General features: G+C 64.5%; 121 protein-coding genes (2 of these 121 cut by a window edge). 47 read left to right on the top strand and 74 right to left on the bottom strand.

Features of this window, described 5'->3' with window-relative positions; translation table 11 throughout:
• From rpoN to KEC45_RS18720, 3 genes are all read left to right on the top strand, one after another.
• Nucleotides 1-1017, top strand: the 3' portion of a protein-coding gene (gene rpoN / locus KEC45_RS18710; protein ID WP_062186379.1) for an RNA polymerase factor sigma-54. It extends 450 nt beyond the left edge of the window; only the last 1017 of its 1467 coding nucleotides appear in the window; its start codon lies beyond the left edge, outside the window; its stop codon occupies nt 1015-1017.
• Nucleotides 1018-1200: 183 nt separating this feature from the next.
• The gene (gene ykgO, locus KEC45_RS18715) at nt 1201-1326 is read left to right on the top strand and encodes a type B 50S ribosomal protein L36 (RefSeq protein ID WP_003046794.1); all 126 of its coding nucleotides are present in this window, start codon (nt 1201-1203) and stop codon (nt 1324-1326) included.
• 97 nt (nt 1327-1423) lie between these two features.
• Nucleotides 1424-2038, top strand: a complete 615-nt coding sequence (locus tag KEC45_RS18720) for an HAD family phosphatase (protein ID WP_062186378.1) — start codon at nt 1424-1426, stop codon at nt 2036-2038.
• Here KEC45_RS18720 and KEC45_RS18725 read toward each other — a convergent pair.
• Nucleotides 2020-2523 carry a DUF805 domain-containing protein gene (locus tag KEC45_RS18725; protein WP_062186376.1) on the bottom strand — a complete coding sequence of 168 codons (504 nt, stop codon included), beginning with the start codon at nt 2521-2523 and terminating at the stop codon, nt 2020-2022. The genes KEC45_RS18720 and KEC45_RS18725 overlap by 19 nt on opposite strands.
• The gene (locus KEC45_RS18730) at nt 2523-4553 is read right to left on the bottom strand and encodes a S9 family peptidase (RefSeq protein ID WP_252172047.1); all 2031 of its coding nucleotides are present in this window, start codon (nt 4551-4553) and stop codon (nt 2523-2525) included. Before KEC45_RS18730 ends, KEC45_RS18725 begins: the two co-directional genes overlap by 1 nt.
• Before the next feature lie 186 nt (nt 4554-4739).
• Between KEC45_RS18730 and KEC45_RS18735 the strand changes: the two genes are divergently transcribed.
• The 5 genes from KEC45_RS18735 to KEC45_RS18755 all read left to right on the top strand — a co-directional run bounded on the left by KEC45_RS18735 (nt 4740) and on the right by KEC45_RS18755 (nt 9383).
• Nucleotides 4740-6566, top strand: a complete 1827-nt coding sequence (locus tag KEC45_RS18735; protein WP_252171241.1) for an aminopeptidase P family protein — start codon at nt 4740-4742, stop codon at nt 6564-6566.
• An 8-nt stretch (nt 6567-6574) separates the two neighbouring features.
• Entirely contained in the window at nt 6575-7036 is a 462-nt protein-coding gene (locus KEC45_RS18740; RefSeq protein WP_062186372.1) for a thioesterase family protein, read from the top strand.
• Nucleotides 7037-7302: 266 nt separating this feature from the next.
• Entirely contained in the window at nt 7303-7767 is a 465-nt protein-coding gene (locus KEC45_RS18745; protein ID WP_252171242.1) for a hypothetical protein, read from the top strand.
• A 34-nt stretch (nt 7768-7801) separates the two neighbouring features.
• Nucleotides 7802-8746 (top strand): bifunctional diaminohydroxyphosphoribosylaminopyrimidine deaminase/5-amino-6-(5-phosphoribosylamino)uracil reductase RibD, encoded by a 945-nt coding sequence (gene ribD / locus KEC45_RS18750; protein ID WP_062187068.1) that lies wholly within the window; start codon nt 7802-7804, stop codon nt 8744-8746.
• Between the two features lie 7 nt (nt 8747-8753).
• A complete protein-coding gene (locus tag KEC45_RS18755; protein ID WP_062186369.1) occupies nt 8754-9383 on the top strand; it encodes a riboflavin synthase in 630 nt (209 codons plus the stop codon).
• A gap of 17 nt (nt 9384-9400) precedes the next feature.
• Here KEC45_RS18755 and KEC45_RS18760 read toward each other — a convergent pair whose 3' ends face one another.
• The 6 genes from KEC45_RS18760 to KEC45_RS18785 are packed head-to-tail and all read right to left on the bottom strand — an operon-like array spanning nt 9401 to nt 14231.
• Nucleotides 9401-9862 carry an MmcB family DNA repair protein gene (locus KEC45_RS18760; RefSeq protein ID WP_252171243.1) on the bottom strand — a complete coding sequence of 154 codons (462 nt, stop codon included), beginning with the start codon at nt 9860-9862 and terminating at the stop codon, nt 9401-9403.
• 25 nt (nt 9863-9887) lie between these two features.
• Entirely contained in the window at nt 9888-10445 is a 558-nt protein-coding gene (gene ssb, locus KEC45_RS18765) for a single-stranded DNA-binding protein (RefSeq protein WP_062186365.1), read from the bottom strand.
• Nucleotides 10446-10477: 32 nt separating this feature from the next.
• Nucleotides 10478-12340 carry a ferrous iron transporter B gene (locus tag KEC45_RS18770; RefSeq protein ID WP_062186363.1) on the bottom strand — a complete coding sequence of 621 codons (1863 nt, stop codon included), beginning with the start codon at nt 12338-12340 and terminating at the stop codon, nt 10478-10480.
• Complete coding sequence (locus tag KEC45_RS18775) at nt 12337-12594, bottom strand: FeoA family protein (protein WP_238586794.1); 258 nt, start codon at nt 12592-12594, stop codon at nt 12337-12339. Before KEC45_RS18775 ends, KEC45_RS18770 begins: the two co-directional genes overlap by 4 nt.
• A 54-nt stretch (nt 12595-12648) precedes the next feature.
• A complete protein-coding gene (locus tag KEC45_RS18780; protein ID WP_062186361.1) occupies nt 12649-13314 on the bottom strand; it encodes a COQ9 family protein in 666 nt (221 codons plus the stop codon).
• Nucleotides 13315-13319: 5 nt separating this feature from the next.
• Nucleotides 13320-14231 carry a DMT family transporter gene (locus KEC45_RS18785; RefSeq protein ID WP_238586793.1) on the bottom strand — a complete coding sequence of 304 codons (912 nt, stop codon included), beginning with the start codon at nt 14229-14231 and terminating at the stop codon, nt 13320-13322.
• Between the two features lie 113 nt (nt 14232-14344).
• Between KEC45_RS18785 and KEC45_RS18790 the strand changes: the two genes are divergently transcribed.
• Nucleotides 14345-15430 carry an alkene reductase gene (locus KEC45_RS18790; RefSeq protein WP_062186359.1) on the top strand — a complete coding sequence of 362 codons (1086 nt, stop codon included), beginning with the start codon at nt 14345-14347 and terminating at the stop codon, nt 15428-15430.
• Between the two features lie 37 nt (nt 15431-15467).
• Here KEC45_RS18790 and KEC45_RS18795 read toward each other — a convergent pair whose 3' ends face one another.
• Genes KEC45_RS18795 through KEC45_RS18810 form a run of 4 tightly spaced genes read right to left on the bottom strand, consistent with a single transcriptional unit; the run spans nt 15468 to nt 18503 of the window.
• Nucleotides 15468-16133 (bottom strand): hypothetical protein, encoded by a 666-nt coding sequence (locus KEC45_RS18795; protein ID WP_252171244.1) that lies wholly within the window; start codon nt 16131-16133, stop codon nt 15468-15470.
• Nucleotides 16126-16551, bottom strand: coding sequence for a 6,7-dimethyl-8-ribityllumazine synthase (gene ribH, locus KEC45_RS18800; protein ID WP_062186355.1), 426 nt, complete (start codon nt 16549-16551; stop codon nt 16126-16128). Before ribH ends, KEC45_RS18795 begins: the two co-directional genes overlap by 8 nt.
• Nucleotides 16551-17825 (bottom strand): 3,4-dihydroxy-2-butanone-4-phosphate synthase, encoded by a 1275-nt coding sequence (gene ribB, locus KEC45_RS18805; protein ID WP_062186354.1) that lies wholly within the window; start codon nt 17823-17825, stop codon nt 16551-16553. The genes ribH and ribB overlap by 1 nt, the downstream gene beginning before the upstream one ends.
• A 57-nt stretch (nt 17826-17882) precedes the next feature.
• The gene (locus KEC45_RS18810) at nt 17883-18503 is read right to left on the bottom strand and encodes an ankyrin repeat domain-containing protein (RefSeq protein WP_062187063.1); all 621 of its coding nucleotides are present in this window, start codon (nt 18501-18503) and stop codon (nt 17883-17885) included.
• Between the two features lie 86 nt (nt 18504-18589).
• On the opposite strand from KEC45_RS18810, the gene KEC45_RS18815 reads away from it, so the two are divergent.
• The 3 genes from KEC45_RS18815 to KEC45_RS18825 are packed head-to-tail and all read left to right on the top strand — an operon-like array spanning nt 18590 to nt 20395.
• Entirely contained in the window at nt 18590-19234 is a 645-nt protein-coding gene (locus tag KEC45_RS18815; protein WP_152682498.1) for an SCO family protein, read from the top strand.
• Entirely contained in the window at nt 19231-19683 is a 453-nt protein-coding gene (locus KEC45_RS18820) for a YcgN family cysteine cluster protein (RefSeq protein ID WP_062186352.1), read from the top strand. Before KEC45_RS18815 ends, KEC45_RS18820 begins: the two co-directional genes overlap by 4 nt.
• On the top strand, nt 19664-20395 hold the full coding sequence (locus KEC45_RS18825) for a M48 family metallopeptidase (protein ID WP_238586792.1): 732 nt from the start codon (nt 19664-19666) through the stop codon (nt 20393-20395). The genes KEC45_RS18820 and KEC45_RS18825 overlap by 20 nt, the downstream gene beginning before the upstream one ends.
• 15 nt (nt 20396-20410) lie before the next feature.
• Here the strand turns inward: KEC45_RS18825 and KEC45_RS18830 are convergent, their stop codons facing one another.
• The 5 genes from KEC45_RS18830 to KEC45_RS18850 form a co-directional block, all read right to left on the bottom strand.
• A complete protein-coding gene (locus tag KEC45_RS18830) occupies nt 20411-22417 on the bottom strand; it encodes a transglycosylase domain-containing protein (RefSeq protein WP_238586813.1) in 2007 nt (668 codons plus the stop codon).
• A gap of 240 nt (nt 22418-22657) precedes the next feature.
• The gene (msrB, locus tag KEC45_RS18835) at nt 22658-23065 is read right to left on the bottom strand and encodes a peptide-methionine (R)-S-oxide reductase MsrB (RefSeq protein ID WP_062186348.1); all 408 of its coding nucleotides are present in this window, start codon (nt 23063-23065) and stop codon (nt 22658-22660) included.
• Nucleotides 23066-23163: 98 nt separating this feature from the next.
• Nucleotides 23164-24261, bottom strand: coding sequence for an NAD(P)/FAD-dependent oxidoreductase (locus tag KEC45_RS18840; RefSeq protein WP_252171245.1), 1098 nt, complete (start codon nt 24259-24261; stop codon nt 23164-23166).
• Nucleotides 24258-24971 carry a methyltransferase domain-containing protein gene (locus KEC45_RS18845; RefSeq protein WP_062186343.1) on the bottom strand — a complete coding sequence of 238 codons (714 nt, stop codon included), beginning with the start codon at nt 24969-24971 and terminating at the stop codon, nt 24258-24260. The genes KEC45_RS18840 and KEC45_RS18845 overlap by 4 nt, the downstream gene beginning before the upstream one ends.
• Nucleotides 24968-26032: a type III polyketide synthase gene (locus KEC45_RS18850; RefSeq protein WP_062187057.1), complete on the bottom strand. Its 1065-nt coding sequence runs from the start codon at nt 26030-26032 to the stop codon at nt 24968-24970. The genes KEC45_RS18845 and KEC45_RS18850 overlap by 4 nt, the downstream gene beginning before the upstream one ends.
• Before the next feature lie 101 nt (nt 26033-26133).
• Between KEC45_RS18850 and KEC45_RS18855 the strand changes: the two genes are divergently transcribed.
• A complete protein-coding gene (locus KEC45_RS18855; protein ID WP_062186341.1) occupies nt 26134-26646 on the top strand; it encodes a DUF4402 domain-containing protein in 513 nt (170 codons plus the stop codon).
• A 170-nt stretch (nt 26647-26816) separates the two neighbouring features.
• Here KEC45_RS18855 and holA read toward each other — a convergent pair whose 3' ends face one another.
• The 4 genes from holA to KEC45_RS18875 are packed head-to-tail and all read right to left on the bottom strand — an operon-like array spanning nt 26817 to nt 31446.
• Entirely contained in the window at nt 26817-27848 is a 1032-nt protein-coding gene (gene holA, locus KEC45_RS18860) for a DNA polymerase III subunit delta (RefSeq protein ID WP_252171246.1), read from the bottom strand.
• Entirely contained in the window at nt 27845-28381 is a 537-nt protein-coding gene (lptE, locus tag KEC45_RS18865) for an LPS assembly lipoprotein LptE (protein WP_062186337.1), read from the bottom strand. The genes holA and lptE overlap by 4 nt, the downstream gene beginning before the upstream one ends.
• Nucleotides 28381-30930, bottom strand: coding sequence for a leucine--tRNA ligase (gene leuS, locus KEC45_RS18870; RefSeq protein WP_252171247.1), 2550 nt, complete (start codon nt 30928-30930; stop codon nt 28381-28383). The genes lptE and leuS overlap by 1 nt, the downstream gene beginning before the upstream one ends.
• Nucleotides 30931-30984: 54 nt before the next feature.
• Nucleotides 30985-31446 (bottom strand): DUF3576 domain-containing protein, encoded by a 462-nt coding sequence (locus KEC45_RS18875; RefSeq protein ID WP_062186333.1) that lies wholly within the window; start codon nt 31444-31446, stop codon nt 30985-30987.
• 280 nt (nt 31447-31726) lie between these two features.
• On the opposite strand from KEC45_RS18875, the gene KEC45_RS18880 reads away from it, so the two are divergent.
• A complete protein-coding gene (locus tag KEC45_RS18880; protein WP_062186331.1) occupies nt 31727-32440 on the top strand; it encodes a hypothetical protein in 714 nt (237 codons plus the stop codon).
• Here KEC45_RS18880 and KEC45_RS18885 read toward each other — a convergent pair.
• Entirely contained in the window at nt 32413-33024 is a 612-nt protein-coding gene (locus KEC45_RS18885) for a thiamine phosphate synthase (RefSeq protein ID WP_062186330.1), read from the bottom strand. The genes KEC45_RS18880 and KEC45_RS18885 overlap by 28 nt on opposite strands.
• Nucleotides 33025-33081: 57 nt before the next feature.
• Between KEC45_RS18885 and KEC45_RS18890 the strand changes: the two genes are divergently transcribed.
• The 5 genes from KEC45_RS18890 to KEC45_RS18910 all read left to right on the top strand — a co-directional run bounded on the left by KEC45_RS18890 (nt 33082) and on the right by KEC45_RS18910 (nt 39730).
• Nucleotides 33082-33744, top strand: coding sequence for a YggS family pyridoxal phosphate-dependent enzyme (locus KEC45_RS18890; protein WP_062187055.1), 663 nt, complete (start codon nt 33082-33084; stop codon nt 33742-33744).
• Nucleotides 33745-34194: 450 nt separating this feature from the next.
• The gene (locus tag KEC45_RS18895; RefSeq protein ID WP_083436015.1) at nt 34195-35097 is read left to right on the top strand and encodes an AraC family transcriptional regulator; all 903 of its coding nucleotides are present in this window, start codon (nt 34195-34197) and stop codon (nt 35095-35097) included.
• Nucleotides 35098-35254: 157 nt separating this feature from the next.
• Nucleotides 35255-36349, top strand: a complete 1095-nt coding sequence (gene pheS, locus KEC45_RS18900) for a phenylalanine--tRNA ligase subunit alpha (protein ID WP_062186328.1) — start codon at nt 35255-35257, stop codon at nt 36347-36349.
• Nucleotides 36346-38733, top strand: a complete 2388-nt coding sequence (pheT, locus tag KEC45_RS18905) for a phenylalanine--tRNA ligase subunit beta (protein WP_062186326.1) — start codon at nt 36346-36348, stop codon at nt 38731-38733. The genes pheS and pheT overlap by 4 nt, the downstream gene beginning before the upstream one ends.
• A gap of 37 nt (nt 38734-38770) precedes the next feature.
• Entirely contained in the window at nt 38771-39730 is a 960-nt protein-coding gene (locus KEC45_RS18910) for an alpha/beta hydrolase (RefSeq protein WP_062186324.1), read from the top strand.
• Between the two features lie 128 nt (nt 39731-39858).
• Here KEC45_RS18910 and KEC45_RS18915 read toward each other — a convergent pair whose 3' ends face one another.
• The 3 genes from KEC45_RS18915 to KEC45_RS18925 all read right to left on the bottom strand — a co-directional run bounded on the left by KEC45_RS18915 (nt 39859) and on the right by KEC45_RS18925 (nt 45248).
• On the bottom strand, nt 39859-42552 hold the full coding sequence (locus KEC45_RS18915; RefSeq protein WP_062186322.1) for a TonB-dependent receptor: 2694 nt from the start codon (nt 42550-42552) through the stop codon (nt 39859-39861).
• 78 nt (nt 42553-42630) lie between these two features.
• A complete protein-coding gene (locus KEC45_RS18920; RefSeq protein ID WP_062186320.1) occupies nt 42631-44172 on the bottom strand; it encodes a hypothetical protein in 1542 nt (513 codons plus the stop codon).
• Nucleotides 44173-44357: 185 nt separating this feature from the next.
• Nucleotides 44358-45248 (bottom strand): LysR family transcriptional regulator, encoded by an 891-nt coding sequence (locus KEC45_RS18925; RefSeq protein ID WP_062186318.1) that lies wholly within the window; start codon nt 45246-45248, stop codon nt 44358-44360.
• 144 nt (nt 45249-45392) lie between these two features.
• On the opposite strand from KEC45_RS18925, the gene KEC45_RS18930 reads away from it, so the two are divergent.
• The 5 genes from KEC45_RS18930 to KEC45_RS18950 all read left to right on the top strand — a co-directional run bounded on the left by KEC45_RS18930 (nt 45393) and on the right by KEC45_RS18950 (nt 48289).
• A complete protein-coding gene (locus KEC45_RS18930; protein WP_062186316.1) occupies nt 45393-46013 on the top strand; it encodes a pyridoxamine 5'-phosphate oxidase family protein in 621 nt (206 codons plus the stop codon).
• Nucleotides 46014-46048: 35 nt separating this feature from the next.
• Nucleotides 46049-46474, top strand: coding sequence for a VOC family protein (locus tag KEC45_RS18935; protein ID WP_062186314.1), 426 nt, complete (start codon nt 46049-46051; stop codon nt 46472-46474).
• Nucleotides 46475-46501: 27 nt separating this feature from the next.
• A complete protein-coding gene (locus tag KEC45_RS18940) occupies nt 46502-46978 on the top strand; it encodes a nuclear transport factor 2 family protein (protein ID WP_062186312.1) in 477 nt (158 codons plus the stop codon).
• A gap of 25 nt (nt 46979-47003) precedes the next feature.
• Nucleotides 47004-47459, top strand: a complete 456-nt coding sequence (locus tag KEC45_RS18945; protein WP_062186310.1) for a DMT family transporter — start codon at nt 47004-47006, stop codon at nt 47457-47459.
• A 272-nt stretch (nt 47460-47731) separates the two neighbouring features.
• Nucleotides 47732-48289, top strand: coding sequence for a methylated-DNA--[protein]-cysteine S-methyltransferase (locus tag KEC45_RS18950; protein WP_062186308.1), 558 nt, complete (start codon nt 47732-47734; stop codon nt 48287-48289).
• On the opposite strand, the gene KEC45_RS18955 is transcribed toward KEC45_RS18950, so the two are convergent.
• Both KEC45_RS18955 and mutS read right to left on the bottom strand, forming a co-directional pair.
• On the bottom strand, nt 48286-51045 hold the full coding sequence (locus KEC45_RS18955; protein WP_062186307.1) for a [protein-PII] uridylyltransferase: 2760 nt from the start codon (nt 51043-51045) through the stop codon (nt 48286-48288). The two genes, KEC45_RS18950 and KEC45_RS18955, sit on opposite strands and share 4 nt — an antisense overlap.
• Entirely contained in the window at nt 51042-53705 is a 2664-nt protein-coding gene (gene mutS / locus KEC45_RS18960; protein WP_062186305.1) for a DNA mismatch repair protein MutS, read from the bottom strand. The genes KEC45_RS18955 and mutS overlap by 4 nt, the downstream gene beginning before the upstream one ends.
• A 130-nt stretch (nt 53706-53835) precedes the next feature.
• Between mutS and KEC45_RS18965 the strand changes: the two genes are divergently transcribed.
• Entirely contained in the window at nt 53836-56100 is a 2265-nt protein-coding gene (locus tag KEC45_RS18965; protein ID WP_252171248.1) for an NADP-dependent malic enzyme, read from the top strand.
• Nucleotides 56101-56155: 55 nt separating this feature from the next.
• Here the strand turns inward: KEC45_RS18965 and KEC45_RS18970 are convergent, their stop codons facing one another.
• A complete protein-coding gene (locus KEC45_RS18970; RefSeq protein WP_062187052.1) occupies nt 56156-56635 on the bottom strand; it encodes an outer membrane protein assembly factor BamE in 480 nt (159 codons plus the stop codon).
• 159 nt (nt 56636-56794) lie between these two features.
• Between KEC45_RS18970 and KEC45_RS18975 the strand changes: the two genes are divergently transcribed.
• Nucleotides 56795-57328: a ubiquinol-cytochrome C chaperone family protein gene (locus KEC45_RS18975; RefSeq protein ID WP_252171249.1), complete on the top strand. Its 534-nt coding sequence runs from the start codon at nt 56795-56797 to the stop codon at nt 57326-57328.
• Nucleotides 57325-57852 carry a DUF177 domain-containing protein gene (locus KEC45_RS18980; RefSeq protein WP_062186296.1) on the top strand — a complete coding sequence of 176 codons (528 nt, stop codon included), beginning with the start codon at nt 57325-57327 and terminating at the stop codon, nt 57850-57852. Before KEC45_RS18975 ends, KEC45_RS18980 begins: the two co-directional genes overlap by 4 nt.
• Here KEC45_RS18980 and KEC45_RS18985 read toward each other — a convergent pair.
• The 28 genes from KEC45_RS18985 to rpsL form a co-directional block, all read right to left on the bottom strand.
• Nucleotides 57849-58532: a hypothetical protein gene (locus KEC45_RS18985; protein ID WP_062186294.1), complete on the bottom strand. Its 684-nt coding sequence runs from the start codon at nt 58530-58532 to the stop codon at nt 57849-57851. The genes KEC45_RS18980 and KEC45_RS18985 overlap by 4 nt on opposite strands.
• 53 nt (nt 58533-58585) lie before the next feature.
• Entirely contained in the window at nt 58586-59239 is a 654-nt protein-coding gene (locus KEC45_RS18990) for an adenylate kinase (RefSeq protein WP_193749234.1), read from the bottom strand.
• Nucleotides 59240-59287: 48 nt separating this feature from the next.
• The gene (secY, locus tag KEC45_RS18995) at nt 59288-60661 is read right to left on the bottom strand and encodes a preprotein translocase subunit SecY (protein ID WP_062186292.1); all 1374 of its coding nucleotides are present in this window, start codon (nt 60659-60661) and stop codon (nt 59288-59290) included.
• Between the two features lie 206 nt (nt 60662-60867).
• Entirely contained in the window at nt 60868-61389 is a 522-nt protein-coding gene (gene rplO / locus KEC45_RS19000; protein ID WP_083436013.1) for a 50S ribosomal protein L15, read from the bottom strand.
• A gap of 56 nt (nt 61390-61445) precedes the next feature.
• Nucleotides 61446-61631, bottom strand: coding sequence for a 50S ribosomal protein L30 (rpmD, locus tag KEC45_RS19005; RefSeq protein ID WP_037515666.1), 186 nt, complete (start codon nt 61629-61631; stop codon nt 61446-61448).
• 4 nt (nt 61632-61635) lie between these two features.
• Nucleotides 61636-62328, bottom strand: coding sequence for a 30S ribosomal protein S5 (gene rpsE / locus KEC45_RS19010; protein ID WP_062186290.1), 693 nt, complete (start codon nt 62326-62328; stop codon nt 61636-61638).
• A 2-nt stretch (nt 62329-62330) separates the two neighbouring features.
• On the bottom strand, nt 62331-62684 hold the full coding sequence (gene rplR, locus KEC45_RS19015) for a 50S ribosomal protein L18 (RefSeq protein WP_062186287.1): 354 nt from the start codon (nt 62682-62684) through the stop codon (nt 62331-62333).
• Between the two features lie 3 nt (nt 62685-62687).
• Entirely contained in the window at nt 62688-63221 is a 534-nt protein-coding gene (rplF, locus tag KEC45_RS19020) for a 50S ribosomal protein L6 (RefSeq protein ID WP_062186285.1), read from the bottom strand.
• Nucleotides 63221-63625: a 30S ribosomal protein S8 gene (gene rpsH, locus KEC45_RS19025; protein WP_054589697.1), complete on the bottom strand. Its 405-nt coding sequence runs from the start codon at nt 63623-63625 to the stop codon at nt 63221-63223. Before rpsH ends, rplF begins: the two co-directional genes overlap by 1 nt.
• A gap of 12 nt (nt 63626-63637) precedes the next feature.
• Nucleotides 63638-63943, bottom strand: a complete 306-nt coding sequence (gene rpsN / locus KEC45_RS19030) for a 30S ribosomal protein S14 (RefSeq protein WP_037556379.1) — start codon at nt 63941-63943, stop codon at nt 63638-63640.
• A 49-nt stretch (nt 63944-63992) separates the two neighbouring features.
• Nucleotides 63993-64571, bottom strand: coding sequence for a 50S ribosomal protein L5 (gene rplE, locus KEC45_RS19035; protein ID WP_062186283.1), 579 nt, complete (start codon nt 64569-64571; stop codon nt 63993-63995).
• Nucleotides 64564-64881 (bottom strand): 50S ribosomal protein L24, encoded by a 318-nt coding sequence (rplX, locus tag KEC45_RS19040; protein WP_062186282.1) that lies wholly within the window; start codon nt 64879-64881, stop codon nt 64564-64566. Before rplX ends, rplE begins: the two co-directional genes overlap by 8 nt.
• 2 nt (nt 64882-64883) lie before the next feature.
• Entirely contained in the window at nt 64884-65252 is a 369-nt protein-coding gene (gene rplN, locus KEC45_RS19045) for a 50S ribosomal protein L14 (protein ID WP_011543078.1), read from the bottom strand.
• 60 nt (nt 65253-65312) lie between these two features.
• Entirely contained in the window at nt 65313-65582 is a 270-nt protein-coding gene (rpsQ, locus tag KEC45_RS19050; RefSeq protein WP_039578283.1) for a 30S ribosomal protein S17, read from the bottom strand.
• A gap of 11 nt (nt 65583-65593) precedes the next feature.
• Nucleotides 65594-65797: a 50S ribosomal protein L29 gene (rpmC, locus tag KEC45_RS19055; RefSeq protein WP_037515654.1), complete on the bottom strand. Its 204-nt coding sequence runs from the start codon at nt 65795-65797 to the stop codon at nt 65594-65596.
• Nucleotides 65798-65801: 4 nt separating this feature from the next.
• Nucleotides 65802-66233: a 50S ribosomal protein L16 gene (gene rplP, locus KEC45_RS19060; protein WP_037515653.1), complete on the bottom strand. Its 432-nt coding sequence runs from the start codon at nt 66231-66233 to the stop codon at nt 65802-65804.
• 11 nt (nt 66234-66244) lie between these two features.
• Nucleotides 66245-66952, bottom strand: coding sequence for a 30S ribosomal protein S3 (gene rpsC / locus KEC45_RS19065; protein WP_037515652.1), 708 nt, complete (start codon nt 66950-66952; stop codon nt 66245-66247).
• 1 nt (nt 66953) lies between these two features.
• The gene (rplV, locus tag KEC45_RS19070; RefSeq protein WP_037515650.1) at nt 66954-67334 is read right to left on the bottom strand and encodes a 50S ribosomal protein L22; all 381 of its coding nucleotides are present in this window, start codon (nt 67332-67334) and stop codon (nt 66954-66956) included.
• Nucleotides 67334-67609: a 30S ribosomal protein S19 gene (rpsS, locus tag KEC45_RS19075; RefSeq protein WP_037556370.1), complete on the bottom strand. Its 276-nt coding sequence runs from the start codon at nt 67607-67609 to the stop codon at nt 67334-67336. Before rpsS ends, rplV begins: the two co-directional genes overlap by 1 nt.
• Nucleotides 67610-67612: 3 nt before the next feature.
• Nucleotides 67613-68449: a 50S ribosomal protein L2 gene (rplB, locus tag KEC45_RS19080; RefSeq protein WP_062186280.1), complete on the bottom strand. Its 837-nt coding sequence runs from the start codon at nt 68447-68449 to the stop codon at nt 67613-67615.
• Nucleotides 68450-68470: 21 nt separating this feature from the next.
• Nucleotides 68471-68779, bottom strand: coding sequence for a 50S ribosomal protein L23 (locus KEC45_RS19085; RefSeq protein ID WP_062186279.1), 309 nt, complete (start codon nt 68777-68779; stop codon nt 68471-68473).
• Nucleotides 68772-69398: a 50S ribosomal protein L4 gene (rplD, locus tag KEC45_RS19090; RefSeq protein WP_062186277.1), complete on the bottom strand. Its 627-nt coding sequence runs from the start codon at nt 69396-69398 to the stop codon at nt 68772-68774. Before rplD ends, KEC45_RS19085 begins: the two co-directional genes overlap by 8 nt.
• Before the next feature lie 2 nt (nt 69399-69400).
• A complete protein-coding gene (gene rplC, locus KEC45_RS19095; protein WP_062186276.1) occupies nt 69401-70174 on the bottom strand; it encodes a 50S ribosomal protein L3 in 774 nt (257 codons plus the stop codon).
• Nucleotides 70175-70474: 300 nt separating this feature from the next.
• Nucleotides 70475-70786: a 30S ribosomal protein S10 gene (gene rpsJ / locus KEC45_RS19100; protein ID WP_003042199.1), complete on the bottom strand. Its 312-nt coding sequence runs from the start codon at nt 70784-70786 to the stop codon at nt 70475-70477.
• Nucleotides 70787-70934: 148 nt separating this feature from the next.
• Entirely contained in the window at nt 70935-72128 is a 1194-nt protein-coding gene (tuf, locus tag KEC45_RS19105) for an elongation factor Tu (protein WP_062186274.1), read from the bottom strand.
• A 118-nt stretch (nt 72129-72246) separates the two neighbouring features.
• Nucleotides 72247-74340 (bottom strand): elongation factor G, encoded by a 2094-nt coding sequence (gene fusA, locus KEC45_RS19110; RefSeq protein ID WP_062186272.1) that lies wholly within the window; start codon nt 74338-74340, stop codon nt 72247-72249.
• Nucleotides 74341-74451: 111 nt separating this feature from the next.
• Nucleotides 74452-74922, bottom strand: coding sequence for a 30S ribosomal protein S7 (rpsG, locus tag KEC45_RS19115; RefSeq protein ID WP_058818022.1), 471 nt, complete (start codon nt 74920-74922; stop codon nt 74452-74454).
• Nucleotides 74923-74995: 73 nt separating this feature from the next.
• Nucleotides 74996-75367, bottom strand: a complete 372-nt coding sequence (gene rpsL / locus KEC45_RS19120; RefSeq protein ID WP_058805196.1) for a 30S ribosomal protein S12 — start codon at nt 75365-75367, stop codon at nt 74996-74998.
• Nucleotides 75368-75673: 306 nt separating this feature from the next.
• Between rpsL and KEC45_RS19125 the strand changes: the two genes are divergently transcribed.
• A complete protein-coding gene (locus KEC45_RS19125; RefSeq protein WP_062186270.1) occupies nt 75674-76168 on the top strand; it encodes a DNA-deoxyinosine glycosylase in 495 nt (164 codons plus the stop codon).
• Here the strand turns inward: KEC45_RS19125 and KEC45_RS19130 are convergent, their stop codons facing one another.
• The gene (locus KEC45_RS19130) at nt 76169-77467 is read right to left on the bottom strand and encodes an amidohydrolase family protein (RefSeq protein ID WP_062186268.1); all 1299 of its coding nucleotides are present in this window, start codon (nt 77465-77467) and stop codon (nt 76169-76171) included.
• 42 nt (nt 77468-77509) lie between these two features.
• Nucleotides 77510-79906, bottom strand: coding sequence for a S8 family peptidase (locus KEC45_RS19135; protein ID WP_193749233.1), 2397 nt, complete (start codon nt 79904-79906; stop codon nt 77510-77512).
• A gap of 192 nt (nt 79907-80098) precedes the next feature.
• Here KEC45_RS19135 and KEC45_RS19140 point away from each other — a divergent pair, with 192 nt between their 5' ends.
• From KEC45_RS19140 to KEC45_RS19150, 3 genes are all read left to right on the top strand, one after another.
• Nucleotides 80099-80776 carry a pyrimidine 5'-nucleotidase gene (locus KEC45_RS19140; protein WP_062187045.1) on the top strand — a complete coding sequence of 226 codons (678 nt, stop codon included), beginning with the start codon at nt 80099-80101 and terminating at the stop codon, nt 80774-80776.
• Complete coding sequence (gene dapD, locus KEC45_RS19145; RefSeq protein WP_062186264.1) at nt 80773-81615, top strand: 2,3,4,5-tetrahydropyridine-2,6-dicarboxylate N-succinyltransferase; 843 nt, start codon at nt 80773-80775, stop codon at nt 81613-81615. The genes KEC45_RS19140 and dapD overlap by 4 nt, the downstream gene beginning before the upstream one ends.
• Nucleotides 81616-81766: 151 nt before the next feature.
• On the top strand, nt 81767-83857 hold the full coding sequence (locus KEC45_RS19150) for a TonB-dependent receptor (RefSeq protein ID WP_062186262.1): 2091 nt from the start codon (nt 81767-81769) through the stop codon (nt 83855-83857).
• Nucleotides 83858-83970: 113 nt separating this feature from the next.
• Here KEC45_RS19150 and gpmA read toward each other — a convergent pair whose 3' ends face one another.
• Entirely contained in the window at nt 83971-84657 is a 687-nt protein-coding gene (gene gpmA, locus KEC45_RS19155; protein ID WP_062186260.1) for a 2,3-diphosphoglycerate-dependent phosphoglycerate mutase, read from the bottom strand.
• Between the two features lie 187 nt (nt 84658-84844).
• On the opposite strand from gpmA, the gene KEC45_RS19160 reads away from it, so the two are divergent.
• Nucleotides 84845-85300: an Hsp20 family protein gene (locus KEC45_RS19160; RefSeq protein WP_062187044.1), complete on the top strand. Its 456-nt coding sequence runs from the start codon at nt 84845-84847 to the stop codon at nt 85298-85300.
• A gap of 93 nt (nt 85301-85393) precedes the next feature.
• Here KEC45_RS19160 and KEC45_RS19165 read toward each other — a convergent pair whose 3' ends face one another.
• From KEC45_RS19165 to KEC45_RS19220, 12 genes are all read right to left on the bottom strand, one after another.
• A complete protein-coding gene (locus tag KEC45_RS19165) occupies nt 85394-85867 on the bottom strand; it encodes a GNAT family N-acetyltransferase (protein ID WP_062186258.1) in 474 nt (157 codons plus the stop codon).
• Nucleotides 85867-86976 (bottom strand): M14-type cytosolic carboxypeptidase, encoded by a 1110-nt coding sequence (locus KEC45_RS19170; RefSeq protein ID WP_252171250.1) that lies wholly within the window; start codon nt 86974-86976, stop codon nt 85867-85869. Before KEC45_RS19170 ends, KEC45_RS19165 begins: the two co-directional genes overlap by 1 nt.
• A complete protein-coding gene (locus tag KEC45_RS19175) occupies nt 86973-87602 on the bottom strand; it encodes a DUF4136 domain-containing protein (protein WP_062187042.1) in 630 nt (209 codons plus the stop codon). The genes KEC45_RS19170 and KEC45_RS19175 overlap by 4 nt, the downstream gene beginning before the upstream one ends.
• 160 nt (nt 87603-87762) lie before the next feature.
• The gene (locus KEC45_RS19180) at nt 87763-88428 is read right to left on the bottom strand and encodes a cell wall hydrolase (protein WP_062186254.1); all 666 of its coding nucleotides are present in this window, start codon (nt 88426-88428) and stop codon (nt 87763-87765) included.
• A 197-nt stretch (nt 88429-88625) separates the two neighbouring features.
• Nucleotides 88626-88964, bottom strand: a complete 339-nt coding sequence (locus tag KEC45_RS19185; protein ID WP_062186252.1) for a DUF1491 family protein — start codon at nt 88962-88964, stop codon at nt 88626-88628.
• Nucleotides 88965-88985: 21 nt separating this feature from the next.
• A complete protein-coding gene (locus KEC45_RS19190) occupies nt 88986-89450 on the bottom strand; it encodes a PTS sugar transporter subunit IIA (protein WP_062186250.1) in 465 nt (154 codons plus the stop codon).
• A gap of 152 nt (nt 89451-89602) precedes the next feature.
• Entirely contained in the window at nt 89603-90175 is a 573-nt protein-coding gene (raiA, locus tag KEC45_RS19195) for a ribosome-associated translation inhibitor RaiA (protein WP_062186249.1), read from the bottom strand.
• A gap of 45 nt (nt 90176-90220) precedes the next feature.
• Nucleotides 90221-90922 carry a DNA polymerase III subunit epsilon gene (gene dnaQ, locus KEC45_RS19200; protein ID WP_062187040.1) on the bottom strand — a complete coding sequence of 234 codons (702 nt, stop codon included), beginning with the start codon at nt 90920-90922 and terminating at the stop codon, nt 90221-90223.
• Nucleotides 90923-90941: 19 nt separating this feature from the next.
• Nucleotides 90942-91565, bottom strand: a complete 624-nt coding sequence (gene coaE, locus KEC45_RS19205) for a dephospho-CoA kinase (protein ID WP_062186247.1) — start codon at nt 91563-91565, stop codon at nt 90942-90944.
• Nucleotides 91562-92377 carry a shikimate dehydrogenase gene (gene aroE, locus KEC45_RS19210; RefSeq protein ID WP_193749231.1) on the bottom strand — a complete coding sequence of 272 codons (816 nt, stop codon included), beginning with the start codon at nt 92375-92377 and terminating at the stop codon, nt 91562-91564. The genes coaE and aroE overlap by 4 nt, the downstream gene beginning before the upstream one ends.
• The gene (locus KEC45_RS19215; protein WP_083436011.1) at nt 92374-92970 is read right to left on the bottom strand and encodes a Maf family protein; all 597 of its coding nucleotides are present in this window, start codon (nt 92968-92970) and stop codon (nt 92374-92376) included. The genes aroE and KEC45_RS19215 overlap by 4 nt, the downstream gene beginning before the upstream one ends.
• A complete protein-coding gene (locus KEC45_RS19220; RefSeq protein ID WP_062187034.1) occupies nt 92967-93779 on the bottom strand; it encodes a pyruvate, water dikinase regulatory protein in 813 nt (270 codons plus the stop codon). Before KEC45_RS19220 ends, KEC45_RS19215 begins: the two co-directional genes overlap by 4 nt.
• 412 nt (nt 93780-94191) lie before the next feature.
• Between KEC45_RS19220 and hemE the strand changes: the two genes are divergently transcribed.
• The 6 genes from hemE (at nt 94192) to KEC45_RS19250 (ending at nt 98537) form a co-directional block, all read left to right on the top strand.
• Nucleotides 94192-95148 (top strand): uroporphyrinogen decarboxylase, encoded by a 957-nt coding sequence (gene hemE / locus KEC45_RS19225; RefSeq protein ID WP_238586812.1) that lies wholly within the window; start codon nt 94192-94194, stop codon nt 95146-95148.
• Nucleotides 95149-95151: 3 nt separating this feature from the next.
• A complete protein-coding gene (locus tag KEC45_RS19230) occupies nt 95152-95598 on the top strand; it encodes a CopD family protein (RefSeq protein WP_062186243.1) in 447 nt (148 codons plus the stop codon).
• Nucleotides 95599-95792: 194 nt separating this feature from the next.
• A complete protein-coding gene (gene rho, locus KEC45_RS19235; protein ID WP_037557490.1) occupies nt 95793-97049 on the top strand; it encodes a transcription termination factor Rho in 1257 nt (418 codons plus the stop codon).
• A 10-nt stretch (nt 97050-97059) separates the two neighbouring features.
• The gene (locus KEC45_RS19240) at nt 97060-97353 is read left to right on the top strand and encodes an antibiotic biosynthesis monooxygenase (RefSeq protein WP_062186241.1); all 294 of its coding nucleotides are present in this window, start codon (nt 97060-97062) and stop codon (nt 97351-97353) included.
• Nucleotides 97354-97412: 59 nt separating this feature from the next.
• The gene (locus KEC45_RS19245) at nt 97413-98075 is read left to right on the top strand and encodes a TerC family protein (RefSeq protein WP_152682531.1); all 663 of its coding nucleotides are present in this window, start codon (nt 97413-97415) and stop codon (nt 98073-98075) included.
• A 75-nt stretch (nt 98076-98150) separates the two neighbouring features.
• Complete coding sequence (locus KEC45_RS19250) at nt 98151-98537, top strand: DUF1489 domain-containing protein (RefSeq protein ID WP_252171251.1); 387 nt, start codon at nt 98151-98153, stop codon at nt 98535-98537.
• Here KEC45_RS19250 and KEC45_RS19255 read toward each other — a convergent pair.
• From KEC45_RS19255 to KEC45_RS19265, 3 genes are read right to left on the bottom strand one after another with little or no spacing between them, the layout of a single operon-like run.
• Nucleotides 98534-100099, bottom strand: a complete 1566-nt coding sequence (locus tag KEC45_RS19255) for an FMN-binding glutamate synthase family protein (protein WP_238586811.1) — start codon at nt 100097-100099, stop codon at nt 98534-98536. The genes KEC45_RS19250 and KEC45_RS19255 overlap by 4 nt on opposite strands.
• Nucleotides 100100-100122: 23 nt before the next feature.
• A complete protein-coding gene (locus tag KEC45_RS19260; RefSeq protein ID WP_062187030.1) occupies nt 100123-100485 on the bottom strand; it encodes a nuclear transport factor 2 family protein in 363 nt (120 codons plus the stop codon).
• Nucleotides 100486-100520: 35 nt separating this feature from the next.
• Nucleotides 100521-101219, bottom strand: coding sequence for a dienelactone hydrolase family protein (locus tag KEC45_RS19265; protein ID WP_062186235.1), 699 nt, complete (start codon nt 101217-101219; stop codon nt 100521-100523).
• A 107-nt stretch (nt 101220-101326) separates the two neighbouring features.
• Here KEC45_RS19265 and KEC45_RS19270 point away from each other — a divergent pair, with 107 nt between their 5' ends.
• From KEC45_RS19270 to KEC45_RS19310, 9 genes are all read left to right on the top strand, one after another.
• A complete protein-coding gene (locus tag KEC45_RS19270) occupies nt 101327-101623 on the top strand; it encodes a DUF6489 family protein (protein ID WP_062186233.1) in 297 nt (98 codons plus the stop codon).
• Nucleotides 101624-101667: 44 nt separating this feature from the next.
• Nucleotides 101668-102951 (top strand): tRNA uridine-5-carboxymethylaminomethyl(34) synthesis GTPase MnmE, encoded by a 1284-nt coding sequence (gene mnmE, locus KEC45_RS19275; protein WP_062186231.1) that lies wholly within the window; start codon nt 101668-101670, stop codon nt 102949-102951.
• A 76-nt stretch (nt 102952-103027) separates the two neighbouring features.
• Entirely contained in the window at nt 103028-104896 is a 1869-nt protein-coding gene (gene mnmG / locus KEC45_RS19280; RefSeq protein WP_252171252.1) for a tRNA uridine-5-carboxymethylaminomethyl(34) synthesis enzyme MnmG, read from the top strand.
• Entirely contained in the window at nt 104896-105543 is a 648-nt protein-coding gene (rsmG, locus tag KEC45_RS19285; protein ID WP_062187029.1) for a 16S rRNA (guanine(527)-N(7))-methyltransferase RsmG, read from the top strand. The genes mnmG and rsmG overlap by 1 nt, the downstream gene beginning before the upstream one ends.
• The gene (locus tag KEC45_RS19290; protein ID WP_062186227.1) at nt 105540-106322 is read left to right on the top strand and encodes a ParA family protein; all 783 of its coding nucleotides are present in this window, start codon (nt 105540-105542) and stop codon (nt 106320-106322) included. Before rsmG ends, KEC45_RS19290 begins: the two co-directional genes overlap by 4 nt.
• Nucleotides 106323-107291, top strand: a complete 969-nt coding sequence (locus tag KEC45_RS19295; RefSeq protein ID WP_062186225.1) for a ParB/RepB/Spo0J family partition protein — start codon at nt 106323-106325, stop codon at nt 107289-107291.
• Nucleotides 107292-107552: 261 nt separating this feature from the next.
• The gene (locus KEC45_RS19300; protein WP_062187028.1) at nt 107553-108050 is read left to right on the top strand and encodes a DUF4402 domain-containing protein; all 498 of its coding nucleotides are present in this window, start codon (nt 107553-107555) and stop codon (nt 108048-108050) included.
• A 257-nt stretch (nt 108051-108307) separates the two neighbouring features.
• Nucleotides 108308-109132 carry a molecular chaperone gene (locus KEC45_RS19305; protein ID WP_252171253.1) on the top strand — a complete coding sequence of 275 codons (825 nt, stop codon included), beginning with the start codon at nt 108308-108310 and terminating at the stop codon, nt 109130-109132.
• 32 nt (nt 109133-109164) lie between these two features.
• Nucleotides 109165-110385: the 5' portion of a carboxypeptidase-like regulatory domain-containing protein gene (locus KEC45_RS19310; RefSeq protein ID WP_238586788.1), read on the top strand. The gene runs 1554 nt beyond the window's last position; 1221 of the gene's 2775 nt are visible here — the first part of the coding sequence; the start codon lies at nt 109165-109167; the stop codon falls past the right edge of the window.

The following is a 110385-nucleotide window of genomic DNA, read 5'->3' on the forward strand; positions in this document are numbered from 1 at the left end:
GCGATCGTCGCGGGCCAGCTCGTCGCACTGATCGACGAGGCGGGATATCTTCGCGCCGACCTTGCCGAACTTGCGGCGCAGCTCGGCGTACCGCTTGCACTGATCGAAGAAGTGCTCGCCGTCATCCAGTACTTCGACCCATCGGGCGTCGGGGGCCGCGACCTTGCCGAATGTATTGCGATCCAGGCGCGCGAGGCCGACCGCTACGACCCCGCAATGGCGACGATGATCGCGCACCTCGATCTGGTCGCAAAAGGCGCCTTCCCGCAACTGAAGCGTATCTGCGGGGTCGACGATGAAGATCTTGCCGACATGATTCGCGAACTGCGCGGCTATGATCCGAAACCCGGCCTCAAATTCGGCGGTGAGGGCGCGCCGGCGGTCGTCCCCGATCTTTATATCCGCCAGACCGCAAACGGCTGGGCGGTCGAGATCAACGGCGGCACGCTGCCGCGGCTGCTCGTCAATCGCCGATATTACACCGAACTCGCGCAAGGCGCGGCGGCGAAAAGCAAGGCGTGGCTGTCCGAACAGCTTGCGGGCGCAAACTGGCTGGTGCGCGCGCTCGACCAGCGCCAGCGGACGATCGTCAAGGTCGCCAGCGCAATCGTGAAGCAGCAGGAGGGCTTTTTCCTGCATGGCGTCGCGCATATGCGTCCGCTGACCCTGCGGCAGGTGGCCGAGGAAATCGGCATGCACGAATCGACCGTAAGCCGCGTCACGAGCAACAAATATCTGAGCTGCGCACGCGGGCTGTTCGAACTTAAATATTTCTTCTCGAGCGGCATTTCGGCGACCGAGGGCGACGGCGCGGTATCGGCCGAAGCGGTGAAAAGCCGGATCAAGGCGATGATCGAGGCAGAGGATGCGAAGGCGATTCTCTCCGACGAGACGATCGCGCAAAAACTGTCGGCCGAGGGGCATGACATCGCACGGCGCACCGTCGTCAAATATCGCGAGGCGATGGGCTATGGCTCGTCGGTGCAAAGGCGGCGGCAAAAAGCTTTGGCGGGTTAGATCGGCCTCCTTTTTCATCGTCACCCCGGACTTGATCCGGGGTCCATGCGATCGAGCGCGGCGATGGATGCCGGATCAAGTCCGGCATGACGAAATATGGGCGAGGGGGCGGTTGACTTTTCGGCCTTATCCCCATAGTTGCGCCGCTTCGCGTCAACACGCCAAGATTTACGGACAAGAACCATGAAGATTCGCAACAGCCTGAAGTCGCTGAAGGACCGCCACCGGGATAACCGCGTTATCCGCCGCCGTGGCCGCACCTATGTGATCAACAAGACCAACCGCCGCTTCAAGGCGCGCCAGGGCTGATGCCCCTGCGCGGGGCGTTTTCGTCCCGTTTGCTTTTGGTGAACAGCGTTACGCCGTCGGAGGCTTCCGGCGGCGCTTTCGCGTGTCTGGAGGCCGTATGATTCGCCAGAGCGTGATCTTCGACGTCGGCCGCGTCCTGTTCGACTGGGACCTGCGCTATCTGTTCGCCAAGCTGATCGCCGAAAAAGACGAGCTCGAATGGTTCGTGACCAATGTCGTCACGCCGCAATGGCATTTTCAGCACGACGCGGGCCGCCCGCTTGCCGACATGCTGCCCGAGCTCAAAACCGAGTTTCCGGGGCATGACGCGCTGATCGACGCCTATGCGACGCGTTTCAACGAGACGATTCCCGGCCCGATGCCCGGCAGCCTCGAACTCGTCGAACGACTCGACGCTACCGGGGTCCCGCTGTTCGCGATCACCAATTTCGGGCATGAATTCTGGGAAGCGTTCCGCCCGACCCAGCCGGTCTTTGATTGCTTCCGCGATATTATAGTGTCGGGAACCGAAAAACTGCTGAAGCCAGACCCCGCGATTTACCGCCTCGCGATAGAGCGATTCGGCATCGACCCCGCGGGCGCGATTTTCATCGACGATGTTGCCGCGAATGTCGCGGGCGCCGAAGCGGTCGGCATCGCGGGTCACCAGTTCGTCGATGCGCCGACGCTGGAGCGCGATCTGGTCGCGCGGGGTTACCTCGCCGCCGTTTGATCGTTCGTGCCTTGCGGCCGATTCAGCTCCGCGAGTTGCGTGTCATAATGCTCGCGCGACTTCCATCCACGCGGATCCGGACCATAAATATTTGGCCCGATCGTGGGAGACCAGAACAGCAGCGCGAGCCAGATGATGAGCGACAGAAAGGCGATTTCGGGCAAGCCAATCGCCTCTCCGATAAAGGGCAAGGCGATGATGACCGCAAGCCACCAGCCCGGACGCGAAATATCGTGGAGCCGCCCCACCACCATATAAGCAATGATTAAGCCAACCACGACCTCCACGAAGACGCGCCACAGGGGGTAGCTCGCGGGATTGGACAGTGCATCGAAGCTGAACCCCAAATTGAATGTCAGCTCGATTCGTCCATGGCTTCCAAGGTCGACCAGGAATTTCGCAATGCTGATCAGAAACAGCACGCCGATAAGCCGGCCGCGCGTGCATCGGCCAACGGGAAAGAAACGGCGAGCGAACGACGCCACTATTTCTCCACACCCAACTGCGTCAGCACGAAGGCGAACTCCTCGGCATCCTCGCGCAGCGCGCCCCAGCGTCCCGATTTGCCTGCGTGGCCCGCGCCCATGTTGGTGCGCAGCAGCAGCGTCGCGTCGTTGGTGCGCGTCGCGCGCAGCTTCGCGACCCACTTCGCAGGCTCCCAATAGGTCACGCGCGGATCGTTGAGGCCGGCCGAGACGAGCATCGGCGGATAAGCCTTCGCCGTCACATTATCGTACGGGCTGTAGCTCAACATATAATCGAACGCCGCCTTGTCGGTGATCGGATTGCCCCATTCGGGCCATTCGCCCGGGGTCAGCGGCAGCGTCTCGTCGACCATCGTATTGATCACGTCGACGAAGGGCACACCGGCGAGCACCGCGCCCCACAATTCGGGCGCCTGATTATAGACCGCGCCCATCACCTGTCCGCCCGCGGAGCGGCCCTCGATCGAAATCTTGCCTGCGCTGGTATATTTGGCGGCGATCAGGCCTTTGGCGACATCGACGAAATCATTGAACGTATTCTTGCGATGATCGGTCTTGCCCGCGAGATACCAGGCGCGGCCAAGATCGTCGCCGCCGCGAACATGCGCAATGGCATAGATCATCCCGCGATCGACGAGGCTGAGACGCGTCGTCGAGAAACCCGGCGGGACGCGGTAGCCGTATGAGCCATAAACATAGAGGTGCATCGGTGCGCTGCCGTCGCGCGGCGTGCCCTTCTTGTAGACGAGCGACACCGGAACCGGCGTGCCGTCGCGCGAGGGCATATTTACCAGTTCGGTTACATATTCTTCATGATTATAACCGGAAGGAATTTCCTGAACCTTCAGCGTCTCAAGCTTCCCGCTCGCGAGATCATAGTCGAACACCGTATCGGGGGTCACCATCGATTCATAATCCAGGCGCAGCTTGTCCTGATGATATTCGGGATTGTCGCCAAGCCCCGCGACGTAAGTAGCCTCGGGAAATTTGATCCTGCCGGGGTTCAGCGGCGCATCATATTTGCGGATATCGACCTGATCGACACCCTTCTCGCGCGATTCGATCACGAAATAGTCGCGAAAGATCGAGAGGCCGGTGAGGTAATTATCGTTCGATCCGGGGATCAGGGTCTTCCACGTTCCGGGCGCCTTGATGTCCGCGGTCGCGACACGGAAGTTGGGATGCTCGTCGTTGGTATGAATGTAGAGCGTCCCCTCGCGTTCATCGACGCTGTACTCGCGGCCCTTCTTGCGCGCCGACACGAGTTGCATCTTCGCCTCCGGATTGTCGGCGGGAAGCAGATAGACCTCGCTCGTCTCGTTATCGCCCGTCGCGATCACGATATAATTGTCGGCGGCGGTCTTCCCGATTCCGACGCCGAAACCGATGTCGGCCTCCTTGTAGAGCAATTTATCGTCGCTCACGGGGGTGCCGAGCTTGTGCAGCCGGACATTGTCGGTGCGCCAATTCTCGTTCGCGAGGCCATAGAGGATCGCGTCGTTGCCCGACGTCCACACCAGCGACGAGAGCGTGCCGGGGATCGTGTCGGGCAGCAACTCGCCCGTCTCCAGATTGCGGACGCGCGCCTCGAACCGTTCGGAGCCATTGTCGTCGAACGAATAGGCCATCAGCTTGCCGTTCGGGCTGACCGACACTTCGGCAAGGCGGAAGTAATCCTTGCCCGCGGCCATTGCGACCTCGTCGAGGATCAAGGACGCCTCGCCGCCAGCCAGGGGCTTGCGATACCATTTCTTATACTCGGCGCCCTCTTCATATTCGACCCAGTAAACCCAGTCGCCGTCCTTCTGCGGCACCGAGGAATCGGCTTCCTTGATGCGGCCCTTCATCTCCTGGAACAAGGTTTCGACCAGCGCGGCGTGCGGCTTCATCGCGGCGTCGAAATAGGCGTTTTCAGCTTTCACATAATCGAGCACATCCTTGTCATCGACGGTCGGATAGCTTTCGTCCCGCAGCCAGTGATAAGGATCGGACAGCGTCTTGCCGTGCAGCGTCAAGTCGTGCGGGCGCATTTCCGCGACGGGCGCGGCGGGGCTGTTGGTCAATTTGGGCTCTTTCTCTTCGGCGAAGGCGCTCGGGGATACGACAAGCGGGGTGGTAATTGCGGCCAGAAACATCCAAATAGCGCGCATAAGAAACCCCCGCAGCGTCGCCCCGATCGGGCAGGAATGCTGCGATGTAGGAACAAGGAACTAGCCATGTCCAGCCCCGTCCACGCAGAACGGCTCGCCCGCGTCCGCGCCGAACTCGCCGCACGCGGCCTCGACGGCTTCATCGTGCCGATCAGCGACGAGCATATGAGCGAATATGTCGGGGCCTATGCGCAGCGCATGGCCTGGCTGACGGGCTTCGGCGGATCGGCCGGGACGGCCGCCGTGCTTCCCGAAAAGGCGGCGGTGTTCGTCGACGGGCGTTATACGATGCAGGTGCGCGATCAGGTCGACGGCACGCTGTTCGATTATGTCGGCGTGCCGCAGTCGAGCGTCGCCGAATGGCTCGGCGCCAACGTGAGCGCGGGGCAGAAGGTGGGTTACGATCCCTGGCTGCACAGCATCGACTGGGCACGGTCGCTAGAAAAGGGGTTCGCCGCGAAGGGCGCTAGCCTTGTCGCCGTCACGCCCAACCCGCTCGACGCCGCATGGGACGACCAGCCGGCGCCGAGCGACGCGGTGGTGACCGTTCACGATGCCGCGCTCGCGGGGCAGGGTGCGGTCGAGAAGCGCGAAATCATCGCCGACTGGCTGAAGGCGAAGGGCCTCGATACGACCGTGATGACCGCGCTCGATTCGATCGCCTGGACGTTCAATATCCGCGGCACCGACGTCAGCCACACGCCGGTCGGGCTGGCCTTCGCCTTGCTCCACGCCGATGCCACCGCCGACCTGTTCATCGCTCCTGAAAAGGTCACCGACGCCGTGCGCGCGCATCTGGGCAACAGCGTCCGGATCCATGATCGAAACGCGTTCGAGGCGGCGCTGGCGGACCTCAAGGACAAGAAGGTGGCGGTCGATCCCGACCGCGCCGTCGCCGCGATCTTCACCGCACTCGAAGCGGAGGGCGCCAGGATCGAGCGCCATCGCGATCCCGCGGTGCTGCCCAAGGCGATCAAGAACGACGCCGAACTTGATGGTACGCGCGCGGCGCATGTCCGCGACGGCGTTGCTGTCGCGCGCTTCCTCAAATGGATGGAAGCGGTCGCACCGCAGGGTGGACTAGACGAACTCGGCGCAGCGGCGAAGCTCCGCGAATTCCGCGACCAGAGCGGCGTGCTGAAGGATTTGTCGTTCGACACCATCTCGGCCGCCGGCCCCAACGGCGCACTACCGCATTACAAGGTCGATGAGACGACCAACCGGGCGGTAGAGACCGGCACGCTCTATCTCGTCGATTCGGGCGGCCAATATGCCGACGGAACGACCGACATCACGCGGACGATCGCGATCGGGGCACCCACCGCCGAGATGCGTCGCCGCTTCACACAGGTGCTCAAAGGTCATATCGCACTTGCCACCGCGCGCTTCCCCAAGGGGACGCGCGGCAGCCAGCTCGATATTCTGGCGCGCCAATATCTGTGGGCCGACGGGGTCGACTATGCGCATGGCACTGGGCACGGTGTCGGATCCTATCTTGCGGTCCACGAAGGGCCGCAACGCATCGCCAAACCCGCCGGCGGGCAGGCGGGGACCGAAGAAGCGCTGCACGCCGGCATGATCCTCTCGAACGAGCCCGGCTATTACAAGGCAGGCCATTTCGGCATCCGCATCGAAAATCTCGTCGTCGTCACGCCGCAAAGCATCGCGGGCGCCGAGGAGGACATGCTGGGGTTCGAGACGATCACCTTTGCCCCGATCGCGCAAAATCTGGTCGATGTCGCGATGCTCTCACCCGCCGAAGCCGACTGGCTCGACGCGTATCACGCCGCGGTATTGGAAAAGGTCGGCGCGGGGATGGAAGGCGAGGAGCGGGCATGGCTCGAAGCAGCTTGCGCGCCGCTCGACCGCATCAGCGCCGCGCTCGCGGCCTGAGGCCGAGCATGACCGATAGCCGCAGCGACGTGCCGCTGGCCGATTTTCGCGTACAGGAGCGCGTGCGCGTACGCTTCAACGAGATCGACGGGCAGAATATCGTCTTCAACGCCAATTATCTGGTCTACGCCGACATCGGGGTGACCGAATATTTCCGCGCGCTTGGCGAGGGACAGCCCGGACCATATTTTCACCAATATGGTACAGACATCCGCGAAACGCATTGTGAGATCGAGTATCACGCGCCTGCGCGGCTTGACGAACTAATCACGATCGCAGCCCGAATCAGCCGTTTCGGCCGTACGAACTTCACGGTTCATTGTAGCGTTTTTCGCGGAAACGAGCGGCTGACCGATATCGAAATCAGCTATGCGCATCTTGATACCGATAGCGGAAAACCGACGCCGCTGCCGGGCAGCTTTATCGCCGAAGTACGACGATTCGAAACGCGGATGCCGACGCAAGACTGAGGCGGATGTTCCGAATCGACCCTCTCAATCAAAAAGGTCGAAAAAAAAGGGCCACCCGAGGGTGGCCCGTGAAAGTTTTGGGAGAGGATGCCTAAAAGGCAAGTGTGATATTGCACTGCACAATGAATGTTGCAACTGCGAAAAGCACATCTGCTATTGCATTTTTTGCAATCGAGAACGCTCACATTCGTCATTCGGCGCAATCGCTCCCATTCGCACGCCCTCTCGCAAATCGCCGCGACATCGCCTAAATTGCGCGCATGGGAATGTTCAACAAAATGGATGTCAGCGGCGGCCTGTCCGATTTCTGGGCCTATGTTCGCGAACCCCGCCCGCATCGCTGGGCGATCTGGGGCGTCGCGCTGGCGCTGACCTGGCTGATTTTCACCGGCGTCGAGAAATATCTGATCCCTTATGAAAAGCCCAAGGAACAGATCATCTATTTCGAGAACTGGACCGCGAACCGCAGCGCGGCGGATATTCGCGCCGACTGGGTAGCGCGTGCCAAGGAAACAACGCTGCATAACGCGCAGAAGCGCGCCGAGTATCAGCGCTTCGCCGACAGCCTGGGTATCGAATATGATTCGACCGAGGCCGACAAGGTGACGCGCGAGACGCTGGGCGAAGAGGCGGCCGCGGCGGCAAAGAAGAAGCGCGAACCAGTGCAGGTCCGCTCGACGCTGGCCGAGCGCGCAGCGCGCGGGGCGCAGCCCAACCAAACCGCCGACTGAGCGCATGCAGCGGGGGCCTGCCGATGCCGACTGGATGGCCAATGCTATCGCGCTGTCGCAGCGCGGTCGGCCAGTCTCGGCACCCAATCCCAACGTCGGCTGCCTCATCGTCAAGCAGGGAAAGATCGTCGCGCGCGGCTGGACGCAGCGGGGCGGACGTCCGCATGCAGAAGCGATTGCGCTCGCGGCAGCGGGCGAAGCAGCGCGCGGGGCGACCGCCTATGTCACGCTGGAACCCTGTGCGCATGAAAGCCCGCGCGGCCCGGCGTGCAGCGATTCGCTGATTGCCGCCGGCATCGCGCGCGTCGTGATCGCGGCGCAGGACCCCGACCCACGCACCGACGGCAAAGGCATCGCGCGGCTGCAGGCGGCCGGGATCGAAGTCGTTTTCAACCTCCTTCCGGGCGCAGCGCGGAGTGCGATGGCACCCTGGTGGACGCGCCGCGCGGAAGCGCGGCCGTTCGTGACGTTGAAGCTCGCGACCTCGCTCGACGGCTGCATTGCCCGCGCCGATGGGTCGAGCCGCTGGATCACCGGCGAGCGCGCCCGCGCGCACGGGCATCTCGAACGCGCACAACATCAGGCGATCCTGGTCGGACGCGGCACGTTCGAAGCCGACGCGCCAAAGCTCGACGTGCGCCTGCCGGGGCTGGAGGATCGCAGCCCGAAGAAACTGCTGCTGACGTCGGGAGCCGCGCCCGACGGCTGGACCGCGATCGCCTCACCCGAAGCCATCGAGGGCGTCGATTCGATCCTGGTCGAGGGCGGCGCCGGAGCAGCATCCGCCTTCCTCACCGCCGACCGCGTCGACCGGCTTCTGCTCTATCGCGCGCCGATCCTGATCGGCGGCGGCAAGGCCGCGCTCGGCGACATCGGCCTCACCGATCTGGCCGATGCACATGGCCGCTGGCGCCTTTCCGACAGTCGCCTGCTTGGCAGCGACCGGCTCGACGTCTACGAGCGCGTCAGAGAAGGATAACGCACGCATGTTCACCGGCATCATCACCGACATCGGCACCATTCGCAGCCGCGAGGATCGCGGCGATACGCGGCTCGTCATCGACACCGCCTATGATGTCGGCAGCATCGACATTGGCGCTTCGATCGCCTGTTCGGGCGCGTGCCTGACCGTCGTCGAAAAGGGTGTCGATGCGGGCAGCAACGGCCCTGGCGGTTGGTTCGCGATCGACGCGAGCGGCGAAACGCTCGCGCGTACCGCTCCCGGCATGTGGGACAAGGGACGCCGCCTGAACCTCGAACGCGCGCTGAAGATCGGCGACGAGCTTGGCGGGCACATCGTCACGGGGCATGTCGACGACATCGGGCGCATCGTGTCGGTCGAACCCGTCGGCGACAGCATCACGGTCACCGTCGCCGCGCCCGCGACGCTTGCGCCACATATCGCGCCGAAGGGCTCGATCACCGTCGACGGCGTCTCGCTGACGGTCAACGAAGTGACCGACCAGCCGAATGGCGAGGCGCATTTCACGCTCAACATCATCCCGCACACGCAGGAAATGACGACGCTCGACGAGGCCGCGGCAGGCCGCCCGGTCAATCTCGAGATCGATATCCTCGCGCGCTACCTCGCGCGAATGCAGGCACGCGGCGCCTAAGCTCTAGCGCCTAAGCTCTACTGGCCTTTGATCCAGCCGGCAGCCAGTTCGGGGTCGGCCGCAATCATTGAGCGTCGCATCGCGAGCCGCCCGATCCGCAGCAACTCGGCCTTGCGCCGCGCGGGCGCGAGGTTGCAGTTCGCGGCTTCGCGCACCACCGCCGCGCCATAACGGTCGGCGACGATCAGGCCGGAGGTTTCGGGGCGATAGCCCTCGGTCTCGAGGATCGCGGGGTCGAGCCCGGAAGCGAGCGCCCAATAAAAACGGTCGCACCAGTCGCAATAGTCGGGCCATTTGCCGTCGCCGTGCAGATCGGCACGGCTGACCTTGATCTCCACGATCGTGATATTGCCCTTGGCGTCGATCGCGGTGAGGTCGGTGCGCCGCCCGTTGGGCAAGGACACCTCGGGAATCGCGACCAGTCCTTGCTGCGCGAACAGCCGGCATACCCCGCGCGCGACATCCGCGGCGGTGATCATATCCGTCATCGCCTAAAACCCGTCCTCAGAACGGAACGTCGTCGTCCAGATCGTCGTCGAACGGCGGGCGTCCGCCGCCCGAACTGCCGCCGCCGCCCTGATTCCAGCCGCCGCCCGAGCTGCCGCCCGAACCGCCACCCTGATCCCAGCCGCCCGACGCGCCGCCACCCGACGAACCGCCGCCCTGCGCCCAACTGTCACCACCGCGCGAGCCGCCACCGCCGCCGCCCGGCGCACCGTCGAGCATGGTCAGCGTGCCGCCCATGCCAGCGATCACGATCTCGGTCGTATATTTGTCGTTGCCGTCGCGGTCCTGCCATTTGCGGGTGCGCAGCGAACCTTCGATATAAACCTTCGAGCCCTTTTTCAGGAAGCGCTCGACGACGCCGATCAGCCCTTCGCCGTTGATCACGACCTGATGCCACTCGGTGCGCTCCTTGCGCTCACCGGTCATCCGGTCCTTCCACTGTTCGGACGTCGCGATGCGGAGATTCGCGACCTTGCCACCGTTCTGGAACGACTTGATTTCGGGATCGGCGCCGAGGTTGCCGATCAAAATTACCTTGTTGACGCTGCCAGCCATTGCCGCTCCGCTCCGCTATAAAATGTGGAGGATCAGCCTAGTCCAAAGGCGACGGCTGTCCAGTAAGTGATTCCGGCAGCGGCATAGGCGAGCAGGAACAAATAGCCAACCATGAACATGGGCCATTTCCATCCATTGGTCTCTCGCCGTGTGATCGCGATGGTCGAAATACACTGCGGCGCAAAGACGAACCAGGCGAGGAAAGCGAGCGCCGTCGCGAGGCTCCATTTGCCCTGCAGTCGTTCGCCGAGCGACTGTGCCATCGCATCTTCATCACCGTCGGCGTCGATCGCGTTCGCGGTCGCCATAGCCGACACCGCAACTTCGCGCGCCGCCATCGCGGGGATCAACGCGAGAGCGATGTCGTGGTTGAAACCGATCGGCGCGACGACGACCTCCAGCCCGCTCGCGATCCGGCCGGCGACGCTATATTCGACCTGGCTTTCGCCTTCGGGCGCTTGGGGGAAGGTAAGAAGCAGCCACAGGACGACCGTCGTCATCGCGATAATCGTGCCCGCACGGCGAAGAAAAATCCACGCGCGCTGCCACAGGCCAAGCGCGATGTCGCGCCACTGCGGCATCTGATATCGCGGCATTTCCATCATGAAGCCCGCGTTGGTGCCCTTTGCAACGGTACGGCGCAGCGCCCAGGCGACGACAAGTGCGCCGACGATACCCGCGAGATAGAGGCCGAAGAGCACGACCCCCTGCAGCCCGATACCGGTGCCGCCGACCCCGCGGTTGGGGATGAAGGCAGCGATGATCAGAGCATAGACTGGCAGACGCGCCGAGCAGGTCATCAGCGGCGCGATGAGGATCGTCGTCAATCGGTCCTTTTCATCGGGAATCGCGCGTGTCGCCATGATGCCGGGAACCGCGCAGGCAAAGCTTGACAGCAGCGGGATGAAACCGCGCCCCGACAAGCCGACGCGGCCCATCAGCCCGTCCATCAGAAAGGCGGCGCGCGTCATATAGCCCGATGCTTCGAGCAACAGGATGAAGAGGAAGAGAATCAGGATCTGCGGGAGGAAAACGACGACCGCACCGACACCCGCGAGCAGCCCCTCGACCACCAGATCGCGCAGGAAGTTCTGCGGTATATTGTCGACCACCCAACCCTGCAGCACGCCGACCAGCCCTTCGAGCGCATCGGCAGGCGGGCCGGCCCAGGCATAGACCGCCTGGAACATGACGAACATCAGCGCGAGCAGGATGATCATGCCCGCGACGGGGTGCAGTACGACATTGTCGACACGCTGCGTCCAGCGGCGCACAGGCGTTTCGGTGAGGATCGCGGCGCGCGCGATCGTCCGCGCGCGCTGGTGCAGCGATGCATCATTCGCTTGGGCGGGCGCGGCGGCGGCATGCGGTTGATGCGACTGGAGCGCGCCGTCGACCGCCGCGAGAAGATCGGTCAAACCGCGCTTGCGCACCGCAACCGTCGGCACGACAGGCACGCCCAATTCTTTCGACAGCCGCTGGGCATCGAGCGTCAGCCCGTCACGCTCGGCAAGGTCGAGCATGTTGAGCGCAACGACGGTCGGCAGGCCAAGTTCGAGCAGTTCGAGCGCGAAGCAAAGATGATTGTCGAGGTTTGCGGCGTCGAGCACGACGATCAGCGCGTCGGGGCGCTTTTCGCCATCCTGTTTACCGAGCACGACGTCGCGCGTCACCGCCTCGTCGAGGCTCGCAGGCGTCAGGCTGTAGGTGCCGGGCAGGTCGATGAGCGATATCGGGCGGCCGTCGGCAAAGCTTGCATGCCCCGCCTTTCGCTCGACGGTGACGCCGGGGTAATTGGCGATCTTTTGCCGCGCGCCGGTCAGCGCGTTGAACAGGCTCGATTTGCCGGCATTGGGATTGCCGACTAGGGCGATCGAAGGGATTGCGCCGGTCACGCCGCAGGCTCCACCATGATCGCGGCAGCCTGCTTGCCGCGGATGATCACTTTCATGCGACCGACGGTGAGCGCCAGCGGATCGCGCGAAAAGATGCTGCCGCGGTGAAGCGGAGTGACTTCGCACCCCTCCATCAAACCGAATTCGCGCAGGCGCCGTCCTTCATCCTCCGACATTGCAGTCCAGTCGATACGGGCAATCCGGACCGCGACGCCCAGCGGCGCACGATCGAGCATATTTTCGAAAGCAGTCATTTGCGAGCGATTATCAATATCGCTCGTACGACGCCAGTCCTTTATCGAAACCGGTCAGCGCCCCGGATAGCGCAGCCGCCCGACGAAGCGTGCGAAGCTTGGCCGTTCGATGCTGCGCGATGCGCGGCGATGCTTCCAGCTTTCGAAACGCATCACCTGGTCGATGCGGCGGGCGAGGAAGGCGCGCGTGTCGGCAAAGTCGTCGCTCTCGTCGTTCAGGAACACCGCCATCGTCGAGCCATAGACGGTGCCAAGGATCGCGCGCTTGCTGTAGTGATTATAGTCGGTCGCGGTGTCGCCCGCGAGCCGCCACATATGGTCGGCGGCGCGCCAGCCGAGCTTTGCGGCGTGCGGCGCGTTGGTGGGCAAAGCAAGCAAAGATAGTGCACGGCGCAGCGATTCGCGATTCGGCGCGAGCAGCCCGATGCGCGTTTCGACCAACGTCGTGATACGATCGCGGATCTTCAGCGTCGCGAGTTTCTCGGCGGGCCAGCGGGCCTCCATTGCCGCGTCGATATCGGCGAACCACGCGTCGACCATGTCGCGCCCGCCGCCCGGAAAGGCGAGGCGTGCGACGTCGGCGTCGATACCCACCCGCGCCGCCGCGTCGACGAGGACGGCGTCGCCGAAGCCGTCGAACGCCGCCGACGCCGCGATCAGCGGCGCGAGCGCAGCGCGAATCTCGTCGAGGGTCGGGTCGGCGGGAAGGATCGAAGCCATGACCGTCAGATAGGCGCCGCGCGGCGGCTCGGCAACCGTATCAAGACAAGCGCAGCGCCGACGAGCATGCCGCCGAAAATATCGACCGGCCCCAGCAGTTCGTCGAACATCAGCCAGCCGGCGAGCGCGGCGATCGCGGGCTGGATCAGCAGGGTCAGCCCCAGCACCAGGGGAGAGAAGCGGGGCAACGACCAGATCATCAGCCCCTGACCGACAACCTGGCTGGTGAGCGCAAGCAGGATCAGCGGGGTCCAGTCGCGCGGCACGATCGTCTCACCCAGCGCGAGGGCGGTGCCGAGCAGCACGGGAACGCAGACGATCGAGGCGATACAAAGCGCCGTCCATGGCGCGAGCGTGTCGCGCACGCGCTGCATCAGGATCACGTAGCAGGTATAAAGTATGCCCGCGAGCAGGCTCAACAGGTCGCCGAGCAGATAATTGGACGACATTTCATAGCTTTGGCCCATGAGCAGCGCCGACCCCGCGAAGGCGAGGAGCACGGCGAGCGCCTGCCAGCCGTGCGGCAGCGTGCGCGTCAGAAACACGCCCCACAGGACGAGCAGCAGGCTGGCGCAATTGCCGAACAAGGTCGCGTTGGCGATCTTGGTATGGAGGATGCCGATGTGCCAGGTCCCAAGATCGAGCGCGAAGAAGATTCCGGCGATCGCGGCAATCCACATCGCCCGGCGCGGGGGCGCCCGCCCGCCGCTTTCGCGCCATGCGAAGAGCAGGATCAGCGGGAGCGCGATTGTCATGCGCCAGAAAGCCGACGCGGTGGGGCCGGTGTCGGCAAGGCGAACGAGCATCGCGCCGAGCGACAACGCGACATTGCCGCCGATCAGCGCCGCGAACGCCCAGCGGTTCGCCCCCGTCTCGCCCGCCGGCGCCGCACCGATACTGTCCATCTTCGCTGTCATTTAGATTTTCTTTTGCTACGTACCATTGTGCCGGCACCGCTGCGTCCATAGCTTCGCGGGCCATAGCGGCGGCCGAAGGGGTCGTCGCGAAGAAAGTGCGACGTGGAGGAAACATGGCCGTATCACTATTCGATCCGATTAAACTGGGGGCGATCGACGCCCCGAACCGCATCATCATGGCGCCGCTGACGCGCGGTCGTGCCGGACCTGGCTTCGTACCGAACGAGCTGGCGCTCGAATATTATCGCCAGCGCGCATCGGCCGGGCTGATCATTTCCGAAGCCACCGGCATCTCGCAGGAAGGCCTTGGCTGGCCGAGCGCGCCGGGGTTGTGGACCGACGCGCAGGTCGAAGGCTGGAAGCCGGTGACCGATGCCGTGCATGAAGCCGGCGGGCGCATCGTTGCGCAGCTCTGGCACATGGGCCGCCTGGTCCATTCGGTATTCAACGATGGCAAGCAGCCGGTTTCGGCGTCGGCGACCACCGGCACCGGCCGCGCGCATACGCCGGTCGGCCGCAAGGACCTGGAGGAAGCGCGCCCGCTGCGCCTCGACGAAATCCCGCGCGTCATCGCCGATTATGTGAAGGCGGCGGAAAATGCCAAGAAGGCCGGGTTCGACGGCGTGCAGTTGCACGGCGCGAACGGCTATCTGATCGACCAGTTCCTGCGCGACGGGTCGAACCTGCGCGACGATGATTATGGCGGTTCGGTCGAGAACCGCATCCGCCTGCTGCGCGAAGTCACCGAGGCGCTGATCGGCGTCTGGGGCAAGGAGCGCGTCGCGGTACGCCTTTCGCCCAATGGCGAGACGCAGGGCGTCGACGACAGCGCGCCGGAGAAACTGTTCCCGGCCGCGGCCGCGGCGCTCGACGCGCTCGGCATCGCTTTCCTGGAGCTGCGCGAACCGGGGCCCGAGGGCACCTTCGGCCGCACCGACGTGCCCAAACAGTCGCCCGCGATCCGCGCCGCCTTCAAAGGTCCGCTGATCCTGAACAGCGACTATGATGTCGCGCTGGCCGAGGAGGCGCTTGCGAACGGCAGCGCCGACGCGATCGCATTCGGACGCCCGTTCATCGGCAACCCCGACCTGGTCGAACGGATCCAGACCGGCGCCGAATGGACGGCCGACAATCCGCAGACCTGGTACTCGCCGGGGCCGGTTGGTTACACCGACTATCCGGCGCTGCAAACGGCGTAAGATGTCCCATGATCCGGGCGGCTTGGTGCTGTCCGGATCATCCCTTTTCGGCGAGCGCCTTGTCGACGATGCCGGCCCCGATCGGCCCCAGGATATTGCTGCCGAAACGGAACAGCGCAAAGGCGCCGACGAAGAGGATCAGCGGCTCGACGAAGGCCGCGACGATCGCCGCGATCACCAGGCCGAAGAACAGCATCATGAAGCCGCCGGTAAGCTCGGCCTGACCCTTGGGGCCGAGATCGATCGTGCGCGGTCCCTTTGAATCCCACCATCTGGCGGTGACGATCGTCTTGCGGCCGCCGACCTGCGGCGCGGCGCGGCCCTCGATCCGCGCGGGAGCAGGGCTCGCGGCCGGTGCAGGCCGATCGTTCGGCTGCGAAGCAGTCCAAGGCCGCTTGTTACGCTCCACGACAGCGGCGGCAATACGTTCCCTGCCGCTGTTCGCAGGGGCGGCCGATACCGCCTGTTGCCGCGCGGGCGCAGGACGCGCGCTCAGTCCCGATTCGGCGCGCGCCGCGGCGGACAGATCGGGCGCTGCGCTTGGCTTGGCAGGCCGAATGGGCTCGACCCCCATCTTGCGGTCGTGAAGGTCCATCCGTTCGGCCGCGGTCGGCGGGGTCTGGCCGGTTTCCCTGTCGATCACCACCAGCCGGCCGCCGCGCTCGACGACGGAAAAACGGCTGGGAGGCGGGCGATCAACCAATGCCGAATTGCTCCTTCAGCGCGAGCATGGCGAGCGCGGCCTTTGCCGCTTCGCCGCCCTTATCCTTGCGCGTCTTGTCGGCGCGCGCAAGCGCCTGTTCCTCGTTTTCGACGGTCAGGATGCCGTTGCCGATCGCAAGGCCGTCGAGCGTCAGCGCCATGATGCCGCGCGCGCTTTCGTTCGACACGACCTCGAAATGATAGGTCTCGCCGCGGATCACGACGCCGAGCGCGACATAGGCGTCAAAACGCCCGGTGTCGGCGGCGAGCGAAATCGCCGCAGGCACCTCGAGCGCACCAGGCACGGTCACCGTTTCGTGGCTATGGCCATCGGCCTCGAGCGCGCTGCGCACGCCGTCGAGCAGCATGTCGTTGAGGTGGCTGTAGAAACGGGCTTCGACGATCAGGACATGCGCCATCAGGCTTCTCCGGGAATGGGGCGTTCGCCGACGACCGACAGGCCATAGCCTTCGAGGCCGACGATATTGCTGTGGGTGGGGGTGAGCAGTTCCATCGCATGGACGCCGAGGTCGGCGAGAATCTGCGCGCCGATGCCATAAGTGCGAAGGTCCATGCCGCCGCTCGGCGCGGGGGTCGCGTCGGCGTCGGCCGATCCGGGGAGCGGACGCATCAGCATCACGATCACGCCCGCGCCAGCTTCGCCGATCGCGTCCATCGAGCGCTGCAGGCGGCGCTTCTTCGGCCCCGGGCGACCCATGATGTCGTCAAAGATCGACACCGGATGCATGCGGACGAGCGTCACGCCCTCCGGGTCGACCGGGCCCTTTTGCAGCACCAGATTGACGGTGCCGTCGATCTTGTTGCGATAGGATTTGAGGCGCCAGTCGCCGCCATAATCCGATTCGAACGGGTCGTCGGACACGCATTCGACCAACCGGTCGCTGCGGTTGCGATAAGCGATCAGGTCGGCGATCGTGCCGATCTTGAGCCCGTGGCGCCGCGCAAAGGGAACGAGGTCGTCGAGGCGCGCCATCGTGCCGTCATCGTTCATGATCTCGCAGATCACCCCCGACGGATTGAGTCCGGCGAGCCGCGCGATGTCCACCGACGCCTCAGTATGGCCGGCGCGGACGAGCACGCCGCCGTCGCGGGCGATCAGCGGGAAGATGTGGCCGGGGGTGACGATATCGTCGCGGGTCTTGCCCGCGTCGATCGCCACGGCCACGGTACGCGCGCGGTCGCCCGCCGAAATACCCGTGGTGACGCCTTCGCGCGCCTCGATCGACGTGGTGAAGGCGGTTTCGTGCCGCGTGCCGTTCTGGCGGCTCATCAGTTCGAGGCCGAGCGTGTCGACGCGCGATTTGGTGAGCGTCAGGCAGATGAGGCCGCGGCCATGCGTCGCCATGAAATTGATCGCGTCGGGGGTCGCCATCTGCGCAGGGATGACAAGGTCGCCCTCATTCTCGCGGTCTTCGTCGTCGACGAGGATGAACATGCGCCCGTTGCGCGCCTCGGCAATGATTTCCTCCGGCGTCGCCATCGGCGACAGGTCGCTGCCGTTCGCGAGCCAATTCTCCAGCTTGCGCAGCGTCTCCGCCGTCGGGTTCCAGCCGGGCGAATCGAGATCGCGAAGGCTGTTGGCGTGGAGGCCCGCGGCGCGGGCGAGACCCGAGCGGGACATCGCCCCGTCGTCGACGATGGCGCGAATGCGATCGATGAGCTGTGTAGACATGAAGATTGTTTCTCACACTGAAATGTGATTGTCAATCTTCATATCACATTGCGTTGGTCAGTTCGGGCCGATCTTGGGCCCGAAATCGCGCACTGGGCCGTCGGGCTTGGCATCGAGGAGCGCCGTGATCTGCCCCGTACGGTCGTCGCGCTTCGCATACTCGCGCGCCGACATGCCGGCAACATGGTCAGCCTTGTCAGGATTTGCGCCGTTCCGGACCAGCAGACGTACCATAGCGACATTCTTGCTCTGAACCGCGAGGATCAGCGCGGTTTCGCCGCGCCGGTTGGCCTGGTCGACGGGCGCCTTGTCCTTGATCAGTTCCTCGGCGCCGTCGGTGAAGTTGATCAGCGCGGCGTGCATCAGCGGCGTCACGCCCTGGCGGTCGCTGACCGACGGATCGGCATCCTTGGCGAGCAACCAGCGCAGCCAGTTGGTGTCGCGCCGCTTGGCAACGATGATCAGCGCGGTTTCGCCGGTGTCGGGGTTGCGCGTGTTGATGAACGAGGGATCGTCCTTCAGCGCATCGGTCGCTTTCGTCCCGTCGCGGCTTTCGACCGCTTGCAGAAAGGCGTAGCCGCCGCGGTACTGCGCCTGCGCGGGGTTGAGCAACAGAGCCGTCGCGGCGACCAGCACAGCGACGAAAGCGGCGAAGCGGAATTCCGCGCGGCGAAACATGATCGGCGACCCCTGGGGCAATTTGTCCGCCGCTCGCGCGACGACAAAGGTTGATTTTCCGCGGCTAGCCGACCAAGGCTGGCTGCATGATGAATATCGCAAATATGGGACAAAGGCTGGTCCGTGCAAGCCTGATGATCGCTTTTGGCGCAGCGCTTGCCGGGTGCAGCGGCGGCGGCGACGCACCAGCGGCGAAGCCCCCGCTGGAAGGAGCGCGCATCGGCGGCGCCTTCACGCTCACCGACCAGAACGGCAAGACGGTTCGCGACAGTGATTTCGCGGGCAAATATCGCCTCGTCTATTTCGGCTACAGCTTCTGTCCCGACATCTGCCCGGTCGACCTGCAAAAACTGATGCGCGGCCTGTCGCAGTTCGAAAAGACCGACGCCGCGCGCGGCGCCAAGGTCGTCCCGCTATTCATTACCGTCGATCCGGCCCGCGACACGCCCGAAGCCCTGAAGCCTTTCGTCGCGCGTTATCATCCGCGCCTGCTAGGCCTTACCGGCACGCCCGAACAGATTGCGGCGGTCGCGAAAGCCTATGTCGTGACGTACAACAAGGTCGAGGGTTCGGCGCCCGACCGCTATCTGATGGCGCACAGCCAGCTTGCCTTTCTGATGGACCCCGACGGCAAGCCGCTCGCGCTGCTGCCGCTCGACGATCCGTCGTCCGATATCGACGAGGGTGCGCCCGACAAGGTCGCGGCCGAGTTGGCGAAGTGGGTGAAATGATGGCAGCGGGGGCGACATCGAACCGCCCCTTCTGGGAAGCGCCGCTCGCCACGCTTGACGCCGGGCAATGGGAGGCGCTGTGCGACGGCTGCGGCAAATGCTGCCTGCACAAGCTTGAGGACGAGGACACGGGCCGCATCTATCCGACCAATGTCGCGTGCCGCCTGATCGACCTCAAGACCGCGCGCTGCAGCGATTACAAGCATCGCCGCCGCCACGTTCCCGATTGCCTGACGCTGACCAAAGCGAAGGTCGACGACCTCGAATGGCTGCCGCAGACCTGCGCCTATCGCCTGCGCGCCGAGGGCGAGCCACTGCCCGACTGGCATTATCTCGTCTGCGGCGACCGCGATGCGGTGCACCGCGCGGGCGAATCGATCGTCGGCTGGACGGTCGGCGAAGACGTCGCCGGGCCGCTCGAGAATCATCTTGTCGAACGCATCGTCTGACTTCGCCCCCGAAGGGCCGCATATCTGGGTCGGCGATGAAGCTTGGCCCGTGCGCGTCGTGCGCCATGCACAGTCGCGCCGCTATCGGCTTGTGTTCGACGGCGCGCGCGGTGAATTGCGCCTGACGGTTCCACGACGGACGAACGAGCGCGCAGCATTGAAATGGGCCGGCGAGCAGCAGGCGTGGCTGATCGAGCAGGTCGGCAAGGCGGCGCTTCCCGTCATCGTCGGCCCCGGCAGCGCGGTGCCCTTTCTTGGCGTCGAACGGCATATCGATTGGGATGCCGCCGCGCCGCGCGCGATCCGTCTGGACGGCGAAAATTTACGCGTCGGCGGCCCGCGCGAGACCGTCGGCCGCCGCATCGAGCGTTGGTTGAAGACGCAGGCACTCGACCTGATGGAGCGCGAAAGCCGCGAGATCGCGGGCGCGGCGGGCCTTTCAGTGGGCCGCATTGGCGTCGGCGATCCGCGCAGCCGTTGGGGCAGTTGCACGCATGATGGCGATCTGCGCTATAGCTGGCGGCTTGTGATGGCACCCGATCATGTCCGCCGCGCGACCGTCGCGCACGAGGTCGCGCACCTTCGCCACATGGACCATAGCGCGGCGTTTCACGCGCTGGTCGACGAATTGCACGACGGCGATGTCGGAGCGGCGCGCGGCTGGCTGCGGCGCGAAGGGCGCTCGCTGCACCGCTATCGCTTTACGGCCTGATCCTAGGGCCGGGATCTAGTTGGACGGGTCGGCGGGTGGCCGCTGTTGCGCGCCCTTGGCCGGCGGCGGCGGTGTCACCTTTGGCACGGTGACGATCTTGGGCTGGCCGCCGTTTTTGGGTGCCGCGCCATTGTCGCCGGGGTTCCGCCGTCCGGTCTGCTCCTCGATCCACTGCTGGTCGAGTACCGGACCGTCTTCGGGCGGCGGCGGCGGCGCAGCGCCTTCGGGCGGGCGGCTGTCATAGGGCAGCTCGATCGGCATGCCATTCTCGTCGACAAATCCTTCTTCGCCGGGTTCGCCCATATAGGCCTCGCCCTCATCCTCGAGCTGCCATTCGGGCAACACGACCTCGGTGTCGAACTGCTCCACCGGCCGCCGCGCGACCGCGACGCGCATATAATCGGCAAAGGCCTTGGCCGGCGCGCGGCCACCCTGCAACCCGCCGACGGGCTTCGCATCGTCGCGGCCCATCCATACGCCGGTCGTGATCCCGCTCGAAAAACCGAGGAACCAGCCGTCCTTGTTGCTCGACGTCGTGCCGGTCTTGCCCGCGACGGGGCGGCCGATCTGCGCCGCCTTGCCGGTCCCGGTGTTGACCGCGGTCTGGAGCAGGTCGGTGATGCCCGCGGCGACCCAATGATCGACCAGCGTGTTCCCGCGCTCGGCCGGGCGCTGATAGAGCAGCTCGCCGCTCGCGGTCGTCACTTTGGTGATACCATAGGGCTGCACCGACACGCCGCCGCGCGACACCGCGGCAAAGGCGGCGGTCATGTCGATCACCCGCACCTCGGCGCTGCCGAGCACCATCGACGGGTGCGTGTTGACCGGCGTCGTGATGCCGAAGCGGCGCGCCATGTTGGCGACCGCCGAGAAACCGACCTCGTCGCCGAGCTTTGCCGCGACGGTGTTCACCGAATAGGCAAAGGCGCTGCGCAGATCCATCGTGCCCGAGAAGCGGCCCGACGAGTTGCGCGGGCTCCAGCCGTTGATCGTCACCGGCTCGTCGACGACCTTGTCATTGACCTTATAGCCCGCTTCGAGCGCGGCCATATAGACGAACAATTTCCACGCCGACCCCGGTTGGCGGAGCGCCTGCGTCGCGCGGTTATAGTTCGATGCGACATAGTCGCGGCCGCCGACCATCGCGCGCACCGCGCCGTCGCGGTCGAGCGAAACCAGCGCGCCCTGCACGCCCTTTGGCGTATCGGCCTGGATCGCCGCGGTCGCCGCGCGCTGCATGCCAAGGTCGATCGTCGTATAGACGTCGAGCGCCTCGCTGCCCTCGTCGATCAGCATGTCGAGCTGTGGCAGGGCCCAGTCGCTGAAATAGCGCGCGCTATTCTGCCCGGTTTCCTTGGCGAGCTGGACATTCGCGGGTTCGGCGCTGTCCGCCTGCGCGCGCGTGATGACGCCCGCATCGACCATCACGTCCAGCACGACCCCGGCGCGGCCCAGCGCGGCCTGCGCGTCGGCGGTCGGCGAATAACGCGACGGTGCCTTGACGAGACCGGCGACGACCGCGGCCTCCGACAGCGACATTTCGGTCGCGCTATGACCGAAGAAACTGTTCGACGCCGCGTCGATGCCATAACTGCCGCCGCCGAAATACACCTTGTTCAGGTAAAGCTCGAGAATCTGGTCCTTCGAGAATTTCCATTCGAGCGCGAGCGCGAGGATCATCTCGCGCGCCTTGCGCTTGAAATCATAGCTGTTCGACAGGAAGATATTGCGCGCGAGCTGCTGTGTGATCGTCGATGCGCCCTGCAGGCGCCGGCCGCTGCCGCGGTTCTGCAGCGCAACCGCCGCCGCGCGCGCCATGCCGACGGGGTCGAGCCCCGGATGGTAGCGAAAGCGTCGATCCTCGACCGCGACCATCGCGTCCTGCATCACCTGCGGCGTTTCGCGCAGGGTCAGCCAGCGACCGTAATTGGGCCCGAGCGAAAGGAAGACGGTGCCGTCGGCGGCGCGGACGCGGATCGTCTGCCCCGCCGGCGATTTCTTGAGCTCCTCAAAGCTCGGCATGCGTTGCACCGCGATGCCGACCGCAACCGCCAGCGCGACAAGCCCGACGACGGCAAGGCCAAGGCCCCAGCGAAAGGCGCGGCGCAGCCACACGCGCCAACGCGGCGGCTCGCCGCCGGGCGTGCCGCTACGCTTGCTGGACGATGACGATTTATTCGACGAAGCCTGCTGTCTTTCGCGGCGCAAAGCCGGTGTTCCTTCCCTCACTGCGCCCCTGATGCGTCAGTCCGGGAAGGAGGTTCAATCCTTGCCGGTTGACGCCTCATCCTGCCCGCGGTCCGCGAAGTCAAGCGCCGCGCTGTTGATGCAATAACGCAGGCCGGTCGGTCCAGGGCCGTCGGGGAAGACATGGCCGAGATGGCCTTCGCATTTGGCGCAGCGCACTTCGGTACGGACCATGCCGTGGCTGGTGTCGGTCAGCTCCTTGACTGCGCTGCCTGCGGCGGGCGCGGTATAGCTCGGCCAGCCCGAGCCGCTGTCGAACTTGGTCCGGCTGTCGAACAAGGGCTCGCCGCAATCGGCGCAGCGATAGACGCCATCACCCTTGTGGTCGGTATATTTGCCGGTGAAGGCGCGTTCAGTGCCGCCCTCGCGCAGCACATAATGCGCCATCGGGTCGAGCGTCTTGTCGGTTTTCGGATCGGTCATGGAGAATCTCCTTCAGACGGGCCGATTCTGGGCCCGTCGCTGTTGGTCATAATATCGGCGCGGCGGCGCCCCACCGCAAGGGGGCGGAAGGGGGGCAGTCAACGCGGGTCGATGCGCGTCGCCTGCGATATCATTCGCACCAACGACGGAAAAAGTGACGCCGCGCCGGTCATATATCCGGCGCTGCGCGGATTTTCGCCCATTCGCCAGACGAGGTTGGCGAGCGCGAACGGACGCGTCATCCGCATTGCCAGACGTTTCTGAAAGGCGGGCGCGGCGGCGGCACCGCCGTGACGCCACGCCGCCACCGCGGCATCGGCGCTGGCAAGCGCGAGGCCCATGCCCTCGCCCGCAAGGCTGGGGATCACCCCGGCCTGATCGCCGAGCCGAAACAACCCCGGTGCGGTATCATGCGCACGCCATCCGTATGGGACATGCCCGATCGCATCGACGCTGTACGACCAGTCGGCATGCGCCAGCCGTTCGCCGAGGTGCGGCATCCTATGGCCAAGCGTGTGCAGCAGCGCCGAAGGATCGCCCCCCGCCTCGTCGAGCCGCGATTTATGGACCGCGAGGCAAAGATTGCCGGTCCCTCCCTCTTGCCGCACCAGCCCCGCATAACCGCGATCGAAGAGGTGGAGTTCGACGGCATCGCCGACCAGCCGGTCGAGCGTCGGATGCGCGGGCAAGCGCAGGCGAAGCCCCATTACCGGATCGCCGCGCTGCCAGTCGGCGGGATCGCGCGCGAAACCCCGAAACCCGTGCTTGCCCGCAGCGAGGAAGATCGCGGGCGCCGTCAGCGCCCCGCCATCGCGCGTCAGCACCGCGCCGTGCTCAAGTCCACTTGCGCGAACGCCGCGTTCGAGCCCGGCCCCCGCCGTCAGCGCGGCTGCCTGCAAGGCCATGTCGAGCGTGCGGCGCGATATGCCCATCGCCTCGCCGGGCAACAGGGCCTCGCTCTGTCGTCGGCCCGCGAACTGGCGCACGCGCCGGACCGCTTGCCCGCCGAGCATCGCGCGGTCGATCCCGAGCGCTTCGAGCCGCATCAGCGTTTGCCAGCTCAGAAAGCCGCCGCACAGCGCGTCGCCCGTTTCGCGTGCGCGCTCGATCAGCAACGTCCTTGCGCCCGCGTGCGCCAGCCCGATCGCCGCGGCCGACCCGGCAGGTCCGGCGCCGACGACGATCGCGTCGCTCACCGGATATGCTCGACACAGAGCCGATACGGAAAGCTGCGAAAGATGCGGCATTCGTTCGCCATATCGGGCAGCGCCTCGGCCAGCATCGCCCGCCATTCGGCGCGGCGAAAGCTGCGCCCGACCGAAAGCTGCCCGTCGCGGCGGACGATCGGGTCGACAAAGGCCAGCGTCGCGAGCAGGGGGTAGCCGGCGAACGGCAGGCGCTGGCGGTGGAGGTCGTTGACCAGCCAGCCGCGCGCCGCCTCGGCCTCCATGAAGCGGATAAATTCGGTGCGCTGCACGGGCGTCATATGATGGGTGACAAGGCTGGAAAGGATGATGTCCCATCCCTGTCCCGAAAGCGCCCGGTAATCGCCGGTGATCAACCGCGCGCGCGCGCCGAGCCGCATCGCCGCCACGGCTTCGCTCTTGCGGTTGAGGTCGACGCCGACCAGATCGAGCGCAACCCCGCGCCTGTCGCCCCAGCGCGCGATCCGGGCGAGCATGTCGCCCGCGCCGAACCCGACGTCGAGGATGCGCCAAGGCCGGTCGCCAAGGCCGCGCGCGCGGACCCGTTCTAGAAAGCCCAGCGTCGGGCGCGGCGCCATCGTCAGGCCGTTGATCCGCGACAGGTCGGCCAGCACCTTGGCATAGCGTTCGGGCGCCAACTCTGCGGCGTCCATTTCCTCGTCGCGCTCGATTGGGACACGCAGACTGGCAAAGGGGTTCATGCGCTGAACCGGATCGCTTCGGCCGCCAGCCCAGGCCCGAATGCGATCGCAACCCCCTCACCCACCGCGCCGCGCGCCATCATGTCGGCCAGTACGAACAATATCGTCGCCGACGACATATTACCGAAACGCGCGAGTACCGCGCGGCTGTCGGCGAGCGCCTCGGGCGCGACCGCCAGCGCATGCTCGACCGCATCGAGCACCGACCGGCCACCGGCGTGGACAGCGAGCAACGGCGGCGGACCATTATCGCCAAACAACTCGCGTTGGACGCCCGGGTTGGCAAGCGTTTCGCGCAGCCGTCCCGGCACCTCGCCCGACAAGGTCATCTCGAAACCCCTGTCGCCGATATCCCAACGGATCAGATCCTCGCTGTCGTCCAGCGCCAGGCTGCGGCCTTCGCCGAGTTCGAGCCCTTGCGGCGCTGTCGACACGATCCCTGCCGCAGCGCCGTCGCTGAACTGCAGCATCGCAAGCAGAGGTTCGGGCTCGTCGGCAAGGCTGAGGTGGAGCGTCGACAATTCGACGCTGACCACCAGCACCACCGCATCGGGCTCCGAGCGCACGATATGGCGCGCGGTACGCAGCGCGGTGACCCCGGCGTAACAGCCCATGAACCCGATCAGCACGCGTTCGACGGTCGGCGCAAGGCCGAGCCGCTTTGCGAGAATCTGATCGATCCCGGGCGCGACGAATCCCGTGCAGCTTGCGACGACAATATGCGTGATGCGCGCCGGATCGAGCGCATCGCCCAGCCCGCCGATCGCCTGCATCGCGAGCTCTGGAGCGTGCTGCGCATAAGCCGCCATCCGCAACGACGTCGGCGGCAGGCCCGGAACATCGTAGAAGCCGCCCGGTTCAACCGGCGATCCGCCAGTTTTCGTCGGTGGCAGCACCGACCAGCGATGGTCGATCCCCGACCGCGCGGTCATCCGCGTAAAGATCGCACGCACACGCTCGTCGGTCAGCCGCGGCGTCGCCCAGTCGATGAAGGATCGATGGATATCATGCCCCGGCACCGCGGTGGCGAGGGCGTTTAGCCGGGGAGACGGCGGAGGCATGGTCATCGCGCACATGTGGCCGAAAAGCGGGAAACAGACCAGCGATTAGCGCCTCCGCGGCTTTACGGCAGCTTAACCATGAATGCGCTAGATAGGCGGGCGTGAAATGGCGTCTTTTCCTTGGGCTTATGCTGGCTTTCGGCGCCGCACCTTCGGTGGGCGCGCAATGCATGCTCTGCGCGCAGGACAAGGGGGCGGGCATCACCGCGCGAAAGGCCGAGATACCGCTGCGCGTCGATGTCGAAACCCGGCTCGACATGGGCCGCGTCGCAGTGGGGGCGATGGGCGGTGAGGTCGAACTCGATCCCGCCTCGGGCGCCCGCCGCGTGCGCGGCGATGTCGTCGACCTCGGCGGCTTTGCGTTGACCGGCACCGTAACCGTGCGCGGCGAACCCGGCGCCGAGGTTCGCGTCATCCTTCCCGCCAGCGTCGATCTTGAAAGCGGCCACGGCCGCACCGCGCGCGTGACCGGCCTGGTCACCGACCTGTCGGCCGCACCGCGCCTCGGCGCCGACGGCCGGCTGATATTCCGCTTCGGCGGCCGGCTTCAGGTCGCCGGCCTCGACGACGGCGACTATCGCGGGCGCATTCCGGTGACGGTAGAGTATCAGTAAGGCGAGTCGGGGGTTTGGAGTGGGGAGCGACGTTGCGTCACCCACTTCCGTCATCCCGGGCTTGACCCGGGATCCTGCTTTTTTGACGCGCTCACTGACTTCGACTTCAAGCGGGATCAAGTCCGGGGTGACGATGATGGGGAGGTCCGCTCCCGCCCAAACTGGCGACGCTACCGCGCCCGCGCGGCCTGGTGTGCGATGTCGGTCATCAGCTTGCGGAACAGCACGGCGCCCGCCGTACCCGACGCCTTCAGCGCGCGTTCGCAATCGAGCAAGCGGCTCATCAGCCGCGCGATGCGGACCGAATCCCAGATGTGGAGCTGCGCGGTCACGGCATCGCGCTCTTTCCAGAAAATCCCGCTGGTCCTGGCCGAGACGACGGTCGCGGGATGCGCGCCGCCGTCGACCTCGGCGCGCAGACGGGCGAGCGCCATGGCGCGGATCGCGAGCGCGCGGATGATCCGGATCTCGGCAACGCCGACCGCTGCCGCCGTTGCCAGCATCTCTGGAAGCTCGCGCACCTTGCCGCCGAGCGCGACATTGATGCACTCGCTGACATCCTCCTCGTGCGTCGCGGCACCGAGCGCGGCTATGTCGGCGGCGGTGACCTGCCGCTGTCGGTCGGGACCCGCGTCGAGATAAAGCGCGATCTTCTCGATCTCGCGCCGCATCAGCGCCTGATCGCCCGAGACGAGGTCGACGAGCAATTGCGCGTCGGCGTTGGCCACCCTCAATCCCTGTTCCTGCGCCGCCGCCATCGCGATGCCGACGAGTTGGCGTCGATCGGGCTGATAACAGATCGCGGCGACCGCATGGTCCGATCCTTCGACCAGCTTGACGAGTTTCGATTTGGCGGTGACCGACGCGCCGGTCGCGATCACCGGGTTGATCGCGGTTTCGGCCGCCAGCAGCGCCTCAACCGCGGCGAGGGCGTCGTCGCCGCTGCCGCTAAGGTCGACTTTGATCACGCGCGCCGACGAAAAGAGCGACATCGAAGCGGCTTCGGCGGCGAGCAGCGACGGGTCCTGCGAGAGCTGCGATCCAGTCAGGTCGAGCCGTTCGGCATCCTTGCCCGCGAGCCCGAGCAAATGACTCGCGACGGCTTCCATCGTCGCTTCGTCGGGACCGGTGAGGAGAGTGAAGCGAACCGCGGGGTCGAGGCGCGACAGGCGTTCGAGTTCGTTCGGTTTGACCGTCTTCATTGCCCGGTGGGCACGGCAGCCGGTTGTCCGCCGCCGCGGTTCGCAAAGACGGCGAGGCGCGCGACGATCTGGTCGGCGACCGCCGAGGACAGGCGCTCGAGCGCCGAAGATTCGGCGGCTATCGTCGCATATTCGCTGCCGACGACGTCGATCCCGGCGTCGGAGAAAGCTGTTGCGTCGAGCAGCACTTCGCCCGTCGCGGCGTCGACGAGTTGATAGCGCGCGCGCAAGGTGCGGCGTTCGCGCGTCACCGCATCGTCGGCGCGGACGCCGAAGCCGGTGATCGAATCTTCCAGCCGGACGTCGAGCCGCAGGCGCTTGCCCGCGCCTTCGCCGCCCTGCGTCGCCTGCAACCGATCACGGAGCGCATTGCGCACGAGCCAGCCGCTATGCCCCTCGATCGCCGCGACATCGACGCCGGCGAGCACTTGCGCCACCGCCCCCTTGCTGCCGTTCGCGTATAACGGGCGCAGACCGCAACCGCCGATGGTCAGCGAAGCGGCCGCGAGGCAGGAGACGAGAAGCAAGCGCATCAGGGAACGATATTCACCAAACGGTCGGGCACCACAATCACCTTCTTCGGCGCAGCGCCGGCGAGCAGCTCGACGATGCGCGGTCGGGCGAGCGCCGCAGCCTCCACGGCATCCTTGTCGAGGCCTTTGGCGATCGTCATCGTATCGCGCAGCTTACCCGCCATCTGGATCGCGATTGTCACCTCGTCATCGACGAGCAGTGCCGGATCGGCGGCCGGCCACGCCGCATCGGCGATCATCGCCGTGGCGCGCTGGCTGTCCGGCAGCGCGGCCCATGCCTCTTCGGCGAGGTGGGGCATCATCGGTGCGACGAGCAGGATCAGCGTGCGGCACGCTTCGGCGCGCGTCGCCGACGGCTTGGCCTTTTCGATTTCGTTCGCCAGCGCGTGGATCTTGGCCACCGCCTTGTTGAAGCCAAGTGCTTCGATATCGGCGGCGACGCCTGCGATCGCCTGATGCAGCTTGCGTGCGAGTGCCTTGTCTTCGCTGCCGTCGCCGGCATTTTCGGTGTCGCCGAACAGGCGCCACAGGCGCTGGACGAAACGCCAGGCGCCCTCGATGCCCGCCTCGCTCCACGGCAGGTCACGCTCGGGCGGGCTGTCGGAGAGCATGAACCAGCGTGCAGCGTCCGCGCCGTACTGGTCGAGGATGGCGTCGGGGTCGACGACATTCTTCTTCGACTTCGACATCTTGGTCACGCGGCCGATCTCGACCGGCGCGCCGTCGTTGGTCAGCGTCGCGCTGTCCGCGCCGCGCTCGATCTCGTCGGGCGTGAAGAAGAGCGGCGGCAGGCCTTCACCCTGCGCACGGCTGTAGGTTTCGTGTGTCACCATGCCTTGCGTGAACAGGCTGGCGAACGGCTCCTTGATGTCGATCATGCCAAGCTTGTTCAGCGCGCGCGTCCAGAAGCGGGCGTAGAGCAGGTGGAGAATCGCATGCTCGATGCCGCCGATATATTGGTCGACCGGCAACCAGCGGCGGATGACTTCGGGGTCGAACGGCTTGTCCGACGGCGCCGACGCGAAGCGCAGGAAATACCAGGACGAATCGACGAAGGTGTCGAGCGTGTCCGTCTCGCGCACCGCTTCGCCGCCGCAGGACGGGCACGCGACATGCTTCCAGGTCGGGTGGCGGTCGAGAGGATTGCCGGGGACCGAGAAATCGGCGTCCTCGGGCAGCACGACGGGAAGCTGGGCCTTCGGGACCGGAACCATGCCGCATGCCGAACAATGGATGAAGGGGATCGGCGTGCCCCAATAGCGCTGGCGCGAGACGCCCCAGTCGCGCAGGCGCCAAACGGTGGTGCCCTTGCCCCAGCCTTCATGCTCGGCGCGCGCGATCACGGCCGCTTTGGCTTCGTCGATCGTCATGCCGTCGAGGAAGTGGCTGTTCACCAGCTTGCCCGGACCCGTGTAAGCCTCGGCTCCGGTGAAATGCTGTGCCGTTTCGTCGCCGTCGGCGATCACGCGATACACGGGCAATTCGTACTTATGTGCGAAATCGAGGTCGCGCTGGTCGTGCGCCGGGCAACCGAAGATCGCACCGGTGCCATAATCCATCAGCACATAATTCACGACCCACACGGGAAGATGCCAGTTCGGATCGAGCGGATGCTCGACTGAAATCCCGGTGTCGAAGCCCATTTTTTCGGCGGTGTCGATCTGCTCGGCGGCGGTGCCCTGACGGCGACATTCCTCGATGAACGCTGCGAGTTCGGGCGAATCCTTCGCGAGTTTTTCAGCCAGCGGATGATCGGGCGAGATCGCCGCAAAACTCGCGCCATAAAGCGTGTCGGGGCGCGTCGTGAAGACATCGAAGCCGACTGCGCCGCCCGCCAGTTTGAAGCTGAACTCAAGCCCCTGCGACTTGCCGATCCAGTTTTCCTGCATCAGCCGCACCTTGTCGGGCCAGCTATCGAGGGCCCCCAGCCCTTCCAGCAGTTCCTCGGCGAAGTCGGTGATCTTCAGGAACCATTGCGACAGCTTCTTCTTCTCGACCAGCGCGCCCGAACGCCAGCCGCGGCCGTCGATCACCTGCTCGTTCGCGAGCACGGTCATGTCGACGGGGTCCCAGTTGACGTAGCTATGCTTGCGCGTGACGAGCCCCGCGGCGAACAGGTCGAGGAACAGCGCCTGTTCCTGCCCGTAATAATCGGGCTCGCACGTCGCAAGCTCGCGGCTCCAATCGATGGCAAGGCCAAGCCGTTTCAGCTGCGCGCGCATCGCCGCAATATTGTCGCGTGTCCAGCCTCCGGGGTGGACGCCCTTTTCCATCGCGGCATTTTCCGCCGGCATGCCGAACGCGTCCCAGCCCATCGGGTGGAGGACGTCGTGGCCGGTCATCTTCTTGAAGCGCGCGAGCACGTCGCCCATCGCGTAATTGCGGACGTGGCCCATATGGATGCGCCCCGACGGATAGGGGAACATCTCGAGGATATAGGCCTTCGGCTTGTCGCTGCTGTCGGTCGTGGCAAAGCTGTTCGCCGCCTCCCACGCCTTTTGCCAGCGGGCGTCGGCGGCGAGGGCGCCAAAGCGCGGTTCGCGGGTCATTCGTCGGTTACCCCGTTAGTCTGTCTGGGCGGGCGCGAGAGGCGCGCCGCCGGATTAGTCCCTGATGGCGCTGCGACGCAGGTCGCGGGCGCGGGTGAGGATGATTTCCTCGAGCTTCTGAACCGTTGCCGCCTGCACCGGCGCATCGACCCAGGTGCTGCCCTGTGCGACCTGGCGCGATGCAGCGATACGCAGCGCGTCGGCACGCAGATCCTGGTCGAGGATCGACACGGTGACCTTCATCCGCTCGCCCGGGTTCGACGGGTTCGCATACCAGTCGGTGATCACGACGCCGCCCGCCGAATCGGCCTGGAGCAACGGCATGAACGACAGTGCGTCGAGCGAAGCGCGCCACAAATAGCTGTTCACGCCGATCGTCGTCACCTTGCTCGCGGCGAGGTCGGCGCGCGGCCGGTCCTTGTTCGCACAGGCCGAAAGGCCAAGTGCCGCAAGTCCGAGCAGCGCGGCCGTGGCTGGGCGACGACCGAGCTTGGCAAGGACGGAAAGCTGGAACATGCCGATAACACCTTATCTATTGAGCGCCGCCAAATCCCGGGAAGCCGGCCGCGCATTACGGAATTGTCAGCGTCTCTATCGCCGTTGCCGCCATCGGGCAAGCGCGGCAATTCCGGCCGCGCGGCTGTTCAGATTCTGGTCAGATTCGAAACGCACTGTGACGATCGCGCAACAATTTCGGCGAAAAGCGGTTTTGCTGAGATAATAGGGCGGGATTCACTGGCAATATCGTGCCAGGAGTCCTATCTGACGAGTCGATTGGGGTTGGAGTCGCAAAGCAATGGCGCGGACGTCGCGACATTTTTGGAAGGGAAGCCTCACCGCTTTTGCGGTGGTTTCGCTTGCGCTCCCGCCGGCCCTGGCCGCGATGTCGAGCAGCGACCGCATCCGCGACACTACGCTTTCGGAAACGCTGCTCGGCCAGTTCACCCCTGCATCGGGTGATGAGCGGCTGATCGCACGCTATAACAAGATGTCCGCCGAACAGCGGAGCGGCTTCAGCTTCACGCCGGCGCTGCCGGACGACGGCCGCAAGAATCGCGCGATCACCGTCGTGACCCGCGCGCGCGATGATGCGTCGAGCGCCGCGCGCACTTCGGCTCTTGCTGTCGGCCGAACCGCGCCGATCGCCATCACCCCCGTCGCCTATAATCTGGGCGCATCGGTGGGCTTCGAGAAATTCGTCACGCCGGCGCTGCCGCGCGGTACCGACCTTCGCAACCTGCCGGTCGCGAAGGCCCCGGAACAGGACGAGAAGAAGTCGCGCTTCGCCACGCGTATGGTCAACCGCCCAAGCGACCCGAGCGGGGCAACCGATCGCGTCACGGCTCCCGGCGAAGCGTCGGCCGTCGATGTCGTCAGCAGCTATCGACTGACGAAGAATATCGATGTCACCGCCGGCGTCCGCTACAAGAGCGACGACCGCGTCGAGCCGCTGACCGATACGCGCCGTGACAGCCAGGCGGTCTATGTCGGAACTGCGTTCCGCTTCTGACGCTTGCGGCGTTTCGTCGCTTTTTCCTCCCACGCATCGATTGCCGCCCAGCCCGGATCGATCCGGCTCGCGCGGTTCAATGCGCGCAAGCGTGCCAGGGTCATCCCGCCGAGCGCGATCGGCTTCGCGCCCGATAGCCGCGCCAGCCGTAGCCATGACGCACGTCCTAGGGTCGGAGCACCGGGGTGTGAACGGGTCGGATGGAGCGGGGAGATAAAAACGCCGTCGGCCCCCGACCGCCGCGCGCGGCGGGCTTCGGCAGCGTCATGGACGGGCATCGTCAGCAACAGCCGAAGCCGCGCCTGCTTCGCATAGAGCGCGTCACGCTGGCGAAGATGAACGCCGTCGGCGCCCCAGCGCCGCGCCGTGGCGGGTGACCCCGCGAGCAGCACGGTCAGCCGGCGCACACGCGCGATACGCATCAAACGCCGCAACAGGCGCCAGCGCGCGCCGGCAGGCAGGCTGTCGTGGCGCAGAACGATGCCGCTGCCCGGCGGAAGCAGCGCGGCGAGTTCGCCCGCACCGGCCTTTGTCCGCTCGTCGCTGAACAGCCATGTTTTCGGCAAGGGGTGGCGCGGGCGCATTGCGCTTTCTATAGGCGCGTCGCGAGCGCGCGCAACGCGCGGGATGGAAACGAGACGATGAGCGAAGCAGCAGACCGGCTGGCCGATGTACAGGCCCATATCGCGGACGCGGCGCAGCGCGCGCAGCGCAAAGACGACGAAATCTGCCTGATCGCCGTATCGAAGACTCACGATGCCCCCGATATCCGCCCGCTGATCGCCGCTGGCCAGCGCCACTTCGGCGAGAATCGCGTGCAGGAAGCGGCGGCGAAATGGCCCGAGCTGCGCGCCGAAACCCCCGATATCCTGCTCCACCTGATCGGCCAGTTGCAGTCGAACAAGGCCGAGGAAGCGGTCGCGCTGTTCGACGCGATCCATTCGGTCGACCGTAGTTCGCTGGTGCAGGCGCTGGCGAAGGCGAGTCAAAAGGCAGGCAAGCAGCCGCAATTGTTCGTGCAGGTCAATATCGGCGACGAGGAACAGAAGGGCGGCTGCACTGTCGCCGACCTACCCGCCTTGCTGGCCGAGGCGAAGGACGCGGGGCTGAAGATCGACGGACTGATGGCGATTCCCCCTGCCGATATCGAACCTGCGCCCTTTTTCGCGCTGCTCGACGAACTCGCCGCACGCCACGGCCTGCCGCTACGCTCGATGGGGATGAGCGGCGATTACGAGACCGCGGTCATGCTGGGCGCGACACATGTGCGCGTCGGGACCGCGCTGTTCGGGGCGCGGGACTAGGCTGTCGCCGCGCCGGGTGGCGACCGATTGCCGCCCCTCTATCTTCGTCACCCCCGAACCCTTCGACAGGCTCAGGCCCGGGGTGACGAATCGACCGAGAGTTGCCGACAGAGATATACGCGGCCCAAGCGAAGAGGCGGCGCGCAGCTCCCGCTCCGCACCGCCTCGACAATGGTTCCAGTGTAAACCATCGCCCCCCCGCCCGTTCCGAGAAGCCGTGGGTCGCAGAAAGCTGCCGGCCGGGACGAAGCTCGGAAAATCAGTCGCTTGTTTCAGGTCCTCGCCAAATCCCCACCTTTGGCGCTACGTCACAATTCTCCTCGCACGCCCCCATTCGAAAGCGGACGACGCAACTATGACGCAGCCCGCGCGCATAAAATTGTAAGAACCCGACAGCCAGAGACGGTCGAACATTGTTTTTCATGCGTTTTGCGCGTTAAAATGAGACACATGCCGCAAAGCGACGCATCTCGTTATCCTTCGACCGGCGCGCGCGTCGCGACGCGCTTCTTCCCGCTGTCGCCCGCGCTGCGTCCTTATGTCAGCACCATCTATCTGAGCGAGGTCAGCATCGCCGACGGCGGCCGGGTCGAGGATTATCTGCATCCCGAATGGGCGAACCTGCGATTTGTCGACGGCGAAGCCCCACTCGCGGCGATCGGGGGCAGCCCGATAGCCGAAATGCCGCGCTTCATCGCGACCGGTCCCACAAGCGTCGCGACCTATTTCGCGGCGGGCAACATGCGTACCTGGGGCATCGGCATCCTGCCGATGGGCTGGGCGAAGTTCATTCCGCTGCCCGCCGAAGAACTGGCCGACCGCCTGACCGACGGCAGCATCCACCCGGCGTTCGCGGCCTTCGCCCCCCTGCTTGAAACCCTGCGGCGCGTGAACGACGTCGACGCGGCAGCGGCGCTGATCGACGCGCATGTCTGCGCGCTCCTTGCCGATGCGCCGCCCGACGATCCCGCGATCCTCGCCGCGCACCGCGCGCTCGTCGACGATGAGGTGACGAGCGTTGCCGATCTTTCGGCGAAACTCGGACTCTCCGAACGTTCGATCGAGCGGCTGAGCCACCGCGCTTTCGGCTTTTCGCCCAAGCTGCTGTTGCTGCGCCAACGCTTCCTGCGAAGCCTTGCGCGCTTCATGCTCGATCCATCGATGGCGTGGATCGATACGATGGATCATCATTATTACGACCAGGCGCAATTCACGCGCGATTTCCAGCGTTTCATGGGGATGAGCCCGCGCGACTATGCCGCGCGTCCCAAGCCGATCCTGGGCGCCGCAGCTTTTGCACGCGCCGCGGCCGCCGGCGCCGCGGTTCAGGGCCTGCACAAACCTGCGGGATAGGGACGCCGGACCGCCCCGTTTTCCGCCAAGTGACTTGACCCGCGCGGCGCGTTCGGTGCAAGCGGCAGGCGACGGACGCGCGGCAGCCGCCCCATCCACAAGACACAAAGAAATGCACGCCGGCAGCGCCAGCGCCGCCGGAACAGGACGAACGACAATGAGCGACATTCAGGCCATTCAGACCCGACTGGCGGACGATATAGCGGCAGCCGCCGACCTCGACGCAATCGAGGCATTGCGCGTGTCCGCGCTCGGCAAGGCGGGGACCATCACCGCGCTGCTCAAGACACTGGGCGGCATGACTCCCGAAGAGCGGCAGGCGAAGGGTCCCGAAATCCACGGCCTGCGCGAAACGGTCACCGCCGCGCTTGCCGCGCGCAAGGCGGCGCTCGACGCCGCGGCGCTCAACGTCAAACTTGCCGCCGAAGCGGTCGACATGTCGCTGCCCGCCGAGCCGGCGCCGCGCGGCAGCGTCCATCCGGTCAGCCAGGTGATGGACGAGCTTGCCGAAATCTTCGCCGACATGGGCTTCGCGGTCGCAACGGGCCCCGAGATCGAGGACGATTGGCGCAATTTCACCGCGCTCAACATTCCCGAAACGCACCCGGCGCGCGCGATGCACGACACCTTTTATTTCCCCGACAAGGATGCCGAAGGGCGTGCGATGCTGCTGCGCACGCACACCTCGCCGGTACAGATCCGCACGATGATGTCGCAGGAACCGCCGATCCGCATCATCGCGCCCGGCCGCGTCTATCGCAGCGACAGCGATGCGACGCACACGCCGATGTTCCATCAGGTCGAAGGTCTGGTCATCGACCGCGACATCCACATGGGCCATCTCAAATGGACGCTCGAAACCTTCCTGAAGGCCTATTTCGAACGCGACGACATCGTGCTGCGCCTGCGCCCCAGCTATTTCCCCTTCACCGAACCCTCGGCCGAGGTCGATGTCGGCTATAAACAGGAAAAGGGCCGCCGGATCGTCGGCGGAAACGGCGACGACGAAGGCCATGCGTGGATGGAACTGCTCGGCAGCGGCATGGTCAACCGCCGCGTGATCGCAAATTGCGGGCTCGATCCCGACGAATGGCAGGGCTTTGCCTTCGGGGTCGGCGTCGACCGGCTGGCTATGCTGAAATATGGCATGGATGACCTTCGCGCCTTCTTCGACGGCGACCTTCGCTGGTTGTCGCATTACGGGTTCGGCGCGCTGAGTGTCCCGACGCTGAGCGGGGGGATTTCGGCATGAAGATCACCCTCGACTGGCTCCGCGAACATCTGGACGGCGATTATGGCGTCGCCGACGTCGTCGCGACATTGAACCGCATCGGCCATGAGGTCGAAGGCGTCGAAAATCCGGCCGAGAAACTCGCCGGTTTCCGCGTCGCCAAGGTGCTGACCGCCGAAAAGCATCCGCAGGCCGACAAGCTGCAGGTGCTGACGGTCGACACCGGCGACGGCGGGGCACCGCTCACCGTCGTGTGCGGGGCGCCCAATGCGCGCGCAGGCCTGGTCGGCGTACTCGGCCTGCCCGGCGCGGTCGTGCCCGCGAACGGGATGGAGTTGAAGGTCGCGGCGGTGCGCGGCGTCGAATCGAACGGCATGATGTGCTCGACGCGCGAGCTTGAGCTTGGCGACGATCATGACGGGATTATCGAACTGCCCGCCGACGCGCCGATCGGGACGCCCTTTGCCGACTATAGCGGCGCGGGCGATCCGGTGATCGACATTTCGATCACGCCGAACCGGCAGGATTGCATGGGCGTGCGCGGCATCGCGCGCGACCTTGCCGCCGCCGGGCTCGGCACGCTGAAGCCGCTCGACGTCCCGACGATCGTCGGGGAAGGTGCGCCCGCAACCGAAATCCGGACCGACGATCCCGAAGCCTGTCCCGCCTTCTTCGGCCGCACGATCAGCGGCGTCACTAACGGCACCGCGCCCGAATGGATGCGCCGCCGACTGGAAGCGGTGGGTCAGCGCTCGATCTCCGCACTCGTCGACATCAGCAATTATGTGATGTTCGACCTTGGCCGCCCGAGCCATATTTATGACCGTGCGAAGCTGAGCGGCGCACTCGCCGCGCGGCGCGCGAAGGATGGCGAGACCGTCACCGCGCTGAACGGCAAGGACTATGTGCTCACCGACACGATGACGGTGATCGCCGACGCGGCCGAAGTACATGACATCGCGGGCATCATGGGCGGCGAGCATTCAGGGTGCAGCGAGACGACGACCGACGTCCTGATCGAGATCGCCTATTTCACGCCCGAACGCATCGCGCTGACCGGGCAGGCGCTTGCCCTGACCAGCGACGCGCGCAGCCGCTTCGAGCGCGGCGTCGATCCCGCGTTCCTGGACGATGCGACCGCGATCGTCACCGCGCATATCCTTGCGATCTGCGGCGGCACGCCCTCGACCGTCACGCGCGCGGGCACGCCCCCCGCCGGGGTCAAGACGGTCGATTATGACCCGGCGCTGTCGGCGACGCTTGGCGGCATCGCAATCGCGCCCGAGCGGCAGCAAGAGATACTCGCCGCGCTGGGCTTTTCGGTGGCCGAACAGGGCGGCCGCTGGCAGGTCGCAGTGCCGAGCTGGCGCCGCGATATCGACGGCGCGCCCGACATCGTCGAGGAAGTCACGCGCATCACCGGTTTCGACGCGATCGCGTCGGTCGCCCTGCCGCGGACCGACGGCGTCGCCAAGCCGACCGCGACCGCCGAGCAGCTTACCGAGCGCCGCCTGCGCCGCGCCGCGGCAGCCGCCGGTTTCGACGAAGCCGTCACCTGGTCGTTCATCAGCGAAAGCGACGCCGCGCCCTTTGGCGGCGGCACCTGGTCGCTCGCCAATCCGATCAGCGAAGAACTGAAAGTCATGCGCCCGTCGCTGCTGCCCGGCCTGCTCGCCGCGGCGCAGCGCAACCAGAATCGCGGCGCGGGCAGCATTCGCCTGTTCGAGATCGGTCGCCGCTATCTGGCCGACGCCGAGCATCCGACACTTGCCATCGTCATGGCGGGCGACCGGACGCCGCGCGGCTGGCAGACGGGCAAGGCGGCGGCGTTCGACGCCTTTGACGCCAAGGCCGCCGCGCTGGCGTTACTCGACGCCGCGGGGGCGCCCGCCGACCGCTTGCAGGTGATGGAAGCCGTGACCGAGGGGGCCATCTGGCATCCCGGCCAGTCGGCGACGCTGCGGCTCGGCCCCAAGGCGGTGCTCGCCGAATTCGGCGCGCTCCACCCGCTGCTGACGCGCGCCTTCGACGTCGATGGCCCGGTGATGGCGGTACAGATCTTCCTCGACGCGATCCCGGCGAAGCGCGCAAGCGGTCCCGCGCGCGCGGCGTTCACGCCGCCCGCGCTGCAGTCGGTACGCCGCGACTTCGCCTTTCTGGCGCCGACCAGCCTGACCGCCGCCGATCTGGTGCGCGCGATTCGCGGCGCCGACAAGACGAGCATCACCGGAGCGCGATTGTTCGACCGCTTCACCGGCCAAGGCGTGCCCGAGGGTCAGGTGAGCCTGGCGGTCGAGGTCGAATTGCAGCCGGCAGAAAAGAGCTTCAACGATGCCGAGTTGAAGGCGATTACCGACAAGGTGGTCGCGGCAGCGGCAAAGGTCGGAGCGATATTGCGCGGCTGATCTTCGCGTCGGCGAGCGATGAAAGGGAGAGTTTGAAATGGACACCCGCCACCTCGTCGATCGCGAGATCGCGCCGCTGATCGACCTGTTTCCCCGGGTCGATCTTGATTCCGCGCCGATCGCCCAAATTCGTGCCAAGGCGGCGGAGACCTACTCGATCCTGCCGCCGCCGGTGATCGCCCCCGAAAGGCTGGTCGTGCCGTCGATCCATGGCGGACCGGATATCCCGGTATTTCTCTATCGCCCCGCGGAGACGCGGCCGGGCGGCGGCGCGATCCTGCATATCCATGGCGGCGGGATGGTGATGGGATCGGTGGAGCAGATGCAGGCGGGCCCTGCATTGTTGGCCGCGTCCGCCGGGGTGCCCGTCGCTTCGGTCGAATATCGCCTCGCGCCCGAACACCCCTTTCCCGCGCCGCACGAGGATTGCCACTCGGCGCTGGCATGGCTTGCCGAACAGTCGGACGCGCTTGGCTTCGACCCGAACCGGATCGTCGTCGCGGGCGAAAGCGCGGGCGGCGGGCTGGCCGCCGCTCTCGCGATCATGGCGCGCGACCTGGGCGGCCCGGCGATCGCGGGGCAGCTCCTGACTTATCCGATGCTCGATCATCGTACCGGCAGCGACGCCTGTCCCTATGGCAACCCGGCGACCGGCGAATTCATCTGGACGCGGCCGAGCAACCGCTTCGGCTGGCGCGCGCTGCAGGGCGACTACAAGGCCGACGACGACCGGCGCGGCTGGTTTTCGCCAAGCCTGGCCGAGGATTTGTCGAACCTGCCCCCCGCCTATATCGCGACCGGCAGCCTCGACCTCTTTTTCGACGAAAATCTCGACTATGCGCGCCGCCTGGTCGCGGCGGGGGTGCCCGTCGATCTGCACAGCTATGCGGGGGCGATCCATGCGTTCAACGCGATCCCCGACGCCGCGCTGTCACAGCGTTTCAACGGCGGGCTGCTCGCGGCGGCGGCAGCCATGGCGGGGCCGGCGAACGGCTGAAGGCGCCGGGCGGCGTCTTCACGGCGCGGCTTCCTTCATGAAACAGCCTTGCGCCCTTTTTCATGCGCGGGGAAGGCGGGCGAGCCGGACCGTGCCGACCCCTCGCCTTCCCGCGATGATAGAAGACGTCAGAATTTCAGTTCGGCGCCGATCGAGAAGCTGCGTCCGACCTTGTAGTTGTTGATGTCGATCCGCGAATCGCCGGCCTGCTGGAACTCCTGATAGCGAGTGCCGGTCAGGTTGCGCGCCTCGAACTTGAGCTCGACCTCGGTCCCGAGCAGCGTGATCCCCTGCCGCGCGACGAAGTCGAGTCGGATGCCGGGCTTTTCCTTGATATCGGGCTGCTGCGGCGTGCCCGACGGACCACGGTTCGTCACGCGTTCGCTGGCATAGGTAAGGAGAAGGGTCTGCTGCGACAGCTTGTCCTGGTCCTCGATCCCGATCTGGAGATTGCCGACATGTTCGGACTGGCCCGTGAGCGGCGCGCCATCGCGGAAGAAATCCGCCGCGGGAAGCACACCGCCGTTCGAGAAGATGATGTTGTCGTCGGCGCCGACGTTAATCTTCGACTTGCTGTAGGTGTAGTTCGCCACAAGCACGAGACGGCGCGATGCGAAGAAGGGCGATTCCGAAACCCCGCTGAGCGGGACATATTTCAGGACCTCGAGTTCAGCGCCGTAGAGCTGCGCTTCGGGAGCATTTGCGAAGCTCGTCTGGAGCTGGCCGGTCGAACGGAAAGCGAAGGCTTCGATCGGATTGTCGATCTTTTTGTAGAAGCCCGCGAGCGTGAAGCGTTCGCCCTTTCCAAAGAACCATTCGTAACGCGCCTCGGCGTTGAACAGCTTGCTGTCGACGAGGAAGGGGTTGCCGAAGAACTGGCGGTCGGATTCGGTGTCCTGATAGATTTGGAACGCAAGCTCGCGGAACTGCGGACGCGCGATCGTCTTGGAAGCGTTGAGCCGGAGCTGCATGTCTTCCGCGAAATTCCAGGTGACCGTCGCGGCCGGCAGCCAATAGCTGTTGTTCAGGCGGGTCGAGGTGACGCCGCCGGTTCCGATACCGAAAAGGTCGACCGGCGTCACATGCTGCTTTGCCGATTCATAGCGGACGCCCGCGATCAGGGTGATTCCGGGGCCGACTTCGGCCTCGACCTGTCCATAGCCCGCATGGATATCAAGGCCGGCCTCATAGGCCGCCGCGCCCGCCTGACCCGAAGTCTCTGTAAGCTGGATATCATAGGTATAGATGTTGAAGTCCGACAGGAGATAGTCGGGGCGCTGCTGCGTCACCGGGATCGGCAGTTCGTCAGCCGGCACGAAGCGGAACTCGCGCCGTGAAGCGTCGCGCTTGGTGCTGGTGTAAGCATAGCCGCCGTGAACCGTGATGCTCATCGATGTCGGAAGCTTGTAACCGAGGTCGATTGCCCCGGCGTACACATCTTCGTTGAGATCGCTGAACACGATGCGGGCATTCTGGCCGCCGGCGCGCAGATTGTTGACATAGTCGCCGATGGATTCGTCGAACACATAGCTGAAGCTGCGTTCATAGGGCGCGTCGCGCTTGGTGTTCGCATAGGTTCCGCGAATGTCGACGCTGAGATCGTCGAACTTGAATTCGCCCACGAACTGGGTGTCGATAAGCTGCCGTTCGACCCAATTGGTGTCCTGTTTCATGACCCGCACATTGTCGCCGAGACCCTCGGCATCGAAACCGGTCGCCAGGCGCGACTGCTTGAGCGTGTCGTGGATATAGAGGTTGGTCCAACGCAGCTTGTGCTCGCCAAACTCGAAGCCGAGGCCCAGCAGGCCGTTGACGACGATCCGGTTGTCGGTGCGCACCGCACGGAAATTGACGTTCGGGTCGAGACGCCCTTCGGCGAAGCCGCCCGAGAGCTGCTGGACCGCATCGCGCGTCGACCAGTTGTTGCTGAACCCGGCCGCGGCGATGAAGCCGAGACGATTGCCGCCGATATCCCAGCGCGAACCCGCGCTGAGATCCGCGGAGAAATTCACCGGAATATTGTTGTTGCGCTGAAGAAGCGAGGTCGACGCGTTCGACAGGCTCGCCGCGATGTCATGAATGTCGCGCGCCGAGAAGTCGGCGCCTTCGGTGATGAGCTTGCCGCTGTTCAAGGCCGCCTTGAGCGGGCCGCGGATCGAGCGCGTGCCGTCGTCATAGCCCAGGAAGTCGAGGTCGCCGCCATAATAGGTATAGCCGAGCTGGCCGGTCGTCTCGCTATCGCCGCTGACGCCGAGCCCGATTTTGAGGAAAGGTTCGTCGGGCAGGGCTTTCGTCGTGAGGTTGATCACGCCGCCGCCGAATTCGCCCGGATAATTGGCCGAATAGGTCTTTTGGACGAGCGCGCTGCCGACGATGCTGGTCGGAAAGAGGTCGAGGGGAACGACGCGCTTCAACGGTTCGGGAGAAGGAAGCGGCGAGCCGTTCAACAGAGCGAGCGAGTAACGGTCACCAAGGCCGCGCACATATACATAGCCGTTGCCCACGACGGACAGGCCGGTAACGCGCTGGAGCGCGCCCGCGATGTCTCCGTCGCCGGCGCGTTCGATTTCCTCGTTCGAGAGCACCGACACGACTTGCGGCGTCGAGCGTACGATATTGGGAATGTAACGGCCGGTGACGACGATTTCGCCATCGAACGAGGCGCCGGGAACCGAAACCTCGACCTGTTCATCGTCCGCGGGGGGAGGCGTGGTCGCGGCCGGCGCGGATTCGGTCGGCTCGCTCGTCTGCGCGATGGCGCTCGGCGCGATCAGCGCCGAGGTCAGGAGCAGGAGGCTGGAGAATGTGTGCGACTTCCTCATGAGGAGTCCCCCCTTGTAGTTAATCCGAAAAAAGGGGGCGACGGCCCTTGCCGTCGCCCCTCGTCAATGTGTTGGCGGTCAGGCGCTCGGCAGCGAGGTGCACGACGAGGCGCTGCCGAAGTCGGCGGTCGCCGAGTCGCAGGTCCAGCCGCGGTACCAAGTGTCGCTCGCGTCGCGAACCGCGCCGATGTACGGCGTCGCCACCAGGAAGGAGGTGCCCGACGGGTTCAACGTCGAAGCGTTGAATGCGGTCACCGCAGTTTCGTTGGCGCCGTTTACGAAAACATTGCTCAGCGTCGAGGTGAAGCTCGCATTGTTGTTCGTGCCCAGGTTGAAGATCGCCTGGATGGCAGCCGCCGTGACGTTGCCGTCTTCCGCGAAGGCACCTGCGGTGCAGGCGAAGGCCACCGAGTTCAGCACCGGCGGACCGACGTCGTCGAGACCGGCGTTTGCCGCCTGCATCGTCGTCGCGCCATCGACGTCAAGGCAGAAGCGGGGGCTCGTCACTACGCCGTTGACCATCGTATAGTCGGTACCGCCGCGCAGCAGGATCGCGTTGGTCGAAGCGGCCAGCGTGCTGCGATGCACGAAGGTGAAGTTCGCAAGGCGCGTGTTCTGACGCGGCTGCGCATCTTCGTTACCGTTCGAGTCGGCCTCGATCATCGCATCGCCCGAATTGCCGCCGGCGCGCTGCACCCCGATCACGAACTGGATCAGGCCCTTGTAGCCAAGGTCGGTGTCGAGGCTATCGTCGTCGGCGCCGGTGATGATCAGATTCTTCATGTTCTGGCGGCCGCCAAACACTTCGATCCCGTCGTCGGAGCTGTTGTGGACCTGAACATGGTCGATGACCGTTCCCGAGCCGACGCCGCCCGTGGTGAGGCCCTGCAATTCGTTGCCCGGCGCGATTTCGAAGCCCGAATAGCGGATCTGCACATAGCGGATCCGGCCGCTGCTATCAGCCGCGGTAGCGCCGCCGTATAGGGCATTGGTCGCGCCTTCGATGTTCTGCTGACAGTTGGCCGATCCGCCCACTGCGCCGCTGAGGCAATCGCTGATCGGCGCGCGGCCAAGCAGGATCACGCCGCCCCACAGGCCCTGGCTGGTATCGGTCGCGGTGCCGACGACGTTCGCACGTGCGGTGAAGATGATCGGGTTGGTCGGAGTGCCCTCGGCATTGAGCTTCGAACCGCGGTTGACGACGAGGAAGTCGTTGCCCGACGAGGCGAAGATGACGACGCCCGGATCGATCGTGAGCGTCGCTGCCTGGCCACCGGCCGCTGCGCCATCGCCGCCGACATCGGTGCCGACGTCGACGCGTCCGTTGAGCGAGTAGATCGTGCCCGGGAGGTTTGCGATCTGGAAATTGGCGTTGAGGCGACCGGTGATTTCGCAGTTGCGGCGGTTCGCGATCACGCCTTTGTCGACCGTGCCCGTCGGGCAGCTCGCCGCCGGGGGAGTCGGCGTGGGGGTCGGAGTCGGGGTGGGAGTCGGCGTCGGGGTGGGGGTCGGTGCGGGAATGACGACAACACCTTCGCCGGGCGAAGCCACATCGTCGGCGCCGCAAGCGGCGAGCGGCAGGGCGACGGTCAGCATAAGGAATTTACGGATTCTGGTCATTGAGGCCCCCTTTTGGGTTTGCAGACAAACACGACCGGTTGCCCCGCCGCGCCTTGGTTCGCTGCGGCCTCTAGGAGTCGATTCTTATGCTAAAATGACAGAATCGTGAATCTGGCCGTCACCAAAAAGCCACTGATTTGTAACATTTGGGCTGCGCTAGTCCGATGGCAGCCGCTGCCGACCCTTCAAACCAGTCCCGCCATCCGCATCCGCGCTTTCATCGCCGCGATGAACAACCGCACTGCGGGCAGTCCCGCGCGCGACGGTTCGAACAATAGATGCACCGGCAACGCGGATGGCTGTTCATCCGCGAGCAGCGAGATCAGCCGCCCCGCATCGACCGCCTCGATGACCTGATAGCTCAGCAGATTGGCGATCCCGAGCCCAGCCTCAGCCGCCGCCAAAATCCCGTCGATGGTGTTGACGACCAGCCGCGGGCGCGGTTCGATGCGCCAGCGGCCCGACGCGAACTGCCATTCGCCCGCCGCACGCGGCCCCATCGCGGCGATCAGGTCGTGCCCCGTAAGTTCTGCCACGCGTGCCGGGGCCCCGCGCCGCGCCAGATAGGCGGGGCTCGCAACCAGCATCTGCCGCACCCGGCCGATCCGCACGGCCTTCAACCCCGAGTCCGCCAGCGGCCCGATGCGCACCGCGACGTCGATCCCCTCCTCCACGATCCGGACATTGCGGTCGATCAGCATCATTCGCGCCGACAGCTCGCGGTGCTGCGCCATCAGTTCGCTCACCACGGGCAGGACGTGCAGCCGTCCGAACATCACCGGTGCGGTCAGGTGCAACTGTCCGCGCGGTTCGGCCTCCGCGCCGCGAAGCTCGCGCTCGGCGCCCGCAAGGTCGGCGAGGATGCGCCGTGCCTGCTCCAGAAATGCCGCGCCGGCATCGGTCAACGCGACCGCGCGCGTCGAACGGTGAAACAAAACCGTACCCAGCCGCGCCTCGAGCGCCGCAATCCCACGCGTGACGGCAGGCGGGGAACTGCCAAGCTTGCGCGCCGCGGCAGCGAAACCGCCCTCGTTCGCAACCGCGACGAACATTTCAAGGGTGAGCAACCGGTCCATGATTATTCCAGTTTATGGAATTAACTTGTTCGATCTTCCCCGATTATCACCGATCGAACAATGCCCTATTCCCGGTCCGGCGAACGAAGGCGCGCCCCTCCTCCACGCCCTTCGTTCGCTCCCTTTTGCAGAGAGGCTGGCACGATGGCGCAGAATTACCGACACACGCTGTTCGACGACGCGGTGAAAGCGGAGCAAGAACGCCACGGATCGCGCGCCTCCTACGCCAAACTCGATGCCGGTGCAGACGGCACCCCCGACACGCTGACAGCCAAGGAAATTGCCTTTATCGAGGAACGCGACAGCTTCTATATGGCAAGCGTCAATGTCGAGGGCTGGCCCTATATGCAGCATCGCGGGGGCCCGGCGGGTTTCCTCCGCCACATCTCCGGCAACCGGATCGGTTTCGCCGACTATCGCGGCAACAAACAATATATCAGCACCGCCAATATCAAGGGCAACGACCGCGTCTCGCTGTTCCTGATGGATTATCCGAACCGCGAGCGGCTGAAACTCGTCGGCCACGCGCACAGCGTCGAACTCGCCGACGACCCCGCCGCGGTCACTGCACTGATGCCAACGACGTATCGAGCGACGCCGGAGCGCGCCCTATTCATCGACGTGATCGGCTGGGAATGGAATTGCTCGCAGCACATCACGCCGCGCTTCACCGAGGCCGAAATTTCCGCCGCGATCCAGCCGATGGCAGCCGAACTCAACCAGCTACGCGCCGAAATCGCCGCGCTCAAATCAGAGCGGCACTAACCGTCGTCAGCCGAAAAACCACGAAAGGACATAGAATGACCAATGACATCACCCCGAAATCGCTGACAGAAGGCGCCCATCACATCGGCCTCGCCGTTCGCGACGTAGTTGAGGCGCGCGATTTTTTCGTCGAAGCCCTGGGCTTTACCGTCGCGGCCGAACGCCCCGACTATCCCGCGATCTTCGTCTCCGACGGCACGACGCTGCTCACGCTCTGGCAGGTCGCCGATCCCGCGAGCGCGACGCCCTTCGACCGCCGCGGCAACATCGGCCTCCACCATCTCGCGCTTCGCGTCGCCGACCTCGATGCGCTGCGCACCGTCTTCGCGCGCGTGCAGGGCCATCCCGGCGCGGTGATCGAATTCGATCCCGAACCGATCCGCGAGGGGGCGACCACGCATCATTTCATCTGCGCGATGCCCGGCGGCATCCGTATCGAATTCGCGACACCCTTTGCCTGAAAGGCCCATCCCAGAAAGGAACAGCCGATGTCCCGCCCCCCGCTCCCACCCTTTGACCATGACAGCGCGGTTCAAAAGGTTCGCCTTGCCGAAGACGGCTGGAACAGCCGCGACCCCGCGCGCGTCGCGCTCGCGTACACCGAGGACAGCGTGTGGCGAAATCGATCGACCTTCGTCACCGGCCGCGCCGCGATCGTCGATTTTCTGACCGCGAAATGGCGGCGCGAGCATGACTATCGGCTGGTGAAGGGGCTGTGGGCGTTCACGGAAAACCGCATCGCCGTGCGCTTCGCCTATGAATGGCACGACGATGCGGGTCAGTGGTGGCGCTCCTATGGCAATGAAAATTGGGAGTTTTCCGAAAATGGAGAGATGCAGCGGCGCATCGCGAGTATAAACGACGTCGCGATTGCCGAGGGCGACCGATTGTTCCTTTGGCCGCGCGACGGCACCGGCGACCGCCGCCCGGACGATCATCCGGGGCTCGAGGAATTAGGCCTGTAAGAGCGAACATTGGGGAGGAAGACAGATGGCCGCCAACAACGCACCCGCCTTTGCCACGATCATGCTGCTCACCGGCATCGGCATCCCGATCCTCGCCGCGCTCAATTCCGGACTGGGGCAAAAGCTCGGCCATCCGATGGCGGCGTCGGTCGTGCTGTTCGCGGTCGCGCTGCTGATCGCCATTGCCGGCGCGCTGTGGACGGGGTCGATGGGACAAGTGCGACTGTCGGCCGAAACGCCCTTTCACTTCTACCTCGGCGGCATCTTCGTCGCCTTCTACGTCATCGCGGTGACCTTTATCGCGCCGCGCTTCGGGGTCGGCAACGCGATCTTCTTCGTGCTCGTCGGCCAGCTCGTCAGCGCGGCGACGATCGATCATTTCGGCCTGTTCGGTGCAATGCGTTCGGCGATCGACACCAAACGCGTCGCGGGGATCGCGTTGATGATCGCGGGCGTCTACCTCGCACGCCGTGCGAGTTGAAGACGGGTTTCGCGCGTAAGTTTCCCTGTCCTTCTTCGTCGCTCTGGAATGAGACATGTGGCTCGTTCGACCTGATCCGGGGCCCGCTTGAAGTCGCATCCAGTGAGTGTGCCAAAAAAGCGGGATCCCGGGTCAAGCCCGGGATGAAGGAAACGGGTGACTGAACTTCCGCTTCCCACCCGAAAGCTGTCGATCGGTTCGCAAGTTGTTCCGGGCCGCTATGGCTTGGGCGTTATCCGTCCTATATCTTCGGCAACGACGGAGAAACAGGCATGGCCGGGCAAAGCGAGTATCAGCTTTTCGAAACCGTGGCCGGGGTCGCGGCGATCGGCTGGACGGAGGCCGGCGTCACGGCCCTGCGGCTGCCCGCGCCGGCCGCGTCCGAAACCACATGGTCGATCCTGCGCCGCTTGCCCGCTGCCGTCCGCGCGGAACCGCCGGCCCAAATCGCGGCGGTGATCGATGCGGCAATCCGCTATTTCGATGGCGAACGAATCGAGTTTTTCGAGGTCCCGGTCGATCCGGGTCAGCAGCCGCCCTTTTTCGCGCAGGTCTATGCTTTCGTCCGCACGCTCGGCTGGGGGGAGACGACGACCTATGGCGCCGTCGCGCGGGCGCTGGACGCCGGCCCCGAACATGCCCGCGCGGTCGGACAGGCGATGGCGACAAACCCTGTCCCGTTGATCATCCCCTGCCACCGCGTCCTGGCGGCGGGCGGCAAGATCGGCGGCTTCTCTGCACCGGGCGGCTCGACCTCCAAGGCCCGGATGCTCGAACTCGAAGGCGTGCCCCTCGCCATTGCCCCGATTCAGCAGGGCTTTGACTTCTAGGCCGCGACGGCATCCTCGCTGTGGTTCGTCGCTGCTTCGAGCAGGCGTTTTTCCAGGCTTTTCACGCGCGCCGCGCTGTCGATCTTGTCGCCGATCAGGTCGGTCACATAGAATGTGTCGACCGCGCGCTCGCCATAGGTCGCGACATGCGCGCTGTGCACCGTGACCTTCGACTGGAAGAGCGCATAGGCAAGCTGGTTGAGCAACGCGGGGCGGTCCTGCGCATTGACCTCGATCACCGTAAACCGATTGGAAGCCTTGTTGTCGACAAAGACGTTGGGCGCAACGCGGAAGGCCTCGGCGCGCGTGCGCGGTAGCGCCCTCGCCTCGAGCTTGGGCAGCAATTTATGGCGGTTGGCGAGCGCATCCTCGATCGCGCGCGTCAGCCGGCCGATCTGACCCGCCTCCGCGAACGGGCGCCCCAGCGGATCCTGGACAAGGAAATTGTCGAGCGCGAGCCCGTCGCGCGTCGTGTGGATGCGCGCGTCGATGATGTTGCCGCCGGCAAGGTGAATGCCGCCGGCGATGCGATAAAAGAGACCCGGATGGTCAGCGGCTAGCACCATCACCAGCGTCGCGCCGCGGTCATCGTCGGGGACCGCAGCGATATGCAGCGGCGCATCGCCCGCCTGCCGGATATGGACGAGATTGGCCGCGATGACCTCAACCGGTTCGGCGATCCAGTAGCTTTCGGGAAGGCGCTTCGCGACCTTGTCGAAGGTCTTGCGGTCGAAACCGAATTGAGCCGCAACCGCTTCCTTCTTGCTTTCGATCCGCGCTTCGCGGCCGCGCTGTTTATGGCCAAGGCGCAGCACCTCCTCGGCGGCATCGTAAAGCTCGGTGAGCAATTGGCGCTTCCAGCCGTTCCATACGCCGGGTCCCACCGCGCGGATGTCGACGACGGTCAGCACGAGCAGTAGGCGCAAGCGTTCGGGCGACTGCACGACCTGCGCGAAATCGAGGATCGTCTTGAAATCGGCGAGATCGCGCTTGAATGCGGTCGCCGACATGAGGAGGTGATAGCGCACGAGCCACGAAACGGTTTCAGTCTCCGCCTCGCTGAGGCCAAGTCGCGGACATACACGGAGCGCGAGTTCGGCGCCGAGCACGCTATGATCGCCGCCGCGGCCCTTCGCGATGTCGTGAAGCAGCACCGCGACATAGATGACGCGCCGCGAATGGATCTGGTCCATGATCGCGGTCGACAGCGGATGATCGTCCGCCAGCCGGTTCTGTTCGATGTCCGCGAGCAGCCCGATCGCACGGATCGTATGCTCGTCGACGGTATAATGATGATACATGTCGAACTGCATCTGCGCGACGACACGGCCGAAATCGGGAACGAAACGGCCGAACACCCCCGCCTCGTTCATCCAGCGCAGCACCGTTTCGGGATCGCGCGGGCTGGTCAGCACGTCGAGGAACAGTTCGTTCGCACGCGCGATGCGGCGCACCCCGCGCGCGTCGATCAGCTTCGCATCGTGGCGCGCCTGCCGCATCGCTTGCGGGTGGATTTCAAGGCCATGTTTGTCGGCGAGCGCGAAAATCTCGACCAGCCGGACGGGGTCCTGCTGAAAGAAATCGTCGCTCGGCAGCGCGAGCCGGCCACGGTCGAGGACGAAGCCGTGGAGCTTGCCGGGGCGCCGCCGGATCGTCGGCAGGAAGCGGCGTCCGCGCGCCGCCATCTGGTCGTCGAGATGCGCAAGGAAGGTGCCGGTGACGTCGCCGACGCTTTTGGCGTGGAGGAAATAGAGCTGCATGAAGCGCTCGACCGCGCTCTTTCCCGGCCGATCGGCGAAATGCATCCGGCGCGCGATTTCGGGCTGGAAGTCGAAGGTCAGCCGATCCTCGGCGCGCCCCGCAAGCGTATGGAGATGGCAGCGCACCGCGAGCAGGAAATTTTCGGCGCGCTCGAACTGACGTAGCTCACGGCCCGACAGGAGTCCGGCGTCAACGAGCTCGGGCACGGTGCGGACGCGGTGGATGAACTTGCCGATCCAGAAGAGCGTGTGAAGGTCGCGCAGTCCCCCCTTCCCTTCCTTCACATTGGGTTCGACGACATAGCGCGAATCGCCCATGCGCTTATGGCGCTCGTCGCGTTCAGCCAGTTTTTCGGCAACGAACGCCCGGGCATTGCCTGCGACGACTTCCGCATCGAAGCGCGCCGACGCCTGGTCGTACAGGTCGCGGTCGCCCCAGATGAAGCGTCCTTCGAGCAGCGCGGTACGGATCGTCAGATCCTCTTTCGCCGCGCGCACCATCTCGTCGAGCGAGCGGCTGGAATGACCGACCTTCAGCCCGAGATCCCAGAGCGTATAGAGCTGCGCCTCGATCACCTGCTCGGTCCAACTCGTCTGTTTGAACGGGGTGAGGAAGCCGATGTCGATATCGCTGTGCGGCGCCATCTCGCCGCGGCCATAGCCGCCGACCGCGATCAGCGTGATCCGCTCACCCGCCGACCGGTTGCTTGCGGGATAGAGATGACCCGTCGTGAAATCGTGGCTGAGGCGGACGATCTGGTCGATCAGGAATGCCGTCGCGTTCGCCGCAACGCGGCCCGCCGAAGGGCGTTCGAGCAGCCGGCGTTCGATTTCTGCGCGGCCCGCTTCCAGTGCGCCCTTGAGAAGGTCGACCATTGCGCGGCGACGTTTGCCGGTGTCGCTCGTCTCGCCCGCAATCTCGTCGAGCCGCCCCGCCAGCGCCCGGCGATCGATGATCGCACGGCGCTGGTCGAGGTTGTCGAACAGGTCGCTCATGCCTCGTCCGCCATCAGCCGCTTGAGCGCGTAGAGCGCGTCGAGCGCCTCGCGCGGAGCCAGCGCGTCGGGGTCGATCCCCGCCAGCGCGTCGCGCAGCGCATCCTTCACCGCGGCAGGCGCCTCGGCAAGCGTGGCCGCAAAGAGCGGGAGGTCGTCGAGACCCGCGGCTAGCCCGCCGGTCGCCTCGCGTCCCGCCTCAAGCTTCGCGAGCACCGCCTCTGCGCGCTTGACCACGCCCGCCGGAACGCCCGCGAGCCGCGCGACCGCGAGGCCGTAGCTGCGATCCGCCGGGCCTTCGGCCACCTCGTGCAGCAGCACCAGATCGCCCTGCCATTCGCGCGCGCGGACGTGGTGGAGCGACAGCGCGTTCAGCGTTTCGGCGAGACGCGTCAGTTCGTGATAATGCGTCGCGAAGAGGCAGCGGCACTTGTTCACCTCGTGCACCGCCTCGACCACCGACCAGGCGAGCGCGAGCCCGTCATAGGTCGAGGTGCCGCGCCCGACCTCGTCGAGGATGACAAAGCTTTGCGGGGTGGCCTGCGCCAGGATCGCCGCGGTCTCGACCATCTCGACCATGAAGGTCGAGCGCCCGCGCGCGAGATTGTCGCTCGCGCCGACGCGGCTGAACAGCCGGTCGACGAGCCCGAGCTTTGCTGACGCCGCCGGCACGAACCCGCCCGCCTGCGCAAGCACGACGATCAGCGCGTTCTGGCGGAGGAAGGTCGATTTACCGCCCATGTTCGGACCGGTGACGAGCCAGAGGCGATCGCGCGGCGACAGTGAGACGTCGTTCGGCACGAAGCGCTCGCCCGATTTCGCAAGCGCGGCCTCGACGACGGGGTGACGACCGCCCGCGATATCGAGGCACGGCTCGTCGGCGAGATCGGGGCGGCACCAATTGTGGCTCATTGCATGATCGGCAAGCGCGGCGGCAACGTCGATGCGCGCGAGGACATCGCAGCTCGCAGCAATCGCTTCGCGCCGCGCGATGGCCGCGTCGGTCAGCGATTCGAGGTGCGCAGCCTCAGCGGCAACGGCGTGGACACCCGCCTGCGTCACCCGGCTCGCAGCTTCATGCAGGTCGGACGAGTTGAAGCGCACGACCCCCGCAAGCGTCTGGCGATGCGTGAACCCCGATTCCGGTGCCATCAGCGCATCGGCGTGCTTCGCGGGCACCTCGACATGATAGCCGAGCACGCCATTGTGGCGGATCTTGAGCGATGCGATGCCCGTGCGGTCGCGATAGTCGGCCTCTAGCGCGGCGATCGCCTTGCGCCCGTCACGCGCGGTTTCGCGCAGCGCGTCGAGCGCATGGTCGTATCCTTCGGCGACATATCCGCCCTGCGCGGCATCGACCGGCGGGGTCTCGATCAATGCGCGGCTGAGTTCGTCGACCAGCGTGCCATGACCGTCGAGCCCCGGCAGGAGACGCGCGAGCAAGGGCGGCAGATCGGCGCGGCGCGCGAGCCGTTCGCGCAGAAGCCGTGCGCCACCGAGCGCATCGCGCAGTTGCGCAAGGTCGCGGGGTCCGCCGCGTCCCGCGACGAGGCGACCAAGCGCACGCCCGGCGTCGGGCAAGGCACGCAGCGCCGCGCGCAGTTCACCGCGCCACAAGGCATCGCGCGCGAGACCATCGACAAGGTCGAGCCGGTCGATGATCGCGTCCCTGTCGGTCAACGGGCTCGCGAGATCGTCGGCCAGCAGGCGCGCGCCTGCCGCAGTGACGGTGCGGTCGATCGTGCCGAGCAGGCTACCCTCGCGGCCGCCCGCCATCGTGCGGACGAGTTCGAGGCTTTCGCGCGTCGCGGCGTCGATCGCCATCCGGCCCGAGGCGAGATGACGCAGGGGTGGTTGGAGAAAGGTCGGGCCGCCCGTGCCGACATGATCGAGATAGGCAACGAGCGCGCCCATCGCGGCGATTTCGCCGCGGCCGAACTGCCCGAAACCGTCGAGCGTCTGAACCCCGAAGAAGGTTTCGAGGCGTTTTTGCGCGCTGGTGCTGGAGAAGTCCGCGGACGGGCGGCGCACAATCTGCCGCGCCGAGGATATCGGCAAGTCTTCGGCACTTTCGCTGAGCAACAATTCGGAGGGCGCCAGCCGGGCGAGTTCGGCATCGACCGCCAGAGCGGCCACAGCGACAACCTCGAACCGTCCGGTCGAAATATCGGCGGCCGCAATCGCCACCTCGCCGTCGCTGCCGATTTGCGCGAGCGCAGCAAGCCGGTTCGCGCTGCGCCCTTCGAGAAGCGATTCTTCGGTGAGTGTGCCCGCGGTGACGAAGCGCACGATGTCGCGCGCGACGAGCGCCTTCGATCCGCCGCGCGCCTTCGCCTCGGCCGGGGTTTCGATCTGCTCGGCGATCGCGACGCGGTGACCGGCGCGGATCAGCCGCGCGAGATAGGATTCGGCCGCATGCACCGGCACCCCGCACATCGCCACCGGTTGGCCGTCATGCTCACCGCGCGAGGTCAGCGCGATATCGAGAGTCGACGCGGCCGCCTTCGCATCGTCGAAGAACAGTTCGAAGAAGTCGCCCATGCGATAGAAGAGCAAACAATCGCCCGCTTTTTCCTTCAGCGCCCAATATTGCGCCATCATCGGCGTTGCGGCGGGGGCGACATTATTCGAATTGGCGGCAGAGCGGGCGGTGACAGGCATGCGACATGCTTTGGTATGGATATGGGCCCGTGGCAAGCATGCCACGCGATTCGCGGGTTCCATTTCGCCAAGGCGACGCTAGGGAATGGGCTCGGGCGCGCATCTTGTGGATCAGTTGAGAGGATTAATGATGGACAGTGGCAGCAAGGTGCAGTTTTCGGACCGCGAGGCCCTGCTTTACCACGAATATGGCCGGCCCGGGAAAATCGAGATCGTCGCATCGAAACCGATGGCGACGCAACGCGACCTCAGCCTTGCCTATTCGCCCGGTGTCGCGGTTCCGGTGAACGCCATCGCCGAGGACCCTGCAAAGGCCTACGACTATACGATCAAGGGCAATCTGGTCGCCGTGATTTCGAACGGGACCGCGATCCTTGGCCTCGGCAACCTCGGCGCGCTCGCCTCGAAGCCTGTGATGGAAGGCAAGGCGGTGCTGTTCAAGCGCTTTGCCGACGTCGATTCCATCGACCTTGAGGTCGATACCGAAGATCCCCAGCGTTTCATCGAAGCGGTCGAACTGCTCGCGCCGAGCTTTGGCGGCATCAACCTCGAGGATATCGCGGCACCGAACTGCTTCATCATCGAAGCGGCGCTCAAAGAACGCATGAACATTCCGGTGTTCCATGACGATCAGCATGGCACCGCGATCATCACCGCGGCGGGCCTGATCAACGCCTGTTACCTGACAGGCCGCGACCTTGCGACGGTGAAGGTCGTCGTGAACGGCGCCGGTGCTGCGGCGATTGCATGCACCGCGCTGATCAAGGCGATGGGCGTGCGGCACGAAAATGTCATCATGTGCGACCGTAAGGGCACCATCTATCAGGGCCGCACCGAAAGCATGGACCAGTGGAAATCGGCGCATGCCGCGCCCACCGAAGCGCGCAACCTGACCGAAGCGCTGGTCGGCGCCGACGTGTTCCTCGGCCTGTCGGCCGCGGGCGCGCTGAAGCCCGAAATGGTGAAGGATATGGCGCCCGCGCCGATCATCTTCGCGATGGCGAACCCCGATCCCGAAATCTCGCCGCCCGACGCACGCGCAGCCCGCCCCGACGCGATCATCGCGACCGGGCGCTCGGACTATCCGAACCAGGTCAACAACGTGCTGTGCTTCCCCTTCATCTTCCGCGGCGCGCTCGACGTCCATGCGACTGCTATCAACGAAGAGATGAAGATCGCCGCCGCATACGCAATCGCCGACCTCGCGCGCCAGCAGGTGCCCGAGGAGGTCGCCGCGGCTTATGGCGGGCGCGCGTCGAGCTTCGGCCCCGAATATATCATCCCCTCGCCTTTCGACCCGCGCCTGATGGAAATCGTCCCCGCGGCGGTCGCTGAAGCCGCGATGAAGACCGGCGTTGCGCAGCGCCCTATCGATAATCTCGAAGAATATCGCACCCAGCTTCGCGCAAGGCTCAACCCGACGACTTCGGTCCTGACGCTCGCCTATGAAGCCGCGCGCAACAATCCGAAGCGCGTCGTCTTTGCCGAAGGCGAAGAGGAAGTCGTGCTGCGCGCCGCGATCCAGTTCCGCGATGGCGGCTACGGCATTCCGGTGCTCGTCGGGCGCGAAGGGCTGCACGACAAGCTGCGCGCGATGGGCGTCGCCGATGCCGAAAGCTTCGAAGTCCACAACAGCGTCAATTCGCCGCATGTGCCGCAGATGGTCGAGATGCTCTATGAGCGGCTGCAACGCCGGGGATATCTCCGCCGCGACGTCGAGCGCATGGTCAACCGCGACCGCAACATCTTCGGTTCGCTGCTGCTCAAGATGGGGCTCGGCGACGCGATGATCACGGGCACGACACGCACCTATTCGCAGTCGATGCGCGAAGTCCGGCGCGTGATCGACCATGCCGAGGGCAAGACGCCGTTCGGTATCCATATCCTGGTCGACCAACATCACACGATCTTCATGGCCGACACCACGGTGAACGAGCGGCCCACGGCCGAAATGCTCGCGGATATCGCCGAACGCACCGCGCAGGTCGCGCGCCGCATGGGTCACGAACCGCGCGTCGCTTTCCTATCCTATTCGACCTTCGGCAATCCCGAGGGAAGCTGGCTGGAGAGCATTCGCGAGGCGGTGTCGATCCTCGACCAGCGGAAGCCCGGTTTCGAATATGAAGGCGAAATGGCGCCCGACGTCGCGCTGAACGAGAAGGTGATGAAGAATTATCCCTTCTGCCGCCTGTCGGGCCCCGCGAATGTCCTGATCATGCCGGGTCTGCAGTCGGCGAACCTGTCGGCGAAGCTGCTGCGCGAACTCGGCGGCGGTGCCGTCATCGGCCCGATGCTCGTCGGCATGGAAAAGCCGGTGCAGGTCGCGACGATGGCATCGACAGCGTCGGACCTTGTCACGCTCGCCGTGCTGGCGGCAGGCGGGATCGCACAATAAGAAAAAGCGGCGGTGCCTTGGGCGCCGCCGCTTTCCAATCCAGAGATCGCAGGCTTTACTGCCCGGTGGGCGCACCCGGCGCACCCACCGCGCCGATATTGCCGAAGATATCCTCGAAGAAGCTGCGATGACGACCAAGCGTCGGCGTCTTGTCACCGTCGGGGCTGATCCGGCTCACCAGTTCGAGGCCGGTACGGTCGACCGCAGCGACGTTGCCAGCAGGATCGAAGCGGACGCGCAGCACTTGCTGATCGACCGGGCGCGGCTTGGCGAAGGCGAGCTGGCGCGTTTCGCGGGACACATAATAATATTCATTGTTGCTGAACTGGCCGACGAAAGTCGGACGGCCCAGCGTCTTTTCCACCGACTCGCGGTTGTCGACGCCAGGTGTGATCGCTTCGGTCAACAGCGGGTCGACGACATAGCCCTGCCGGCCCTTGAGCTGCGAACAGCCGCTGACGGTCAGCGCGAGCGCCAGCCCGGCGACGATCAGACGCACGGGACGGGCGGAAAGTTTGGGCTCATGGATCGGCATCAACATATCTCCGTTGCGCCCTTTTTAAGCGGGCGCTGGCAATCGCGCCTCTTAACCGCAAGCGGTCGGCGCGCACAAGCGGCTTATGCCGCGGCAAAGCTTGCGCCAAGCTGACTCAGGCCCCTTTTCCGATGACGTGATTCGGCCTAAGCGGTCCGCATGTTTTCTTCACTTCGCAAATTATTCTCGTCTGAACCCGATCCGCGCGAGGCGCGTCGCCCGCTGTGGAATGCCGTCGTCGCAACCGCGCGCGCGCCGCACTGGTATGCGCAAGGTACGGTGCCCGACACGCTCGACGGCAGGTTTGACATGATCAGCCTCGTGCTTGCGCTCGTCCTGCACCGGATCGACGACGAACCGGCACAGGGTCTCGCGGGTGTCCAACTGACCGAATTGTTCGTCGGCGACATGGACGGACAGATGCGTCAGATCGGCTTTGGCGACATGGTCGTGGGCAAACAGGTGGGCCGGATGATGAGCGCGCTGGGCGGCCGGCTGGGCGCATATCGCTCGGCCGACGGATCGGCCGAGTTGCGCGCCGCACTGGTCCGCAACCTGTGGCGCGGGGTGGAGCCGGACGAGGCCGGTTTGGCGCATGTGATGGCGGAAGTCGCATCGCTGCGTAGCCAGCTTGCAGCAACGCCAGTGTCCGACCTGATCGTCGCCGATCGGCTGGACGGAGCGCGGGCGTGAGCGCACCTGAATTTCCGCTGGTCGTGACGCTCGCCGACGCAGCACATGGTCGCGTCATTTCAGCCGAAGCCGATGCCGGCGCGCGCGACGCGATCGCCCGGCGGCTCGGCCTGGTTGCGATCGACCGCTTTGTACTGACCGCTGAAGTCCGCGCGATCGCGGGCGGAATCGGCGCGAAAGGCGAAGTGCGGGCCGATGTCATACAGGCCTGCGCCGCGACCGACCTGCCCGTTCCGGCGACGATCAACGAAGCTTTCGACCTCCGCTTTCTGCGCGATGTCGATGCGCCGGTGGGCGAAGATGAAGAGATCGAGATCGGAAGCGAGGATCTCGACCTACTCCCGCTCGAAGGCGACAGGGTCGATCTTGGCGATTCGGCCGTGCAGACGCTGTCGCTCGCGCTCGACCCGTTCCCGCGCCATCCCGACGCCGACCGCATCCTTGCCGAAAAGGGCGTACTCAGCGAGGATGCCGCGGGGCCGTTTGCGGCCTTAGCGAAGCTGCGCGGAAAGCCCGACGCCTAACGACCTTCGTCAGGGACGGGCTTCGCTTCTTCCTCGACCAGATCGGCGACCGCGGCGTCGAGCCCAGGCTCTTCCTTCGCCGCCGGTGTTTCCGATTTCGGCTTTTCCGCTGCCTTTTCGTCGCGCGTCGGCGGCAGCGCGCCGCCGAGCGCATTGGCGAGGCCGAGCAATTGCTCACCGATCACCTTGTCGACCGCGGGCGCGATATCCGCGACCTTGAAGCGCATATAGCCGCCGACGACATAGTCGAAGCGCAGCGCGCTGCCCGTCGGGGTTTCCTTGATCTGGATGGTCAGCGTGCCATTGAGCGCTTCGCCCTGCAGCGGGCCGAACGCGCCCGACAGGCGCAGCATCTGGCCCGGTTTCGAAAAGAGGACGCGCGCGTGCTGAACGCTGCCGACGCCCGCACCCGTATCGGGCAATTTTTCGCAGAAGCAGCCGCCGGCTTGCGAATCGAGCCAGAAGTTCGCGGCGTCGCCCGACCAGCTATGATCCTTTGACCACCAGCTTTCGGGCATGCGGAGCATTTTCCACACGTCGGCGGGGGTCGCGGCGACCTGTGCGGTGTGCGCGACGGTGAAGCCCGCCTCGCTCTGGTCGACGACCTTGGCGTTTGCGGCCGGCGCCAAAGCGAGTGCCGCGATCGTCGCCGCGCCCGCGAAATAACTGGAAAATGCCATCAGCCTGTCCCCCTTGGCGCCTCAATAACCGGCGCTGGGAGGACTGGCTAGCCTCAGCCCGCGAGGATCGTTTCGATCGCGTCGTTGACCTCGTCGATCGGCGCCATTCCGTCGACGTGCGTCACGATGCCGCGCGCTTCGTAGATCGGCAGGATCGGAGCGGTCTTGGCGCGATATTCGGCCATGCGCGTGCGCACCGTTTCCTCATTGTCGTCGGGACGGCGCTTGAATTCCTCCGACCCGCAAACGTCACAAACATTGTCCACTTTGGGAAGCTTGTATCGATCGTGATAGCCTGCGCCGCATTTGGCGCAGCTGAAGCGGCCGGTGATGCGGTCGACAAGCGCGTCTTCCTCGACCTGCAGTTCGATCACATGGTCGAGCTTGCGGCCGCGTGCCGACAGGATGCCATCGAGGGCTTCGGCCTGCGCCGCGGTGCGAGGATAGCCGTCGAAGATCACCGAGACGTCACTGCCAAGCTGGTCGAGCCGTTCGCCGATCAGGCCCGAGACGATTTCGTCCGAGACGAGTTCGCCCGCGTCCATGACGGCTTTCGCCTGCACGCCGATCGGCGTCCCGGCCTTGACCGCCGCGCGGAGCATGTCGCCAGTCGAGAGCTGGACCATGCCATGCTCTTCTTCGAGCCGAACCGCCTGCGTTCCCTTGCCCGCCCCCGGCGGACCCAGCAAAATGATATTCAGCGTCATGGGGACCCCTGTTTGCCCTACCGTGTCGCGAGTGCCGTAGCTTGGCGATCAACGCCGCGCAACGCCGCCCTTCAATTTGGCCTTTTTGATGAGGTCGCCATATTGGTGCGCGAGCATGTGGCTCTGGATCTGGCTGATCGTATCGATCGTGACGTTCACGATGATCAGCAGGCTGGTGCCGCCGAGCTGGAACGGCAACCCCGACCCCGCGATGAAATATTCGGGGATCAGACAGATCGCCGCCAGATAGGCCGCACCGAGCACGGTGATGCGCGTCAGCACGAAATCGAGATAGGCGGCGGTGTTCTTGCCCGGGCGAATGCCGGGAATGAAGCCGTTCTGGCGCTTCAGATTGTCGGCGGTTTCTTCGGGATTGAAGACCACGGCAACATAGAAGAAGCAGAAGAAGACGATACCCGCGGCATAGAGCGCCATATAAAGCGGCTGGCCGTGCGCGAGATACTGGTTGAGCGTGATCAGGAAATCGCCGGTCGCGGTGTCGCCCTGAACATTCTGGCCCATCATCTGAGTGACGGTCAGCGGCATCAGCAGCAGCGACGAGGCAAAGATCGGCGGGATCACGCCCGCGGTGTTGACCTTGAGCGGCAGGTGGCTGCGGTCCGCCTGCATCACGCCGCGCTGCGTCGCGCGCTTGGGATATTGAACGAGGACGCGGCGCTGTGCACGTTCCATGAAGCTGATGAAGGCGATGACGACGATCGCGCCGCCGACGACGGCGAGGATCGTGCCGCCGCCCATCGAGCCTTCACGAACCTGCGTGAACATCTGCGCGAAGCTGCGCGGCAACTGGGCAAGAATGCCCGCCATGATGATCAGCGAGACGCCGTTCCCGATCCCGCGGCTGGTGATCTGTTCGCCCAACCACATCAGGAAGAGCGTACCGCCGACGATGCTGATCACCGCGCCGATGCGGAACAACATGCCGGGGTCGACGACCGCGGCGATGCCCTGGCTCGCGCCGAGCGATTCGAGCCCGACAGCGATGAAATAACCCTGGATCGCGGTGAGTCCGACCGTCCCGTAGCGCGTATATTGGTTGAGCTTCTTGCGCCCGCTTTCGCCCTCTTTCTTGAGTGCGGCGAGGCTGGGCGACAGGGCCGCCGCTAGCTGCACGACGATCGACGCCGTGATATAGGGCATGACGCCGAGCGCGATGATGCTCATCCGCTCAAGGCTGCCGCCCGAGAAGGTGTTGAAAATGTCGAGGACGCCGCCCGACGCGGCCTGGCTGTAGAGCGACGCCAGCGCAACGGGGTCGACCCCGGGCAGCGGCACGAACGACAGGAAACGGAAGACGATCAGCGCGCCGATCGTGAACCAGATGCGGTTCTTGAGTTCGGTCGCCTGACCGAACTTCGAAAAGTTCAGGTTGGAAGCAAGCTGGTCGGCGCGAGAGGCCATGGGTGTTTTCCTCGGATATTCCGGACCGCGCCCCCCGCGACCCGGCGCCTATGTGCGTTCGGCGGTGACGAAGCGCAAGGGGAAAGGCCTATTTTGCGACGCAGCTCGTCGATACCGGCTGCATCATCCGTTCGCATCGAACGGGAAATAACAGATCGTCAAACGACGAAGGGCGACCCGTGTTCCGAGCCGCCCCTTCGCCTTGATTATTCCGCCTTGGCTTTGGCGCGGCGCTGGGCCTTCTTGCCTTCGCCTTCGGGCTTGGGTTCGGGCAATTCAACCTTGCCGCCAGCCTTTTCGACCGCTTCGATCGCGCCTTTCGACGCGCCGGCAACGGCGAAGTTCAGCTTCGCGGTGATTTCACCCTTGGCGAGGAGACGGACGCCATCCTTGCCGCCACGGGCAACGCCGGCAGCCTTGAGCGCGGCGTGATCGATCACAGCCTTCGCGTCGAGCTTCTTCTCGTCGACCAGCTTCTGGATCATGCCCAGATTCACGATCGCGAAATCCTTGCCGAAGATGTTGTTGAAGCCACGCTTCGGGATACGCATGTGAAGGGGCATCTGGCCGCCTTCAAAGCCGTTGATCGCGACGCCGCTACGGGCCTTCTGGCCCTTTTGACCGCGACCGGCGGTCTTGCCCTTGCCCGAGCCGATGCCGCGTCCAACGCGCATGCGGCCCTTGCGGGCGCCATTGTTGTCACGAAGTTCGTTAAGCTTGATAGTCATTGCACTCGCTTTCGCTTTTATCGCGCTGATAGATATAAGGTCGGGTCGTGAGGGGCTCAGCCCTCGACGACTTCGACCATGTGCGGCAGCTTGCGGATCATGCCGCGCACTTCCGGGGTGTCGACCAGTTCGACCTCGCGGTGCATCTTGCCCAGGCCGAGGCCGGTCAGGATCGCACGCTGGCTCTTGGGACGACGGATCGGCGAACCGATCTGGCGGATCTTGATCTTCTTGTCAGCCATCGTCTTACTCCGTCACCGCCGCGGCTTCGGCCTCGGCTGCGCGGTCGGAAGCACCGCCACGCTTGATCAGGTCCGAAACCTTCTTGCCGCGACGCTGCGCGACCGACTTCGGGCTGGTCTGCTCACCGAGCGCTTCGAAAGTAGCGCGGATCATGTTGTAGGGGTTCGAAGTGCCGACCGACTTGGTCACCACGTCCGCAACGCCCAGCGATTCGAACACGGCGCGCATCGGGCCGCCGGCGATGATGCCGGTACCGGCAGGAGCCGAACGCAGCGTCACATTACCGGCGCCGAACACACCGCGACCATCATGGTGCAGCGTGCGGCCGTCGCGCAGCGGAACGCGAATCATCGCCTTCTTCGCAGCAGCGGTTGCCTTCGAAATGGCTTCGGGCACTTCGCGCGCCTTGCCATGACCGAAACCGGCACGACCCTTGCCGTCGCCGACGACGACGAGCGCGGCGAAACCGAAGCGCTTGCCGCCCTTCACCGTCTTTGAAACGCGGTTGATGTGAACGAGCTTTTCGATGAGCTCTTCGCCACCTTCTTCGTCGCGCGGGCGACGATCGTCGCGGCGGCCTCGGCCACCGTCACGACCGCCACGACCGCCGTCGCGGCCACCACGGCCACGGCGGGGAGCGCCGGTGTTTTCGGTCGCTTCGACAGCGCCTTCGACGTTCTGTACTTCGTCAGCCATAATCAGAACTCCAATCCGCCTTCGCGAGCCGCGTCGGCCAGCGCCTTGATGCGCCCGTGGAACAGGAAACCGCCGCGGTCGAACACGACCTGGGTCACGCCGGCCTTCTTCGCGGCAGCGGCGAGGCGCTTGCCAACGTCGGCGGCAGCAGCCGTGGTCGCGCCGGTCTTGCCGCGGACATCCTTGTCCAGCGTCGAGGCCGAAGCCAGCGTCTGGCCGGCGGCGTCATCGATGAGCTGCGCATAGATGTGACGGCCCGAACGGTGCACCGAAAGGCGCGGACGCCCGGCTGCACGCTGGCGGAGGGCGGTACGGACGCGCTGGCGCCGTTTTTCGAAAGTGGTAAGATGTGCCATGGCTTACTTCTTCTTGCCTTCTTTGCGGAAGATGTACTCGCCGCGATATTTGATGCCCTTGCCCTTATAGGGTTCGGGCTTACGCCAACGGCGAATTTCCGCCGCGACCTGGCCGACCTTCTGCTTGTCGATACCGCTGATCTCGATCGTCGTGTTGTCCGGCGTCTTGATCTCGATGCCTTCGGGCACCGCAAAATCGACATCATGGCTGTAGCCGAGCTGCAGCTTGAGCGTCTTGCCCTGCGAGTTGGCGCGATAGCCGACACCGGTGATCTCGAGGACCTTGGTGAAGCCTTCGGTCACACCCGTGATCAGGTTCTGGACCAGCGTACGCTGCATGCCCCAGAAAGCGCGTGCTTCGCGGGTGCCGTTCGCGGGCTGAACCGAAATGCTGCCTTCGGCGACTTCATAGTTGATGAGGTCGGAAAGCGGCATCGCGAGCGTGCCCTTCGGTCCCTTGACCGACAGCTGACCGCCATCGATCGCGGCGGTGACGCCGCCCGGAATCGGTACTGCCTTTTTACCAATGCGCGACATCAGAACACCTCCGCCAGCACTTCGCCGCCGACATTATGTTCGCGTGCTTCGGCGTCCGAGAGAACGCCGCGCGGGGTCGACACGATGGTGATACCAAGGCCGTTGCGCACGATCGGAAGTTCTTTCGAACCCGAATAGACGCGGCGGCCCGGCTTCGAAACGCGAGCCACATGGCGGATCGCCGGCTGGCCTTCGAAATATTTGAGCTCGATGCGGATGCCCTTGTGCTGGCCCTTGGCACCCAGCGCTTCTTCGCTGTAGCCGCGGATATAGCCTTCACGCTGGAGAACATCGAGAACGCGGACGCGCAGGGTCGAGGCGGGAGTCAGGACGCTGTCCTTCTTCGCCTGCTGGCCGTTGCGGATGCGGGTGAGCATATCACCCAGGGGATCGGTCATTGCCATCTTGTCAGTCCCTTACCAGCTCGACTTCACAACACCGGGGATCAGGCCCTTGTTGGCCAGATCGCGGAGTTGGATACGGCACAGCCGGAATTTGCGATAATAAGCGCGCGGGCGCCCGGTCAGCTCGCACCGGTTACGGATGCGGGTCGGGTTACCATTGCGCGGGATTTCCGCCATCTTGAGGCGCGCGATCAGACGCTCGCCATCGTCGAGCGACGTATCTGCCGCAATCGCCTTCAGCTTCGCATAACGGCCGGCATATTTCTTCACCAGCTGCTTGCGACGCTCGTTCTTGTTTACCGAACTCAGTTTCGCCATGACTTAAGTTCTCTTTCCTTCTTGAAAGAGCCTGCCAGATCCCGAGGGATCAGGCGGCTTCCTTTTCCTGCGCAACGATCGGGAAGGGGAAGCCGAACAGCTTGAGCAGTTCGCGGGCTTCGTCGTCCGTACGAGCGGTGGTGGTGACGATCACGTCCATGCCGCGCACCTGGTCGATGCGGTCATAGTTGATCTCGGGGAAGATGATCTGCTCTTTCAGGCCCATGGCATAGTTGCCACGGCCGTCGAAGCTGGTCGCCGACACGCCGCGGAAGTCGCGGATGCGCGGCATTGCGATCGTGATCAGGCGGTCGAGGAATTCATACATGCGTTCGCGGCGCAGGGTCACCTTGCAGCCAATCGGCATGCCTTCGCGCAGCTTGAACTGTGCGATCGACTTCTTCGCCTTGGTCACGACGGGCTTCTGGCCGGCGATGAGTTCCATCTCGGCAGCGGCCGATTCGACCTTCTTCTTGTCCTGCGTGGCTTCGCCGACGCCCATGTTGAGCGTGATCTTTTCGATCTTCGGCACTTCCATCGCATTCTTGTAACCGAACTTCTCGGTCATCGCCTTGACGATCACATCGTCATAGCGCTTGCGCATGCGCGGGGTGTAATTGTCAGCCATTGAGCGTCTCCCCGGACTTCACGGCCACGCGGACCTTCTTGCCGTCCTTGGTTTCAAAACGAACGCGCGTCGGCTTGCCGGTCTTGGGATCGGCAATCGCGACCTTGCTCGCGTACAGCGGCGCTTCCTTGCGCTCCAGGCCACCCTGCGGGTTGGTCTGGCTCGGCTTGCGGTGGCGCGTGATGATGTTGACGCCCGCGACAACGACCTTGCCGTCTTTCGGCAGGCTCTGCGTCACTTCGCCGGTCTTGCCCTTGTCCTTGCCGGACAGGATGACAACCGTGTCGCCCTTCTTGATCTTGTTCGCCATGGTTAGAGGACCTCCGGCGCCAGGCTGATGATCTTCATATAGCCGCGGCCGCGCAGTTCGCGGACGACGGGGCCGAAGATACGGGTGCCGATGGGCTCTTCATTCTTGTTGACGAGCACGGCAGCGTTGCTGTCGAAACGGATGACCGAGCCATCGGCACGGCGCACGTCCTTGGCGGTGCGAACGATAACGGCGCGATGCACGTCACCCTTCTTCACCTTGCCGCGGGGCTGAGCTTCCTTGATCGACACGACGATCACGTCGCCCACGCCGGCGGTACGACGCTTCGAGCCGCCCAGAACCTTGATGCACTGGACGCGCTTGGCACCGCTGTTGTCAGCGACTTCCAATTGTGACTGCATCTGGATCATCGATGCATTTCCTTCTTTTTTGGCCTACCGGGATGCCCCGGCGGTTCCGTGAAAATCAGCTTAGGCGTCAGCGGCCGTTTTGGGCTTGCTGTGGGTGTCGACCTTGTCGAGCACCTTCCACGTCTTCAGCTTCGAAATCGGCTTCGTTTCCTCGATGCGGACGGTTTCGCCAGCCTTGATGGCGTTGTCCTCATCGTGGGCGTGATATTTTTTCGAGCGGCGGATGATCTTGCCGTACAGAGGGTGCTTCACCTTCCGTTCGACCTTCACCACGACGGTCTTGTCGCCCTTGTCGGACACCACCGTACCGGTCAGAATGCGCTTCGGCATCGATAGTCTCCTTACTTCGCGGCCGAGCGCGTACGCTCGGTCTGCTGCGTCTTGATGCGCGCGATCGAGCGGCGCACTTCCTTGACGCGTGAGGCCTTTTCAAGCTGGCCGGTGGCCGCCTGGAAGCGGAGGTTGAACGCCTCGCGCTTCAGTTCGCCAAGCTGTTCGGCGAGCTGGTCGTCGGTCTTGGCCTTGAAATCTTCGGTCTTGGCCATGTCCTTAACCCTCCAGATGCGAGGTGTCGCCGAGACGGGCGATCACCTTCGTCTTGATCGGCAGCTTCATCGCGGCGCGTTCGAACGCCAGCGCGGCCACGGGGCCCGGAACGCCGTCGAGTTCGAACAGGATGCGACCCGGCTTCACGCGAGCGGCCCAGAATTCCGGCGAACCCTTGCCCTTACCCATACGGACTTCGGCAGGCTTCGACGACACGGGGACGTCGGGGAAAATGCGGATCCACAAACGGCCCTGACGCTTGATCGCGCGGCTGATCGCACGGCGAGCCGCTTCGATCTGGCGGGCGGTGATGCGCTCGGGTTCCATCGCCTTCAGCCCGTAGGAGCCGAAGTTCAGGCTGGTTCCGCCCTTGGCATTGCCATGGATGCGGCCCTTGAAAGCCTTACGGAACTTGGTTTTTTTCGGTTGCAGCATGTCAGCAGTCCTTAGCGGCGATCTTCACGAGCCGGACGGACGCCGGTCGTCTGTGCGTCGAGCATCAGACGGTCGGTCGCCATCGGATCGTGGCCGAGAATCTCGCCCTTGAAGATCCACACCTTGATCCCGCACACGCCATAGGCGGTGTGCGCGGTCGATTCGGCATAGTCGACATTGGCGCGCAGCGTGTGAAGCGGCACCCGGCCTTCGCGATACCATTCGGTACGTGCGATTTCCGCGCCGCCCAGACGGCCGGCGCAGTTGATACGGATGCCTTCGGCGCCCAGACGCATCGCCGACTGAACCGCGCGCTTCATGGCGCGACGGAACGCGACGCGGCGTTCGAGCTGATCGGCAATGCCCTGGCCGACGAGCTTGGCGTCGACTTCGGGCTTGCGGATTTCGACGATGTTCAGCGACACGTCGCTGCCCGTCAGTTCACCGAGCTTCTTGCGAAGCTTTTCGATGTCCGCGCCCTTCTTGCCGATGATGACGCCCGGACGGGCGGCATAGATCGAAACGCGGCACAGCTTGGCCGGACGTTCGATCACGACCTTCGAGATCGCGGCCTGCGGCAGGTTCTTGAACACATACTGACGGATCTTCAGATCCTCGACCAGCATGCGGCCATAGTCCTGGCCTTCGGCGAACCAGCGGCTGTCCCAGGTGCGGTTGACCTGCAGGCGCAGGCCGATCGGATTGCTCTTCTGGCCCATCTTACGCCTCTTCTTCCTGTTCGCGCACGACGATCCGGATGCGGCTGAACGGCTTGACGATCCGGGTCGACTTGCCGCGGCCACGTGCGTGCCAGCGCTTCATCGAGATCGACTTGCCGACGCTGGCTTCCTTGATGACGAGCGCATCAACGTCGAGGTTGTGGTTGTTTTCCGCGTTGGCGACGGCGCTGGCGAGAACCTTGCGCACGTCGACAGCCATCGCCTTCTTCGAGAAGGTGAGGATGTTCATCGCGTCTTCGACCTTGCGGCCACGGATCAGCGCGGCGACGAGGTTGAGCTTCTGCGCCGAACCGCGAATCTGCGTGCCGACCGAGAGAGCCTCGTTATCGGCGACGCGGCGGGGGGACTTTTCCTTGCCCATTAGCGTTTGCCCTTCTTGTCGGCCGCGTGGCCGGGGAAGAAGCGCGTCGGCGCAAATTCACCCAGCTTCATGCCGACCATGTCTTCGTTCACCGACACCGGCACGAACTTGCGGCCGTTGTAGACGTTGAAGGTCAGCCCGACGAACTGCGGCAGGATGGTGGACCGGCGCGACCAGGTCTTGATCGGGGCAGAGCTGCCACCGTCCTGGGCCGTTTCGGCTTTCTTGAGGAGATGAAGGTCCACAAAGGGACCCTTCCAGACCGAGCGAGCCATGGCTTACCTCTTCTTCTTCGCGTGACGCGACCGGATGATCATCTTGTCGGTCGACTTGTTGTGACGGGTACGAGCACCCTTGGTCGGCTTGCCCCACGGGGTAACCGGATGACGGCCACCCGAGGTGCGGCCTTCACCACCACCATGCGGGTGATCGACCGGGTTCTTCGCGACACCGCGGGTCAGCGGACGCTTGCCCAGCCAGCGGTTGCGACCAGCCTTGCCGAGGTTGGTGTTCTGGTTGTCGGGGTTCGACACCGCACCGACCGTGCCCATGCACTCGCCGCGGATATAACGCTGTTCGCCCGAACCGAGACGCACGATGACGAGACCGCGGTCACGACCGACGACCTGTGCATAGGTGCCAGCCGAACGGGCGATCTGGCCACCCTTGCCCGGCTTCATCTCGATATTGTGGACGATCGTTCCGACCGGCATCTGCGACAATTCCATCGCATTGCCCGGCTTCACGTCGGTCTTCTTGCCGGCGACGACGGTGTCGCCAACGGCCAGACGCTGCGGCGCCAGGATATAGGTCTGCTCGCCGTCTTCATATTTGACGAGCGCGATGAACGCCGTGCGGTTGGGGTCATATTCCAAACGCTCGACGACAGCCGGCATGTCCCACTTGCGACGCTTGAAGTCGATGAAGCGGTACTTCTGCTTGTGGCCGCCAGCGATACCGCGCGAGGTCACATGACCCTTGTTGTTGCGGCCACCGGTCTTGCGCTTGCCTTCGGTCAGCGCCTTGACGGGCTTGCCCTTCCACAGCGACGACTTGTCGACGAGGATCAGGCCGCGCTGCGCGGGGCTGGTCGGATTATAGGATTTAAGTGCCATTTTCTCTGCCTCTTCCTACAATCAGACGCCGGTCGTGACGTCGATCGACTGGCCTGCGGCCAGGCGAACGATCGCCTTCTTCACGTCGCTGCGGGTGTAGGGCTTGCCCTTCCAGCGCTTGGTCTTGCCCTTGGTGACGAGCGTGTTGACGCTCAGCACCTTGACATCGAACAGCGCCTCGACGGCGGCCTTGATGGCGGGCTTGGTCGCGTCGTTCGCGACCTTGAACACCACCGCGTCATTTTCGCTGAGCAGCGTCGACTTTTCGGTGATCACCGGAGCGAGGATCACGTCATAGTGACGCGCGTCGATGGTTTTTGCCTTAGCCATTGCAGCGGGCCTCCAGCTTTTCGACCGCCGCGCGGGTCAGGACCAGCGTGTCGGCACGGATGATGTCATAGACATTGGCACCGATGGCGGGCAGCGCGTCGACACCGATGAGGTTGGCCGAAGCCATTGCGAAGCTTTCGTGCACCGCGTCACCGTCGATGAAGAGTGCGCGATTGCCGAGTTCGAGCTTGCCGAGCTTGCCGGCGAGCGCCTTGGTCTTCGCGTCCTTGAGCTCGAGCGTGTCGAGAACGACGAGCTTGCCGCCCTTCGCCTTGTCGCTCAATGCCATCTTCAGGCCGAGGGTGCGGATCTTCTTGTTCAGCGAGTGGCCGAAGGTGCGGGCACGGGGGCCGTGCGCCTTACCACCACCGATGAAGATCGGCGCCTTGCGATCGCCGTGACGAGCGGTACCGCCGCCCTTCTGGCGACCGAACTTCTTGCCGGTGCGCGACACATCGCTGCGTTCGCGGGCGGCACGAGCCGGACCACGGCGCTTTTCGAGCTGCCATGCAACGACGCGATGCAGGATGTCGGCGCGGGCGTCGACGCCGAACACATCGTCATTGAGATCGATGTCGGTGCCGGCCTTGCCGTCGAGGGTCTGAACCTTGACCTTCATGATCAGGACTCCTGTGCGCCGTCGGTGGCCGCGGTGTCGACGACGGTTTCTTCAACCGGCGTTTCGACCGGCGCGTCAGCCGGGGCTTCGTTGCTGTTGGCCGCGCTCTTGATGCCCGCCGGATAGGGGGCCTCGGGGTGACGCGGCAGCTTCACCGCATCGCGGACGAGCAACCAGCCGCCCTTCGAGCCAGGGACCGAGCCCTTGACGAAGAGAAGGCCGCGCTCGACGTCGGTGCGGACGATTTCGAGATTCTGCTGGGTGCGATTGCGCGCGCCCATGTGGCCGGCCATCTTCTTGTTCTTGAAGACGCGGCCCGGATCCTGACGGTTACCGGTCGAACCATGCGCACGGTGGCTGATCGAAACACCGTGGGAGGCGCGCATACCGCCGAAACCCCAGCGCTTCATCGCACCGGCAAAGCCCTTACCCTGGGTAACACCCTGGATGTCGACGATCTGGCCGGCGACGAAGTGATCGGCCGACAGTTCGGCGCCGACGTCGAGCGTCGCGTCGTCAGCGACGCGGAATTCGACGACCTTTGCCTTCGGCTCGACTTCGGCCTTGCCATAGGCACCACGCTGCGGCTTGGCGACATTCTTCGCCTTTGCCGAGCCAGCACCGAGCTGAACGGCCACATAGCCGTCACGTTCTTTATCGCGGACAGAGACGACCTGACAGCCTTCGAGGCTCAGGACGGTGACGGGCACGTGGCGGCCGTCGTCCTGAAACAGGCGGGTCATCCCCATTTTCTTCGCGATCACGCCAGTACGCATGATCCATACTCCTAAACAGAGGCCGGGCGGACCATTCCGCACGGCTTGCGGGACCCATCGAGGCAAGCCTCAACAGAACCCTCCCAGCCCAAAATTTCGATGCATCGCCCCGTCCGGGCTGAGGTGCCGCCATCCCGAAGGATTTGCGGCGAGACGGGGGACGCAGCCCGGTCGTAAATGCCTTCCAAGGAAAGCGACCGGCGGTATCCACCCTATCGTCGGTCCGGATCGCTCCGGACAATGCAGGCGCCGAAGCGGCCTGCCGATAGAGACCCCGGTTTTCACCGGGGCTGCGCTGGCTTAGGCCAGCTTGATTTCGACGTTCACGCCCGCGGCGAGGTCGAGCTTCATCAGCGCGTCGACCGTCTGCGGGGTGGGCTGCACGATGTCGAGCAGCCGCTTGTGGGTACGCACCTCGAACTGCTCGCGCGACTTCTTGTCGACATGCGGGCCGCGGTTCACGGTGAATTTTTCAATACGCGTCGGAAGCGGGATCGGACCGCGAATGAGTGCGCCCGTGCGACGTGCCGTGTCGGCAATGTCGGTGGTGGCCTGATCGAGCACGCGGTGATCAAAGGCCTTCAGGCGAATGCGAATATTCTGCGTTTCCATGACTGTTCCAGTCGAATCCCGTCTAACGATGCGAAAGAGCCGAAATGGCCTGTTCCGGCCCCCTAGTGGAAGCCGGCTCGGCCATCAAAATTCTTAAAGCTACGAGCCGCCCGAATCACTTCCGAATCGAGCGGCTCGCGGCCCTATATTACTTTGTGATCGTCGCGACAACCCCTGCGCCGACCGTGCGGCCACCTTCGCGAATTGCGAAGCGCAGACCCGGGTCCATGGCGATCGGGGCAATCAGCTTGACCGACAGCTGGACGTTGTCGCCCGGCATGACCATTTCGGTGCCCTCGGGGAGGATAACCTCACCGGTGACGTCCGTGGTGCGGAAGTAGAACTGCGGACGATAGTTCGCGAAGAACGGCGTGTGACGGCCGCCTTCGTCCTTCGACAGGACGTACACTTCCGAGGTGAACTCGGTGTGCGGCGTGATCGAACCCGGCTTAGCCAGAACCTGGCCACGCTCAACTTCTTCACGGCCGACGCCGCGGATCAGCGCACCGATGTTGTCGCCAGCCTGGCCCTGGTCGAGCAGCTTGCGGAACATTTCGACGCCGGTGACGACGGTCTTCTTGGTGTCCTTGATGCCGACGATTTCGACTTCTTCACCGACCTTGACGATGCCGGTTTCGACGCGGCCGGTAACAACCGTACCACGACCCGAGATCGAGAACACGTCTTCGATCGGCATCAGGAAGGGCTTGTCGAGCGGACGTTCCGGCTGCGGGATCCACGCGTCGACGGCTTCCATCAGCTTCAGGATCGCGTCCTTGCCGATGTTGTCGTCGCGACCTTCGAGGGCGGCGAGAGCCGAACCCGGGATGATCGGAATATTGTCGCCGTCGAAATCGCGCTTCGACAGTTCTTCGCGGATTTCGAGCTCAACGAGTTCGAGCAGTTCGGGATCGTCAAGCTGGTCGACCTTGTTGAGGAAGACGACCATGGTCGGAACGCCGACCTGCTTCGCGAGCAGGATGTGCTCCTTCGTCTGGGGCATCGGGCCGTCAGCGGCCGACACGACGAGGATCGCGCCGTCCATCTGGGCAGCACCGGTGATCATGTTCTTGACGTAGTCAGCGTGACCCGGGCAGTCGACGTGCGCGTAGTGGCGGCCGTTGGTTTCATATTCGACGTGTGCGGTCGAAATGGTGATGCCGCGCTCGCGCTCTTCGGGAGCCTTGTCGATGTTCGCGAAGTCAACGGCGGCGTTGCCCGCAACGTTTTCCGCCAGCACCTTGGTGATCGCTGCGGTCAGCGAGGTCTTGCCATGGTCGACGTGACCGATGGTGCCGATGTTGCAGTGCGGCTTCGTCCGCTCAAATTTAGCCTTGGCCATGATGTAACAACCTTCTTGTTCGATGTTTGCGTTGATCAGTCCTGGACGAGCCTGCTGAATCAGGCGCCGCCCTTAGAGGGTCTTGCCGCGCGGTGCAAGCCCGCGCGGCTTTGACCCATCAGGCCATCTTGGCCTTCACTTCTTCGGCGACGTTGGTCGGCACTTCTTCATAATGCGAGAATTGCATCGAGTAGCTTGCGCGACCCTGGCTGAAGCTGCGCAGCTGATTCACATAGCCGAACATGTTCGCCAGCGGAACGATCGCCTCGACGACCTGGGCGATGCCCCGGCTGTCGGTGCCCTGAATCTGCCCGCGACGGCTGTTAAGGTCGCCGATCACGTCACCCATGAATTCCTCAGGGGTAACGACTTCGACCTTCATCACCGGTTCGAGCAGCTTGATGCCGGCCTTCGCCGCCACTTCGCGCATTGCCGCACGGCCCGCGATTTCGAACGCCAGCGCCGACGAGTCGACGTCGTGATACGCGCCGTCCGTGAGCTTGATTTCGAAGTCGATGATCGGGAAGCCGATCATGTGACCGTTTTCGGCCGACTCGCGCATGCCCTTTTCAACCGACGGAATATATTCGCGCGGAATGTTACCGCCCTTGATTTCGTCGATGAAGGTGATGCCCGCGCCGCGTTCGCCGGGAGCGACGCTGACCTTGACGCGGCCGAACTGGCCCGAGCCGCCCGACTGCTTCTTGTGGGTATAGTCGACGTCAACAGCCTTCGCGAGCGATTCGCGGTACGCCACCTGCGGCGCGCCGACGTTCGCTTCGACCTTGAACTCGCGCTTCATACGATCGACGAGAATGTCGAGGTGAAGCTCGCCCATGCCCTTGATGATCGTCTGACCCGATTCATGGTCGGTCGACACGCGGAACGAGGGATCCTCGGCAGCCAGGCGGTTGAGCGCGATGCCCATACGTTCCTGGTCGGCCTTGGTCTTCGGTTCCACCGACAGTTCGATAACCGGCTCGGGGAATTCCATGCGCTCGAGGATGATCGGCGCGTTGGTGGCGCAGAGCGTGTCCCCGGTGGTGGTTTCCTTGAGGCCGGCAAGCGCGACGATGTCGCCCGCATAGGCTTCTTCGATGTCTTCGCGGCTGTTCGCATGCATCAGCAGCATACGACCGACCTTTTCCTTCTTGTCCTTCACCGAGTTCAGGTACGTGCCCTTGTTCAGGGTACCCGAGTAGATGCGGGCGAAGGTGAGCGAACCGACGAACGGGTCGTTCATGATCTTGAACGCGAGCAGCGACAGAGGAGCCGAGTCCGACGTCTCACGCGAGTCGGGCTGGTCGGTGTCCGGGTTGATGCCCTGAACGTCAGGAATGTCGAGCGGCGAAGGCAGATAGTCGACGACCGCGTCGAGCAGCGTCTGGACGCCCTTGTTCTTGAACGCCGAGCCGCAGAGGACCGGAACGAACGCCTGTGCCAGCGTACCCTTGCGGATCAGCTTCTTGAGCGTGGCGACGTCGGGGACAGTGCCTTCGAGATAGGCTTCCATCGCGTCGTCGTCCTGTTCGACGGCGAGCTCGACGAGCTTTTCGCGATATTCGGCAGCCTTGTCGGCAAGGTCGGCCGGGATTTCTTCATAGAAGAATTCGGCGCCGAGGCTTTCGTCCTTCCAGATGATCGCACGCTCGTTGACCAGGTCGACGAGGCCCTTGAAGCCGCCTTCCGAACCGATCGGCAGATAAAGCACGGCCGGGGTCGCGCCGAGGCGATCGATGATCGTCTGGACGCAATAATAGAAATCGGCACCGGTACGGTCGAGCTTGTTGATGAAGCACATCCGCGGAACCTTGTACTTGTCCGCCTGACGCCACACGGTTTCCGACTGCGGCTCAACGCCGGCAACGCCGTCGAACGCGGTGATCGCGCCGTCGAGCACGCGCAGCGAACGCTCGACTTCAATCGTGAAGTCGACGTGGCCGGGGGTGTCGATGATGTTCAGGCGGTGTTCCGGACCCTGACCTTCTTCGGCCTTCCACAGGCAGGTGGTGGCAGCCGACGTGATCGTGATGCCGCGTTCCTGTTCCTGCTCCATCCAGTCCATCGTGGCGGCGCCGTCATGGACTTCGCCGATCTTATAGGACTTGCCGGTGTAATAGAGAATGCGCTCGGTCGTCGTGGTCTTGCCGGCGTCGATGTGCGCCATGATACCGAAATTGCGATAGCGTTCGAGCGGATGGCTGCGTGCCATGGTCTTTTCCTTGGATTTGGGGGGAGGCCTTTGGAGCCACCCCCGATATAGGAACGATTGTTACGATTGCGAGACGACGGGATCTCGAGACCCGGGCCGTCCCGCGAGCGCTTACCAGCGGTAGTGGCTGAAGGCGCGGTTGGCTTCGGCCATGCGATGCGTATCTTCACGCTTCTTCACGGCATTGCCACGGTTGTTCGACGCATCGAGCAGTTCGCCAGACAGACGCGCGGCCATCGTGGTTTCGCTGCGGTTGCGTGCAGCGGTGATCAGCCAGCGGATCGCGAGCGCCTGCGCACGGTCCGGACGGACTTCGACCGGAACCTGATAGGTCGCACCGCCGACGCGGCGGCTGCGGACTTCGATGTTCGGACGGATGTTCGCGAGCGCTTCGTGGAACACGCCGAGCGGTTCCTTCTTGGCGCGGGCTTCGACCGATTCGAGCGCACCGTAAACGATGCTTTCGGCGACGGACTTCTTCCCGTCCAGCATGACGCTGTTCATGAACTTCGACAGCACCGTATCACCGAAACGGGGATCGGGCAGGATTTCGCGGCGTTCAGGACGACGACGACGAGCCATAGGTAATTCCTTTTACAACAGCATCCCGGCGCCAAGGCAGCCTGGGATGATCAAATAGCCGAAAAAGCGGTCCTTACTTCGGACGCTTCGCACCGTATTTCGAACGGCTCTGCTTGCGGTCCTTAACACCCTGCGTATCGAGCACGCCGCGCAGGACGTGGTAACGCACACCGGGAAGATCGCGGACACGACCGCCGCGGATCAGCACGACGCTGTGTTCCTGGAGGTTGTGGCCTTCGCCGGGGATGTAGGTGATGACTTCGCGGCTGTTGGTCAGGCGGACCTTCGCAACCTTGCGGAGCGCCGAGTTCGGCTTTTTCGGGGTCGTCGTATAGACACGGGTGCAAACGCCGCGCTTCTGCGGGTTTGCGTCCATCGCCGGGACCTTAGACTTCACCTTCTGGGGAGTCCGGCCCTTGCGGACCAGCTGGTTGATTGTGGGCATGAATGCTTCACCTTTAAATGTCCGCCCATCAAAGCGAACGGTTACTGTACTGCGGTGGATGAAGCTCCGGCCCGTAACCCGCCCGAAAAGGCGGAAAACGGCCGACCTGATAACAGCAAAAGACCCCGGCCGATCGATATGATCTTCCGGAGGCTCCATCCGCGCCAGCAATGTTCAAGCGCTGTTGTAACTGAAAAAGGCGGCAAACCGTCCTTTTCGGTCGAGCGCGCCCCTAGACCCGATTCCCGTCCCGGTCAAGGGGCAGGCAATATTGTTGCGCCAGTCGGGGCGGGCTATCGGTCGCGCATGCCCGCTGTCCGCCACACCAGCTTTGCGCCGCACATCGCGCCCGACACTCGTCTGCTGATCCTCGGTAGCCTGCCCGGCGTCCGTTCGCTCGCCGAACGGCAATATTATGCCCATCCGACGAACCAGTTCTGGCGTCTGCTTGGCGAGGTGATCGACCGTCCGCTCGCGGACATGATCTATGACGACCGGCTCAACGCCTTGCGTGACGCAAAGGTCGGGCTGTGGGACGTGATCCGTAGCGCCGAACGGCAAACGAGCAGCGACTCGCAGATCCGCGAAGCCGAAGCACACAACCTCGCGGCACTGATCGCCGGGCTGCCGGAACTGCGCATGATCGCGTTCAACGGCGGCAAGGCGGCGGCGATCGGGCGAAAACAGCTTCCACCGCTCGGTCGCATCGCCATCGTCGATCTGCCGTCGAGCAGCGCCGCGCATACAATCGGTTTCGCGGCGAAGCGCGATAGCTGGATGGCGCTTCGCGGCGCCCTCTGATCAGTCGACCACCGTCCCGCGCGCCATCACGAAATCGACTTTCTTGAGCACGCGCACGTCAGCGACCGGATCACTCGCCACCGCGATGATGTCGGCGCTCTTGCCCGGCGCGATCGTGCCGATCTCGTTCGACAGGCCGAGCAGGTCGGCAGCGTTCACCGTCGCCGCCTTCAGGGCTTCGATCGGGGTCATGCCGTGCTCGACCATCAGTTCGAACTCGTCGCCGTTCCGGCCGTGCTTCGACACGCCGGCGTCGGTGCCGAAGGCGATGCGCACGCCTTTGGGCACAAGCCGTTCGAGGCTTTTGCCCGTGATCGAGATGCGCCACTGAATCTTCGCCAGCACATCCGGTTCATAAGCGTTGGCGTTCGCGGCGATGCGTTCCTTGTAGCCGTTCACGGTCGAGAGCGTCGGGACATAATAAGCCTTCGACTTCGCCCAGGCCGCGATCGTCGCTTCGTCGAGGATCGTGCCATGCTCGACCGAATCGACCCCGGCCGCGAGCGCAAGGCGAATGCCGTCGGCGCCGTGCGCGTGAACCGCGACCTTCTTGCCGAACATATGCGCGGTTTCGACGATCGCCTGCGCCTCGTCGTCGAACATCTGCTTGCCGAGACCGGCGCCGATGCGGCTGTTGACCCCTCCCGTCGAGGCGAATTTGATCACATCGGCCCCGCGGCCGATCTGAAGACGCACTGCGCGGCGGCAATCGTCGGCGCCGTTGCAGGTGTTGCCGGCCCCCGCGAAGAAAGGCCGCAGCTCGTCGCGATAGCCGAGCGAGCCGTCCATATGTCCCGCGCTGCCCGAAATGCTGTTGCCGGCATCGACGATGCGCGGGCCCTTTACCTTGCCCGCGAGAATCGCGTCGCGAAGCGCCAAGGTCGCGCCGTCGCCGTCGCCGAGATTGCGGACCGTGGTAAAGCCCGCGCGCAGCGTCTTCATCCCGTTCACCTCGGCATTAAAGGCCTGCGCCGCCGGGCTGAGCGTGATTTCCTCAAGCTGCCCCGCGATGCCGCCCGCATCGCTCGTCAGATGGACGTGGCTGTCGATCAAGCCGGGGAGGACATATTTGTCCTTGAGATCGATCAGCGTCGCGCCGGGATCGGCGGGCTGATAGCCGTCGGCGATCGACACGACCTTGCCACCCTCGACAATGATCGTCGATGCGCCGCGCACGGGCTTGCCGGGTTCGGCGAGCAATTGGCCCGCGTGGATGATCGTGCGCGCGGGCGCCTGCGCGGCGAGCGGCGAAGCGAGCGCCGCGCCGATCAGCGCGAGCGGAATATGAATCAGCTTCATTCTGGCATCCCCTGTTTTGATATCGGGAAGCGTTAAAGCCGATCAGAAGCCCATCGTAAAGCGGAGCGCCGCGCCCCGATCGTCGGGCATCGCGGCGATATGGCCCGGGTCCCGCCGCCACCAGCTATTCGCGATCAATTCGCCGCCGAACAGGCCCATGGCATAGCTTGCCTCGACAACCAGTTCGCGGCCCGTCGGGGCGAGATTATATGTGCGGCGCCCGAAGTCGGTGCGACCGGTCGCATAGTCGTGCGCGACAGGGAGCATCAGGTCGATGCCGCCACGCGCGACGCGCAAGGGCTGGGCGAGACGGAGCGCGGCGCTGTCGCCGACTTGCACCAGATTGGCCTTGGCAACGTCGAAGGAGAAGGCGGTCGACCAGAGTGCGCCGCCCGCGATCAAGCCTTGGTTGTCCGGCCGTGTCCACATCTGGCGCCAATTGGCCGCAATTTGCCAATCATCCTGCATATCGAGGAGGATGCCGGCGTCGCCGACGAGGCTGGTCGCGCCGCCAGCGCCGAACATCGGCCCAAGGCGGGCTCCGAGAAGACTGTCCGATTCGCGGAGCCAACTGGCGCCGAGCGCCGTCCGGACAGGACCAAAGCGGGCGTCCCATGCGGCGCCGACGCGCTGGTAGCGACTGTCGCGGCCCGAGCGGTAGCGGAGCAGTGGATCGTCCTGCCAACGCGAGCCCGAGACCCATCCATTTTCCAGAATGAGATTAACATATTGATTATTAATGATATTATAGCGAATCATCGTGCCGATGCCAGGGCTGGCGGCAAAGCCGAGCCCCTCGTTCGCTGCGTCACCGATGAGCATGGCATGGCCGCTGTCGCCGCGCTCACCCGCGAGCAGGCCGCCGGCGCTGCGACCCGCCGCAAACCCGATCCGCGTGCGCGCGTCGAAGCGCGTCATCACCGAGGCCGCGAGGGTACGCGCACGCTGCGCATCGTAGAAAGAGAGGCCGGCGAGTGCATCGGTGCCGCCCGTGCCCGGCGCGACGACAAGCGAAAGCGCGAGCGACGAGTTGGCGGCGCTTTGCTGGCGTATCAGCCCGCCGATCGCGCCCGACAGCTTGAAGTCGGGCCGACGTGCAGCGAGCGAGCCGCCGAAATCCACATTGAAGGCGCGGCCGAAGCCATCGGTGACGAGACCCGTCGTTCCGATGCCGCCGGCATCGCCCATCGGACCGCCGAGCATTCCCAGCGGCGCGTCGAGAGCCACGGCGGTCGAAGTGCCCGCAAGCGCGGTAGCGCCCATCGGCTGGAATGCGCGCGCGATATCCAGAATGCCCTGGCCATAGACGGCGTCGTCGCCCGCCGCGCCCGCGTCGCGTGCCGACTGATAAAGGAGCGCGACGATCTGCTGGCTGGTAAGATTCGGAAAGGCCTGCGCGATCAGCGCGACGGCGCCCGCGACCTGCGGCGCCGCGAAACTGGTGCCATTGAGCACGAACACGAAATTGCCTTCGGTCTTGAGCGCGCCATTTTCATATGCGCAGCACACGCCTTCGCCGAGCGCGGTCAGGTAGGAGCCCGCATAGCCGCCCGCGCGATTGCTGAACCCCGAGATCGCCCCACGATCGTTCACCGCACCGGCAATGACGACGAGCCCGCCGCCGGCATCGCGAAGCCCCTGCGCAAAGCGATCGGGGTTGTTCGGATCATTGCCGTTCGCGGTCGTGTCACCTTCGTTACCCGCCGAAACGATGACGATGATTCCCGCAGCGGTCGCGCGAGAGACCGCCGCGCGCAACGTCGCCCCGGGCGGGTCTTCGCCGCCGAGCGAGATGTTGACGACGCGCGCGCCCGCGCTGACCGCGCGGTCGAGACCTGCGGCAATCGCCACTTCGGGAAAACGGCAGCCGCTCTCGTCGTTCGACGGATCCTCGCTCGCGCAGCTACCCGGCCGGTCGGCGCGCAGGACGAGCAGGCTGGCGTTGAAGGCGATGCCAAAGGTGCCGGCGTCATTCTTTCCGCCGAGCAGCACCTGTGCGACATTCGTCCCGTGGGTTCCTTCGCCGTTGATACCGCGCGATCCCGCTACGTCGGCCGATTGCGCCGAAATGCGTCCGGCGAATTCGGGGCTGTCCTGATCGATCCCGTCGTCGATCACGCCCGCGAGGACACCCTGTCCGGTTGCCCCGGCCTGATAGGCGGTGATCGCGCCATGGAAATTGACCCCGTCGGACATGCGCGTTTCGGCAGTGTTGAAATTGCCCGTCGGCGGCGGGGTGGGAGTCGGGGTAGGGGTAGGGGTAGGGGTAGGGGTTGGCGTCGGCGTGGGAGCAGAGGGCGGGGCGGGGGTCGGCGAGGGGCGGGCCGCGCCGCCACCACCGCCGCATCCCGCCAGCGAAAGCGCGGCGATGCTGAGAAAAAGGGGCAAAGGCCGCCCGGCCACCCACCGGATGCTGTTGCGTCGGTTCGCGTCGGCCATCGCCGTTCCCCTGGCTTCGTCGTCCCGGCGAAGGCCGGGATCTCGACCTCTGGTCTTGATGCGCCGTTGAGATTCCCGCCTTCGCCGGGATGACGGTCAAGATAACATCTTCGCATTTAGATCTATAGATATTGCCGTCCGGTAAAACGACCCAGCTTGCCCCTACGCACCCCAGCCTCTATGCGCCCGGCCATCATGCCCGCACTCGACCATATCGACAGCTGGATCTTCGATCTCGACAACACGCTCTATGCGCCGTCGGCGAAGCTGTTCGACCTGATCGACGAGCGCATGGGCGCCTTCATCATGCGGCTTCTGAACGTCGACGCGGTCGAGGCGCGGCGAGTCCAGAAGCAATATTTCCACGATCATGGCACGACGATGGCGGGGCTGATGCGCCACCACGGTGTCGATCCAGAGGATTTTCTGGTCGACGTTCACGACATTGCGCTCGACCGGCTGACCGTCGATGCGCGGCTGCGCGCGGGGCTGGAACGGCTGCCGGGGCGCAAGCTGATCTTCACCAACGCCGATGCCGATTACGCAGCGCGCGTGCTGGATGCACGCGGGATCGCGGACCTGTTCGACGGCATCTGCGACATCCGCGTCACGCGCTATACCCCGAAGCCCGAAGCCGCCGCCTATGACATGATGGTCGCTCACCTTGGCATTGATCCCGCAAAAAGCCTGTTCGTCGAGGATATGGCGCGCAATCTGACGCCCGCCAAAGCGCTCGGCATGACGACCGTCTGGCTGGACAATGGCAGCGAAAGCGGCCATCGCGACCACCTGCCCGAGCATGTCGATTTCCACGCGACCGACATCGCCGACTGGCTCGATACACTGCCATTACCTTGGGGAATTTCATGAGCACCGACCTGCAAGCCACAATCGAAGCCGCATGGGACGCCCGCGATACGCTGGGGCTGACGACGACGGGCGCGGTACGTGAGGCGGTCGAGACCGCGCTCGCAGGGCTCGACGACGGCAGCTATCGTGTCGCGGCACGCGATGCGAGCGGGACGTGGCAGGTCAATCAGTGGTTGAAGAAGGCGGTGTTGCTGTCGTTCCGCCTCAACGACATGGAATTGATCGAAGGCGGGCCCGGCGGCGCGCGCTGGTGGGACAAGGTGCCCTCGAAATTCGCCGGCTGGGGCGAGAATCGTTTCCGTGACGCGGGCTTCCGCGCCGTTCCGGGTTCGATCGTCCGTCGCGGCGCCTATATCAGCAAGGGTGCAGTGCTGATGCCGAGCTTTGTCAACATCGGCGCCTATGTTGGCGAGGGGTCGATGGTCGATGCCTGGGCTACCGTCGGCAGTTGCGCGCAGATCGGCGCGAACGTCCACCTGTCGGGCGGCGCCGGGATCGGCGGCGTCCTGGAACCGCTGCAGGCAGGCCCGGTGGTGATCGAGGACGGCGCCTTCATCGGCGCGCGCGCCGAGGTTGCCGAGGGCGTGATCGTGCGCGAGGGCGCGGTGCTGTCGATGGGCGTCTATCTCGGCGCCTCGACCAAGATCATCGACCGCGCGACGGGTGAGGTTTTCATCGGCGAAGTGCCGGCATATTCGGTCGTTGTGCCAGGGTCGCTGCCGGGCAAGCCGCTGCCCGACGGAACGCCGGGGCCGTCGCTCTATTGCGCGGTGATCGTCAAGCGTGTCGATGCGCAAACGCGCGCGAAGACCGGTATCAACGAGCTGCTGCGCGACTGATTGCCCAACCGATGCTGCAAAATAGGGCGTCGCCACCGACGCTCGTCGACGGCTGCTGCCCGTTGGTAGACACAATATAACAAAATAATCATTGCGAATTATTCGCGATTGGGGAGGCCCGCTGTTTCGATAGCGGCTGCGAGGGGGAATTATGTCGGCCGTTTTTCACGGGTCATCGATTGTCGTTGCAGCGCTGCTGTCGGTCGCGCCCGCCGCGGCGCAGGAGCCCACCGGCGACGCGCCGCCCGCGATCCCGGTCCCGGTGAATGGCGCCGAACGTTATACGCCCGCCGATTTCACGCGCTTCGCACCGCGCACCGCGCTCGACATGGTCGAAAAGGTGCCGGGTTTCCTTATCCTCACCGGCACCAACGGAGGCAACCGCGGACTGGGGGCAGCGACCGAGAATGTCCTGATCAACGGCGAGCGCATCGCGAACAAGTCGACCGACGCGCGCACCGCACTCGCACGAATCACCGCCGCCGAGGTCGCCTATATCGACATCGTCGACGGCGCCGGACTGAATGTGCCGGGGCTGACCGGACAGGTCGCGAATGTCGTGCTCGTCGCGGGCGCAGGGAGCGGCGGATTCAAGACGACCATCCGTTGGCAGCCCGAATGGCGCCCGCGGCTGGAGAAAAACTGGCTGAACGGCGAGATTTCGACGACGGGCAAGCTTGGCGGCACGAATGTAACGCTGAGCCTGAAGAACGAGGCGCGACGTCAGGGGCATTGGGGCCCCGAACAGCGTTTCGACGGCAATGGCGACCTGCTGTTCGTGCGCGACGAGTTCGGCCGCTACAACGCCGACCAGCCGCGCCTGTCGGCGGCGCTCGCACGCACGACCGCGAACGGCAACAAATGGAATTTCAATCTGGGCGGTCAGCTGGTCAACCTTGACGAACGGGTGGACGGGATTTCGGTTCAGCCCGGCGCCGGCACGGTGCGCGAGGCATTTCGGTTCACCGAAGACGAGCATAATTTCGATATCGGCGGCGATTACGAACTGGGGCTGGGCAAGGGGCGGCTGAAGCTGATCACCCTGTACCGCTTCGAGCACAGCCCGTTCGTCGACAGCTTCATCGTCGACCGTGAGATCGGCGGGCGGACGGGCGAGCGCTTCAAGCAAAGCGCCGACGAAGGCGAGTCGATCCTGCGCGGCGAATATAGCTGGCGCACCGGAGGGGGGACCGACTGGCAGGTCGCGCTGGAGGGCGCGTACAACACGCTCGACGTTGATTCCGAATTTGCGGTGCTGCAACCCGACGGCAGCTTCCTGCCCGTCACCTTCGGCGGCGAGCGGACCAAGGTCGAGGAGAAGCGCGGCGAGGCGTCGCTGACATGGGGGCGCTCGCTCGCGTCGAATCTGACCGCGCAGGTCAATCTTGGCGCCGAATATAGCGAACTGACCTCGTCGGGCCCGGGCGGGCTGACGCGCCGCTTCATCCGGCCGAAGGGCAAGGTCGCGCTGGCGTGGAAGGTCGGCGGCAAGACGACGATCAACTGGTTCCTGCAGCGCCGCGTCGACCAGCTCGACTTTTTCGATTTCGCGAGCTCTGTCGACGTCGCGAACGGGCAAGGCAATGGCGGCAACGGCCTGTTGGTGCCGCCGGTGCTCAATCGTACCGAGCTGGAATTCGTTCAGGACATGGGCGGGTGGGGCAATGCGTCGGTCGCCTTCGCTTATGCCTATGCACAGGATCTGGTCGATCAGGTGCCATTGTCACCGACGACCGAGGGGCGCGGCAATCTGCCGCCTTCGCATCTCTATCGCATCAGTTCGAAGGCGACGCTTCTGCTCGACCGGCTGGGGTGGAAAGGCGCGCGGATCAACAGCGACGTCACCTGGCGCCGTAACCGCGTGCGCGACCCGCTCACCGGGCTGTGGCGCGACCAGAGCGGGGGGCAGGAATATGTCGTCGACCTCAGTCTGCGTCACGATATTCCCGGCACCGATCTGGCATGGGGCGGCGGCTATTTCGACGAACGCTACAGCCCGAATTTGCGGCTCAATGCGATCGAAAAGGAATATACCGACGGGCCGTTCGTCACCGCCTTTATCGAGCATAAGGATGTCGCGGGATTCACGGTAAAGCTGTCGTACCGCAACCTTGCGGGGATGAAGGACGGGTTCAACCGCACGGTGTTCGTCGACCGGCGCGACGGGCCGGTGGCCTTCAGCGAACAAAGGCTGCGCAAGTTCGGGCGCTTTTTCCAGCTGACGGTGACGGGGACGCTTTAGTCCACGCCCAACCCGTCATTGCGAGCGAAGCGAAGCAATCCAGGGAGGTTTACACTACTCTGGATTGCCGCGTCCCCCGGCTTTCGCCGGGGTCTTCGCAATGACGAAGTCTATTATTTCTCGCTGAGGTAATAACGCTCGCGCGCCGACAGATCGTCGTTCAGCTCATAAACGATCGGCTGGCCGGTCGGGATTTCGAGCCCGGTGATATCGGCGTCCGAAATGCCCGACAGATGCTTGACGAGCGCGCGCAGGCTGTTGCCGTGCGCCGAGATCAGAACGGTCTTGCCCGCGGCAAGCTGCGGCACGATCGCGGCTTCATAATAAGGCAGCACGCGCTCGATAGTATCCTTCAGGCTTTCGGCCGAAGGAATATCGATGCCGGCATAGCGCGGATCGGTCGACAGGTCCCACGGCGAACCAGCTTCGAGCGGCGGCGGCGGGATATCGAAGCTGCGGCGCCAGATCTTGACCTGATCGTCGCCATGCTTCGCCGCAGTCTCGGCCTTGTCGAGCCCGGTGAGGCCACCATAATGACGCTCGTTGAGGCGCCAGTCCTTGGTGACGGGGAGCCATAAACGGCCCATCGCCTCGAGCGCGAGGTTCAAAGTCTTGATTGCGCGCGACTGGACCGAGGTGAAGCAGGTGTCGGGGGCGATGCCCTTCGCCTTCATCAGCTCGCCTGCGGCGACCGCTTCGGCGACGCCCTTTTCGGTGACATCGACATCCCACCAGCCGGTGAAGCGGTTTTCGAGATTCCACTGCGACTGGCCGTGACGGATGAGGATGAGCTGGGGCATTTCGGATCCTTCGGATGGAGAGATGTGCCGCCCTTTAGCGCGGGTTTTCGCCGAACGCCAACCACCCTCTTGAAATGGTTTCGCCTGCTACCAGATTGTCCTCATCCGGCCGCCGATACGGGGCCGGGTGGCGATCGCGGTTACCGCCGCGGTCCCTGACTTCGCTTTTGAAAAGGAAGAAAGATCCATGCGTAACAGTTTCGACTGGACCCCCTATCGCCGTTCGACCGTCGGTTTCGACCGCCTGTTCGATTTCCTCGAAACGGGCGGTTCGGGCGCCGAAAATTATCCGCCCTTCGACATTGAAAAGGTCGCCGACGATCATTTCCGCATCACCGTCGCGGTCGCCGGTTTCAAGTCGGACGAGATCGATATTACCGCGCAGCAGAATATGCTGACCGTCAGCGGCCGCAAGGCGCCGGTCGCCGAAGGCGAGGGGCGTCAGCTCCTCTATAGCGGGATTGCAACGCGCGCGTTCGAGCGCCGCTTTCAGCTTGCCGATTTCGTGCGCGTCGACAGCGCCGACCTGGCCGACGGGCTGCTCGTTATCGATCTGGTACGAGAAGTGCCTGAGGCGATGAAGCCGCACAAGATTGCGATCGGCGCCGCACAGCCGACGATCGTGGACAAGAAGGCCGCGTAACAACGCCCCCTGAACAACCGAAAATACGGGGTCCGGAGTCCCTTCCGGGCCCCGTTTTCATATGGACCGTTCGTCATTCCCGCGAATGAAGCGTCAGAGAATACGCGTCATGAAGTGGCTGAACGGGTCAGGCCGGTAATCGGCGAATGGCTCGCACTCGACGAAACCATAACGCCGGTAAAGCGCGAGCGCGGGTTCGAACGCCCCGCTCGATCCGGTTTCGAGACTGAGGCGTTCGAGACCCCGTTCGCTCGCGACCCCGATGATATGGTCGAGCATGTGCGCGGCAACGCCCTGCCGCAGAAAGGGTTCGGCGGTGCGCATCGACTTGATCTCGCCATGCGCGCTACCCAGCATCTTGAGTGCGCCGCAGCCTGCAAGCTCGTCGCCGCGGTGGATGGACCAGAAAGTCACCCCATCCGCGCGGAGGCCATCGAAGTCGAGGAAGTGGCAGCTTTCGGCCGGCGAATTCGCAAGCATGCCGGCGAAATGGACTTCGAGCAGCGCGCGGATGGCGGCGCCCGACAAATCATCCTCGACGATCCGCCAGGCGTCCGCCTTTCGCATCAGAGAAGCTGGTCCAGCGTCGCGAGGCACGCGTGCGCGAGCAATTTCGAACGTTCGGGTGACCAACCGGCGACAGGGTCGGGCAGGTCGCGATTATCCTTGAAAGGCATTTCGAGCGTCATCGACACCGCACCGAAACGTTCGGCGAGCTGCGTCGTCGACATAGACAGATTCGCCTGCCCCGGCGCGGTTTCGGCATAGCCGAGGTCGAGCTGGAAATCAGGGGTGTTCGCGGCGAGCGCGGTTTCGAAAGCCTTATATTTCTCTGTCTGCTCCGTCTTCAGCGACGGGATGCCTTCGAAGCCCGCGAGGAAGACCGCGGGGATCGCTTCGTCGCCGTGGACGTCCATCGCCCAGTCGACACCCGTCGCGTCCATCGCATTGCGGACCGCAAGCACCTCGGGGCTGCGTTCGGCAGTCGGATTGTCCCATTCGCGGTTGAGATTCACGCCGGCGAAATTGGTGCGCAGATGGCCGCGGCACGAACCGTCCGGATTCATATTCGGGACGATGTGGAAGCGGCATTTCTGGCGCAGCGAACGCGCATGCGGGTCAGCAGGGTCGACGAGCTTTTCCAGCGCGCCTTCCATCCACCATTCCGCCATGCTCTCGCCCGGATGCTGGCGCGCATAAAGCCAGACCTGTGTGTCGCCCGTGCCCATTTCGAGGCAGTCGATCGGTTGACCTTCAAGGCTGGTGCCGAGGCAGCGATAAGTCACGCCTTCGCATTCGGCGATCTGGGCGACGAGATCCTGATGACGCTCCATCGAATAGGGCGCGAAATAGGCGATATAGAGAATGGGGCTTTCGGCGGTGTGCTGGATCGTCAGCGTGCCCGCGTCATAGCTGGTGTCGAGGCGGAACCAGGTTTCGCGATCGGTACTGGCGCAGGCGGCATAGCCAGGCCAGCCGTCGGGATAGGCCGAATCGGCGAGGCCCGTGATCGCGAGATCGAGCGCATCGCCGACGGCGCACGAGACGCGAAAGTGGAACCATTGGAAAAAGTCCGATTCGCGGTCCTTGCGAATCGAAAGGCGCGCCGACGTGCCGTCGACATTTTCCACGACGATATTGCCGCTGTCGAAAGCGGCGTTGATGCTGATGGTCATTTGACGCTGATAGTGCGTCCCGATTCCCCGGGGAAGTCCTTGAATAAGGCTTCAGCCAATTTCGCCGCGGCAAGGCTGGGCTGGTTGGCGGGCGCCTTTACCGGAACGGCGGTCAGCGCGCGGCCTTCCCACAGCGCCTGACCCGTCGCGGCATCGTCGATGCGCACCGAGAGCTGAAGATCGGCCATCCGCTTGGGACCGCCACCAAGATTGATCCCGATTCCAAGGCCGACACCCGACCCATAGCTGCCCGTCGAACCGCCAACGCCGACCGATACGGGCGAACGGCGGCCTTCCGGAAGCTGCTCGCTGCGGTCAAAGGCGATACGGACGAGGAGCGGCGCGCGTTCGCCCGAGCCCGCCGCGACAAGACCCTGCCGCTGGAGCTGCTGGTCGACTGCGGCGCGATAGCTGTTCCATTCGAGCGAGGGCATGGCCGTACCAGGTGCCCCGTTCCCCGGAGCATCGAGCGGCGCGGTCGCGATGGCGTAACGCGTCCCTGGTGCCCAACCCGGCGCCGCGTTGGTGTGAAAGCGGGTGACTTCGACCGGGGGAACCGCGGTGGCGCAGCCCCCGAGAGCGAGCGCCGCTGAACCAAGCAGGGCGACGGAAAGATGACGCGTCATACCCGTATCATGCGCCAGCAATTATGGCTTGGCAATGAACGGCATGCGCTTTGCTCCGTCATGCCGGGCCTGACCAGGCATCCACCGACGATGGCGCGACTGGGTCCCGGATCAAGTCCGGGAGACGAAGAGGGCGCGGCTCTGCGCCGCGCCACCCGGGTCAACGATAGAAGATGTGGTTGTCGATCTGCGCGATGCGCGTCTTGCGCCAGCCCGGCGAGACATAGCGCGCGTGGAAGAAGAGCGCGCCCGGGGCGTGGTTCTTCCAGCTACCGTCCCGCGCGATCTGCGCGATCGCGACCGCGTTGTTCCACTGCGCGGCGTTGCGGATGGCGGGCATCCGGCCGCCGCGCACGAAGCTGAACTGGCTTTTCTGATGGACGACGCCGCAGAGGCTCTTGGGGAAACGGCCCGATTGGGCACGGTTGATCACGACATGCGCGACCGCGAGTTGGCCAGGAAGCGATTCGCCGCGTGATTCGAAATAGACCGCGCCGGCGAGGCAGCGCAGTTCGGGATCGATGTCAGCGGGCTTTGGCGTTTCGGCGACGAGTTCGGCGAGCGAATCGGCGGTCACCGGGGCCGGCTTCGGCTCGGGTGCGACATCGTCTTCGGTTTTCTTGCTGTCTTCGACCGGCAGTTCGCCATCGGTCGGCAGGTCCGCCGTTTCATCCGCAGCCGGCGCATCGGCGCCCGGCAGGATGATCGCAGGAATATTGGCGTCGGCCGCAAGATCGCTTGCGAAGCCCGGTTCCGCCAAAAGCAGCATGGAGGCGGCAGTCATGCCGACGGCAGCCATGCCGGCTACGTTCAAAATGCGACTCATATTGTCCGTCAAAAGTGCGGCCGATGAACCGAACCTCTCAAAACAGGCGGGGGACTATGGTCCTGTATCGCCGCCTGCGGTCATCGTCCGACTGCGTGTCCAAACCGTTTTGCCGGGTGCTTTGCCAAGGCAGTGCAACCCGCGGAACGACCTACGCGTTATCGAATGGGCGCCAGTTATTGTGCGCCGCAACAGAGTCAAGTTAGCGCGGCCCACTCCGCGACGAGTTGTGGCGCATCTGCGATATCCAGTTCGATCAGCCACAGATCGGGATCGGCCTTTCGCCGCCGCTCCTGATAGGCGGCGCGCGATTCACTATCTTTTGCGTCGGCCGGACCGACGGCTTCCCAGATATAGTGGCCATTCGCCGAAAAACGCCGTTCGAGCAACGGTCCCAGTTCGCCGCGATCGCTGCACTGGACAAGGATGATGCCCGAATTTTCGTCGCCCTTGGCGAGCACGGTCGCGAAACCGCCCGCCGCTTCGGTCCGGCGAAGCAACAGGTCGACGAGGAAGCGGCTTTTGAGCCGCGTCACGGGATGACTCGCGGTGCGGCGTTACGCCGCGTCACGCGTTTCGGTGTCGGCGAGCAGCGCGTAAAGCGCCTCGTCATTCTTCGCCCCGCGCAGTCGTTCGGCGATCGCGTCGTTGCGTAGCATGCGCGACACACCCGCAAGCGCCTTCAAATGGTCGGCACCGGCGTCCAGCGGCGACAGCAGGATGAACAGCAGGTCGACCGGCAGACCGTCGACCGCGTTGAATTCGATCGGTTTCGCGAGTTGCAGGAACAACCCGCGCACGCCGCCGAGGTCGGCCATCTTGGCGTGCGGCAGGGCGATCCCGCGACCGAAGCCGGTCGATCCGAGGCGCTCGCGTTCCAGCAGCGCCTCGCTGACTTCGCCCGCATCGAGACCGAGCGAACGCGCCGCGAGGTCGCCGACGAAGGGGAAGAGCGCCTTTTTCGAATCGAGCTGGACGTGCGCGCGCACGGTCGCTGGATAAAGAAGGGAAGAAAGATTCATTGCTCTGGTCAAATCTTGTTAAACGCCGGCCGCCGCCAGACACTTAATTGCTGGCAGGCGATCGCGGATCTGTCGTGGCAGGCCCCCCGCCATCCCGGCTTCGGGCATCGTTGGGCGCGGCCCTTAAGCCGGATGGCGGAGAAAATCCAGCCTTATCGTGGTTCGACCCAGCCGATCGTCCCGTCGTCGCGGCGATAGACCATATTATGCGTGCCGGTCTTGCTGTTGACGAAGAGCAGCGCGTTGGTGTTGCGGAGGTCGAGCATCATCACCGCGTCGGACACGCTGCTGCTCGGAATATCGACGCGGGTTTCGGCGATGATCGCCGGCGCGTCGCCCGCATCCTCTTCGCTACCGGCGTCGAACACGGTGTAGCCCGCATTGTCCTCGATCTCGTCGACGGTCGGCGAAGGTGCTGCCACGCCGTTGTTGTGATCCTTCAATCGCCGCATGTAGCGCCTGAGCTGCTTTTCGATACGCTCGGCGGCGCCTTCGAACGCGACATGCGCATCCTGTGCCTGGCCATGCCCCTTCAGCACCAACCCCTGCATCACATGCGCGACGATGTCGCACTGGAAACTGTCATGCGGCCCCTTGCCGAAGGTCGCATGCGCGCCGATCGCGCGGGAGAAATATTTGTCGGCAATCGCGTTCATCCGATCCGATACGTGCGACTGCAGCGCTTCGCCGGTTTCGATCTGGTGGCCAGAGACGCGGATTTCCATTTTTCTTCTCCTTCTTGGCCGGCGCGATGATTTAGGGAAAGGTCATCACACCGTATCGAGCCACAGCGGCTGATTCAGCCCTGCGACAAATTCGGCGTGGCGCGCGAGTTCGGCGGCCGACGCCATATGGGGACGGGGTTCGCGAAAGGGGCGGTCGAGGCCGCGCGACGCAGCGGGCGCGGCGACCGTCGGGGCGGCCGCGCTTGCAGCCGAAGCGGCGAGGCCGAGGCCGATCTGCCGCCCGCCAGTCATTTCGATATAGAGATGCGCGAGCAGTTCGGCGTCGAGCAAAGCGCCGTGTTTGACGCGGTGGCTGCGATCGATGCCGTAACGTGTGCAGAGCGCATCGAGGCTGTGTTTCGCGCCGGGGTGCAACTTGCGCGCCATCTGCACCGTGCAGCACATGCGCGTCATATCGAGCGCGGGGCGGCCGGCGCGCGCGAGCTCGGCGTTGACGAAACCGAAGTCGAACGCCGCGTTGTGCGCGACGAGCGGCGCATCGCCCAGAAATTCGATCAACTCGTCGACGCGAGTCGCGAACAGCGGCTTGTCCGAGAGGAACTGGATCGAAAGCCCATGCACAGCCTCTGCCGCGGCGGGCATGTCGCGTTCAGGATTGAAATAGGCGTGGAAGGTGACGCCGGTTTCGCGGCGGTCGACCAGCTCGACACACCCGATTTCGACCAGCCTGTCCCCGCTCTTGGGATCGAAACCCGTAGTTTCGGTATCGAAAATAATCTCACGCATCGAAGCCATAATCTGGACCCTATCGGGCGTGGAAACAAGAGGCGATGAATCTTATCTGACGGTGCGTCTCGCTTTTGGGGCGGCCCGTTTCGATGATGAAATCGGCGCGCGACCGCTTAACGCGATCGGGAACCTGAAGCCGTCGAATCGCCTTCAGTTTCGCCGCAGTCATGCCGGGACGACGCATCACACGCTTGCGCTGCATCCACGCGGGCGCGGAGACGACGGCGATCGCGCCGACTTTTCTCCAGCCGCCCTTTTCGAAGAGCAAAGGTATGTCCAGCACAACGACGTCGCGTGCGCGGTGGCGTGCGAGAAAGCGCTTCTGCGCCTTGCCGACCGCGGGATGGACGATCGCCTCGAGCGCTGCGAGTTCATGCCCGTTGCCGAGCACCAGCGCGCCGAGTTTTTGACGGTCGACGCCATTCGGACCCGTCGTGCCCGGAAAGCGCGCCTCGATCGCAGCGACAAGCGCACCGCCGGGACCTTGCAGCCGGTGCACCTCGGCATCGGCATCGAAGACGGGTACGCCTTCGCGGACAAACATCGCCGCGGCAGTCGACTTGCCCATGCCGATCGATCCGGTAAGGCCGAGGATGAAGGGCCGGCGGAGCCGCGAACCAAGGCGTTTCTTATGCGTCATGCCGTCAGCAGCGCGCGCAGCTCCTCGTCGCGGCCCTCGGGCGGGGCGCTCCCGAAGAACAGCTCGAAGGCGAGCGCGGCCTGGCCGATCAACATGTCGAGCCCGTCGACGGTGTCGAGCCCGCGCGCCTCGGCCGCCTTGAGCAGGCCGGTCTGAAGCGGCGAATAGACGAGATCGTAGACGATCGCATCTTCGGTAAGTGGCGACAGGTCGAGGTCGAGTGGCGGCTGGCCCTTCATGCCAAGGCTGCTCGAATTGACGAGCAGCGACACCGGCGGGAGCTGCGCATCGAGCGCGACGACCTCTCCCTTGAGACCGAATGTCGCGAGGAGGCCCATCGCTTTCAGCGGACTTCGGTTGAGGATCGTCACCGCGCCGACATTCGCCCGTGCGAGCGCGAACAGCACCGCCCGCGCCGCGCCGCCCGCGCCGATAACCGCGACCGCTGCGCCCTCGAGATCGAGTTCGGCGAGCGGCGAATAGAAACCCGCGGCGTCGGTATTGGTACCGATCAGCGATCCGTCCTTCTGCCGAACGATCGTGTTCATTGCACCGATCGTACCGCGAATGTCGCCGGGATCATCGACGAGATCCATCACCGCACCCTTGTGCGGCATGGTGACATTGCACCCGCGCCAGTCGGGATCGCTACGGCGCTCCGCGATGTACGCAGCGAGACCTTCGGATTTTACATGCGCGCGGCGATAGTCGCCGGCGAGCCCCAGTGCTTCAAGCCAGAAACCGTGGATCAGCGGCGATTTCGACTGGGCGATCGGGTCGCCGATCACTTCGGCATAAGGAATATTGCTCATGATACGGCCAATCCCGTGGTGCGAAGCCATGCCAGCAGCGGAAGCATCGGCATGCCGATGATGGTCCAGGGATCGCCTTCGACCCGTTCGAACAATTGCACGCCTGCCCCCTCGATTTCGTAACAACCGACGGTCCAGCGGATGCTGTCCCATTCGCGCGCGACATAGTCGGCGATGAAGGCGTCGGACAAGGGGCGCATCCACAGCTTCGCCTCGCCAATCGCGCGCCACACGGGCGCACCGTCGCGCGCGGCGACCGCGGCGCTGAACAGTCGGTGCCGCGCGCCGGCCATGCGGCGGAGGTGATCTTCAGCCTCTTCGGGGCTTTCCGGTTTCGAAAGCATCGACCCATCGTCGAGCGCGAGGGTGGAATCGGCGCCGATGACGGTGACACCCGGAAGCCGCGACGAGATTTTGACCGCCTTCGCCTCGGCGAGCGCGTCGGCGATGTTGCGAGGGGTCTGGCCGGTGGCGAGCAGCGAAGCAGTAAGCGCCTCCTCATCGACATGCGCGGCGCTGATTTCGAACTCGAGACCGGCGGCGCGGAGCATCGCGGCGCGGCCGCTGCTTTGCGAGGCAAGAAGGATGGTCATGCCGCGCCGCGATCTTCGACGAGCTTGATTACCGCGGCGGCGGTTTCCTCGATCGAGCGGCGCGTCACATCGATAACCGGCCAGCCATTGTCGGCGAACATACGCCGCGCATAGGCGAGTTCGGCCTTTACCCGCTCGTCGTCGACATAGGAGGTTTCGGGCGCCTGATTGAGCGAGAGCAGGCGATTGCGGCGCACCTGCACCAGCCGGTCGAGTCCGGTCGTCAGCCCAACGATCATCGGGCGCTTCAAGCTGAACAGCGCGTTCGGCGGCGGCGATTCGGGAACGATCGGGATGTTCGCGGTCTTGAAACCGCGATTGGCGAGATAGATGCTCGTCGGGGTTTTCGACGTCCGCGACACGCCGGCAAGGACGATGTCGGCCTGTTCCCAATTTTCCCAGCCGATCCCGTCGTCGTGCGCGACGGTGAACTGGATCGCCTCGACGCGCGCGAAATAGGCGGCGTCGAGTTGGTGCTGGCGGCCTGGACGCGCTTTTGCTTCCTGTCCGAGCATCCGCGACAGCGCATCGGTGACGGCGTCAAGCGCCGCGACAGTCGGCAGATTGAGCGCACTCGCGCGGCGTTCCAGGCTGACCCGCAATTCGCCATTCACCAGCGTGAACAGGATCATCCCCGGACTTGCCTGCACTTCGGCCATGATCCGGTCGAGATGCGATTCCGATCGCACCATTGGCCAGAAGTGGCGCACGACCTCGACATCGTCGAACTGCGCAATCGCCGCCTTGGCGATATTTTCGAGTGTCTCGCCCGTGGAGTCGGATATGAGATGCAAGTGGAGCCGGCCCATCGCGGCACCATGGCGGGAAAGCGCCGAAAAAGGCAAGCCACGAAGCGTTTTGCCGGCCTGTGGATAATTTTTGGCATAAGCCCAGGGATGAAATCGGCATGCAGGATTCATCCACGGCCGTGTCGATTCCGCTCCACCGCTTATCCACAAAGCATGAATCTTATCCACAGGCTGTGAATATGGGGGAATGTGCTTTGCGACTCTCTGGCTGGCCGAGCGGCATGCAGAGTCAAGCTGTTGGCAAAAAGGACGCCCCGGCCTAAAGCCGCGCTTGTCCGCCGACCTACAAACCACCACAATATTATTCAAATATGTATATGAAGAGAGAAAGAGGGCCCGCGTGAAGGCGTCACCGAAGAGTCTGCTCGCAACGCTGCGCGGGGTGCGGCAAGAGCGCCCCGCGCTTTGGCTGATGCGTCAGGCCGGACGCTATCTACCCGAATATCGCGCCCTTCGCGAAACCAAGGGCGGCTTTCTTGAGCTTTGCTATGACCCCGAAGCCGCGGCCGAAGTGACGTTGCAGCCGATCCGGCGTTTCGGTTTCGACGGCTCGATCCTCTTTTCCGACATTCTCGTGATTCCGCACGCACTCGGCCAGCATCTGTGGTTCGAGGCAGGCGAGGGACCGCGGCTCGCTCCGCCGCTCGTCGATAGCGCGCTAGCGTCGCTGGAAACGGCTCACCAGCGGCTCGATCCGGTTTATGCGACGGTCGCGCGCGTTGCCGCAGCCTTGCCGCCCGAAACGACCTTTCTCGGCTTTGCAGGAAGCCCCTGGACGGTCGCGACCTATATGGTAGCGGGGCAGGGGTCGAAGGATCAGGCGGCCGCGCGGCGGCTCGCGTTCGGCGATCCGGCGGCATTCCAGAATATCATCGATGCGATCGTCGACCTGACCGTCACCTATCTCTCTGGGCAGATCGAGAATGGCGTCGACGCCGTCCAATTGTTCGACAGTTGGGCGGGAAGCCTGTCGCCGGCGCAATATGAGCAATGGGTGATCGCGCCCAACGCCGAGATCGTCCGCCGCCTGAAGGCGCTGCACCCCGATACGCCGATTATCGGTTTTCCAAAGGGTGCCGGCGGCAAGCTCCGCGCCTATGCCGACGAGACCGGGGTCGATGCGATCGGGCTCGACGAGACGGTCGATCCGGTGTGGGCCGACGCGGCCCTGCCGGCGCATCTGCCCGTACAAGGTAATCTCGATCCGCTCGCGCTCGTCGCGGGCGGCACCGCGCTCGATACGGCGATCGACCGTATCCTTGCGGCTTTCCCATCGCGTCCCCATATCTTCAATCTCGGCCATGGGATCGTGCCCGACACGCCGATCGCCCATGTCGAACATCTGATCAGACGCGTTCGCGGCGGATAAAATATGGAACTGGCAGGCTTTTTGGGGGCGACGATGCTTTGGGTCAAAGCGGCGCATATCATTTTCGTGATTTTCCTGATGGCCGGCCTGTTCATGATGCCGCGCTTTTTCGTCTATCACCACCAAGCGCCCGTCGGCTCCGACGAAGATAAAAAATGGATCGAGCGCGAGGATCGGTTGCGGCGGATCATTTTGAACCCCTCGCTGATCATCGTCTGGATCTTTGGGCTGATGCTGGCGTTCAACGGCGATTATTGGCGCGAGGGTTGGTTCATTGCCAAATTCCTGCTCGTGGTTGCCCTGTCGGGCTATCACGGCTGGATGATCGGATATTTCAAGAAGCTTCAGAAGGGCGAGCGCCCGCTCAGCGAGAAGCAGCTTCGGATGCTCAACGAGGTGCCAGGCATCGCCGCGGCGATCATCGTCATCCTCGTCGTCGTCCGCCCTTAGAATCCGCGTCTTCCGGCGCAGCGCGATTGACTTGAACCCGGCCCGGATATAGGGGCCGATCAACCCCGCTTAGCGCGGGCGGCGCTTTCTTGCGCCGACGCTATCTTTAACGGTCGTCCCACGGCCGGATAGGCACCAGCAGGTGCAACGAATTCGTTTCATTTCTCCCTGATTTTCTACCCGGAATCCATCCAATGCATCTTAAAGAACTCAAGACCAAAGCGCCCGCCCAACTCGTCGAAATGGCGGAAGAACTGGGCGTCGAGGGCGCGTCGACGCTGCGCAAGCAGGACCTGATGTTCTCGATCCTGAAAGAACTCGCCGAAGAGGGCGAGGAAATCATCGGGTCGGGCACGATCGAGGTCCTCCCGGACTCGTTCGGTTTCCTGCGCTCGTCGGATGCGAATTATCTCGCCGGTCCCGACGACATCTATGTCTCGCCAAACCAGGTTCGTAAATATGGCCTGCGCACCGGCGACACCGTCGAGGGCGAGATTCGCGCCCCGCGCGATGGCGAACGCTATTTCGCGCTCACCAAGCTGATCAAGGTCAATTTCGACGACCCCGAAGCTGTGCGTCACCGCGTCAATTTCGACAATCTCACGCCGCTTTATCCGAACCAGAAGCTGTCGCTCGATACCGTCGACCCGACCGTCAAGGACAAGTCGGCGCGGGTGATCGACCTCGTCAGCCCGCAGGGCAAGGGTCAGCGCGCGCTGATCGTCGCGCCGCCGCGTACCGGTAAGACGGTGCTGCTGCAGAATATCGCCAAGGCGATCACCGACAACCACCCCGAGGTTTACCTCATCGTCCTTCTCGTCGACGAACGTCCCGAGGAAGTCACCGACATGCAGCGTAGCGTGAACGGCGAAGTCGTTTCCTCGACCTTCGACGAACCCGCGACGCGCCACGTGCAGGTCGCCGAAATGGTGATCGAAAAGGCGAAGCGCCTTGTCGAGCACAAGAAGGATGTCGTCATCCTGCTCGACTCGATCACGCGCCTCGGCCGCGCCTACAACACCGTCGTTCCTTCGTCGGGCAAGGTGCTGACCGGCGGCGTCGACGCCAACGCCCTCCAGCGCCCCAAGCGCTTCTTCGGTGCCGCGCGCAATATCGAGGAAGGCGGTTCGCTGTCGATCATCGCGACCGCGCTGATCGATACTGGCAGCCGCATGGATGAAGTCATCTTCGAAGAATTCAAGGGCACGGGTAACTCGGAAATCGTGCTCGACCGCAAGGTTGCCGACAAGCGCATCTTCCCGTCGCTCGACGTCGGCAAATCGGGCACCCGCAAGGAAGAATTGCTCGTGGAGAAGGACAAGCTGTCGAAAATGTGGGTGCTGCGCCGCATCCTCATGCAGATGGGCACTGTCGACGCGATGGAATTCCTGCTCGACAAGATCAAGGATTCGAAGACCAACGAGGATTTCTTCGACTCGATGAACCAATAAGGTTTTCGGCATGGCCGTCATCGAACATGCGCTGCTTCACGTCCGCGTGGGACGCGAAAGCGAATTCGAGGCGGCCGTGGCCGAAGCTCGTCCGCTGATCGAAGCGTCGCCGGGCTTTATTTCGCTTAAAATTTGTCGCCCGATAGCAACCGGACAGGCTTATCTGCTTTTGGTGAAGTGGAGGTCGGTCGAGGATCACCGCGACGGCTTCCGGCAATCGGACCGCTACCAGCAGTGGCGGGCATTGCTGCATCACTTTTATGACCCTATGCCAGAGGTCAGCTATTTCGGAGAGCCGGTGTGATTTTGGAATTTTTGACCCAGGCGGGCACGCATGCCGCCGGATTTGGCGGACCCGCGGGTATGTGGGAAGCGATCGTCAAGGATTTCTCGAACATCACCGAGCCTGCGGCCTTCGCCGCCTTCCTGCAGGTGCTGATGATCGACCTCGTCCTTGCGGGCGACAATGCGATCGTCGTCGGCGCGCTCGCGGCGGGGCTTCCCGCCGAACAGCGCAAGAAGGTCATCCTGATCGGCGTGCTTGCAGCGCTTGTCCTGCGCATCGCCTTCGCGCTCGTCGTGACACAGTTGATGCAGATCGTCGGGCTGATCTTCGTCGGTGGGCTGCTGCTGATCTGGGTCGCGTGGAAAATGTGGCGCGAGCTGCGCCACACCGGCCAGTCGCATGGTTCGCCGGAAGTCGAGGGTGATGAGCATTCGGGCCTGAAGCCCGCCAAGAGCTTTGCCGGCGCAGCCTGGGCGGTGGCCGTCGCGGACGTCAGCATGAGCCTCGACAATGTGCTCGCAGTCGCGGGGGCGGCGCGCGAGCATCCGGGAATCCTGATCGTCGGCCTGATCTTTGCCGTCGCGCTGATGGGCGTCGCGGCAAACATTATCGCCAAATATATCGAGCGTTACCGCTGGATCGCCTATGTCGGCCTTGCCGTCATCGTCTATGTCGCGATCAAGATGATCTACGAAGGCTGGGTCGACCCCGGCGTCGGGATCGGGACGCTCTTCGGCTAAAAAGGGAAAAGCCAGTCCTTCGGGGCTGGCTTTTTTTCGCCGGCTTCCCATCTCTCGGGCATGTCCCAGCTTCATATGACCCGCGTCGCCGTCGGCTGCGCCGACTATCCGGCGCTGCAGGCGCGGATCACCAACTATGCGCAAGACGGCGAGATCCGTTTCACGACGCGGTTCAAGCCGAAGCGCGCCGACGAACTGATCGGCGGCAAGCTGCATTTCATCGTCAAGCATACGCTTGTCGCGCGCGTTGAAATTCTGCGCTTCGATGATCGCAGCGACGGGCGGATCGATATCGTCTGCGTCGCGGCGCTCGAGCGGATTCATCCGCAGCCAAAGCGCGCACATCAGGGCTGGCGTTATCTGGCCGACAGCGATGCGCCAAGCGGAGTGGACGAGGGCGATGGGCTCGCTGATCTGCCGCCCGAACTCTATCGCGAACTGGCGGAACTAAGCCTGATCTAGAGCGCCGCGCGGAAGCTGTCGGCGCGCGCCATGGCCCAATAGCGGGCACCCGCGACCGATCCCGGATCTTCGAGCAGCACCCCGCGCGCGTAGAATTTATAGATGCGGTCGATCGAGTCCGAGCGTGCCGAATTCAGGCGCTCGTGAAGATGGTGCGGTTGGATCTGCCAGGGCGATTCGAGCCCCATTGCCGAGCTGATGTCCCACAGCGCGTTCACCGTCGCGGCCTGAAAGCGCCGTACGCGTTCGGCCTTGTCCTCGACCACCAGCCCGCGCTGGCGGCCGGGATCCTGCGTCGCGACCCCGGTAGGACATTGGTCGGTGTGGCATTTGAGCGATTGGACGCAGCCCAGCGTGAACATGAAGGCGCGCGCGGCGTTCGACCAGTCGGCGCCCAATGCGCAATTCATCGCGAGCCCCGCGCCCGAATGGACTTTGCCCGACGCGGCGAGCTTGATCTCTTCCTTGAGCCCGCAGCCGACGAGCGCGTTGCGTACAAAAATAAGGCCTTCCCTCAAGGGCATGCCAACGCTGTTCGAAAATTCGACCGGCGCAGCACCAGTGCCACCTTCAGCGCCGTCGACGACGATGAAATCGAGCCGTATGCCGGTTTCGATCATTGCCTTCATGACGGCATAGATTTCGTGCGGCTGCCCGACGCATAATTTGATCCCGACGGGTTTGCCGCCGGACAGTTCGCGCAGTCTGGCCGCCCACACGATCATCTCGATCGGCGTTGAGAAGGCCGAGTGCGAGGCGGGCGAGATGCAGTCGTGGCCTTCGCGAACACCGCGCGTCGCGGCGATTTCGCTACTGACCTTGGGCCCCGGGAGGACGCCGCCGTGGCCGGGCTTCGCGCCTTGGCTGAGCTTGATCTCGATCATCCGAATCTGGTCGTTTTGCGCGGTGTCGCGAAAGCGTTCGGGATCGAAGCGGCCTTCGTCGTCACGGCAGCCGAAATAGCCGCTGCCAAGCTCCCACACGATGTCCCCGCCATGGATGCGGTGATAGGGGCTGAAGCCGCCCTCACCGGTGTCGTGGTAGAAATTGCCCATTTGTGCGCCGCGATTGAGCGCCTCGATCGCATTGGCGCCGAGTGAACCGAAGCTCATCGCCGAGATGTTGAGCGGCGCGGCGGCGTAGGGCCGCGCACATTGCGGTCCGCCGACGAGCACACGCTGCGTGCGGTCGGGGCCCGCGGCCGGCGCGATGCTGTGGCTCATCCATTCATATTCGTCCGAATAGACGTCCAGTTCGGTGCCGAAGGGATGGCTGTCGAGTTCGCCCTTCGCGCGCGCATAGACGATGTCGCGCTCGGCACGCGTAAAGGGCCGCCCGTCGAACGGACCCTCGACGACATAGGCGTAAAGGAAGGGGCGAGCTTCCTCGAACAGCCAGCGAATGCGCGCGATCAGGGGGAAGTTGCGGCGGAGGCTGTGGTGGCGTTGGACCGCGTCATAGACGGCAATAAGGAGGAGCGGGACCCAAAGCAGCAGCGTCCAGCGCGCGGGCGTCCACCAGGCCGCGAACGCCGTCGCGGCCAGGAGGACAGGGAAGGCGATCCAGCGAAGCACCGTTCGGCCCGCTACTGACCCGCCTGTTCAGGGAGCATCGCCGCCATCTTTTCCCAGACCTTGTTGATCGCCTTGAGCGGTCGTACCATCACTTTGAAATCACTTATCTTTCCGTCATGGTTCCATGTGATGATGTCGACGCCGTTGATCTGGATGCCGTCGAGGCTGCTCTGGAACTCCAGCATCGCCTGATCGCCATCGACGATCTCGCGAAGATAGCGAAAATCGTCGCCGCCAAGGACATGGCTCGCCGCGTGGAGATAGGCGAATACCTTGTCGCGGCCCGCCTGCGGTGTGTGGACGACGGGCGAGTGAAAGACCGCATCCTCGGCGAGCAGGTCGCGCAAGGCCTGCGGGTCGCCGCCGCCCGCCATATAGGCGTGCCAGGCGGCGAGACCAGGATGAGCGCTCACGCAAGCTTCTCGGCAAAGAAGGCACGGGTGCGGCCGTCGGCGAGTTGCGCACCTTCCTCGTCGCGACGATTGCCCATCGTCGCGGCAAAGCCATGGTCTAGCCCCGGATAATCGTGGAGGATGACCTTCGGATGCGGGTCGAGCGCGTCGTGGACCTTCTTTTGCGCGGCATGGTCGACGAAATGGTCCTCGGTTGGGATATGGAGCATCAACGGATTGGCGATCGCATGGCTTTCATTCAGCATCTGGTCGATCATCACGCCATAATAGCCGACCGACGCGTCGATATCGGTGCGCGTCGCCGCCATATAGGCAAGGCGGCCGCCGAGGCAGAAGCCGACGCAGCCGATCTTGTCCGCACCCTGGTCGCGCAGCCAGTGGATTGCGGCTTCGATATCCTTGACGCCGTCGTCGGCGTCATATTGGCCGAAATATCCGAGCGCCTGCTGGAATTCGGCCTCGACATCGGGGCTAAGCTCGACGCCGGGGGCAAACCGCCAGAAAATGTCGGGTGCAATCGCAAGATAACCCTCGGCCGCCCAGTCGTCGCACTTCTTCCGGATGCCTTCGTTGACCCCGAAAATTTCGGGGATGACGATGATCGCGCGCGTGCTGTCGGCGTCGGGGCGCGCGACATAGGCGGGAATGTTGCCGGCGCCGTCGAGCGTCGGGATGATAGTGTTGGTCGCGGCCATGTGGGGAGCTCTCCTGTCTCTTGCTTCTTTGCTGGGAAAGCGCAAAGCTAGCGGGGCTATGAGCAGGGCTCAAGCGGCTAACCGGCATTTCGGGGCGGAGACAGGCGATGAAATTCAATATCGAGATCGATTGCACCCCCGAAGAGGCCCGGCGGCTGTTCGGCCTTCCCGATCTTGAGCCGCTGCACGATATCTACCTCGACCGCGTCAAGGAATTGATGGCGAAGGGCATCACGCCCGATATGGTCCAGTCTATGGTCAAGACGTGGGTGCCGATGGGCGGCAGCGGGCTTGAGCTGGTGCAGTCGTTGCTTGGCCAGTTCGGCGGTGGATTGATGGGTGGCGGGTCGAAATCGGCCGACAAGGACGACGACGACAAGGCCGCCAAGGGGCGCAAGAGCTGATCCAAGCCGATGTAAGAGATACGATTTTTGCGCTGTCGAGCGGGATGCCGCCGGCGGCGATCGGTGTCGTACGCGTGAGCGGGCCAGCGGCGGGATCGGCGCTCCGGGCGCTGGCGGGACGATTGCCCGAAGCGCGCCATGCCTCGCTTGCGGCGCTCAAGGATGCGGAGGGTATGCCGCTCGATCGCGCGCTGATCCTGTGGTTCCCCGGTCCAGCGACGGCGACGGGCGAAGACCTCGCCGAACTGCACTTGCATGGCGGGCGTGCGGTGGTCGCGGCAGTCGAAACGGCATTGGGCGCACTGCCGGGCTTGCGGCGCGCCGAACCTGGCGAATTTACACGGCGGGCGTTCGAAAATGGGCAGATCGATCTCGCCGAGGCCGAGGGGCTTGCCGATCTTCTCGCCGCGGAGACCGAGAGTCAGCGGGTGCAGGCGCTTGGCATGGCAAGCGGGCATGTGTCGCGCGCGGTGGAGGGATGGCAGGATCGGCTGCTCGGATTGATGGCGGGCGCCGAGGCCGAGCTCAATTTTGCCGATGAGGATGATGTCGAAGTTGGCGAAAGTGTCGCGCAGCGTTTGATTGCGGGGATGGGGACGCTTTCGGGCGAGATGGACGAATGGCTGGCGCGGCCGGCGGCGGAGGTGATCGCCGAAGGGCTTTCAGTTGTAATCGCGGGTCCGCCGAACGCCGGAAAATCGACCTTGATCAATGCCTTGGCGCAGCGCGAGCTGGCGATTGTCTCGCCGGTGGCCGGGACGACGCGTGACGTGATCGAAACCCCGCTCGCGCTCGACGGCATCGCGATGCGCTTTTCGGATACCGCGGGAATTCGCAGCGAAGGTGCCGATGTTATCGAGGCGATCGGGATCGACCGCGCGAAGGCGGCGGTTGAAGGCGCCGACATCCTGCTTTGGCTTGGGGCGCCGAAAGAAGCGCCCCAACATCCGCGCGCTATCCTGATCGCAGCGCAGGCCGATCGCTGGTCCGGTGATGCGGCGGCAGAGGCCGAAGCGGCGCGCTGCGATCTGGTCCTGTCGGCAACGACGGGCGAGGGGATGGACAGGCTTCATCGCTATATTGTCGACATGGCGCGGACCTTGCTGCCGCGCGAGGGTGAAGCGGCGCTGCGCGAGCGTCAGCGTGTCGCGCTCGCCGAAGCGCGCGATTGGCTCACGATCGAGGTAGGATCACGCGAAGCGCGCGATTTAATCCTGCTCGCCGAACGGCTTAGGCTCGCTGCGACGGCGCTCGACCGGATCACCGGGCGCGCCGGAGTGGAGGATATGCTCGACGCGTTGTTCGGGCGTTTCTGCATCGGGAAATGATGTTCCACGTGAAACATCGCGCCGGTCGCAGCGCGGTGGATTCGATGCGCGCTTTGCGCTAAAGGCCGCCACAATCATGCAGAATGAAGCGATTTTCGATGTCATCGTCGTTGGCGGTGGGCATGCTGGAACCGAGGCTGCGGCGGCCGCAGCGCGGCTTGGTGCGCGTGTCGCGCTCGTCAGTTTCGACCCCTCGCTGATCGGGACGATGTCTTGCAACCCAGCGATCGGTGGGCTGGGCAAGGGGCATCTGATGCGCGAAGTCGACGCGCTCGATGGGTGGATGGCGCGCGCTGCCGACCGCGCCGCAATCCATTACCGGATGCTCAACGCTTCGAAGGGCGCGGCAGTTCAGGGGCCGCGCATTCAGGCTGACCGAAAACTTTATCGCGCGGCGATCCAGAATTTTCTCGCGGCCGAGGACGGCATCGCCGTCGTCGCGGGTGAGGCGGCGGGGCTTCGGCTTTCGGACGAGGGTCGGGTCGAAGGACTCGACCTTGCAGACGGGTCGATGCTGAAAGCCAGCGCGGTCGTGCTCGCAACCGGGACATTCCTTGGCGGCCGACTGTTTCGCGGCGAGGAGCGGATGCAGGGCGGGCGTATCGGTGAAGCCGGCGCACACCGGCTCGCCGAACAATTGCGTGCCGCCGATCTCCCGATGGCGCGGCTCAAGACGGGCACGCCACCGCGGGTTGACGGACGAACGATCGACTGGGCGCGGCTCGACGAGCAACCGTCGGATAGCGCGGAGGGTGCGCGCTGGACCTGTTCCACGTGGAACAGCGAACGCACGGTGTCGCAGGTTTTTTGTGCGATCACGCGCACCAATGCCGAAAGCCATGCGATCATCGCGGCAAATCTCGATCGTTCGCCCTTGTTTACCGGGGCGATCGGCGCAGCGGGTCCGCGCTATTGCCCGTCGATCGAGGACAAGATCCATCGTTTTGCCGATCGCGACGGGCATCAGGTGTTTCTGGAACCCGAAGGGCTCGACAGTTTTCTGGTCTATCCAAACGGGATTTCGACCTCGCTTCCCGCTGACGTGCAGCTCGCGATGCTCCGAACGATGATAGGGCTCGAAACGGTCGACATGGTCGTGCCGGGATATGCGGTCGAATATGACCATATCGATCCGCGTGCGCTCGACCGGACGTTGCAGGTGCGCGCGATGCCGGGACTCTATTGCGCGGGACAGATCAATGGGACGACCGGATATGAGGAGGCGGCGGCGCAGGGCCTGGTCGCTGGCGCAAATGCCGCGCTGGCCGCGCAGGGGCGAGACCCGCTGATCCTCGATCGCAGCGAATCCTATATTGGCGTGATGGTCGATGACCTTGTTCTGCAGGGGGTGACCGAGCCCTATCGTATGCTCACCGCGCGCGCCGAATATCGGCTGCGGCTGCGTGCCGACAATGCTGCTACACGGCTGACGCCGAAAGGGATCGAACTTGGGCTGGTCCGCCCGGCGACTGCGGCGTTGTTTGCGGCGCGACAGGCCGAACGCGCGAAGGCCGAAGCTTTGCTCGACGCGTCCGTCGCAACGGCCGATTATGCCGCCGTCGGCCTCGCGCTTCCGGGCGATGGCATCATGCGCAAGCGAATCGACCTGTTGCGCTACCCCGACATGTCGGTCGCACGGCTCGCCGTTCTGGCGCCCGAACTCGATTCGATCGATCCAGCTATCCTGTCGGAGATCGGCGAGGACGCGCATTATGCGCCCTATATCGCGCGGCAGGATGCCGAACTTCGCGCGCTCGCGGCGAATGAAGCGATCGCACTCGATCCCACGCTCGACTATGCGGCGATCGGCGGGCTGTCGCGCGAGATGGTCGAGCGGCTGACGAGGGCGCAGCCCGAGACGCTGGGGCAGGCGGCGCGGATCGACGGAGTGACACCTGCGGCACTGACGGCGATCATGGTGCATAGCCGGCGGCGCGCGGCGTGATCGTAGAAAGCGAAGAGGGCGCACGCGGATGGATCGGCGATAGCTTTGCGCCGACGGCGGACCAGTGGGCGAAGCTCGAACGATTCGTGCAGATGCTCGTCGAAGAAAATGGGCAGCAAAATTTGATCGCGGCGTCGACGATCCCCAATATCTGGGTTCGCCATATAGCCGACAGTGCGCAGCTTCTTTCTTTCGACACGTGTGAGGGCGAGGGGCTCTGGATCGACCTGGGGAGTGGACCGGGGCTGCCGGGTTTGGTCGTCGCGATCCTGAGCGCGCGACCCATGCTGCTTGTCGAATCGCGCAAGCGGCGCTGCGACTTTCTCCGCGCGGTCGCCGCCGAACTTGATCTGGCGCATGTCGAGGTTGCCGAAGCGCCGCTTGAACGTATTGAAACGCGGCCGGCCGCGACGATCAGCGCGCGCGCTTTCGCTCCACTCGACAAGCTGCTCGACTTATCCGCCCGTTTTTCCACCGAATCGACGCGCTGGCTGCTGCCAAAAGGACGAAACGCAGTTAAGGAACTGGCTTTGCTGCCCGAGCCATGGCAGAGAATGTTCCACGTGGAACAGAGCCGTACGGACGCTGAGAGCCAGATTTTGGTCGGCTCCGGAAAAATATCGGCAAAACAGCGAGGAAAGCGATGATCCGCATTGCCGTGGCGAACCAAAAGGGTGGGGTCGGCAAGACGACAACGGCGATCAATCTGGCGACCGCGCTCGCGGCCACCGGCTGGCGCACGCTGATCATCGATCTCGATCCGCAGGGCAATGCGTCGACCGGGCTCGGTATCAAGCAATCGCAACGCGAATGTTCGAGCTATGAATTGCTACGCGGCGACGCGACGCTTGCCGAATGCGCGATTCCGACCGCCGTCCCGCGGCTCGATATCGTCACCGCTACGGTCGACCTGTCGGGCGCCGAGATCGAACTGATCGAATTTCAAGATCGCCTGCACCGCCTGCAACAGGCGCTGTCGAGCGCCGAGGCGGGGCAGTGGGATATCTGCCTGATCGACTGTCCGCCGTCGCTCGGGATGCTGACGCTCAATGCGCTGATTGCGGCCGAATCGCTGATCGTGCCGCTGCAGTGCGAATTTTTCGCGCTCGAGGGGCTCAGCCAGCTCCTCACCACGGTCGAGCGTGTGCGCGAGCGCTTCAACCAGAAATTGTCGATCCTCGGCGTCGCGCTGACGATGTTCGACCGCCGCAACCGGCTGACAGATCAGGTGTCGGATGACGTTCGCGAGGTGCTTGGCCCGGTGGTGTTCGAAACGGTCATCCCTCGCAACGTCCGCCTGTCCGAAGCGCCGAGCCACGGGCTTCCCGCGCTGATCTATGATCACCGCTGCGCCGGATCGGCCGCCTATATCGCGTTGGCGCGTGAGCTGATCGACCGGCTTCCAAACGTCCGCAAGGCTGCATAAATGGCTGATAATAAATACGAAACTGGATCGGAATCGACGCCAGCGCGCAAGCGGCCCTCGGGGCTCGGCCGCGGGCTCAATGCCCTGTTCGGTGATGTTGCCGTCGAGGCCCCGGTGCTGGCGACCCCCGGGGGCGCTGCGAAGGCGGCTGCGCCCGTATCGGGCGATGCCGTGCAGCATGTCGGGGTCGGATCGATTCGTCCGCTCCCCGGTCAGCCGCGCCGCCATTTCGACGAGAATGCGATCGCCGAACTGGCCGATTCGATCGGGCTGCGCGGATTGCTGCAGCCGATCATCGTCCGCCGGTCGCCCGACGGAGACGGCTATCAGCTTGTTGCGGGCGAACGGCGATGGCGCGCAGCGCAGCGTGCCGGGCTGCATCAGATTCCCGCGCTTGTGCGCGAACTCGACGACGCCGCGACCTATGAGATCGCGCTGGTCGAGAATATCCAGCGCCAGGACCTCAACGCGATCGAAGAGGCGAGTGCCTATCGCCGCCTCATCGACGATTTCGGGCATAATCAGGAAGCGCTGGCGAAGCTGGTCGGCAAGTCGCGCAGCCATGTTGCAAATCTGATGCGCCTTCTCGACTTGCCCGAAAGCGTGCAGGCGCTGGTTGGCGACGGATCGCTGGCGATGGGGCATGCGCGCGCGCTGATCGGCGCGGACGACGCCGAAGCGATCGCGCGCCGCGTCGCGAAGGAAGGCCTGTCGGTCCGCGCCGTCGAGGCGTTGGTCCGCGCGAGCAAGGGCGACGATGCGCCGCGCAAGGCGCCGCTTGAATATAAGAGCATGGATGGCGGGCGCGATCCCGATATCGTCGCGGTCGAGCGGCATCTGTCCGAGCTGCTTGGGATTGGCGTTGCCATCCAATATGCGGGCGAGGGCAAGGGGGCGCTGACGCTGAAATTCGCGTCGCTCGACCAGCTCGACATGATTTGCCAGCGGCTTTCGGGCGAGGGGATCTGATTCGCGCCATAACGCGCATCAAAATGTATCAGTCCGGGCCGTCGACGAAAAATCGGGCGGTGCGGCATTCTTCGCTATTCATAGATAGCATATTGATTTCACGATAATATATCGGTCTCCTCCGGCCAGTTCTTGCTGCGTCGTTAACCAATCTTGCTGGCAAAGCCTGAACAGGTCCCTGTCTAAACGAGTCGGCGAATGGGGTGGGATATCCATTCGAAAATTCGACCGAAATTCTTCGGTATCAAGGGACCAAATCATATGCGCAACTTTGGAATGAAGCGCGCCCTTCTGGGCGCCGCGATTGCTGCCCTCGCCATGAACGCCTCGGCGGCGCAGGCGGCGTCGGCCACCGGGACGGCCACGGCCAAGATCCTTCGCCAGATCACGCTCACCAAGACCAGCGACCTGCAATATGCGACGATCATCAGCGGCGCGACGGCTTCGACCGTCGCAGTGTCGACCGCCGGTGCCGCGACCTGCGGCGCGGGCCTGACCTGCACGGGCACGACGACGGCGGGCAGCTATAATGTTCAGGGTACGAACGGCGCCGTCGTGCTCGTTGGCGGCGATTCGACCGTCACGCTCAACGGTTCGCTCGGCGGCACGATGACGTCGACGCTGACCTATTCGTCGCCGAACATCACGCTGAGCCCGACCGGTGGCAGCTTTCAGGTCGGCGGCACGCTGAGCGTGGGCGCCAACCAGGCATCGGGCGACTATTCCGGGACGTTCAACGTCACCGCAAACTACCAATAAGCGTTGGGGGGCCTGGCGGGCCGAGATCCGCCAGCCATTAAAATGGGGTCGACGGGCGCGCGTCCGGCGACCCCTTTTTTCGTCCGGACCACCAGGATCAGAACCCGCCAATTGCGCGATCGAGGCGACCGAATGGCGAAGATATCGGGTCCTGACGCCAGTTGGTTAGCGAAATATCAACCATGTCGGTGCAGGCAGGATGCGACCATCGGGACGGTGTGGGGCCGGCTCCCGGACGATTGTGGGGATCGTATCCAATGCTTCGTTTTTTGAAGGCCTTTGGCCTGTTCACCGCGGCTGCGCTTGGCGCCGTGGTATCGCCCGCGCTGGCGGCGGGCGACCTGCTCGTCGCGCCGACGCGCGTCATACTCGACGGATCGCGCGGGACCGAAGTGGTGTTGAACAATATCGGCAATACGCCTGCAACCTATCGCATCAGCCTTGAGATCAAGCGGATGACGGCCGACGGCGGGCTCGACGAGATTGCCGAGGAGAATGTGACGACTGCGGAGCGCGCCGCGCTCGACATGATCGTCTTCAGCCCGCGCCGCGTCACGCTGCCACCGAACCAGCCGCAGGTCGTGCGCGTCGGTGTGCGTCTTCCCGAAGGAACGCCCCCGGGGGAATATCGCGCGCATATGCTGTTCCGCGCGGTGCCCGATGCGGCGCCGGCGACCGCCGAGCCCAAGCCGGTAAGCGAAGGCGTGTCGATCGCACTCACGCCGATTTACGGGATCACAATTCCGGTGATCGTACGGGTCGGCGATCTCGGCGCAGAAGCGTCGATCGGCGAAGCCTGGGTCAGCGAGACACAGGACGGCCCGGCGTTCAATTTCGACCTTTCGCGCACGGGCAATCGTTCGGTTTATGGCGATATCGAGGTGACACGGCCCGGGCTGGCCGAGCCGCTGCTCGTTGCGCGCGGGATTGCGGTCTATCCGGAAGTCGGCGCGCGCAAGGTATCGCTCCGCGTTCCTGGCGAGTTGGCGGCGAAGCTGAAAGGTCCGGTGCAGATCCGCTACACCGAAGATCGCGAAATCGGCGGCGGCACGATCGACGAGGCCGAGCGGGTGGTGAAATGACGATGTAGGTTGCGGGAGCGGAGCGGGGCGGGATGATGATCCGCGCGGCGCTTTCCCGATGGATGAAGGCGGCGATGGCCGGGTTCGCGCTGGTGGGGCTGCTTCCTGCCGGCGCCGAAGCCGTAGAAAAAAAGCCCGTTTCGATCGCGGGCGACGGCTGGTCGCCGAACGAGGATGACAGCTGGCTGTTCGACATGCGCTCGGGGCAATATCGGGTCGGCGACGGGGTGCGCGGCTATCAGACGCCGCAGGGGATCTGCGTCGATCTGGGCGATGTCGTGCTCGCGCTCGACCTCGCGGTGCGCGTCGACAAAAAGTTGCGCCGCGCAACCGGCTGGGTGTTCGACGAGCGGCGGAGTCTTGCGATAGACCGCGACGCGGGCGAAGTACGCGCGGGAAGCCAGAGCTTTCGCCTGACCGCCACGACGATCCGCGACACGCCTGCGGGGTGGTGCGTCGAATTGGCCAGTCTGAACGAGTGGCTGGGCGTTCCGCTCGCCGCCGATCTGTCGAATGCGGTGCTGCGGATCGACTCGAAGGACAAGCTGCCGTTCCAGCTCGCCGCCGAACGCCGCGCGCGCGCAGCCTCGATCCGCCCGCAGGCCGCTTTCGACCTTGCAAGTCTGCCGCAAGCAGCGCGGCCATATCAGGCATGGGCGATGCCGTCGGTCGATGTCGTCGCGTCGGCGGGTGTGGTCTCGGACAAGCGCGGCGGGTCCTATGTCCAGGGACGTTACGAGATTTTCGCGGCGGGCGAGGTGGCAGGTCAGAGTTTCGACGCGCGGCTGTCATCGGATAATGAGGGGGTGCCCGACAGTTTGCGGATGCGGCTCTATCGTACCGATCCGCAGGGGCGGCTGCTCGGCCCGTTGAGGGCGACGCATTATGGCTTGGGCGATGTCAGCCTGCTCTCGACCGGCATCGTCGCGGCGTCGGCGCCGGGGCGCGGCGCGGTGCTCACCAACCGGCCGATCGAGCGGCCCGACGCCTTCGACAAGACGACCTTTCGCGGCGACTTGCCCGCGGGCTGGGATGCCGAGCTCTATCGCAACGGGCAGCTGCTCGCCTTTACGAGCCCGAACGGCGACGGCCGCTACGAATTTGTCGATGTGCCGCTGCAATATGGCGCGAACCGTTTTGAGATCGTGCTTTACGGACCGCAGGGGCAGATCAGGCGCGAAATCCGGCAGGTGCAGGTGGGAATGGATTCGATCCCGCCACAGCAGACCTGGTATTGGGCGGGGTTCGCGCAG

The organism is Sphingopyxis sp. USTB-05, assembly GCF_023822045.1.
Lineage (GTDB): Bacteria > Pseudomonadota > Alphaproteobacteria > Sphingomonadales > Sphingomonadaceae > Sphingopyxis.

Excerpts from the sequence above, each read along its gene's own strand:
- ykgO (WP_003046794.1), top strand. The coding sequence starts at position 1,201 with ATGAAGATTCGCAACAGCCTGAAGTCGCTGAAGGACCGCCACCGGGAT.
- KEC45_RS18720 (WP_062186378.1), top strand. The coding sequence starts at position 1,424 with ATGATTCGCCAGAGCGTGATCTTCGACGTCGGCCGCGTCCTGTTCGAC.
- KEC45_RS18730 (WP_252172047.1), bottom strand. The coding sequence starts at position 4,553 with ATGCGCCCGCACGACTTGACGCTGCACGGCAAGACGCTGTCCGATCCT.
- KEC45_RS18735 (WP_252171241.1), top strand. The coding sequence starts at position 4,740 with ATGTCCAGCCCCGTCCACGCAGAACGGCTCGCCCGCGTCCGCGCCGAA.
- KEC45_RS18740 (WP_062186372.1), top strand. The coding sequence starts at position 6,575 with ATGACCGATAGCCGCAGCGACGTGCCGCTGGCCGATTTTCGCGTACAG.
- KEC45_RS18745 (WP_252171242.1), top strand. The coding sequence starts at position 7,303 with ATGTTCAACAAAATGGATGTCAGCGGCGGCCTGTCCGATTTCTGGGCC.
- ribD (WP_062187068.1), top strand. The coding sequence starts at position 7,802 with ATGGCCAATGCTATCGCGCTGTCGCAGCGCGGTCGGCCAGTCTCGGCA.
- KEC45_RS18755 (WP_062186369.1), top strand. The coding sequence starts at position 8,754 with ATGTTCACCGGCATCATCACCGACATCGGCACCATTCGCAGCCGCGAG.
- KEC45_RS18760 (WP_252171243.1), bottom strand. The coding sequence starts at position 9,862 with ATGATCACCGCCGCGGATGTCGCGCGCGGGGTATGCCGGCTGTTCGCG.
- ssb (WP_062186365.1), bottom strand. The coding sequence starts at position 10,445 with ATGGCTGGCAGCGTCAACAAGGTAATTTTGATCGGCAACCTCGGCGCC.
- KEC45_RS18775 (WP_238586794.1), bottom strand. The coding sequence starts at position 12,594 with ATGACTGCTTTCGAAAATATGCTCGATCGTGCGCCGCTGGGCGTCGCG.
- KEC45_RS18780 (WP_062186361.1), bottom strand. The coding sequence starts at position 13,314 with ATGGCTTCGATCCTTCCCGCCGACCCGACCCTCGACGAGATTCGCGCT.
- KEC45_RS18785 (WP_238586793.1), bottom strand. The coding sequence starts at position 14,231 with ATGACAGCGAAGATGGACAGTATCGGTGCGGCGCCGGCGGGCGAGACG.
- KEC45_RS18790 (WP_062186359.1), top strand. The coding sequence starts at position 14,345 with ATGGCCGTATCACTATTCGATCCGATTAAACTGGGGGCGATCGACGCC.
- ribH (WP_062186355.1), bottom strand. The coding sequence starts at position 16,551 with ATGGCGCATGTCCTGATCGTCGAAGCCCGTTTCTACAGCCACCTCAAC.
- ribB (WP_062186354.1), bottom strand. The coding sequence starts at position 17,825 with ATGTCTACACAGCTCATCGATCGCATTCGCGCCATCGTCGACGACGGG.
- KEC45_RS18810 (WP_062187063.1), bottom strand. The coding sequence starts at position 18,503 with ATGTTTCGCCGCGCGGAATTCCGCTTCGCCGCTTTCGTCGCTGTGCTG.
- KEC45_RS18815 (WP_152682498.1), top strand. The coding sequence starts at position 18,590 with ATGATGAATATCGCAAATATGGGACAAAGGCTGGTCCGTGCAAGCCTG.
- KEC45_RS18820 (WP_062186352.1), top strand. The coding sequence starts at position 19,231 with ATGATGGCAGCGGGGGCGACATCGAACCGCCCCTTCTGGGAAGCGCCG.
- KEC45_RS18830 (WP_238586813.1), bottom strand. The coding sequence starts at position 22,417 with ATGCCGAGCTTTGAGGAGCTCAAGAAATCGCCGGCGGGGCAGACGATC.
- msrB (WP_062186348.1), bottom strand. The coding sequence starts at position 23,065 with ATGACCGATCCGAAAACCGACAAGACGCTCGACCCGATGGCGCATTAT.
- KEC45_RS18845 (WP_062186343.1), bottom strand. The coding sequence starts at position 24,971 with ATGAACCCCTTTGCCAGTCTGCGTGTCCCAATCGAGCGCGACGAGGAA.
- KEC45_RS18850 (WP_062187057.1), bottom strand. The coding sequence starts at position 26,032 with ATGCCTCCGCCGTCTCCCCGGCTAAACGCCCTCGCCACCGCGGTGCCG.
- holA (WP_252171246.1), bottom strand. The coding sequence starts at position 27,848 with ATGAAGACGGTCAAACCGAACGAACTCGAACGCCTGTCGCGCCTCGAC.
- lptE (WP_062186337.1), bottom strand. The coding sequence starts at position 28,381 with ATGCGCTTGCTTCTCGTCTCCTGCCTCGCGGCCGCTTCGCTGACCATC.
- leuS (WP_252171247.1), bottom strand. The coding sequence starts at position 30,930 with ATGACCCGCGAACCGCGCTTTGGCGCCCTCGCCGCCGACGCCCGCTGG.
- KEC45_RS18875 (WP_062186333.1), bottom strand. The coding sequence starts at position 31,446 with ATGTTCCAGCTTTCCGTCCTTGCCAAGCTCGGTCGTCGCCCAGCCACG.
- KEC45_RS18880 (WP_062186331.1), top strand. The coding sequence starts at position 31,727 with ATGGCGCGGACGTCGCGACATTTTTGGAAGGGAAGCCTCACCGCTTTT.
- KEC45_RS18885 (WP_062186330.1), bottom strand. The coding sequence starts at position 33,024 with ATGCGCCCGCGCCACCCCTTGCCGAAAACATGGCTGTTCAGCGACGAG.
- KEC45_RS18890 (WP_062187055.1), top strand. The coding sequence starts at position 33,082 with ATGAGCGAAGCAGCAGACCGGCTGGCCGATGTACAGGCCCATATCGCG.
- KEC45_RS18895 (WP_083436015.1), top strand. The coding sequence starts at position 34,195 with ATGCCGCAAAGCGACGCATCTCGTTATCCTTCGACCGGCGCGCGCGTC.
- pheS (WP_062186328.1), top strand. The coding sequence starts at position 35,255 with ATGAGCGACATTCAGGCCATTCAGACCCGACTGGCGGACGATATAGCG.
- pheT (WP_062186326.1), top strand. The coding sequence starts at position 36,346 with ATGAAGATCACCCTCGACTGGCTCCGCGAACATCTGGACGGCGATTAT.
- KEC45_RS18910 (WP_062186324.1), top strand. The coding sequence starts at position 38,771 with ATGGACACCCGCCACCTCGTCGATCGCGAGATCGCGCCGCTGATCGAC.
- KEC45_RS18915 (WP_062186322.1), bottom strand. The coding sequence starts at position 42,552 with ATGAGGAAGTCGCACACATTCTCCAGCCTCCTGCTCCTGACCTCGGCG.
- KEC45_RS18920 (WP_062186320.1), bottom strand. The coding sequence starts at position 44,172 with ATGACCAGAATCCGTAAATTCCTTATGCTGACCGTCGCCCTGCCGCTC.
- KEC45_RS18925 (WP_062186318.1), bottom strand. The coding sequence starts at position 45,248 with ATGGACCGGTTGCTCACCCTTGAAATGTTCGTCGCGGTTGCGAACGAG.
- KEC45_RS18930 (WP_062186316.1), top strand. The coding sequence starts at position 45,393 with ATGGCGCAGAATTACCGACACACGCTGTTCGACGACGCGGTGAAAGCG.
- KEC45_RS18935 (WP_062186314.1), top strand. The coding sequence starts at position 46,049 with ATGACCAATGACATCACCCCGAAATCGCTGACAGAAGGCGCCCATCAC.
- KEC45_RS18940 (WP_062186312.1), top strand. The coding sequence starts at position 46,502 with ATGTCCCGCCCCCCGCTCCCACCCTTTGACCATGACAGCGCGGTTCAA.
- KEC45_RS18945 (WP_062186310.1), top strand. The coding sequence starts at position 47,004 with ATGGCCGCCAACAACGCACCCGCCTTTGCCACGATCATGCTGCTCACC.
- KEC45_RS18950 (WP_062186308.1), top strand. The coding sequence starts at position 47,732 with ATGGCCGGGCAAAGCGAGTATCAGCTTTTCGAAACCGTGGCCGGGGTC.
- KEC45_RS18955 (WP_062186307.1), bottom strand. The coding sequence starts at position 51,045 with ATGAGCGACCTGTTCGACAACCTCGACCAGCGCCGTGCGATCATCGAT.
- mutS (WP_062186305.1), bottom strand. The coding sequence starts at position 53,705 with ATGCCTGTCACCGCCCGCTCTGCCGCCAATTCGAATAATGTCGCCCCC.
- KEC45_RS18965 (WP_252171248.1), top strand. The coding sequence starts at position 53,836 with ATGGACAGTGGCAGCAAGGTGCAGTTTTCGGACCGCGAGGCCCTGCTT.
- KEC45_RS18970 (WP_062187052.1), bottom strand. The coding sequence starts at position 56,635 with ATGCCGATCCATGAGCCCAAACTTTCCGCCCGTCCCGTGCGTCTGATC.
- KEC45_RS18975 (WP_252171249.1), top strand. The coding sequence starts at position 56,795 with ATGTTTTCTTCACTTCGCAAATTATTCTCGTCTGAACCCGATCCGCGC.
- KEC45_RS18985 (WP_062186294.1), bottom strand. The coding sequence starts at position 58,532 with ATGGCATTTTCCAGTTATTTCGCGGGCGCGGCGACGATCGCGGCACTC.
- KEC45_RS18990 (WP_193749234.1), bottom strand. The coding sequence starts at position 59,239 with ATGACGCTGAATATCATTTTGCTGGGTCCGCCGGGGGCGGGCAAGGGA.
- secY (WP_062186292.1), bottom strand. The coding sequence starts at position 60,661 with ATGGCCTCTCGCGCCGACCAGCTTGCTTCCAACCTGAACTTTTCGAAG.
- rplO (WP_083436013.1), bottom strand. The coding sequence starts at position 61,389 with ATGACTATCAAGCTTAACGAACTTCGTGACAACAATGGCGCCCGCAAG.
- rpmD (WP_037515666.1), bottom strand. The coding sequence starts at position 61,631 with ATGGCTGACAAGAAGATCAAGATCCGCCAGATCGGTTCGCCGATCCGT.
- rpsE (WP_062186290.1), bottom strand. The coding sequence starts at position 62,328 with ATGGCTGACGAAGTACAGAACGTCGAAGGCGCTGTCGAAGCGACCGAA.
- rplR (WP_062186287.1), bottom strand. The coding sequence starts at position 62,684 with ATGGCACATCTTACCACTTTCGAAAAACGGCGCCAGCGCGTCCGTACC.
- rplF (WP_062186285.1), bottom strand. The coding sequence starts at position 63,221 with ATGTCGCGCATTGGTAAAAAGGCAGTACCGATTCCGGGCGGCGTCACC.
- rpsH (WP_054589697.1), bottom strand. The coding sequence starts at position 63,625 with ATGGCAATGACCGATCCCCTGGGTGATATGCTCACCCGCATCCGCAAC.
- rpsN (WP_037556379.1), bottom strand. The coding sequence starts at position 63,943 with ATGGCGAAACTGAGTTCGGTAAACAAGAACGAGCGTCGCAAGCAGCTG.
- rplE (WP_062186283.1), bottom strand. The coding sequence starts at position 64,571 with ATGGCTGACAATTACACCCCGCGCATGCGCAAGCGCTATGACGATGTG.
- rplX (WP_062186282.1), bottom strand. The coding sequence starts at position 64,881 with ATGGCGAACAAGATCAAGAAGGGCGACACGGTTGTCATCCTGTCCGGC.
- rplN (WP_011543078.1), bottom strand. The coding sequence starts at position 65,252 with ATGATCCAGATGCAGTCACAATTGGAAGTCGCTGACAACAGCGGTGCC.
- rpsQ (WP_039578283.1), bottom strand. The coding sequence starts at position 65,582 with ATGCCGAAGCGCATTCTGACCGGTACGGTGGTGTCCGACAAGGGCGAC.
- rpmC (WP_037515654.1), bottom strand. The coding sequence starts at position 65,797 with ATGGCCAAGACCGAAGATTTCAAGGCCAAGACCGACGACCAGCTCGCC.
- rplP (WP_037515653.1), bottom strand. The coding sequence starts at position 66,233 with ATGCTGCAACCGAAAAAAACCAAGTTCCGTAAGGCTTTCAAGGGCCGC.
- rpsC (WP_037515652.1), bottom strand. The coding sequence starts at position 66,952 with ATGGGCCAGAAGAGCAATCCGATCGGCCTGCGCCTGCAGGTCAACCGC.
- rplV (WP_037515650.1), bottom strand. The coding sequence starts at position 67,334 with ATGGGCAAGGAAAAGTCCCCCCGCCGCGTCGCCGATAACGAGGCTCTC.
- rpsS (WP_037556370.1), bottom strand. The coding sequence starts at position 67,609 with ATGGCTCGCTCGGTCTGGAAGGGTCCCTTTGTGGACCTTCATCTCCTC.
- rplB (WP_062186280.1), bottom strand. The coding sequence starts at position 68,449 with ATGGCACTTAAATCCTATAATCCGACCAGCCCCGCGCAGCGCGGCCTG.
- KEC45_RS19085 (WP_062186279.1), bottom strand. The coding sequence starts at position 68,779 with ATGGCTAAGGCAAAAACCATCGACGCGCGTCACTATGACGTGATCCTC.
- rplD (WP_062186277.1), bottom strand. The coding sequence starts at position 69,398 with ATGAAGGTCAAGGTTCAGACCCTCGACGGCAAGGCCGGCACCGACATC.
- rplC (WP_062186276.1), bottom strand. The coding sequence starts at position 70,174 with ATGCGTACTGGCGTGATCGCGAAGAAAATGGGGATGACCCGCCTGTTT.
- rpsJ (WP_003042199.1), bottom strand. The coding sequence starts at position 70,786 with ATGGAAACGCAGAATATTCGCATTCGCCTGAAGGCCTTTGATCACCGC.
- tuf (WP_062186274.1), bottom strand. The coding sequence starts at position 72,128 with ATGGCCAAGGCTAAATTTGAGCGGACGAAGCCGCACTGCAACATCGGC.
- fusA (WP_062186272.1), bottom strand. The coding sequence starts at position 74,340 with ATGGCACGCAGCCATCCGCTCGAACGCTATCGCAATTTCGGTATCATG.
- rpsG (WP_058818022.1), bottom strand. The coding sequence starts at position 74,922 with ATGGCTCGTCGTCGTCGTCCTGAACGCCGCGAAATCCTGCCCGATCCC.
- rpsL (WP_058805196.1), bottom strand. The coding sequence starts at position 75,367 with ATGCCCACAATCAACCAGCTGGTCCGCAAGGGCCGGACTCCCCAGAAG.
- KEC45_RS19125 (WP_062186270.1), top strand. The coding sequence starts at position 75,674 with ATGCCCGCTGTCCGCCACACCAGCTTTGCGCCGCACATCGCGCCCGAC.
- KEC45_RS19130 (WP_062186268.1), bottom strand. The coding sequence starts at position 77,467 with ATGAAGCTGATTCATATTCCGCTCGCGCTGATCGGCGCGGCGCTCGCT.
- KEC45_RS19135 (WP_193749233.1), bottom strand. The coding sequence starts at position 79,906 with ATGGCCGACGCGAACCGACGCAACAGCATCCGGTGGGTGGCCGGGCGG.
- dapD (WP_062186264.1), top strand. The coding sequence starts at position 80,773 with ATGAGCACCGACCTGCAAGCCACAATCGAAGCCGCATGGGACGCCCGC.
- KEC45_RS19150 (WP_062186262.1), top strand. The coding sequence starts at position 81,767 with ATGTCGGCCGTTTTTCACGGGTCATCGATTGTCGTTGCAGCGCTGCTG.
- gpmA (WP_062186260.1), bottom strand. The coding sequence starts at position 84,657 with ATGCCCCAGCTCATCCTCATCCGTCACGGCCAGTCGCAGTGGAATCTC.
- KEC45_RS19160 (WP_062187044.1), top strand. The coding sequence starts at position 84,845 with ATGCGTAACAGTTTCGACTGGACCCCCTATCGCCGTTCGACCGTCGGT.
- KEC45_RS19165 (WP_062186258.1), bottom strand. The coding sequence starts at position 85,867 with ATGCGAAAGGCGGACGCCTGGCGGATCGTCGAGGATGATTTGTCGGGC.
- KEC45_RS19170 (WP_252171250.1), bottom strand. The coding sequence starts at position 86,976 with ATGACCATCAGCATCAACGCCGCTTTCGACAGCGGCAATATCGTCGTG.
- KEC45_RS19175 (WP_062187042.1), bottom strand. The coding sequence starts at position 87,602 with ATGACGCGTCATCTTTCCGTCGCCCTGCTTGGTTCAGCGGCGCTCGCT.
- KEC45_RS19180 (WP_062186254.1), bottom strand. The coding sequence starts at position 88,428 with ATGAGTCGCATTTTGAACGTAGCCGGCATGGCTGCCGTCGGCATGACT.
- KEC45_RS19190 (WP_062186250.1), bottom strand. The coding sequence starts at position 89,450 with ATGAATCTTTCTTCCCTTCTTTATCCAGCGACCGTGCGCGCGCACGTC.
- raiA (WP_062186249.1), bottom strand. The coding sequence starts at position 90,175 with ATGGAAATCCGCGTCTCTGGCCACCAGATCGAAACCGGCGAAGCGCTG.
- dnaQ (WP_062187040.1), bottom strand. The coding sequence starts at position 90,922 with ATGCGTGAGATTATTTTCGATACCGAAACTACGGGTTTCGATCCCAAG.
- coaE (WP_062186247.1), bottom strand. The coding sequence starts at position 91,565 with ATGACGCATAAGAAACGCCTTGGTTCGCGGCTCCGCCGGCCCTTCATC.
- aroE (WP_193749231.1), bottom strand. The coding sequence starts at position 92,377 with ATGAGCAATATTCCTTATGCCGAAGTGATCGGCGACCCGATCGCCCAG.
- KEC45_RS19215 (WP_083436011.1), bottom strand. The coding sequence starts at position 92,970 with ATGACCATCCTTCTTGCCTCGCAAAGCAGCGGCCGCGCCGCGATGCTC.
- KEC45_RS19220 (WP_062187034.1), bottom strand. The coding sequence starts at position 93,779 with ATGGGCCGGCTCCACTTGCATCTCATATCCGACTCCACGGGCGAGACA.
- hemE (WP_238586812.1), top strand. The coding sequence starts at position 94,192 with ATGCGTCAGGCCGGACGCTATCTACCCGAATATCGCGCCCTTCGCGAA.
- KEC45_RS19230 (WP_062186243.1), top strand. The coding sequence starts at position 95,152 with ATGGAACTGGCAGGCTTTTTGGGGGCGACGATGCTTTGGGTCAAAGCG.
- rho (WP_037557490.1), top strand. The coding sequence starts at position 95,793 with ATGCATCTTAAAGAACTCAAGACCAAAGCGCCCGCCCAACTCGTCGAA.
- KEC45_RS19240 (WP_062186241.1), top strand. The coding sequence starts at position 97,060 with ATGGCCGTCATCGAACATGCGCTGCTTCACGTCCGCGTGGGACGCGAA.
- KEC45_RS19245 (WP_152682531.1), top strand. The coding sequence starts at position 97,413 with ATGTGGGAAGCGATCGTCAAGGATTTCTCGAACATCACCGAGCCTGCG.
- KEC45_RS19250 (WP_252171251.1), top strand. The coding sequence starts at position 98,151 with ATGACCCGCGTCGCCGTCGGCTGCGCCGACTATCCGGCGCTGCAGGCG.
- KEC45_RS19260 (WP_062187030.1), bottom strand. The coding sequence starts at position 100,485 with ATGGCGGGCGGCGGCGACCCGCAGGCCTTGCGCGACCTGCTCGCCGAG.
- KEC45_RS19265 (WP_062186235.1), bottom strand. The coding sequence starts at position 101,219 with ATGGCCGCGACCAACACTATCATCCCGACGCTCGACGGCGCCGGCAAC.
- KEC45_RS19270 (WP_062186233.1), top strand. The coding sequence starts at position 101,327 with ATGAAATTCAATATCGAGATCGATTGCACCCCCGAAGAGGCCCGGCGG.
- mnmE (WP_062186231.1), top strand. The coding sequence starts at position 101,668 with ATGCCGCCGGCGGCGATCGGTGTCGTACGCGTGAGCGGGCCAGCGGCG.
- mnmG (WP_252171252.1), top strand. The coding sequence starts at position 103,028 with ATGCAGAATGAAGCGATTTTCGATGTCATCGTCGTTGGCGGTGGGCAT.
- KEC45_RS19290 (WP_062186227.1), top strand. The coding sequence starts at position 105,540 with ATGATCCGCATTGCCGTGGCGAACCAAAAGGGTGGGGTCGGCAAGACG.
- KEC45_RS19295 (WP_062186225.1), top strand. The coding sequence starts at position 106,323 with ATGGCTGATAATAAATACGAAACTGGATCGGAATCGACGCCAGCGCGC.
- KEC45_RS19300 (WP_062187028.1), top strand. The coding sequence starts at position 107,553 with ATGCGCAACTTTGGAATGAAGCGCGCCCTTCTGGGCGCCGCGATTGCT.
- KEC45_RS19305 (WP_252171253.1), top strand. The coding sequence starts at position 108,308 with ATGCTTCGTTTTTTGAAGGCCTTTGGCCTGTTCACCGCGGCTGCGCTT.